We start from the raw sequence: 115,343 nt of genomic DNA, 5'->3' as shown, positions 1-115,343 counted from the left end.
ACAACAAGCCTTATAGGGATAAGGCTTGTTGATGATACTTGCTGGTATTATTATAAAGGCGTTATAGAATATGCTAATGTATACTCATTAAACTGAATTTGCCATGAACCTGCCCCGATTGAAATATTATCGTTACTGTTAAACAGCGCTACATTTGCTGTAGAAGAAGCACCGTAGTTAATACTCCAGTCGTCTGTTGCACAGAATTTAAATATTTCTGCAGCAGTTACAGTAACAGAACCTTTCCAGATGCCATTTCCTTCATAATTCATAGAAATAGCATTACCGAAGTCCCATCCTCCGAAAGCACCGCCACCTCGCATTTTCATTTGATAGGCAGTAATCTGATATTTCAGTTGCTGTACATTCGAGCCATCGAAAACAACTTTGTTTACTCCGGTGTTTACTAATTTAAGGTTTTCGCCGGGCTCTACCAATAAACCGTCAGCATTACCTCTTCCGTAATAACGCGGCTGATAAGGCAGGCCGCTATCCCATCCGCCACCTTCGTGCAGCTTGAACTCTTTTCCTTCCTCTCCTGAAACAAGAATGGTGAACGAATTATTACCGGTATACATACCGAATAACGGACTATTTACATTCCAATCCTGACCAGGAACATCTCCTACGATACCTACCTGTTTTTGTTGGATATAGTAAATATTGTTTTCAATATCGATTGTTACACGATAAATACCGGGAGTTGATATTTCTATATCAGGATTTCCAACATTATAACCGGTTTCAACGCCGCCGTTAGGCGCAGCTATTCCCGTATTACCATATCCGGAACCCCAATCTCCCGCCTTAGCAAAGAATTTGAACTTAGCTGGTTCAGCACCTACCTGAATATAAGAGTAGAATACCTTCGCAAAATTTCGTTTATCAAGAATCATCTTGATTCCTTCATTGATATTCCATCCGTTCAGTGTTCCTACGAGGAACATATTTACTTCTCTGTTTAAAGCCAGCTCATTGTCATACTGAGCTTTTAAAACGAATTCTCCTGTTTTAGCTTCAACACTCCAGTTAAAATGTAATACGGCCCCTGCATCGGTATAACCTGCGTCAGTGAGCGCATTAGCCAGGTCTTCGTGAGAAATGGCAAACAAAGTATCTGTACCGTTTTGGTTAGATTCAAATCTGAATGGATCTCTTCCTTCTTCGGTTGGCGTTAATACTACTGTATATTTTACAGCAGGAGAACCGGCAGAAGGTACTGATTTCGTCCAGTTAAATTTTAATGAATCAGCACTTGAAACGGGGTTCAGTGTAATAGTTTCAGCAGATGAAGCCGGTGATAGTAAAATAAATCCGGTTGTTCCGTCTTTCGCTGTAGTAATATCTATCGGACGTAATTCTGTAAAAACATCCGTCGTTCCGTTCGATGCTTTCACTGCCCATCTGAAATTTTTCAATCCTCCAAGCGTCATTCCTTTTTCAGCAAGAAGATTGGCCAGACTCTGGTGAGTAAAAGTCTTTTTAGGGTCTTTACCTTCATTATCTGCCAATACGGTCAGATAAGGGTTTTCGAGGGTAGTATTATCATCAACGAATACAACTGAGTAAACAGGAGCTGCGTTAACACCAGGTTTGGCAGCTGTCCAGCTGAACTCAATGGTTTCTGCAGGAGTTGCAGGATTCAGTAACAGGTGTGAACTTACAGCAGGGCTAGCTAATTGAAACGCGCCCAATGCTTCTCCGGTTACTGTGGTATCGAAGTCTGTTTTTTTACAAGCCCCCAACATAAAGAGGATAGAAAAGGCCAGTAAATAATATTTTTTCATAACAATTTCTTTATGGCAATGAATGATGTTATTTTAATTTCGTAAGCACAACTTCCTCAAAATCTGTCAACACCTCTACTACTTCGTTGTTTGAGTTTACAATTGTTCCTTTAAATCTATATCTGAACTTCGCCGGTGTATTTCCAGTGAAAGAATAGTTAGGTTTAAAAGATGCTCTCCAGGTAGTAGTATTTTCTTTACGCAGATTAATTTCAACTGACGCAGGCGTTAATTCATTATCATTCTCATCATAAGCAACAATAACTGCTTTGGTAGGTGTCATTCTTTGTTCGTTGAGAATAGTTGCCAGGTCTTGATGAAAATAAACAGACACCACATCATTATATCCTACTTTGGCCGGGAACACTCTCATTTTAGAAGGAATAAATTCAATGGGATCAAATTTAACCGGAGCAATATCACAGCTCTGTACATTACCTGTTTTAGTTTTTACCAGAAACTGCATCTGCGTTAACTGTCCGGGAGATTTCTGATACCAGACAACTCCAGATCCGGTAATTGTAAAAATATTACCAGACACGTGTGTTAGCTTAGCATCTTCAGGAGAATTATCCCAGGCTGTATTAAAATAAGCATCTCCTGCATTTGACCATGACCACAAATATAAGTCGGTTAGCCCTGCAACAGGAGTACCTGTAACGTCAATGGTTAGTGTAAACTGATCTTCAGCGGTAAAAGAAGATGGAGAAAAGCTATAAGTAAGCGCACATTGTGACCAAGCCGTTACCGACAGAATCAGTGCGAAAGATATAGTGATTAATTTTTTCATTGTTGTTGATTTGAGATTAGTGTACAAATTCATAATCGTAACGAATCAATTCTTTATTTGTTTCTTCATCTTTTTTAATCACACTGATGATAAGTGTATTATGATTTACACTATTCGGATAACTTCCGATTGTAAGTGTAGCTGAATCATTGTTATTAATCAGATAAATAACACTTGGAGCATTTATATCATCAACACCCCAGGTACCATTCTCAAAATCAAATAAATCTAATCCACTGGCATTTCCTGTAGCAAAGCTACCGGGAGCCCCGTTAGAAAATGCTAATGAAAAGGTCACATCCTGATAAGGAAGCACATCGGTTATATCTAAAGTTTTATAAGGAAACCCTTTTTCTACTGCGTTGATATCAGACTGTGTTACTTTTCTTAATTTCCATTGACCGGTAATACTTTCAACCGGCTTAACAGCATCTCCTATTTCTTTAAATGCATCAGGTCTGCAACCGGTTATTAAAAATCCGATTGTTAGTATATATAGGAATAGTTTTTTTGCTTTCATAATAATAGTTTTTGAGGTGATTAATTACATCCTCCTTCCTGATTCATTACAAATGGTGTGTAAGCAGCTTTTTCTCCTTGCGGAAATTGCAAAATCATTCCCGGGCAATTCCATGGAGCACCTCTGCCATCAATGCTGGTTCCGGTAAGAGAGCCTATTCTCTTTATCTCATACAATCTATCGCCCTCTCCGATCATTTCATACTGACGTTCTCTTCTTGTTGCATTAATAACAGTTGCTGCCGGTGTGTTAGGTGCCAGGTTCATTCCTGTTCCTCCGTAAGCACGTGTCATGATCTCATTAATATCTTCTATTGCTGTAGCCAATGCAGTTCCACCTACACGCGCACCAGCTTCGGCACGAATCAGCTTCATCTCTACCAGTCCGATAACCGGTAAATCAAAAAAGTTACCATTAAACTTTGTAAGCACATTGTAACCTGCTACTAAACTATTACTCGTCCAGGCAGCACCTCTCACACTGCCTCCTGAATTCATTGCGTTATACAAAACATTGCTGAAATAGAATCTTGACTGCGGGTTAAACCCGATATCCGATCTGTATCTTCCTCTGAACTCACCACCTGGTTCAAAGGCACCTGAAATGTTTTTAAATCCGAAAATAATTTCAGTCGATCCGTCTAAAGAATATTTACTTTCATAATCTGCATCTAACTGGTAAACCGGATTATCAATTACTTCACTGGCATAATTAAACGCATCCTGAGCACGGTGTTGTGTAAAGTAAACTTTTGCCAGTAATGCACGGGCTGCATCTTTATTGGCAAATCCCATTTCAGTAGTTGCATTCAGTAATTGAATCGCTGATAAAAGATCATTTTCAATCTGTGCATACACCTGAGCTACAGTACTTCTTTGGCCTGGATTCAAATTAGATTCGGTCATAAGCACCACTCCATAATGAGAATTGTCAGAAGTATACCCCCATGGTTGAGCCCAAAGGTTTACCAAAGTATAATGTGCTAATGCTCTGATAAACTTAGCCTGACCTTCAATATGATCTCTTGTAGTAGTAGCTACATCTATCGATTGTAGTGCTCTGTTGGCATTATTAATGATTGAATAGATCTGATCGTAAGTACCATTTTTGTAATCGCCGAAAATGGATGTTTTTCTTCCGAAAATTTCACCATCATCTCCTGTAAACAAAACGCCGATTGCCTGATCAGCCATCAGATCAGCAATCCATTGAATTTTACCACCGGCGATATTCATAGCATAGTTATTATAACAGCCATTCAACAAAGCCTGTAATTCAAAATCACTTTTAATGGTTGTATCCGCCAGCTCCAGATTCTCCGGTGCTCTGTCGAGGAACTTTTCACAACTGGTTATACTGAATGTGAACCAGCTTATTATTGATATATATAATATTTTTTTCATCTTGCCTCAGTTTTAAACATTAGAAGTTTACGTTAAGACCAAACACTACCGACTTTTGCTGTGGAGTCGTTAAGTAAGTAATATTAGGGCTCATGTTACGATCGGTAACATTTTCAAAATCACGTGCAATCTCAGGATCCCCGCCAGGGTATTTAGAGAAAGTCAGCAAGTTCATCCCTGTAACAAAAACGCGCAGGTTTTTCAACTTGAGTTTTTCTAAAGATCTTACAGGAAGATTGTATGCAAGAGTGATTTCACGTAAACGCAAGTAAGATGCGTCGTACAGGAATAATGTACTATTATACTGCCACTCAGAACTTAATCCGTCATAAGTTCCGGTATTCATAGTAGGGCGTGGAAATCTGGTTTCATCACCCGGTTCGCGCCAGCGATCTAACAAATCTCTTCTGATATTCCAGTCGGTAATAATACCAGCCTGACGTTTTCCTGAACCGTCGTATAAATTACCACCGATGGTAAATGCCCACAAAGAAGTAAATTCAAATCCTTTATAACGAAGGTTATGATTAACCGCTCCAACATAATCAGGAATTACAGAACCTACCGGCATACGATGATCTAAGCTGAAGGTTTTGGTAAGTTTTCCCTGATTGTCGTACCAGATTGGTAAACCATCTGCAGGATCTACTCCATAATATCTGGCGATATAGTTGGTACCGATAGGATAGCCTTCTGCTACACGGGTATCATTAGATCCGCCACCTGCAGCATCAGGATTTAATCCTCCTAAAGATTTCAATTCGTTATAGTTCTTCGCAATATTACCACCGATCGACAAAGTGAGGTCTTTTTTCTGAATCAGGTTATAGTTAACACTTAATTCAACACCCATATTTACAATCCGGGATCCGTCAATATTTCTCATCTGAGTAGTAAAACCAGAAGAAGGTTGTACGCCTGAGTTCAGTAATAAGTCTGTGGTATTTTTATGATAGAATGCTACTTCACCGGTTAATCTGTTATTGAATAATCCGAATTCAACAGCCGCGTCAAAGTTGGTAGTTTCTTCCCATTTTAAATCAGGGTTACCTGCTGTTGACAGATATAAAGTTCTTAACCCATTATAGTTAGCACCCCACGACACTCCACTGAAATACTGTCCGCTCGCAATGTTAGAGTTACCCGTTAAACCATAGCTGGTTCTGAATTTCAGGTAATCAACCCACAACATATCCTGCATAAAGTTTTCTTCGGAGATCGTCCATCCAAAACTAACAGTAGGGAATACACCATACTTATTATTAGGGCCGAATTTTGAAGAACCGTCTCTACGGATAGATGCCTGGAAGGCGTAACGGTCTTTCAACATATAGTTCACACGTGCAAACACACTCACGAAAGTTTCCGGTGCACCTGAAGCCGTCCATCTTCTATTTCCTGCATTTACTGCAGAATCAAGTGCTTCTTTATATAAGTCTTTATGTTTATAGAAAGGCTCGTCAATAAATCGTTGAACACCAAAACCGTTCAGAAATTTTTTCTCCTGCCACTCGGTACCGATCAGGAAGTTGAAGCGATTGTCATCGTTCAGATCCCACTGATAATTTGCAGTAGCATTTGTTAACCAGTTTTCACCTCTTAAAGCGCTTCTTGCGGCACGGCCGGTACCATCGGTACGTCCTTCTTCAATCGCTGAAGCCCAATAATCATCATATCCGGTCAGATAATCATAAGAACCGTTTACCGTAATGAAAAGATTATCGATTACTTCATATCTCAGGTTCAATCCGGCAATTAACTTATTGTCAGTATTTCTCCAGATCGTTTCTTCCATTCTTTTTACCGGATTAGCACCGCCGATAAACCAGGTTCCATCATCATTTTTAATAGGATAAATCGGTAATGCCGTAGACATTGCTTCTCCTAAACCTCCTGCCCATGCAGCCGGTACTCTTTTATTTAAACCTGTTGCGTATGATAAGTTTAATGTTGCCTTAAAACGATCAGTAATATTGAAATCTGTATTCGAACGAACGCTTAAACGCGTATAACTGTTCTTCTTAATGTAAGATTCATTATGAGAATAGGCTACACCTAAATAAGTTTTAGCAAACTTGTTACCGGCTGTAACACTGAGGCTATGGTCATTTACTAATCCTGTATGTGTTAATTCTTTCCACCAATCCGTGTTGGTTTGTCTTGCTTTATCCCAGGTCATTGTACCCGGCAAAGGAGCCAGGCCGGTATTACCGTCATTCTCCCATGCTTCCTGACGAATCTGAAGCCATTCTTCCGCATTCAGAAAATCAGGACGGTTAGCATATGTTACAAAACCAATTTTATTATTATAGTTGAAACGAGGCTTGCCTGATTTACCTTTTTTAGTAGTTACCAGAATCACACCGTTTGAACCTCTTGAACCGTAAATACCCGTTGCAGCAGCATCTTTTAAGATCTCTACACTTTCAATATCATTCGGGTTAATAGTTGCCAATGGGTTCAGGTTCATACCACCGCCGTTACCACGCAAAAAGTTGTCAGCAATAATAGGGATACCATCAATCACATATAAAGGGTCGCCTCCTGCAGAGATGGAAGCAATACCGCGGATTCTGATTACAGAGCCCGATCCGGCTAAACCACTACCCTGAATTACCTGTACACCAGGTGCTTTACCTTGTAAAGCAGCTTCAAAGCTGGGTGTAACAATCGAGTTCAGCTTGTCAGAACTTACTTTAGCAATCGCACCGGTTACTTCACGTCTTCTTTGTGTACCGTAACCGACAACTACTACTTCATTTAAATCGGAAGCAGCCGGTTGCATTCTGATGACCAATTGAGAAGACGTCGCTACCGCAAAAGTTTGCGTCGCAAAGTTAACCGCCGTTACTTCAATAGTTTTTGCTGTTTCCGGAACTGTAATAGAAAATTTACCCTCTTCATTTGTAGACACTCCCAGGTTGGAGCCTTTTACCATTACTGTAGCTCCTGCAAGCGGAGTTTCATCGCGGGAGTCAACGACCACCCCGGTAATGGTCTTATTTTGCGCAAGAGAGAAGATAGGAATAGCTAGTAACATCCATGTTACCAGACCCACAAACATTCGTTTTGGCATCATAAAACAAGCTTTCGTTTTTTATAATGTGTATTAAATACACACAAATATAATGTGTAATTTATACACTATTTAGCAAATTTTCACTTTTTTTTATGAAGTTTCTTTACCGGGGGCCTATTTTTAAGTAATTCTTTGATTGACTGATCTTTATATTTTTACGGGATTTTGTATTTTTCACCTGTTCTTCCCCTTTTTCCTATTATTTTTGGTTCTGAAGCTTAACATTACTGCATGCTATCTTTAAATGAAATCAATGCGCTTACCCAAAATCTGGTGGCGCAATCCGGCAACAATACTGTTCAAATTGACCAGATTGAAGACCTACGCAACGTTATCAGATTCCACGAACATCGTTATTATATATTAAATGAACCTTTGTTAGGAGATACTGAATATGACCTGCTGTTTAATACATTAAAAAAATTAGAAGCAGCGAATCCTATTCTTATAACTCCTGATTCTCCTACGCAAAGAGTGGGGGTTGATCTGAACAAAAATTTTGCAAACGTACACCATCTCGTTCCCATGTTATCACTTGAGAACAGTTATGATGCAGATGACCTGTTAGATTGGGACCGTAAAAATAAGGAAACGCTGAAACTTAACCGAATTCAATATTGCATTGAGCCAAAATTTGACGGAGCCAGCATATCCCTCATCTATGAAAATGATTATCTGGTTCGGGGAGCTACCAGAGGCGACGGAGTGATGGGTGATGATATCACCAACAATATCAAACAGATAAAATCGATTCCTCTTTCTGCCGCTTTTGCTAAGCACAACATTCAACAGATTGAAATCAGGGGAGAGGTGCTGTTGAATAAAAAGAACTTTTACGATTTCAATAAACAACTTGAAGCGCAAAACTTACCACCGTTAGCCAACCCGAGAAATGCTGCTGCCGGAAGCCTGCGCATGAAAGATCCGAAAGAAGTTAAGAAAAGAAACCTGGAAGCCTTTCTTTATCATGTGAGTTTTTTTAACCCGGTTACTAACGCACCGGTAGAAGATCTGTCGTCACATAGCAATAGTTTAAATCTTCTTTGGAACCTGGGCTTTAAGAGTCCTAAGAATGAGATGAAAGTTTGCCATACTATTGAAGAAGTGATTGATTACTGCTTCGCCTATGAAAGTAAACGCGACGACCTGCCTTATGAGATCGACGGAATGGTGATTAAAGTTGATCCGTTAGAACATCAGGACGCATTAGGTATGACAACGCATCACCCAAGATGGGCAATGGCGTATAAGTTCAAAGCTCGTCAGGCTACCTCTATTTTAAAAAATGTTGAATTTCAGGTTGGCAGAACCGGATCTATTACACCGGTTGCGAAAATTGATCCGGTTGGAATAGGTGGCGTTACCGTTGGTTCTATCAGTTTATTTAATGAAGATGTGATCAGGGAAAAAGACTTAATGATCGGCGATACGGTTTTAGTGGAAAGAGCAGGTGACGTTATACCTTATATAGTTAAGTCACTTCCCGAACTTAGAAATGAAAATTGTCAACCAATCATATTTCCCACGAACTGTCCGGTTTGTAACAGCCCGTTAGTTAAACCGTTAGACGAAGCAGTGTGGAGATGCGTTAATTATCATTGTTCAGCTCAGATAGTTGAAAGAATGATTCACTTTACCAGTAAAGACGCCATGGATATACGAGGACTCGGCGACTCTATCATCCGTAAGTTTTATGAACTAAAGTTCTTAACAGATATTCCGGGCATTTATACATTGCCTTTTGAACAAATCGGACAACTCGAAGGGTTTGGTGCCAAGAGTGTGCAGAACTTAAAAACTGCTATTGAACAATCTAAAACACAGTCTTTAAACAGGTTAATATTTGCACTGGGTATTCGTTATGTAGGAGAAACCACTGCAAAAACATTAGCCAACGCTGTAAGTAATTTATATGATCTTAAAGACTGGACTGTTGAACGTTTACAATCATTAGAAGACGTTGGTCCGAAAGTAGCCAACAGTGTTTTTGAATTCTTTCAAAACCCAATCAATCTTCAACTCATTGATCAACTACAACATGTAGGTGTAGATATTCAACAGAAGTCTACTGTACAGGTAGACGGTAACCTCACCGGTGTTACATTTTTATTCACCGGTACGTTAAGCAAGCTAAAGAGAAGTGATGCAGAGGCGTTAGTAGAACAGCATGGTGGCAAGCTGTTAAGTGGCGTTAGCTCTAAGCTAAACTTTTTAGTAGCAGGTGAAGATGCAGGTTCAAAATTAGAGAAGGCAAAAAAGTTAAGTACAGTTAAAATAATATCAGAGGACGAGTTTCTAAGCATGATTAACCGATAATTTAATCTAACTATTAACATGTTTTTGATTTTTCGCATATGTTTTTTTGTAACTTAGCTAAAAGGAAAGGCGATGATAAAAAAACTCCAAAATGAGGTGTGGAAACCCCTACAGTTTCCCGGCTGGAAGCACCTACGCAAAAAGTACGCCCTATCCTCTCACGGAAGGATAGCAAGCTACACAGAAGACATCCACGAAGATGGAAAATTGTTACAAGGTTCACTAACGACGGGTTACAGAACACTAAACCTACACCGTCCCGGTAATAACGGAACCCTGTATATTCACCGTGAAATTGCCAGATTGTTTTTGAAGAAAACATCTCCCAAAAACAAGTACGTGATCCACTTAAACCACAACAAGTTAGACAATCACGTTAAGAACTTAAAATGGGCAAGCTTAGATGAAATGATCGAACATCAGCAATCATCTCCTGCTAAGATCGCTTACAAAAAAGTTCAGGCAAACAGAACCGTAGGTCTTAAATTAAACGCTACTCAGGTAAAATCAATCAAGAAGATTTTAACTGACAAGAACAGAAAGATTACTATTAAGAAACTAGCAGAAAAGTACGGAGTGTCAGAAATGACAATGTATCGGATCAAGAGCGGAGAGAACTGGGGTAGAGTTAAATAAGTCTACATTTTTTTAAACAATTGTGGTGTGAAAGATAGCAACTCTCGCGCCACTTTTTTTTGTACCTACCTGAAGTATTTGTTTTTACTTATTTATCTGAAAGCTTTCACTCTTCTTTATACTTATCATGAACAAGGGCTGCCCGCGAAACGAACAACCCTTGTATAATGTTAACTAGAACAAATTATTTGCTGCAAGATATTCTGCGATCTGTACGGCATTGGTAGCTGCACCTTTTCTCAGGTTATCACTTACCACCCACATATTGAGCGTATTTGGCTGTGTATCATCTAAACGTAAACGGCCTACAAACACTTCATCTCTTTCATGTGCATCTTTAGGCATTGGATAAGAAGCTGTAGCCGGTTCATCAACCAGTACCACACCCGGAGCAGCTTTTAATAACTGTTTTACCGTTGCCAGTTCAAATGTTTTTTCAAATTCAACATTTACACTTTCGCTATGCCCGCCCATTACCGGAATACGTACGGTTGTTGAGGTAACACGGATGGTATCGTCTCTCATAATCTTTTTTGTTTCGTTGACCATCTTCATTTCCTCTTTTGTATATCCATTTTCAGTGAACACATCGATCTGAGGAATTACATTCAAATCGATAGGATAAGCATATGCCATCGGGTAGGCAGCTTCAACACCTGCCGCCTTTGCGCGCTCACCCATTAACTGGTCTACCGCTTTTTTACCCGTACCGGTTACGCTTTGGTAAGTAGAAACAACAATACGTTTAATTTTATATTGCTGATGTAAAGGGTTTAATGCTACCACCATTTGTATAGTTGAACAGTTAGGATTAGCAATAATTTTATCTTCCTTCGTCAATACATCAGCGTTGATTTCCGGAACAATCAATTTTTTAGAAGGATCCATTCGCCATGCCGATGAATTGTCTACTACTGTGATGCCTGCTTCGGCAAATTTAGGAGCCCATTCAGCAGATGTGCTTCCCCCAGCTGAAAATAAGGCTACTACCGGTTTTGCTGCAATTGCGTCTTCCATGCTCACCACCTTATAACCCTTACCTTTAAAGGTGATTTCTTTACCTACAGATTGAGGTGAAGCCACAGGAATTAATTCAGAAACTGGAAAGTTTCTCTCTGCCAATACTTGTAAAATTTTGGAACCCACCAAACCGGTAGCTCCCACTACAGCAACTTTCATCGATTAATTGATTTACTTTTTTAAGGTTTTAAATGTTATGATGGCACAAAAAAACCTTCCCGATCTTGGGAAGGCTCTCTAATATCTTATATATTATTATATACACATACAGACTAACCTTCCTGACCGGAACGCTTAATCATATGTTTCTTAATAATAGTAGTGTGCTGAATCATGCATCAAATATAATATACAATTGTACTTCAAAAAAATTTTTCATGCAGATATTCCTCTTTTCGAAATATCATTAACATACGTTCGTTAGTTAATGCTTTCTTTGAAGGCTCTTCTAATAAGATACAATTTTTTTCCGGATTTTCCAATTACTGCAATTGTGATGCATATGTTACTGGTTATGAACGTTTAAATACCTATATCATTAATGTATCAGTCCTGTAATCTTCAATTCATTCAGATCTACCTGTTCTTCAGCTTTTCTGATTTCACTATCACTAAATTTTTTATTCCTTCTCATGGAGAATAAGAGTTCGCGTTGTTGTTTACATATTTCTAATAACAACCTGTGGTAGGCTTGTATTTCTTCAGGATGATACTGATCTTCAAGCAACGCCGTCAAACGTTTATGCTCCGTAGCTTTTGACTCGTGCAGGTGCTTGTGATAGATATCTACCAGTTCATTTTCTTCTTTTAATGTTGTGCATTTTTCATCGATATACTGAATAGCCAGTTGATTTAATGATAACTGGATCTTTGTTTGCTGGATATCCGACGGTTCTATCGGATCGATCTCCTCTAACTTAACTAACTTAATCACCAATGGTAAGCTCAGACCTTGCACTACGAGTGTGATAAAGATAACTACAAATGTAATCAGCAAAATAAGATTGCGATGAGGGAAAGGCGTTCCGTCATTCAGAAATAAAGGAACCGATAAAGCAGTAGCCAAAGACACCACTCCACGCATACCAGCCCAACCGATAATCAACGGTCCTTTCCAGCCGGAGCTGGGTTCTTTTCTGATAGTAGCACTGAAGAATCTTGGAATATGTGTAATAGGGTACACCCATAAAAAACGAACGGCTATAACAATCGCACTAATAATCAAACCGTATTTGACCCCTTCTATAATTGAACTTTCACCCAACCCCTGTACGATATCGGGCAATTCCAAACCGATCAGGATAAACACCAATGCATTTAATACAAAAATAAGTGTAGACCACACCCCTTGCATATTAATTCTACTGGTACCTGACCGGAAGGCTTTATGAGAATGATAAGACATGATCAATCCTCCGGTTACCACTGCCATAACACCAGATATTTCAAACACTTCAGCAGTCATAAATAAAGCATAAGGAGACATTACCGTAACGGCAGCATCTATCTGTGGAGTGGTAGGCAGATAGCGATGTATGAGATAAAAAACAAATGCACCAATAATCCCTACCATAATTCCCATTAACGTGACCCAGAAAAAATCACCGATTGCGTCATGCATTTCAAAAGTACCGGTGAGTACTGCGGCCAAAGCAAACCGAAATACGATCAGTGAAGAAGCGTCATTTACCAGACTTTCTCCTTCCAATATTGTTAATAGCCTTTTGGGAACTTTTAGTTTCTTTAATACTGTTGTTGCGGCAATGGCATCAGGTGGAGACACAATGCCACCCAACAAAAAACCAAGTCCTAATGTAAATCCGGGTATTAGATGAGAAGTAGAGAAAGCAACTACAAATGAGGTGAAGAAAACCAGGCCGAATGCCAATAAGCTGATAGGCCGCCGCCACTTCCAGAAATCATTCCACGATGTATACCAAGCGGCTTCATATAACAATGGCGGAAGAAAGATTAAGAAAATCAGGTCAGGATCTAAATGCACTTTAGGCATTGCAGGTACAAAGCTGATTGCAAGACCGGCTATTACCAGGAAAATAGGGTACGCAATACGGATTTGTTGCGCCAGCATTACCAGCACAAAAATTCCGAACAAAAGAACCAGTACGAACAACAGGTCATGATGCATAAATCAACTAGAGATTGGAAGAACTAATAATACAGGCATATATATTCCCATGCCCGTATCTCGAAGAAATATGCCGCAGATAATGAATTTCACTGTAATTCATTTCTAAAAACAATTCCTTTAAAGCATTGAACTGAATCGGATATGGCACCCAGGGATTCGGAACCTGGGTATCGTATTCTACAATCAACCAGTGATGTTGTGGTTTTAGATGTTGCCTGAGTTTTTGCAATAACACTTGCTTATCCTTTACATAATGTAGTGAATTTGCCATCAGCAATCCATCTAATGGCGGTAACAACAGTCTGTCTTTTTGAAAATCAGCCTTGAGAAAATCAAGTGAAACACCCGGCCTGGGCTCGTCAAAAAAACGTTGTAGTTCCTTATCAACACCTTTTACATGACTTTTAACCGGTAACAGATAAGACAATGCAGTGGTAAAAAGGCCGCTTCCACAGCCTAGATCTGCCCACTGCATTGCTTTTGAAAATTTCATTTTATCTGAAAAATCAATCAGATTGATCGCATCCTGAAGTTCCATAGTTAACTTTCTTTTATTTACAGGCAGATGATTACTGCTTTACAAAAGAAATATTTAATTGAATCATAAAGTATGATTTCAGTCAGTACCTTTTATCGTTTAGGCTCCGGTTCATTCGGATGACGATGTTCTTTGATCAGTACATTCACAAAAGGATATCTCAATAATAGAATGATAATATGTAAAATAATAAACGGTAACGCCATTACTGCTCCTTTACCGTCACCTTGTACTGCATTTAAAACGAACAACATCAGCGCCTGTAATATTAGAAGTATATTTCCGGCTACGAAAGTTTTTCTAAGCAATAGCAATAATGCACTCGCAATAAGAACAATACCGGTAAACTTAATCGCTCCGTCAGAAAAGTTAACGTGTCTGTAAACGCTTACCATTTCTTCATTAAGGGTGATCATATCAGTACCAAACCTAACGGCTAAAAAGATGGCCAGGATCACCAATATCATGTTTAATACTCTTAGTAACATAGCTTTTCTTTTAGTAATAATATTACCAAAGTCATGCCCTCTTAAATCACTGATAACCTTATCATTACAGATCAACGTTTAAAACAGCCCGCTCATTCTGCAAATTTTATTCTTTTCTGCCAAACCAGTTGTTATCAGGTTACGTATATATAAATAAACGACACTATGCGAATCTTGCTGATATCATTTGTTTTGCTTTCTTACAAGCCACTGTTTAGTCAATACCGGCTATATGACTTACTTATTACAGAGTTTATGGCCGATCCAACGCCGGTAGTATCGTTACCTAACGCAGAATTTGTTGAGGTTTATAATAACACCAATGATACCATTTCATTGTTAAACTGGCAACTGGCAGATGCGGCAACAGCTGCATTGATCAGAACAAACTATCGCTTGCCACCAAATGAATATGTAATTCTCTGCGGCACAAATAATGTAAGCAGTTTTTCTGTTTACGGACCTACCATAGGAATTACGGGCTTTCCCAATTTAAACAATGATGAAGATAAAATCTTATTGATTGATCCTGCTGGAAAAACCATTCATGAAATACACTATACACTTCAATGATATAAAGATTCTTTTAAAGAACAAGGTGGCTTTACGATTGAAATGATTGACCTCTCTGCTCCTTGTATGGGAGAAGTCAACTATGAATCGTCTGTAGACGATTCGGGCGGAACACCCGGTAAACAGAATAGCGTTAGCCGTTTTATAACAGATACAGGTATGCCTACTATAAAAAACGCTTTTATAACCGATGCTCAGCATGTCACTTTGTATTTCGACAAACCCATGCTTCCGGAAGTTACGGGAACGCTGGCCATTTTATCAACCATTGCCAACTATTCATTTAGTATCAGCCATATCAACTTTATTAACGAAAAACAAATGATCATACAAATTACAGAATATCTCAGCTTACAGGAACAATACAAACTGATACTCAGCAACTGAAAAGATTGTAAAGGAAATCTTATTGAAGACAATAGCGTTTATATTATCCAGTATCCTCAGCCACCACAGAAACAACAGCTATTGTTTACTGAATTCATGTTAGATCCGGATCAGAACGGTATAGAATATATTGAAATCACTAACAATGGTAGTTATCCGGTTAATGCGAAAGATTTGTTTATCGGCCTTTTAAATAATCAAAACAGTTTTTCTTATTTACAACCTATCAGTCATACAGATATAGCTATTTATCCTGATACTTATTGGGTTCTAACCGGCAATGAAATAAAACTGCAATCAAAACATCAGCCGAACCCACGCCAATTACTGGCAATTAAGAATTTGCCGGCACTAAACAATCAGTCGGCACATTGGCAATTATTATACAAAGACGGTTCAGTGATTGACAAGATCATCTATGATTCGAAATGGCATTTTCGTTTACATACTACAACAAAAGGTATAGCATTGGAACGGATCAGCCTGAATGAAGCAACACAATCGCCCCATAACTGAACCAGTGCTACAGCAAATGCAGGTTATGCGACACCTACTCAACAGAATAGTCAGTATCTGAGCATGTTCATAAGCGAAAACACTAACTATTTCAAGTTACGATCTCACATAATAACACCGGATAATGATGGGGTAAATGATTTTATTGTGCTAGACTATGAATTACCGGAAACTAACTACATACTGGACTTATACCTGTACGACAGATGGGGACGAAACCAGCACAAACTACTACATCATTACACATTAAACAGAAAAGGAATAATAATAATCAAAGAAACCGGTATAGTCAGAAGCGGAGTATATATATTGTTAGGTACTTTGCACCATCTGAACAGTAAGTTTAGTTTATGAAAGAAGGGAATACGTTATCAATAGTAACAGTAAATATGATTGATGGGAATTATGCGAATGAATACGGAAAGGTCTTATTAATTCGTTAATGGTTAATATTTTCAGATCTTAATGGGAAACATGAAGAGAATGAAGGTAGTAAGGGAAACTGCTAATCGGCAACACTTCATTCGCTTTTTATCTTCATTCTCTTCATGTTTACATGGTGATCATAAGATAGAATGAATCAAAGCGCAGCTGCAGCATCTTTTGAATTCTTTTAATAATCTTAATCGTCCAAACATCTTCACTTATACTCTAAATAAAAACGCTGTGCAAGTAAAACCTGCACAGCGTTATATATAAACATCATTAGAATTACTTCAATCTGATATCAAAATTTACTAACTGAATAAACATATCAATTCTGTTTCTTAAATCATCCTCGGTAATTTCTTTCAAACGGGTTGCGCCGAATTTTTCTACACAGAAAGAAGCCAGAGCAGAACCAACGATAATCGCTGTTTTCATATTTCCGAAAGAAACATCTTTCGTTTTTGCTAAATGCCCTATAAATCCACCTGCAAAAGTATCTCCGGCACCGGTTGGGTCAAATACTTCTTCGAGGGGTAAAGCAGGAGCAAAGAATACCTTGTCTTCATGAAACAATAATGCACCGTGTTCACCTTTTTTAACAACAAGGTATTTTGGCCCCATTGATAAAATTGTTTTAGCGGCTTTTACTAAAGAATATTGTCCGCTCAGCTGACGGGCTTCACTATCATTTACTAATAAAACATCCACTTTCTTCAGTACTTCCTCTAAAGCCGGCATTTTAATATCCATCCAGAAGTTCATCGTATCCATTACCACCAGCTTAGGGCGTTTTGCCATCTGATTAATTACAGACAACTGAATTTCAGGATCCAGGTTACCTAACATTAAGAATTCTGCATTCTTGTATTCATCAGGCAGAACAGGGTTAAAGTCAGCTAATACATTCAGATCTGTCACCAGCGTATCGCGGGTATTCATATCAAGATGGTAGCGGCCACTCCAGAAAAATGACTTCTTATCCTTCACTACTTCAACACCTGCAAGATCTACCCCTCTTTCTTTTAAATCATTGAGCTCTTCCTGTGGAAAATCGAAGCCTACAATTGAAACCTGTTTTACTTCTTTTACAAAGTTTGAAGCAGAATAGGCTACATAAGTTGCTGATCCTCCAACGATTTTATCAGTCTTACCAAAAGGTGTTTCAATAGCATCAAAAGCCATTGTACCCACTACAATTAATGACATATTCTATGTGATTACTAAGAAATTGATTTTACGCGTGCAAACCTACAAACAAAATCTTAGGGTTTATCTATTATTTCTTTTTGTTAGTCAAAATTTTAGTAAATTATCCCCCTGATCGCAATTATTTTCCTAACAGTTGTTAGTATTTTTATTATATTTGATACGCATATGGCAAAAATTAAAAGCAGTAAACACTCCACTCGCAAAGATGTAATTGTTGAACAAGCGGCAAGTTTGTTCAGAGAAAAGGGATATACCGCTACTTCAATGAGGGATCTTGCAGAAAAAGTGGGGGTGGAAGCTGCCAGTTTATACAACCATATCAGTTCTAAAGCAGAAATCTTACAGGAAATCTGTTTTACGGTTGCTACAGAGTTCATGTCTAATATAGAACAGGTTGAATTGAAGCCGAAAAATTCTCTTGAAAAAGTAGAGGATATTTTGAGGTTCCACATTCGAATGATGATCAATAAGTATGAAACCGTATACGTCAGTGACCGCGAGTGGAAACACCTGAATGAGCCCTATCTTCCTAACTTTCAGAATCAGCGTCGCGCTTATCGCCAGCGATTTGCGGCAGTAATTGAAGAAGGAATCAGAAATGGTGAAATCAAATCAATTGATGCCCCCACCGCAGTATTGATTGTACTACATGCAGTTTCAGGCATTGAATCATGGCACCGGAGTAAAAGAAAAATCCCCGCCGATCAGCTTGAAGAAAATATGGTCTTGATGCTGGTTGGTGGTTTAAAAAAATAAACAATTAGAACCATTGAGTACCAAATTTTATCCGCTGACGATTGCTGCTATTGAACCCGAAACCAGTGACTGTGTTTCTATGGTATTGGAAGTACCTAAAAATTTACAATCGGTTTTTAAGTTTCAACCCGGGCAAAACCTGATATTCAGGATATTTCAGAATGGTATAGAACACAGAAGAAACTATTCTATATGCAGCGGAGTAAATGACAATGAATGGCGGGTAGCCGTAAAAAAAATCCCCAACGGAATTTTTACCAATTATATCCACCACCTGGCAAAAGCCGGTGAAAGTATTGAAGTATTACCACCTACCGGTCACTTTACGATTCCCGCACTGCCTGATCAACCCGTGCATCTACTGGCAATTGCTGCCGGAAGCGGAATCACTCCTATACTCTCCATGATCAAATCAACTTTGCAAAACTATCCGAAAGCAAAGTTCACCCTTATTTATGGAAACAGTTTTCGCCATTCTATTATCTTTCGTGAACAATTAGAAAATCTAAAGAATCAATATATTGACAGATTAACCATCCACTACCTGCTCAGCCGCGAAAAGATGAGCAGTGAACTGCATACCGGCCGCATTTCACCTGAAAAGCTGGAACAGTTCAAGGGGAAATTAATCCACTATGATCATATTCAACATGTTTTTGTTTGTGGGCCTGCTGAACTGATATTCAGCACAAAAGAGTATTTCTTGAATCAGGGTCTCTCGAACAAACAAATTCATTTTGAATTATTTAACGCGCCCACAGCACCGGTTCACACACAACAGCAAAGCAGCGCATCCGGTGATCAGAAAATGAGTCAGGTTGAAGTGAAAGTTGATGGCATACAATTTTCATTTCCTTTGGCACAGGAAGGAATTTCTTTATTAGATGCAGCCTTAGCCGAAGGTGCAAATTTACCATTCGCCTGTAAAGGAGGAGTTTGCTCTACCTGCAAAGCAAAACTAACCAAGGGTACGGTAAGAATGGATCAAAACTACGCACTGGAAGAAGATGAAGTCGAACAAGGATATATCCTCTCCTGTCAATCACACCCTACAAGTGATTGCGTTTCAGTAGATTTTGATCACTAAAATATCGCTATATGAAATCAGTTATCGGATTTATTCTCATAATTGCAGGCATTTATCTAGGATATAGAGGATTCCAAATTGTACAAAACAGTGGTAGCTCACTTGAAATCGGCAATGTCGAAATCGGTGCAAAAGACGCTAAAAAAGAGCAAAACGGATATGTTTGGGTGGGAGCAGGCGTCGCATCCCTTCTGTTGGGAGCCGTCATTCTGGCCAAAAGAAAATAATCAACAAAAAATCCCTCCTCAACGGAGGGATTTTTTTATTTATCTTAATTCATAAAAGCACACAGGCTGCAATTTTTTATTTCCTACCTCCGTTATCCTGTTTTCCTCCCAACTCATACTAACAATTGTTAGCTTTCTTCACAATTTTTAGTATCTTTAACTTGCATAAATGTTAGTTATGATGCAGCATGAACAACTCTTCCAGTCAAAAATCGACCAGGAAGTAAAGATAGAGCCACTCGATTGGATGCCAGACGCTTATCGCAAAAATCTGGTTCGCCAGATCAGCCAGCACGCACACTCCGAAATCGTTGGCATGTTACCGGAAGGTAACTGGATTACCCGTGCCCCCAGCCTGAAAAGAAAAGCTATTCTGTTAGCCAAAGTGCAGGATGAAGCCGGTCACGGACTTTACCTGTATTCTGCAGCTGAAACACTCGGAACTTCCAGAGACCAGATGATCGAAGATTTACACAGCGGTAAAGCAAAGTATTCTTCCATTTTTAATTACCCAACACTCACCTGGGCCGACATGGGTGCAATCGGTTGGCTGGTTGACGGTGCCGCTATCCTCAATCAGGTAATGCTTTGCAGAACGTCTTATGGCCCTTATGCCCGGGCAATGGTCAGAATCTGTAAAGAAGAAAGTTTTCACCAACGCCAGGGGTTTGAAAGTCTGCTGGTTTTGTCGAAAGGAACAGAAACCCAAAAGCAAATGTGCCAGGACGCGATCAACAGATGGTGGTGGCCTTCTCTCATGATGTTCGGGCCAAAAGATGCTGACTCCACTCACTCTGACCAAAGCATGAAGTGGAAAATTAAAAGAAAAAGTAACGACGAACTCAGGCAACAATTTATTGATATGATTGCCGGGCAAGTTAAATTGCTGGGCATGACTTTACCAGACCCTGACCTTAAATGGAATGAAGAACGTAAACATTATGACTTTGGAGAAATTGATTGGGAAGAATTCTGGGCGGTAGTGAAAGGAAACGGCCCTTGCAATAAAGAAAGATTAGCAGCACGAAAAAAAGCATGGGACGATGGCGCATGGGTCAGAGAAGCTGCTAAAGTATATGCAGAAAAACAATCTAAGAAAATTCTAAAATCAGCTTAATGTTTGCTATCAATAAATATTATTACGGAGATATTCCTGACGGTGGTGGAAATACCAGTAATGCGCAGTTTTCTGCAGAAAATGAATGGCCTTTATGGGAAGTATTTATTCGCCATAAGCAAGGGCTTGACCACAAACACGTAGGTAGCCTGCACGCGGCCGATGCAAATATGGCAATTGAAAATGCCAGAGATGTTTATACCCGTCGAATGGAAGGCGTAAGTATCTGGGTGGTAGAGAGTAAAAATATTCACGCCTCTCAACCTGAAGATGCCGGCTCCTTTTACGATCCGGCACAAGATAAAATTTACCGTCACCCGACGTTCTACGATTTACCCGACGAAGTAAAACACATGTAAGATGCCTGCTACAAAAAATACGACTCCATTAATTAAATGGTTATTCTATATGGCCGACTCTAACCTCATTCTTTCACAAAGAAACAGTGAGTGGTGCGGACACGGCCCCGTATTGGAACAAGACATAGCTCTCACTAATATGGCTCTTGATCAGCTAGGACAGGCAAGGGCCTATTATCAATATATTGCACATCTTCTTAATCAGGATGTACAGAGCCCTGAACAATATACCAACGAAGATGAGCTGGCTTTTTTAAGAGATAACAGAGCGTTCCACAATCTGCTTCTCTGTGAACTACCCAATGGGGATTGGGCACAAACCATCGCAAAACTCTTTTTCTTCAGTCATTATCAATACCAGCTGTTAAATATGCTCACTCAGCATGAAGATGATACCATCCGGGCTATTGCCATAAAGTCGCTCAAAGAAGTTACCTACCACGTTCGATGGAGTAGTGAATGGGTCATCAGACTCGGCGATGGTACCGAAGAAAGCAAAACCAGAATGAACAATGCCATTCACTATCTGCTTCCTTACCTGAGCGAATTATTTAACCCGGCTGATTATGAATTAAGTCTGAAAGCGTATGATATTGAAAGCCTGAAAGAAAAATATATTGCAGCAATTGAGGATGTATTAGAAAAAGCCGAACTCCCTATACCTGTATCCTTTCATATCAACCTTATTCAACAAAAAGGTGGTAAACAAGGGCTGCACACCGAACATATTGGCTTTATCTTAGCTGAAATGCAATATATGCAACGTACTTATCCCAATATGGAATGGTAAACCCATCTACTATATCAAAAGATGAACTGAGTATATTACTGGAACAGATTCATGATCCGGAAATACCGGTTTTAACCATACAAGACCTTGGCATGGTAAGAGATGTTAGCTGGGTAAATGATCATTGGAAAATTGTGATCACTCCTACCTATACGGCTTGTCCGGCTGTTGACGCCATTCTTGAAGATATCGGCACGCTGCTGAATCAACAAAATATTCCACATCAACTGGAAGTAACCTTATCGCCTGCATGGACAACCGACTGGATGACTCAGCAAGCCCGCCAAAAACTAAAAGCATACGGCATAGCTCCTCCGGTAGAACAATCAGATCATGTTTGTGGTATTCAGTTGTTTCAAAAAGAAGTAACCGTTCATTGTCCTCAGTGCAATTCAGACCAAACCTCGTTGCTATCATCTTTCGGTTCTACTGCCTGTAAAGCACTTTACAAATGCAATCATTGTCTGGAAACATTTGATTACTTTAAATGTCATTAATTAATGGAATCTACTATTATCAAAGAAATTAACGGATCGGTTGGAATTATCAGATTAAACCGCCCTACCAAACTGAATGCATTCATTCGCGAAAAAGCATTACTGTTTCAGGATGTACTAGAAGAATTTGCAACTGATGCTGTTATCAGATGTATCTATATTACAGGTAACGGAAAGGGATTTTCTGCAGGGCAGGACCTGGAAGAAATTATTGCAGATGACGGCCCTACCCTCGCACAAATTTTAAGCGAACATTACAATCCTATTATTCATAAAATAAGAAATATTCCTAAACCGGTGGTAGCAGCCGTAAATGGAGTGGCAGCCGGAGCCGGAGCTAATATAGCTCTCGCCTGTGATATTGTTATAGCCAGTGAGAATGCCAGTTTCATACAAGCTTTTTCTAAAATCGGCTTAATCCCCGATAGCGGAGGAACATTTTTTTTACCCAGATTAATCGGATTTCAAAAAGCCAGTGCCATCATGATGCTGGGTGATAAAGTTTCAGCCATCGATGCAGAGAAATGGGGAATGATTTACAAAACGCTCCCTGCTGATCAATTCGAGGAAGAGGCTTTAAAAATAGCTCATCAGCTGGCAGCGATGCCCACTAAAGGACTTGCTCATACCAAACAAGCCTTAAATCAAAGCATGTCTAATTCATTAGAAGAGCAACTGGCACTCGAAGATAAACTGCAACAAACTGCTGCTACGTCGAAAGACCATCAGGAAGGAGTTGCCGCATTTCTTGAAAAAAGAGCACCCAATTTTACGGGTCAATAAATAATTATGCATACACCCAAACAAGTAGTTGATCATATGATGGAGCACGACGCTTTCAGTCGTTGGCTTGGCATCGAAATAATTGCTGTTGAAGAAGGTTATTCTAAAATCAGAATGGCTATCAGACCCGAAATGGTAAACGGATTCGGAATTATTCACGGTGGAATTGCATTTTCGTTAGCAGACAGTGCATTTGCTTTTGCTTGCAATAACCGTAACAATCTTTCGGTTGCGCTAGACACTTCCATCACATTTAATAAACCATTGAAAGTGGGTGATATCATCACCGCCGAAGCGAAAGAGTTACACAATGGTAAAAGCACCGGTCTCTACCATGTTACAATCTTTAATCAAACCGGAGAAGCTGCCGCACACTTTAAAGGTACCTGCTTCAGAACCGGAAAACCGCTTGTAAATTCATAATATGATTTACGCATTTGAAGATTTTATACCAGTAATACATCCTACAGCTTTTGTACACCCACAGGCAACCGTTACGGGTAATGTAATTATCGGCAAAGATGTTTACATCGGACCCGGTGCCGCTATTCGTGGCGACTGGGGCCAGATCATCATCGCCGATGGCTGCAATGTGCAGGAAAACTGCACTATTCATATGTTTCCCGGCGTAACCGTTCGTTTGGAAGAAGAAGCACATATCGGACACGGTGCCATCATCCACGGTGCACACATCGGTAAAAGATGCATGGTAGGCATGAACGCAGTAGTAATGGATGATGTAGTATTGGAGGAAGAGTGCATTGTAGGTGCACTGTCATTTCTGAAAGCAGGCGAAAAATTTCCTAAACGCAGCTTAATAGTGGGCAATCCGGCGAAAATTATCAAATCCGTCTCTGATGAAATGATGGAATGGAAAAACAAAGGAACAGCCCTTTATCGCTCATTACCAGCTACCTTACACCAAACACTCAAGCCTTGCGAGCCTTTAACAGAAATACCGGCTAACAGACCCGAACAACTCCCCAGTTACCAGACCTGGCTGAAAATCAATGGAGAAGGAAGAGCGGAGAGAGGAGAGTGAGTTGAAGAAGTTGTAATTTTCACCATTAAGAACATTCATTTTCTTATTAACTAATTGATACCGGCACATTACATAAAAACGCGTAGTCCGTTTTCCATTTTTCAACTTTCAACTTTCAATTTACCACCTCACCTTCCAACTAAAGCAGGAATAAACTACCTTTGCAGCGTGGAAAAATCAAACTTTGTAGATCAGATTAGAATCTTTTGCCGCTCAGGTCACGGAGGAGCAGGGAGTAAACACTTTATGCGTACAAAATTTAACGCTAAAGCAGGCCCTGACGGTGGTGACGGTGGACGTGGCGGACATATTATTTTACGTGGCAGTAAACATCTCTGGACTTTACTTCACCTTCGCTACTTTAAAAACGTATTAGCCGAAAACGGAGAGGGCGGAAGTGGAAACAACTGTACCGGACGTTTCGGTAAAGATGTGATCATTGAAGTTCCATTAGGAACAATAGCACGTGATGAAGAAACCGATGAAGTAGAAGCCGAAATTCTTGAAGACGGACAAGAAGTGATTCTGATGCGCGGTGGCCGTGGCGGTTTAGGAAATGCAAACTTCGCTACACCTACCAATCAGGCTCCGGAACATGCACAACCCGGTGAACCCGGTGTGGAAGGATGGAAAGTGCTGGAATTGAAAGTATTGGCAGATGTTGGGCTTGTAGGCTTTCCGAATGCCGGAAAATCAACTTTATTAAGCGTAATAACAGCAGCCAAACCCAAAATTGCCAACTACGCTTTTACCACCTTAACACCACAGTTAGGCATGGTCGAATACCGGGGAGGTAAATCTTTCTGTATTGCCGATTTACCCGGTATTATTGAAGGAGCGGCTGAAGGTAAAGGCTTAGGACATCGTTTCTTACGCCATATCGAAAGAAATTCAATTCTTTTATTCCTGATTCCGGCCGACTCTGCAGATCATAAAAAAGAATTTCAGATACTCGTAAACGAACTCGAACAATATAATCCCGAACTACTTCACAAACAATTTGTAATTGCAGTAAGTAAGTCAGATATGCTCGATGAAGAGCTAAAAGAAGCAATTGTAAACGAATTACCAGGAGATTATCCAATTGTATTTATCTCCTCAATGACAAATACTGGATTGCAGGAACTGAAAGATAAATTGTGGCAGGTAATGACTGAAAGTCAGGAATAAGAATAGTTATTATATATTTTTGAAGAGATTGTCTTTTTAAACAGGCAGTCTCTTTTTTTTGTACATTCATAAAACCATAACCATTTACGCATCTATTAAATCATTGATCAGCTAAAACAGCCGGCCAACATCAAGTGTTACAAACTCTTACCCAAAATCTAAGAAAAAATCATATCCTACCCTCACCATAATCCGGTAAACGATTTTTTATTTTTACGCTTCTGATAATTGCAAACCTTATCTATGAACAAGATACGTCTTTTCATTGCCCATTTATTCATTGCCATATGGGCGTACTTTCCAAGTATAGTAGTATGTGCTTTACTCTATCAGGTTTTCTGGAGTATAGCACAAAGCAGAGATCTTTTATACATGCAGGTTCATTCAAAAAAAGACCCCTGGCTATTTATACTGGCGAGTCTCTTCCTTTTCTATATGATATGGCACAGCTCCGAAATTATAGGAATCAACAAAGTGCGGAGGTTTGAACGGGAAAAAACACCCTCATTGGTTAGTGCTACCACTCCCAAAATTTTGTTATCACATCCTTTTTACCCCTCAAAACAATACTTCGGATCCGTATCAATTATTATTGCTTACATCGCTTACAGTATTATTATCGCCTCTTTTTTTAGAATAGCTCATTATTCAGAAGGTGTATACTCGTCTGCAAAGTTCATCAAGGAATTCTCCGTATTCTTCATTCTGCAGTATTCATTTTATGTACTGTTAAACCGGATAAATAAAAAAAATGAACGCCATCATCCTGAAAACATACTTATCAGGTATCTATTCATTAGTATTCTTGCCTTTACCTTTGGTTATTATTTCTTCAAAATTCATATTGATCAAACACCTAATCATTCTACCATTCCAATTACCGGCATGCTTACCGTATTCATTGTACAGCTCATTAGAAAAACATTATTGATTAAATATGAAGACAGATCATTCAATACAAATCAATTTTATTACAGGGTATTGAATTTCTTCGGTATACAAAATAAGTTTGCTGCTTCTTTTTTTATTTTCAACGTTATCGGAATTGCAGTTTTTCTGATATATGCAGTATGCGTAGCCGATATTCAGGCCGTTCAAACACTCGGCCCGCTTACCTTCTTACTATTAGCAATCGCCATCATCATTGGTGTGATTAACTTTATTATATTCTGTTCGATAAAAATCGGCTTCAATATTTATGTATTTATATTCATTATAGCCTTATTATTCGGTCAGTCTGAAAACCATTATGTACGAACCATAGCGGCCAATCAAAACGAATTACCTGCTCAAAAACGTTTATCAGAACATATTGAAAGTTTCTTACAACAGTTTGATGAAAATGGAGATTATGAAATACCCATGTACTTTGTACTCGCAAACGGAGGCGCCAGCAGAGCTGGCTGGTGGACCGGCGGGGTGCTGGCCTATCTTCAGGAAACCAGTCAATTTGATTCTGAACAATCTTTCTATCAGCACATGTTCGCTATATCCAGTGCATCAGGAGGTAGTGTTGGGGCAGCAAGTTTTTTGTATAAAGCAAAATCAAAAACAGCAGATGAACCGCTTTTTCATTCAGTGAGAAAAGTATTTGAAGCAGATCTTTTATCTCCGGGGTTAAGTTATTTTCTCTCATTCGACCTGGGAAGGTATCTTTTACCAATTTCTTTTACTTCTATTGATCGTAACATAAAACTTGAACAGGCTTTTGATCAATCAATGCAGTTAAAAGATAAACATTTACCTATTCAATACCTTTTTACCAACGACGCTTATAATTATGCGCCTATTTTTGCTTTCAATGTTACCAGAATGCAAGATGGCTCTCCGGCATTAGTCACTAACCTTGCCTATGGATACAACCGCTTCAACAACAGAGAAGATATTTTACATATAATGAGCCCCGACTCAACACTCACCATTAGTTCGGCAGCTTTCCTAAGTGCGAGGTTCCCTTATATAAGTCCTGCCGGCAGAATTAACGCAAAAAACAAAACAGTACACTATTATGTAGATGGAGGTTATTTTGATAACTCGGGAGCAGGGTTTATACAGGAATTATTAGGAGAAACAAAAGCAATCATTGATCAGAATGAAAAATATAAAAAATACCGGAACCGCATTCAATTTAAAATACTGCATATCAAAAATGCACCGCGGGGAGGAGTTAAACTGGAGAAAACACTACCGATGGTGAACGATTTCTTATCACCATTGATTACAGTAATGGGGGCTTATGACATGCAAACAAATACCAATGACTACCGGTTGATCAATTACATCAGTGATCGGGCATTCAGTTATGATACCATTACACTCGTAGATAAAGTAAGATTCAGATACCCTATGAACTGGGTGATGAGTGACTTTGTAATGAAACGGATGGATAGCCTCATTCAGGTACAATCAAAAGCATTTATGAACAAGCAAAAGATTAATCGTTATTAATCGATTTCTTATTTAACTGATGTTCTACATCCAGCATTCGTTTTACCTGTGTGTCTAATTTCTTATTTTGTTCGCAGAGCAATTGAAGATCTTTATTAAAAGCTTCGAGATAAGTCATTTTTTTCTGTAATTGCTGACGTTGGAAGTTAGCTTCTTTCAGGCGGTCTTCTGTGTCAGTCAACAAACGAACCAACCGTTGATTTTCTTCCATCAATTTGAACTGTTTTGATTTGGCATCATCGTATTCTTTTGCCAGCTCAAGGTGATGGTACTGCAACTCATCGTAATCAAAACTTCTATGTTTAGGAGAAGAAATATAGGTTTCAACTTTTACCAGCTTCTCTTGTAATTCTTTGTAATCGGTATAAGATTGTTCGAGCCTTGTTCTCAAATCAGCATACAGCTCGAGCTCCTGATTTACTTTCTCGATATGACCGTCTCTTTCATTGATCGCAAGGCGTAAATCATGATTTTCCTTCTGTAATCTTTTCGTAAGCTCCAGTGCGTTATTGAATTGAGATTCTCTGTTCTGATAGTCTTCAATTTGCTGTAGAAGTTTATGAATGTTTTGCTGATGTTCTATCAGGTGGTGCTGTGTATTATACAGCTGATCGAGATAGTTTGCAGGAATTTTGGTAGACTGATATTTTTTCAAAAGTTCTTCTAACTGATCGATTTCCTGTTTCAATACTTCAATTTCATTGTTAGAGAACCTGATTTGTTCCATAGCATCTTTAGAAGTTGCACGAAACTCTTCCTGTAGTTTTTTATAATTAGCCTGTTCTTCGTAAAACTTCATCCGCCAGGTATCGGCATCAGTGATCGACTTATCAGTTCTTTTTTGAACCCGTGGGCCGCTTACAAAAAAATGAATAAAATACCCTAATACAATCGAAGCTGATTGCAGTATAATGATCTCCAGCCAACCGAAGTTTGCAAAGAAATCTACAAGAATAGTAAGAAATGTCATGATTGTATTAAGGGACTCACGGTTTACAAATAAAGCAAGTCATTCATGGGATATTACGTAACCGGGGGAAGTGGGTTTTACTTCTTCCGGTCAAGATAGTATGAAATTTTCAGATTTGCAAGAAGCAAATCTGAAAACTCGCAAAATATTGAATACTAACCTTTTACAAGAGTTCCAACACGTTCTCCGCAAACAACTTTCATTAAATTTCCAGGCTTGTTCATATCGAAAACGATAATTGGTAAGTTGTTTTCTTTACAAAGTGTGAAAGCCGTCATGTCCATCACTCTCAGATCGTTCTGAATACACTCATTAAAAGTAATAGTATCATACTTTTTAGCGGTTGGATCCTTTTCAGGATCAGCTGTATAAATACCATCTACACGGGTACCTTTCAAGATAACATCTGCCTGAATTTCGATTGCTCTCAGAGAACCGGCAGTATCTGTGGTGAAGTAAGGGTTTCCGGTTCCTGCACCAAAAATCACCACTCTTCCTTTTTCAACGTGGCGGATTGCTCTTCTTCTGATGTAAGGTTCTGCAATTTGCTCCATTTTAATGGCTGACTGCAAACGAGTGAACACACCTACTTTTTCAAGCATCGCCTGTAAAGCCATACCGTTAATCACAGTCGCTAACATGCCCATATAGTCACCATGAGCTCTTTCAATACCGGTTTCAGCTTCATTCATTCCTCTATAAATGTTGCCACCACCGATTACAACTGCTACCTGAACTCCTAAGTCAGCGATTTCTTTGATATCTCTTGAATATTGCTCAATAACAGCTGGGTCTAATCCGTAACTGTTTGACCCCATTAAAGATTCTCCGGATAATTTTACGAGTACGCGTTTGTATTTTGGTAGCATAGACAACTATATATATTGAGTGCGAAGATAAACTTTTCGGCGTTTTCGCTAAAAGCTTTTTGTAAATATTACATTTTAGACAGCAAAGGCGGCTTTCCAGCCGTACCTGCCCCTGTAATTTTCTCTTTACTCACTTGCCAGACAGCTTAGCGTCAGCTGATTTTATACAATTACCGGCGAACAGTCATTAGCTTTTTTAAATCTATTAAAAAAATCATATGAACAGAAACGGATCAAACTTATCAAAAAGCTTATTCTATATGCTCTCAAGAGCTAAATACATTGCCTTAAAAAGATTTAATACGGTCAGGTTTCTTAAATTCAGTTATTAAAAAAAATAACCAACTAAAACCGGTTTCTCCAAAAGTCATAAAAAAGTCACAGTGATGTATAGTGTACGATCAGTATATTTGCTCATCAAAAGTATATATCCGCCGCTTTTAAACAGCTTTCAAAAAACAAATTAGCATAAGGATGATCGTTCACTCATCCCCAATATGGAGTATAGACTTTGACATATCGCAAAGAATCTGCTAAAAAATAATTTTTTTCAGATGCTTTGATGATTTTTTGCGAAAAATTCATCAAATTAGCAGAGATGCATTTCTCCCAAAGAACTCAATGTTCAGATCCCATTTTCAATCAATATCTATTTGAAATAATCTTTTTATTGAAACCAATACGCTTTACATTTCAAGTTGAATGAAATGAGAAGAAAGAAAACTAGAGCTTATGAGCAAAATTTCGATAATGATCATTGATGACCATACCCTGATTCGCGAAACATGGTCTTTTTTGTTAAACAGAAACGGAAGTTTTGAAGTGATCGCAGAGGTTGGCAATGGTCATGACGCAATCGAAATTGTCAAAGACCTTCGTCCTCACATCATTCTTTTAGATATCAATATGGCTCCGATTAACGGATTTGATGTATTGAAATCAATCAGAAAACTCTCGCCTGGGTCAAAAGTGATCGGGATATCCATGCACAGTCAGCCTTCATATGCAAAAAAAATGCTTCGTCTCGGAGCCAGAGGGTACGTTACCAAAAACTCTCCGCGACAAGAAATGCTCGACGCTATCCGGGAAGTGCACAATGGTAATATCTATATCTGCCAGGAAGTAAAAAATATTCTCTCCGAACAAATCTTAACTGACGAAGATGAGTTTCCAGGACTCAAAACCCTTTCGGAAAGAGAATTGGAAGTAATTCATCTGATCAGAGACGGACTTTCCTCAAAAGAAGTAGCTCACCGGCTTCAAATTGCCATCAAAACCGTAGAAGTACACAGACATAATATCCTGAAGAAACTCAAAGTAAAAAACACCGCATCACTTATTAACTATATCAACGCAAACGGACTGTAGTATCAAACTTCAAATTTGGCAAACTATTTGCTTGCTAAATCTGCCGACTGTTTGATACCTATGGGGAACTTTATAGAATAATATACTGTGCGAGCAGTATATTATTTTTTAAAAAGAGGGGCTTGCCCCTCTTTTTTTAACCACGCTAAAAATTATTTATGAAGCATATTTTAATTGTAAGACATGCTGATAGCGGTTACGACTTTTTTTCAAGCGATTTTGAAAGGAAACTGACCGACATCGGTACCGCACAATGTATGCTTCTAGATACATTTATCCACAAAAACCAGTTAGGCCTTCAACTTATTGTAGCCAGTTCTGCTATAAGAACAATGGAAACAGCAAGTAGTTTTAGCAGCCCCAGCGTCCCAATCCAACCTTACGAAGAACTTTATAACGCTTCTGCCGAACAGCTGGTTAAAGTAATACAGCAAACTAATAACCAGTTTGATACAATTGCTGTTGTAGCACACAATCCCGGAATCACCGATTTAATAAATTTACATTCAAATGTAAAAATTGATGTACTTCCTACCGGAAGTGCCGTATTTTTGAACACAAATGTAAATGGCTGGAATGATTTTGGAACACAAGCAATGTCCTATATCCATTTCCACAAACCATAAGCATCCTTATCCATTACCTATCAGGAAGAACATTACAGGTCCATCCCCTATAGAAACAAACTTTAATGACTTGTAATTTATTTCTTTATGTCTAGCCTTAAATCAACCTTCCTCACCTGTCTGACTTTAGGTCTGGCAGTGACCGGGTTCGCTCAATCTGTTAAACTCACCTGTTATCCGGGTGACCCTGTTGCATTGACCGAAGTGAGATTTCAATCTCCGCGCGCCAATGTTACCATACCCAATACCAATCAGGTAAAAGGTTATCTGGAACACCTTCCCGACGGCTACAATGCCCAGGATGCTAACACAAAATATCCTTTAGTAATCGTATTACACGTACTCAATGAATGGGGTAATGGAACAGAAGCCGACCTGTGTAAATTTTTTGCTAACAAATGGCAGGCCTTTCCTTACATCAGAATTGAAAACGGTAGCTGGCCGGCCACACTGCCCACCGGTACTAATGAAAATAAAAGATTCATTACGTTAACACCTCAGTTTACCGTAGGTACTTATAGTCATGTACCCGTTGATGCTTTTATTGAATATGCAAAAGCCAACTACAACGTCGACGCCAGCAGAATTTATCTGATTGGTACCAGCCAGGGGGCAAACGTAGCATTAGAGTACGTAGGTTCCAGCGAAGCTAATGCGAAAAAAATTGCCGGAATTCTCGCTCTTTCGCCTTGTTCAGCCATCAATGCCACTCAGGCACAAAATATTAAAAACGGAAACGTAGGCGTTTGGCAGTCACAATGCGAAAATGACAACCTTTGTAACAGCCAAACCGCTTCTAATAATTATAACAGGTTAAGAACCGCCGGCGTTGATAACAATAAAAACGTTTTATCGCACCTCACCAACTCCACAGGATGTGTGAGTGGTAATCCACATGATTCGTGGACCCCAACCTTAAGCCCGTCATTCACCTATTCAACATTGTCGAGCCCGGCCTCAGTTTACCAATGGTTCGGCACATTAACAGCAGGCCAGATTCTCCCGGTAACCCTGAAGTCATTCGACGTTAAAGTAGTCAACAATCAAGGCTGGTTATCATGGGAAACCACTCAGGAAGAAAATGGCGAATACTTTTACATTGAACGCGCAGGCGATAACATGAACTTTATTGTTGCCGACTCACTGTTTACTAAAAATATCCCTAACGGAAGCAAATACCAATGGGTAGACGGTAACCCTTCTATTGGAAACAACTATTACAGGTTGGTTCAAAAAGATAAAGACGGGAAACTGCAGTTTTTTGAAATTAAAAAGATCACGATCCAGGCGCAAAAATTAATTACGATTATCAATAATCCTTTCCAGCATCAGGTTAAGTTTTCCATTCAATCTACTGTATCCGACCAATATCAGATTCAGGTGAGAGATATTCAGGGAAAAGTATACCACACAGAAAAGCTACAGGCCCAGGCTGGAAGAAGAGATGTAGAAGTGCAGGCAGGCAATTGGCCGGCAGGCATGTATCTGCTCTCTATTCAAAGCAACGGAACAACAGAAACACACAAATTGATCAAAAGATAGTGAACGATTGTCCGGTAGTTATCTACTACCGGAATGCCGTATCTAAATCTCATTTTAATGAAAACAGTAACGCTTTACCTATTATTAGGGCTGCTTCCCTATGCAGGTCTCCAATCGCAGAATAGCTGTGAAGGAACCATCAGCCCAACGAAACAAGAACTCAGAACCAATGTCACCATTCCGAACACGAATCTTATTAAAGGTTATGTAGAACATGTTCCGGCTGATTATTGGTCTTCTCAAAACCGGTTTTATCCTCTGGTCATTTTTGTACATGGCAGGGGGGATGCAGGTGACGGGTCGGCAAATGCGAATGGCCTATGTAAACTTTTTAATCCTGTAATGAACTATCCTACGGCAATGATTGAAAGAGGTACCTGGCCTTCGGCACTGGTAAATGCCAATGGAAGAGAATTTCCTTTTATCACTCTGTCGCCACAGTTTTCAGATTGGGATTATAGCGAAGTCGCCATCGGCGATTTTATCAACTATGCCACACAACAATATCGGGTAGATACTGATAGAATCTATCTGATCGGTGCGTCACAGGGTGCAGAAGTGATACAGAAATATGTAGGCAGCAGCGACAGGAATGCGCAAAGTATCGCTGCCATTATCCCCATCGCCGCTTGTAAATATATAAGCAATGGAATAGCTCAGAATATTGGAAGGAATAAGCTGGGTGTATGGACGAGTCAATGCTCCAGCGATTTAATGTGCGACGCAAATGCTGCACTAATGAATCATGCGAATATTAATAATGCGAGCACTGACAAAAGAGCGATTTTGTCTAACTTCCCTGAGCCAGGTTTTCCATGTCTGCAGGATCCGCACGATACCTGGTCAATCATGCTCGACCCCAACTACAAAAAGACTATTAACGGACGATCTGTTAATATCTATGAATTCATGATTTCTTACAGCTCAGGAATGGTACTGCCGGTGCAATTAGCAAACTTTGAGGTTAGCCTACGCAATGGTCAACCTTTTTTACAATGGCAAACAAGTCAGGAACAAAACGGTTACCTCTTTTATATAGAAAGAGCCAGAGAAGGGGAAGCTTTCCAGCGTGTAGACTCTCTATATACCAGAAACAATCCCTCCGGATCAAGCTATGAATGGACCGATGCATTTCCGGTAAATGGTAAAATACAATACCGTTTATCGCAGGTAGACAAAGACGGATTTATAGAATACTATCCTATTAAATGGATCACGATTGCTACTCAAAGTGAAATAGTTGTTAAACAAAATCCATTCTATACACAACTCAACGTAGAGATATTCGATGCTACACAGCACTCTTTACCGATTCGTATTGTCGATATCAATGGAAAGATATTATTTCAACAGGCTTATCAGCTAAATAACGGAAGAATATCATTAGCCGTAAACACAGAACAATGGTCACGCGGACTATATATTATTCAATATGGTTCGAAGACGAGGAAAGTAATGAAGCAATAAGCGCCTTTATCTCATTTTTATCAGCTGCTGCCGGTCTTATATCATTATAAGAGAAGGCAGCGGCTTTTTTTATGCAGTTCTGTAAATTGAAATCATTTTGTTCCACTGAAAAAACCCACCCTCTTTGCATCAGGTAGCAGGCCAGGTATTCTTGTTCAGCCTGACCGGGAGTGGGAATTACAATAGATTTCCAACCGCCCGTAATCCACTCCATTAAGCTGGTATAGCCGGCTCTGCCCATTACCCATTCTGTTTGCGATAAAAGATGTTCTATCTCGGCCAAACCGGCAAGATCTATCCAGTTAGTAAACTGCAGTGATGACAATTTTTGAAGTGCCTGCACTGAAAATTCTTTTTTTGTACCCCGAATGAATGTAATGTGTCGGTTATTCACAGGAAGCTGATTAACAATAAGTTCCTCTAGCACCGTACGCTGCGGTTCGGGGCCTGACAAAATAATTAATAATTTTTCCGAACCTTTTTGCGCCTGAGTTTGTAATCTATTCAAAGAACCTATCCATTTTACAGGTACCTGAATATTATCTGAAGCGGCAGATAAACTTCCCGCTAAACTATTTAGCCCCACACCATCTACCACCCACACTTCATTAAAACGCGACAATAACTTGCGGTTAATCCGGTTGGCAACTGCATCCACCCATTTTCCTAAGCCGGTTTGAATATTTAATTGATGCGTCAGTATAACAGAAGGAATTTCCGGGTGATAAAATCCATATTTATTATCTGATATAATCAACTCAATGTCATACTGCTGGCTCAGACGTGCTACAATTTTGTTATCTCTTTTTACTTTCATTAACTGAAAGGGTGCTTGCAGGCTTAATTTGAATAGGGTTGCTGCTTTAGTTTTTCCGTATTTTGGGGCATCATCTGCTGCATTAAAAAAAATTAATCCGTCAAAAGATTTTGCTAAAACCTCTTGCTGCGCAGGTGTACAAACAATAAGTAGCTGTTTTTTTAGTTCTATTAAGGAGAGAATGATTGGAAAACACCGAGTAAGATGACCGAAGCCCCAGTTTAGCATTGAAAGCACGACTAATGGTTTCTTATTACTCATAAAAATTTCAAAAAAAAGATAAATTTACGAAAGTTATATATTGTTTTTTTGTTAACTTAGGAAACAGATATGAAGAATAAATCAATCAATTTTAAAATCCTTATCGCTGTGTTGGTATTAGCTGTTTTTGCCGCCAGCTGTACATCGTCAAAAACTACCAGGGGCAAAGGTTGTGGATGCGCCTTGAACAAAGGCTTTGTAGGCTATTAAAGTTTAATTATCATGAAAAGCTCCAATCGCGATTTGCTTGTCTTAGTAAAAGATGAAAATGTTGACGACAGTGCCATTCAATCAGAGTTAGAATCACTCAATCAGCTCTTGTATTGGTATGAAACAGAAAACAACAGCCTTAAATGTTATGAAGTTATCGATGTAGATAAACACAAGATACTTCAGACGAAGCAGCATATTCAGAAAGCCCTGGCTAAACTGAGCAAGCAGCCATTTCTATTTTTACTAAACAAAAACTAACATATTAAAGAGGGAATTACTCATTGAAGTAATTCCCTCTTATTATTGTAAGTCCGCTCCAACATCCTCATCACTGCGGATACTATTCTTATATTTATTATTACTTCAACTCAATCAGCGCTTTTCTCAACTGCTCTATCATTGCAGGAATCTCTTCGAGCTTACAGGTTCCGATCGACAGTCTGTACCAGTTTGAATCGGCAGAAGCACCAAACGCACTAAATGGTACAATCGCCAGTTTTGCCTTATCTAATAAATATCCGGTAACATCCGACTGTTTTGCCAGTAACTTTCCGTCAGCAGTTGTTTTACCTGCCAGATTGAACTGAAGCGTCAGGTATATAGCTGCCTGAGGAGCAATAGCATCAACGGCAAAACCTTCTGCTTTCAACTGTTGAAACCCTTCATAAATACCTTTCAGACGGGCATATACCTTCGTTTTAAAGGAAGCTAAATACTGATCGATTTCAGTTTGTTGTAAAAGGAATTTTGCAGTAGCTTTTTGTTCGGCCATCGGAGCCCAGGCCCCTACATGGCTTAATATGGCTTTCATTTTTGCCAATACTGCTTTAGGGCCGGTTGACCAACCCACTCTGACACCCGTTGCAGCAAATACTTTACTGATGGCATCAACAAAAATAGTATAGTTGCGCATCTCCGGAACCAGTGTTACCGGATCAACGTGTTTAATACCATCAAAAGTCAGCATCCAATACATCTGATCATACATCACATATAACTTCTTGCGGTCTGCTCCACGCTTAGCATTTTCAGCTACAACCATATCGCAGATTTTTTTCAACTCTTCTGTGTTGAAAACTGTACCGGTCGGATTTAAGGGCGAACATAAAGCCAGTAATGTTGCACTTGATATATAAGGAGCGATCTGCTCTGCCGTTAGCATGAAGTTGGTTTCAGGTGTCGTTTCAATCGTCACGTGAGTGGCTCCTACAAAATGTGTATAATGATTATTATTCCATGAAGGAACAGCGTATACCACCTCATCACCCGGGTCACAGATAGCACGGTATAAAGTATAGATTAACGGTCTTCCGCCGGAAGCCACCAAAATCTCATCTACCCCATATTTAACACCGGCATTCTTCTCCAGAAAAGAAGAAATACTCTCTCTCAGGTCTAAATTACCTTCCGCAGAAGGATAGTTCGTGAAATTTTGTTGATAAGCCTCAATAATGGCGGTCTTTAAACCATCCGGAATCGGAAAAATAGAAGGATCGAAATCGCCGATGGTAAAGTTATAGATATGCTCCCCGCCGCGAATCTTTTCTTTAATATCAGCTCCCAGTTTTACAATCTCAGAGCCGATCAGAGTTTCTGCTAATTGACTAAATTTCATAGACATGAAAGAATAAATCTATTTGATAATGAAACTAAGGTATAAAAATTCTGTAAGAGAGATGGGTATAATTTTTGATTTTAATAAATCCTTATAAATCTTTTATTTAATTTAGTCTGATCTTAGATTAAATTGATCAAAACAAACACACCAATGAGAAAAAACCTATTGAAAAGAACAATGGCCCTGGCTTTGTCAACTTTTCTGTCAGTAACATTCGTTAATGCCCAAACCACGTGGAAAGTAGACCGTTCACACTCTGTTGTAAAATTTGTTGTTACGCATAACGTAGTATCCGAAGTAGAAGGAACTTTCAAAGTTTTTGATGGCACCATAAAAACTGCCAAAGAAGATTTCACAGACGCTCAGATTGATTTTACCATTTCTGTTGAAAGTATCAACACAAACAACGAAGGAAGAGATCGTCACTTAAAAGCTGATGATATGTTTGATGTTGCAAAATTCCCGAACGCTACTTTTAAAAGCACTTCATTCAAACATTTAGGTGGAAACAAATACGAACTGAAAGGCAATCTTACTATTAAAGACGTTACCAAACCAGTGACCTGGGAAGTAACTTACGGCGGAAGCATTCAGGGTGCAAGAGGAAAAAAAGCCGGATTCAAAGCTAAAACCACTATTGACCGTTTCGACTATAATATTAAATGGAATCGTGTAATTGAAGCCGGTGGATTAGTAGTTGGAAAAGAGGTAGAAGTTGAAGTAAAATTAGAACTTGACGAAGTAAAGCAATAATATAACTTAACCTTATTTTTACAGGCTGAAGCATATTGCTTTAGCCTTTTTATTAATCAGTAATATGAAACACTTTTTTTTATTGATCGTTTGCTGCTGGATAAGCACCTGTTTTGCTCAATCACATGACATCACTGTAGAACTTTCAAAATTTGCCAATCAGAAAGTTTACCTGGGTTTTTATTATGGATCGTCCAAAGGATTACAAGACTCGGTGGTTTTAGACGCAAACGGCAAGGGACACTTTAAAGGCAATAACCCGTTGAGTAAAGGAATTTATTTTCTGGTGTCTCCCCAAAAGGAAATAATGTTTGAATTACTGATTCCTGAATCGCAGAATTTCTCTATCCGGTCTAATTCATCAACGTTCCCATACGATCTGAAGTTCACTGGTTCTGATGAAAATCAACTCTTCTACCAATACAGTTTACAATCTAATTTCTATGGCCAGTCACTTAACAGGCTTTATAAAATTCCTGACCCGTCGCCATTGGTAAAAGACAGTATTCAAACCTATCAGCAAAAGTTAAATGATGCACGGAAAATGGTCGTTAACAGTAATCCTAATTCGATGATTGCCCATTTTCTGAAAGCGATGGAAGAGCCCGCCATTCCTCCGGCCAGCCAGCAACCGGGAGGGAAGTTCGATACTGCTTACGTTAGAAAATATTTTAAAGATAACTACTGGGGGCCTATTGACTTCACCGATGCCATGTACCTGCGCACCCCCTTTTTCGAAAGCAAACTGAATACCTACTTTACTCATATTATTGCCCCTGTAGCTGACAGTATTATTAAAGAAGTTGATTACATGCTGGCATTTGCCAGTGTTGATGCTGAAATGTATCGTTACCTGCTAATGCATTTTGTGTCTAAATATATCCAACCCCAATACATGGGGCAGGATGCTGTTTTCATCCATCTTTTTGAAAAGCATATAGCACCGGGAAATGCTGATTTTATTCCGAAAGAAACAAGAGAGTTTATAGACAAAAGAGCCTATAGCATGATGGCCAATCAGATTGGTAACCCGGCACCCGCGCTTGACCTGATTGACATCAATGGAAAAAACATCTCCTTATACAAGATAAATGCCCCTTTAACCGTTATATGTTTTTGGGACCCAACCTGTTCGCATTGCAAAGAGCTAATGCCTAAGATAGATTCGGTTTACCAAAAAGAATGGAAACAAAAGGGTATCGTTTTATTAGCCGTAAATATTGGTCAGGATATACCCCTCTGGAAAGACTATATTAAAACAAATAAAATAGACACCTGGACTCATGCATATCGGGATCATGCAGCAGAAGAAGCCTTGCTGGCTCAGCAGAAACCTGGCTACAAACAATTATACGACATCTTCCAAACACCCTTACTGTATCTGGTAGATGATCAGAAAAGAATTGTAGCCAAACGACTGAATCTCGAACAGCTCAACGAAATGGTTAAATTAAAATTATAAAGTCTGATGAAGACCTGCAAAAAATGGTATAGCCTCTTAATAGCCTGTTGTTTTTACTCAGGACTGGCCTCTCAAACGCTTTTCTCAATTGGTAATCAGGAAGTGTCTTTACAATCATTTGAACAAGCCTACAAAGAAAATATAGATTTAGGCAGATCCACCGAATCAAAAAAAGAATTTCTTGAAACCTTTATTAATTACCAGTTAAAAGTAAAAGAAGCTTACTCGCAGGGGCTCGACCGTTCTTTCGTTATCAACAACGAGCTGAACTCTTACAAAGAACACTTATTACATAAATATCGCTACGACATTGATACATATGAATTCTTGATAGAAGAAGCAAAAACAAGAGCACAAACAGATATCAAAGTATCGTATATCGTGGTACCGGTAGATTATACAAATCCGGTTTTTGCTGAATCAAAAATAAAACAAGCACATGAATCATTAAAGAATGGATTATCTTTTCAGCAAGCAGCAGAAAAATTTTCAGAAGACCCTACTGTTCAACAAAATCAGGGTGAAGTAGGATATATCACTGCTTTTACGCTTCCCTATAAAATAGAAAACCATATTTATCAATTGAAAGACAATGAGTACACCGTTCCTTTCAGACATGGTAATAAATGGTATATTTTCAAAAGAGACGGCAGCAAAAAATCAGAAGGAAAAATACAGGTACAACAAATTGCTTTGTATTATCCCGGCGAAATCAATCAGCATAACAGAGACTCGTTGTTTACATTAGCCCAAAAGATAAAAAAAGAGCTCAATACCTCATTCACGTTCGATGACGCAGTAACAAAGTACCATTCCGACCCGAGAGCAATTATAAACAAGGGTCTGTTAAACGCATTCGGCACAGGTGAATATGACAGTCAGTTTGAACAATATGCTTTTTCATTAAAACAGGAAGGACAAATCTCTCAACCTTTTGAAACAAGTTTCGGCGTTCATATTTTAAAACTGGTAAGCCGGCTCTCTATCAATTCATTTTCGAATGAATACTGGCAACAACGGGTTGAAACCAGCGACAGAATCTCTACGGCCTTTGAAGTACTGAATAAAAAAATTGAACAAAAATTAGCAGTAAAAAGAACAGATTCTGCCGGGCTGATATCTTTGTTGAAGCAAGTTGCCCATTCATATCAGGATAACAATGCTTCAATAGACACTTCGATTGTATTGGCTACGTATGCGGAGCAGTCAATAAAAATCAAAGACTGGCAACAATACTTTGAACAACTACGTAGAAACAGGGCAACTATTTCAGAAGAGGACTATTACTTCTACTTTAATCAGTTGCTGCAACAAAGATTACAAAGCCATTACAGAAACAATATGGATCGCTATGAACCCGTATATGCCAAACAGGTTCAGTCATTCAAAGAGAGTACAATGTTGTTTGAGCTGATGCAGGCAAACGTATGGAACAAAAATGACAGTGCAACTATACAGCAATATTACCGTCAGCACCAATCAGACTTCAAATGGAAGCCTTATGCCAAAGTACTATTTCTGAGTTCACTCACAGATGAAGATATCAGTAGCATTATCAATAAAATTCAAACTATTGAACAGCTAAAAAAATTAAAGAGTAATGATATCTATTTCATTCATACATCTAAAGAAGACTTATCTACCCTGCAATTACCGGAACCGGCTGCAGGAAAACTTTATCCTTCTTTAAACGAAGGTGTGCAAAGCCTGGTAGGAATTGAATCAATTCATAAAGGCGGGGAACAAAAAACTTTTGAAGAAGCTTTAATTGATGTAACAAATGCTTATCAGAAAAGTATTGAAGATGAATGGATGAAAGAGCTCAAACAAAAGTATCCGGTAAAAATCAACAAAAAATTGTATAAAAAATTATAAAGAGCGTTTAAAACAATTGCACTTTTTTAAAAAAAAAGGATGTTACTCACAACCGGTGCAACATCCTTTTTTATTGGTACAATCTTTTTTATTTTAAAACAGGCGTTCAACTACATTTTTAATAATAGCTGGTTTTCCCAAAGTATAATAATGTATTACCGGTACATTGGCAGCCTTTAGCTCTTTAGATTGCTCATAAAGCCAATCAGCCCCTACTAACTCTACTTCAGCATCTGATTTACACTTCATTACTTCTGTGCTCAGTTCAGTAGGTATATCCACGTGAAAAGTTCTTGGAATAACTGATAATTGTTTTTTTGTAGTAAGTGGTTTCAATCCCGGAATAATAGGCACATTAATACCAGCCTTTCTGCAACGGTCAACAAAATCAAAAAATTTCCTGTTATCGAAGAACATTTGCGTTACAATATAGTCAGCTCCGCCATCAACCTTTGCTTTCAGATAAGCCAGATCGGTTTCAAAGTTAGGTGACTCAAAGTGTTTTTCCGGGTATCCTGCCACACCAATACAGAAATTCGTCTTAAAACCGTCTCTGATATCATCTTCCAGGTAAATTCCGCTGTTTAGATTCGTTACCTGTTTTAACAAATCTGTAGCATATCGGTTGCCGTCAGGTTCCGGTTCAAAAAGTGTTTCATTTTTAGCAGCGTCGCCTCTTAATACCAATACGTTATTCACACCGATGAAGTTGAGGTCAATCAAGGCATCCTCAGTTTCACGCTTATTAAAGCCGCCACAAATCAAATGCGGAACAGCATCCACCTTATAATGGTTCATGATAGCCGCACAAATACCCACCGTACCGGGTCTTTTGCGCACCTCTACTTTATCGAAAGTACCATCAGCCTTCTTCTTAAAAACATGTTCGCTTCTATGATAAGTAACATTAATGTAAGCAGGCTTAAACTCCATTAAGGGGTCTAAATGGTCATATATTGAATTGATTGTCTTTCCTTTGAGTGGAGGTAGTATTTCAAATGAAATCAAGGTATTTTTAGCCTGAGCAATATGTTCGGTTACTTTCATAATTTTAAATTGCCTGCAAACTTACGCAGTTTATGTCTGTTAAATTACAAAAATGGAAAGAATATATCGATATGAAGCCATATTTTTGTAGTAAACACATTCAAATTGGCAAGTGAAATTAATACCGAACAATTGGTAAAAACCTATGGCAGCAGAACTGTAGTAAAGGAAGTGTCGTTTAGTGTTAAACAAGGAGAGATTGTAGGTTTGTTAGGACCGAACGGAGCAGGTAAGACCACCTCCTTCTATATGGTTGTGGGTTTGATTAAACCGGATAAAGGCACTGTATACCTCGATAAAGAAGATATCACCAAGCTCCCTATGTATAAAAGAGCTCAGTCTGGCATCGGTTATCTTCCACAGGAAGCTTCTGTTTTCAGAAAGTTAAGCGTTGAAGATAATATCAGAGCTGTGCTGGAAATGACCGACTTGACCAAAGAACAACAAAGATTCAAGCTGGAAGAACTTTTGGATGAATTCAGACTTCATCACGTTCGCAAAAACAACGGCGACTCTCTGAGCGGCGGAGAAAGAAGAAGAACCGAAATTGCACGCGCTTTAGCGGTAAGTCCTAAATTTATTCTGCTCGATGAGCCTTTTGCCGGTGTTGACCCGATTGCCGTAGAAGATATTCAGGCTGTTGTAGCCCGTTTGAAATATAAAAACATCGGTATCCTGATCACCGATCACAACGTAAATGAAACACTCTCTATTTGTGATCGTGCTTATCTGTTGATTGATGGTAAGATATTCAAACACGGAACCGCTGATGAACTCGCCTCTGATGAACAGGTAAGAAGATTGTATCTGGGTAGAAACTTTGAATTAAAACGTAAAGACTACTTACACGAAGAAGCTTTAAGAGGTTTAAAAACTGAAGATCAGTCAAATCCTATATAAGACCACTCAACCTTATCGCACGATTATTATTGATTAAAAAATTTGCCTAGTGAAGTTCTTATCACCAGCCATTTCGTCGCTAGCGAGATTACGCTTATGGCGCATTGATGCCTGGATTCAACATCCGGCCGATGCCCAAAGAGAGGTTTTGCAAGACCTTGTTACTGCTGGTCAATATACAGAGTTTGGAAAAAAATATGGATTCTCCCAGCTTTTCCATATCAAAGATTTTAAACAACGTGTACCCATTCATGATTATGAGGACCTCAAACCTTATATCGAAAGAATCATGAGTGGAGAACAAAACATACTCTGGAATACGCCGATTAACTGGTTCGCTAAAAGCAGCGGTACTACCAGCGATAAAAGCAAGTTTATTCCGGTATCAGATGAAGCGCTGGCAGACGGCCATTACAAAGCGTCTAAAGATGTACTCACACTGTATTACAATTTCAACGCCGAATCAAACCTGCTAATTGGTAAAGGATTAGTATTGGGCGGGTCTCATAATATCAATCCAGTAAATGAAGAAGCACAATACGGTGACCTGAGTGCAGTACTGTTACAAAACTCTCCGTTTTACGGACATTGGTTACGTACCCCCGATCTCAGTATTGCCCTGATGGATGAATGGGAAAGCAAAATTGAAATGCTGGCGCAAAGCACCATCAAAGAAAATGTTACCTCACTGTCTGGTGTTCCTACCTGGACGCTGGTATTGCTTAAACGGATTCTTGAAATTACCGGCAAATCTACCATTGCAGAAGTATGGCCTAACCTGGAACTTTATATGCATGGCGGTGTATCCTTTACACCTTATCGCGATCAGTTTAAAAGAATTATCGGTAAAAAAATTCACTACCTGGAAATGTATAACGCCAGTGAAGGATTTTTTGCGGCACAGAATAATCCTGATGAAGACGGTATGTTGTTATTAGTAGACCATGGCATCTTTTATGAATTTATGCCGATGGAAGAGTTCGGAAAAGAAAACCCCAGAACCATCGGATTAAAAGAAGTTGAACTGGATAAAAACTATGCGCTCATTATTACCACCAATGCGGGTTTATGGCGCTACCTCATTGGAGACACGATCAAGTTTGTATCGTTAAATCCTTTCAAAATTAAAGTAAGCGGCAGGGTTAAACATTATATCAATGCATTTGGTGAAGAAGTTATTGTAGACAATACCGATAAAGCAATAGCGGAAGCCTGCCTTGCCACAGATGCAATTGTAAACGATTATTCGGCTGCTCCGATCTATTTTACTGAAGATGGTAACGGTAGTCACGAGTGGTTGATTGAGTTTGAAAAAGCACCTGTAGATTTTAATCGCTTTATAGAAATATTAGACCAGACACTGCAATCTGTTAATAGCGACTACGAAGCAAAAAGACATAAAAACATAGCACTACGTTTACCCAAAGTGCATGCCTTTAATCCGGGTATGTTTGCTCAATGGTTAAAAGAAAGAGGGAAGTTGGGCGGCCAGCATAAAGTACCAAGATTAAGTAACGATCGAAAATATATCGAGGAAATGTTACCGATAGCAGGCCCATTCAAAATTAACTTCTAGAAAATGCCGAATAAACTTGTATAAATTCAGGCGATTCGATATTTTCGACCCTTAATATAGTTACAATATGAAATTATTAGAAGGTAAAGTTGCCATCGTTACTGGTGCAGCACGCGGAATTGGAGAGTCTATTGCCAAACGTCTTGCTGAACAAGGTGCTAATGTAGCATTTACATTCGTAAGTGATAGTAGTGCAGAAAAAGCTCAGAAATTAGAAGCCACCTTACAATCATATGGTGTTCAGGCTAAAGCTTATCAAAGTAATGCCGGCGATTTTGCCGCTTCGGAAGCTTTTGTTACCGATGTAGTAAAAAATTTCGGAACAGTCGATATCTGCGTAAACAACGCTGGAATATCTAAAGATAATCTCCTGCTTCGCTTAACACCCGAACAGTGGGATGATGTAATGGATATCAATCTGAAATCTGTTTTTAATATGACCAAACAAGTTATTCGCCCTATGATGAAAGCGAAGAAAGGTTCTATTATCAACATGAGTTCAATTATAGGTGTTAGAGGAAATGCCGGTCAGTCTTCTTACGCTGCTTCTAAAGCAGGAATTATCGGATTTACCAAGTCTGTAGCACATGAATTAGGAAGCAGAAACATTCGCTGTAATGCAATTGCTCCGGGTTTCATCGAAACAGACATGACCCACTATTTACAAGATGGTGACGCCGGAAAAGCTTTCATGGAAAAAATTCCTTTAGGAAGATTCGGTAAAGCAGAAGAAGTTGCAGATGCTACTTTGTTCCTTGCATCAGATTTAAGTTCTTATATTACCGGCCAGGTAATTTCTACCTGCGGCGGCCTGAATATTTAATTAAGAATGAAGAGGTAAGAATTAAGAGTTTAGAATACGATTCATGAATTCTAAACTCTTAATTCTCCATTTTCAATTTATTTTACTGACTGTTTCTCTTTAAAAGCCTGTATTGCTTTTTTACTATGTGGAGTTAAAATAAGCCTTCCTGAAATTTTCGCACGATCATAAAGCAACGTACTCCAGTGATCAGTTCCTTCCCACAATACTTTTTTTAATTCTTTCATGGCTTCCACACTGCTGCTCGACAAATGATTGACCATTCCCTCAATAGAAGCATCCATATTTTCAATAGAAGGGTGTAATTCAGCATATAACCCTTTTCTTCTCGCCCAATCAGCATTTCTCCAATGAAAAGCATCTATCGCCAACTGACTGAATGAACTCTTTCCGATTTTTCTTTCAACTGCGGGTCCAACTACAAAAGGCCCGATACCCACGGCCAGTTCGCTTAATTTAATATCTGCCCCTTCTGCAGCAATAGCATAATCGGCTGCAGCTGCAATACCAACACCACCACCTACACATTTACCTTGTACACGTACAATGATAAACTTAGCACAACGGCGCATTGCATTTATTACATTTGCAAAACCGCTAAAGAATTCAATTGCATCTTTTTCATTATCGATTTGTGACAGTTCATCAAATGACGCACCTGCACAAAATGTTTTATCGCCTACCGACTTTAATACAATCACTTTTGTTTCGGGTTCATTACCTACACCACTAATTGTATTTGCGAGTTCAGCTAAAATTTTAGATGGTAAAGAATTTTGCTGGGGATGATAAAACTCTATAATCGTAACGCCATTGTTTGTTTCTGACCGAACAAATCCATCTTTAATTTCTTGTAACATAAGAATAATTTTTATTTCATTTTTACCATGGTTAAAATGGTAGCTACCGCCACTAATTCATTTTGCTGATCCAACACTTCCACATACCATTTAACAATACCTTTAGGAATATCTTCTTCTGATTTTGTTTCTTGTTTTATTTTCTGTTTACAGATTAATCTTACTCCAATTGTTGTACCAGCATAAACCGGTTTTAAAAATCTACACTCTTCTAATCCATAGTTCAATAATACAGGCCCTTTTGCCGGATCAACAAACAATCCTGCTGCTGCACTGAGAATAAAATAACCGTGCGCAACCGGTTTTTCAAATATTGTTCCTTCAAGAGAAGTATGGTCTGTATGGGCATAAAAGTGATCCCAGCTAACATTGGCAAAGTTCACGATGTCAGCATCGGTGACCGTACGTTTATGTGTCACCCATTCTTCACCGATTACCAGCTCATCAAAATATTTCCTGAAAGGATGTTTACCATCACTGATTGTTTCTGCATTGGGTTGATACTGATTAATCAACCTGGTGAGTGAGGTCGGAGATCCCTGAACGGCTACTCTCTGCATATAATGTTTTACCCCGCGAACACCGCCCATTTCTTCTCCGCCACCTGCTCTTCCCGGACCACCGTGAATGAGCAATGGCAATGGCGAACCATGACCTGTACTTTCCTTTGCCGAAGTTCTGTTCAAAATCAAAATCCTGCCATGGTGTGTGGCTGCTCCTAATACAAACTGGCGTGCCAAGCGGTCATCAGCCGTTACTATTGTTGACACCAGCGATCCCTTTCCTAACTTGGTCAGGTGAATAGCTTCGTCAAGATGATGATACGGCATAATCGTACTGACTGGTCCGAACGCTTCCACTTCATGTACTAAAACGCTGCTGAACGGATTTTCATTGTACAATAAAACCGGTGATACAAACGCTCCGGTTTCGGCATCTGCATCCAGCACATCCACCTCATCCAGCGATCCGAAAATTATACTTGACTCGGCTGTTAATTTAGATAATTGCGCTTTAAGCTCCTTTTTCTGGTCCTGACCTGCAAGGCTGCCCATTCTCACTTTTTCATTAGCAGGATTACCGATTACCAGTCCGGTTAATGCCGCTTTTAATGCTTCAACAACAGCATTCACTTTATCATGAGGAATAAAAATTCTACGGATAGCCGTACATTTCTGACCGGCTTTTATAGTTAATTCTCTTCTTACTTCTTTAATAAAAATATCCCATTCTGGGTCGGAAGGAGCTACATCATTTCCTAATACGATGGCATTTAACGAGTCTGCCTCCATGTTGAACGGAATGTTTTCGCCCAGAATCCTCGGATGTGCTTTTAACATGGCGCCAGTTTGTGCTGACCCGGTAAAAGTAACCACGTCCTGATAAGAAAGGTGATTTAATAAATCACCGGCACTACCGGTAATCAACTGCAAAGCTCCTTCGGGAAGTATCTTCGAATCTATAATAATTTTAACAGCCAGTTCTGTTAAATAAGAAGTTACTGTTGCCGGTTTCACAATTGCCGGAACGCCGGCCAGCAGATTAACCGCTATTTTTTCAAGCATCCCCCAAACAGGAAAGTTGAATGCATTAATATGTACTGCCACACCTTCTTTCGGCACCAGGATGTGCTGCGCCATAAAAAAACCTTGTTTTCCTAAAGGAACAGCATCCCCGTCAGTACAAAAATATTCATCCGGAAATTGACGGCGTAGCGACGCATACGAAAAAAGATTACCAATTCCTCCCTCAATATCTATCCAGCTATCGGCTTTGGTAGCACCCGACTGATAACTGCATTTATATAACTCTGGCAAATGATTTCTTAAGTGTAAAGCCAGTGCACGCAGCATTAATCCGCGCTCATGAAAAGTCATTTTCGATAGCGCAGTACCCCCATGTTTTCTGGCATACTCAACAATATTCTTAAAATCCAGTCCTTTCGTAGATGCCTGTCCGATAGGTTCACCTGTAACGGCATTATAAAGTACCTGAGCTGAAGAAAGATCTCCTATCTGCCAACTTCCACAAACATAACTTTGTACTAATTTCATATAAACAATGGTTTGAATCGTTGTCTCTAAAGTAGTAAATCTTAATCACATTTTATGACCCGTAAATAGCTTTAAGCATTATGATTCAATGAAATAATGTTAAAATTGCAGTAAACATAATTTTAATCAACAGAACAATATCTAAATTTGTAATTCTAAAATAAAAGCAATGAAAAAATTAATTTTATTGTCTTCCGTATGTTTCATTTTCTGGGCATGTGGAAATAATGAAGACCCGAAAAGTAAGGCTTATGACCAGTCGAACCTGAGTGCCGACGAACAACTATATAAAGAAGTGATTGAAGGTCATGATGTTGGAATGGCTAAAATCAACACGATCAATAAAACCAAGGCACAGTTAGTGAGAATGCTGGATAGTATTGAAAGCAACAAGGTTAAAATCAGTGCAGAAATGAAGGCCGGTATGAACAAAGCCATCACAGACCTGGATGAGGCTAACAAAGCGATGTTCAAATGGATGGAAGAATTCAAGGTGGATTCTGCTGCGGATGATGTTAAAAAACGTATTGCTTATTTAACCAGCGAAAAAGTATCGGTTACAATTGTAAAAGATAAAATTCTGAATGGATTGGCATATGCAGATTCAGTAACTGCAGAATTTTTAAGCAAGAAACTCGACTAAAATATAACTCACTGATTTAGTACAAGTTATAAATTTTGAATAGTGGTTATTTTTTAGTATCTTAATAGAATACACTTGTTGTACTGAAATAGTACGGGCTGTTCGGATAAAACCTGAACAGCCCGTATTATTTTATGAAATGAGTCCGAATTGACGTAAATGATGAGAACAATGTTTCACTAAAAGCTGCAACTGATCCTGATAATTTAACTCGCCGAATACGGGGTTAGGCAATATCAGGTCTGGCTGGTTGGTATACGCTTCAAAGAAATCGTTTACTTCTATCTGTAATGCCTCCACTGCCTGTTGAATAGTTTGAAATCGTAAAGGCAAAGGCAGTTCCGGTAATAAAGGATTTTTAGTATTCTCTTTAAAAGGGATATCGCTTTGTAAAAATTTATAATTACGTTCAATAATCTCCGGTGGCAAAGTTGATTTAATAACCAGCTTACCATTTGCCATTTTAAATACATCTATCAGGTGCTCAACCATATGTTGGCCGGTCATCTTCCCCCACTTACCATGTTCGTTAGGCGCAACATGCTTTAAATGGAAAATCAATTCTTTCTTTAAAAATTCAATTTTATCCATTGCTAAAAAATTACTTTATACAAGTTAACCAATTTAAACCAATTTGGTTTAAGAAATCAGCAGTGCGCTGTTATTGAACTATTATATTTTACAGAGGGTTTACTTTTTCCGGTAACGGCACCAATTATTGATTAACCGGTTTGGTAAAACACATAAAAGAGATAGCAATAAATTCACGAATAGCCAATGATCTGATTTGAATCAGTGTTAGATGAGTACGGAGAGATGAACGTAAAAACTTTAATAACAAAATTAAAATCTGTGGCTGCAGTTAAAAAAAGCTGCTCGTGAAGAGCAGCCTTTCTTTTATAATTTGATGTGTTGTGTAAGGCTACCGAAAATTTCATCGATACTTCCTACACCTTTCACTTTAACTACTTTATTAGATTTTGCATAATGATCTGCAACCGGAGCTGTTTTAGTTTCATATTCAACAATTCTGGCTCTTATTACAGATTCATTGGTATCATCACTTCTTCCTGAAGTTTTACCTCTGTTCAGCAAACGGGAAACCAGCTCTTCTTCATCTACAATAAGCGCTAAAACTATATTGATTTCGTTTTGTTTTTCTGCTAAAAGATTATCTAATGCTTCTGCTTGTGCAACAGTACGCGGAAAACCGTCGAATAAAAAGCCTTTGGCTTCCGGCTTAGCATTAATCATTGAGCGAATCATACCAATCACCACTTCATCAGGTACCAACTGCCCTTGATCCATATAAGATTTCGCCGCTAAACCTAAGGTTGTTTCATTTGCTATTTCCTCTCTTAATAAATTACCAGTAGAAAGATGGATCAAACCATACTTTTCGATTAATTTTTCCGATTGTGTACCTTTTCCACTGCCTGGAGGACCAAATAATATCAAGTTGAACATCTTCGTTGTTTACGATGGTGAGTGTACAAATATAAAGTAATCAGATTAAAAATCGTTTAATAATACAATAGCTTTTCTAAAAAAGTACACAAAAAAGCCCAATTTGATTGAAAAAAAGTACTATTCGATTGAATTTGCTGTTAAATTTTCAAAGTTTTTTCAACATATCATTTATTTTTTTTGTTAGATATTTATAATTGCGATTATGTTTAAAACATTCGTTTCATATTTGCTGATTTTATCATTCGCAGCCGCAATAAGCAGCTGTGAATCAACTAGTAAGACAAAAAACTTAACTATGAATACTGATCAAAACCAGAATCCATACTTTTCTTTGGATGATACCGGCCGTTTGCAGGTTAGTGAGTCAGATTGGAGAAAGGTTTTATCGCCCGAAGTGTACCACATTGCCCGTGAAAAGGGAACAGAACGCCCGTGGACGAGTCCTTTTGAAGAATCTAAAGAAATCGGAACCTACCATTGCAAAGCCTGCGGTAATGCTTTATTCCAGAGCGATACAAAATTTGAAAGCGGCTGCGGATGGCCCAGCTTTTACAAGCCCATTTCAAAAACTTCTATTATTTATACCCCCGATCATTCTCACGGAATGGAACGGACCGAGGTAAGCTGCGGCCGGTGTAAAGCCCATTTAGGCCACGTATTTGAAGACGGCCCGCCGCCAACCGGTTTGAGATATTGTATTAATGGTGTAATTTTACATTTCGATAAGAAAAAATAAAAATTTTAATCTCAATACATCAGGGCTATCACATAGCCCTGTTTTATTATAATTAGGCCTTAGAATAACATTATCTTTGCAGTATGAGAAATAAAAACGTAGTAGTTCCAGGTTTGTTAGTGGAAGACTATGCAGCAGAAGGGATGGCAATTAATAAATCAACGGGTAAAGTGATTTTTATTGCAGGAGCAGTTCCCGGTGACGTGGTAGATGTTCGGTTATCAAAAAGCAAAAAAGACTGGGCTGAAGGTAAAGCCGTTCATTTTCACTCTTACTCCGATGACCGGGTAGATTCTTTTTGTCAACATTTCGGCGTTTGTGGCGGATGCAAATGGCAGATGTTACCTTACGAAAAACAATTACAATATAAACAACAGGAAACTGAGCAAAATCTAAAACGGATCGGGAAGATCAACCTCCCGCCTTTTCAACCCATTTTAGGCTGTGAAGAAACTTCTCATTATAGAAATAAGCTTGAATTTACATTCAGCAATAAAAGATATTTACTACCTGAAGAAATTCAGCGCGCAGAAAACATCGAGCAGGAAAATGCATTGGGTTTTCACGTACCCAGGTTATTTGATAAAGTTATTGATATTGAAACCTGCCACCTGATGCAGGAGCCTGTTAATAAAATCAAAAACACCATTCGTTCATTTGCCAAAGAAAACAATTATTCTTTCTATGATATCCGTGAACACCACGGATGGTTACGTACTTTAATTATCCGGATCGTCAGTACGGAAGAAATTATGGTGAACGTTTGCTTCGGCCATGAAAACAAAGAGCAGCGGGAAGCACTTTTCACGCACCTGATGAAAGAAGTACCGCAGATCACTACGCTGCTGTACACGATAAACCCGAAGAAAAACGATACCATCTATGACCTGGAGCCGGTTGCCTGGCATGGGCCCGGTTATATTATTGAAAAACTGGAGGGATTGTCTTTTAAAATCGGACCGAAATCGTTTTTCCAGACCAATAGCAAACAGGCAGAAAAGCTTTACCAGGTAACCCGTGAATTTGCCGAACTCACCGGAAACGAAATTGTTTATGACCTATATTGCGGAACCGGTAGTATTGGTTTGTTTGTAAGCGAAAAAGCAAAAAAAATCATTGGTGTTGAAGTAGTAAAAGAGGCCATCGACGATGCAAAACTCAATGCTCAACTCAATAAAATTGAACATGCCAGTTTTTTTGCCGGTGACGTTATTGATATTTGCGACGACCAGTTCTTTAAAAAACACGGTCAGCCGGATGTTATCATCACAGACCCTCCACGTGCCGGAATGCACGATAAACTGGTGCAGAAAATATTAGACATGGAAGCCCCGACTGTTGTGTATGTAAGTTGTAACCCGGCTACCCAGGCACGTGACCTGCAAAAACTGGATGCAAAATATGAAGTGACTAAAGTGCGGCCGGTAGATATGTTTCCGCACACCCACCACATTGAAAATGTGGTACAACTAAAACTTAGAAAATAATTACTGATAACTTATTTATTGATATGAATACTTTTCGTCCCAATAGTTTTCAACTGATTCCGTCGGTAGTAAAAAACCTGATAATTATTAATGTGCTGGTGTTTATTGCTCAACTGACCTTCGATGAAACAAACGGCATGAGTAATTTCTTTGCCCTTCATGACGTAAGATCTTATTTCTTTAAGCCGCATCAGATTGTTACCCACTTATTCATGCATGGAGGCTTTGCTCACTTGTTTTTTAACATGTTCGCACTGTGGATGTTCGGAGCAGCACTGGAAAACTATTTTGGTGCTAAAAAGTTTCTTATTTTTTATATGGTGAGTGGTATCGGAGCAGCATTGTTACACCTCGGAACTCTTTATGTGGAGCTAAGTCCGGCTTATGAGGAATTGTCCCGCCTTTCGACTGATGCCGCCGCCCAATATATTTACAATCCCCGGATGAATATCAATGTGGCCACTGTTGGGGCTTCCGGTGCTGTTTTCGGCTGTCTGGCAGCTTTTGGCTTCCTTTTCCCTAATAGCTTAATTTATATTTACTTCTTTATACCGTTGAAAGCCAAATGGTTTGTAATAATATATGCTGCTGCAGAACTTTACATGGGCATTCAGAACAATCCCGGCGATAATGTAGCGCACTTTGCCCACCTCGGTGGAGCCGTTTTCGGCTTTCTTTTCGCCTATTTCTGGAAGAAACGACGTTTTGACAACAGGTGGAATTAAAATCAACTAAAAACAGCTTTAAGTTGTTGTAAAAAAGTAATATCAGAAGAATAAAAAACATAATGGCCAACCCATCAACATATAATAAATCGCAAAAGCTTACTTTAGGAGATGACCGCAACTCAATGATTAAATTAGTGGGTGCTCTCCTGATGATTTATTTTCTATTTAAGTTTTTAATGGTCGGTTATTTTCTGAGTGGAAAATCAGAATCCCGCTATTTTAACGAAATCGCATCCTATCTGTTCTTATCGAGCAACAACGAAACGGTTTTCAATCAACCATGGAGCTTGCTGACTTACTCGTGGCTACACGATCAGGACTTATTGTTTTTTGGTAATATGCTATGGTTGGCTGCATTCGGATATGTTACTCAGGACGTAGGTAAACGCAGCAGTTTACTACCGAATTATATTATCAGCAGTTTTGTAGCTGGTCTTATCTTCATTGTTGCAAATTTCTTCTTTGCACCTGAAAAAGCTTATTACCTGAATGGCAGCTCTCCCGCAATTCTGGCGATTGCTGCAACAATTTGTGTATGCAGCTTTAATTACAGAATCTTTCCACGTATTAACGGAGGTATTCCTTTATGGATTTTAGGCATCATCTTAGTGATTATTAAAACGGTGCAGGTGGTAGCACTGCCTGTTAGTGTACAAATCACTTATGCAGGTGCTGTATTATGGGGAGTGTTTTACGGAACAAAACTGAAACAGGGTAAAGATCCGGGTGCATTTCTGAATAAACTCTTTTTCAAGCTGAACAACCTTTTTAATCCTGATAAAAAAGAAACAAAAGAACCACCCAGCAGGGAATACTTTTATATGGTGGACGATAAACCTCCATTCCAAAAACATCAGAACCTGACACAAAAAAGAATTGACGAAATTCTTGATAAAATAAATCAACAGGGTTATCGTCACCTTACAGACGAAGAAAAAAAGCTCCTGAAAAGAGCTGCAGACGATGAAGATATTTAACAGGAATTATGCTAATTAGAAAAATTACGAAAAAGGTTCTTATCATCAGCAACATATCTGTTGCTGTACTTTTTCTATTAGCGCTTACGAACTCATTTATTCCGCCATACAACTGGTGGCCGATTGCTATGTTGGGAATAGCATTTCCGATATTCCTCATCCTGCAATTGTTGTTTCTTATTTTATGGGTCAGTTATCGTTCGAAGTGGTTCATTCTGCCCTTGTTTTCTCTTATGCTCGGTTACCAGCACATTGCCGCTTTAATCGCTTTCAACTTACCTCCAAACAAAGAAGTTGTTCGTACAGACAGTAATACTGTTTCTGTTCTTAGCTGGAATGTACGCTGGTTCGATAAACAAAAAAGAAACGATCGTGATGAAGTAAAAGATTATCGTGAAAGTATGTTGGCACTCATTAAAGAAATTGATGCCGACGTTTTATGCTTTCAGGAGTTTCTCGAACAACCGAAAGACATTGAACATTCGAATGTGGAAGCGCTGAAAAAAATCGGCTACAAATATTATCACCGGGTAATAGATTATGGCTCTACTGAAAGAAACACAGAGGTCGGAGTAGCCATTTTCTCCAAATATCCGTTTTTCAATACTACACGTTTAAGATATCCCGGCACCGTAAAAGAAAGAGCCGCTGAAAGCCTGATCAGTGTTGACCTGGTAAAGAAAAAAGATACCATCCGCATATTTAATACCCATTTGCAATCTATTCTGCTAAACAATGAAGATTATGAAAATCTGCAGAAAATGATGTCGGCAAATGAATCGGTCATCAATAACTCTATGCCGATATTCCGGAAGCTCAGAACCGGTTACAAGTTTAGAAGCCAGCAGGCAGAAATTGTTAGTGAAACCTTGAATGCATCTGATTATCCTGCCATCGTTTGCGGCGACTTTAACGACGTGCCTAATTCTTATACTTATTTTAAGATCAAAGGTGAACATAAAGACGCTTTTGTGGAAAAAGGTACTTTTATCGGAAGAACCTACCGCGAACTGGGCATTACTTTGCGAATCGATTACTTAATTTGTGACCCGGCGTTCGAGGTACTGGCTTATGAAAGATTCAGAGTGCCATACTCTGATCACTATCCTATCAAAGCGGTTTTTAAAATACCGTAAACGGGGATTTCTTTATCTTTATCGCAATTAAAGCAACTATACAAACCTATTATATGAGCGAACTGAAAGTAGTTAATTCTTATTCACGACAAAAAGAGGTCTTCACCGCTTTAACACCCGGGCATGTAGGGATGTATGTTTGTGGCCCGACCGTTAGCGGCGAATCACATTTAGGACACGCCCGCCCATTCATTACTTTCGATGTTGTTTACCGTTACCTTTTACACCTGGGATACAAAGTTCGCTACGTAAGAAATATCACGGATGCCGGACACTTTGAAGAAGAAGGCCGTGAAGCAGTAGATAAAATTGCCGACAAAGCAGTGCTGGAAAAACTCGAACCAATGGAGCTGGTACAAAAATATACCAACCTCTTTCATTGGGCAATGAAAGAATTCAATAATCTTGAACCCAGCATTGAACCTACAGCAACAGGGCATATCGTAGAACAAATTGAAATGATTAAAAAAATCATTGAAGCAGGTTATGCCTACGAAAAGAACGGATCAGTTTACTTCAACGTAAAAAAATATGCTGAAAATTATCCATATGGAAAATTAAGCGGCAGAGTCATTGACGATTTACTCGAAACCACCAGAGATCTTTCCGGTCAGGACGAAAAACTCAATAAACAAGATTTTGCACTATGGAAAGCTGCACCTCCGCAACATATCATGCGCTGGAACAGTCCCTGGGGCGAAGGTTTCCCCGGATGGCATATCGAGTGCTCTGCGATGAGTACCAAATATCTTGGAAAAGAATTTGATATTCACGGAGGAGGCATGGACCTGCAATTCCCTCACCATGAAAGTGAAATTGCCCAAAGCACAATCTGTAATCATCATACCCCAGCACGTTATTGGTTACACAACAACATGATTACCATTAACGGCAAAAAGATGGGCAAGAGTTATAATAATGTTATTAAACTGACTGAGCTGTTTAGTGGAAATCATGAAATTCTGGAACAGGCATATTCTCCTATGACAGTTAGATTCTTCATTCTACAGACGCACTACAGGAGTACACTTGATTTCAGCAATGAAGCCTTACAGGCGGCAGAAAAAGGGTTTAAACGTATCTGGGAAAGCTACGACAATCTTAAAAAGCTGGAGGGCACCGCAGTAACCGCTGCAAACCCTGAGCTGGATGAGAAAGTAAACAAATTGCTGGCAGATATGGATAACAGTATGAACGACGATTTCAATACTGCACGTGTATTAGCGGATATGTTTGAACTGGTTCCGACTATTAACTCTATCAAGGATAAACATATTAATGCAAATGCATTATCAACAGCTACGATCGAAAAACTAAAAACATACTTTCACACTTATCTCGAAGAAGTACTTGGCCTGAGAAATGAAAAAGAACAAAACGATGATAAGTTAAAAGGCGTATTAGACTTATTGGTAGAAATCAGAAAAGAAGCCAGAAGCAAAAAAGACTACGCTACCAGCGACAAAATCAGAAATCAACTGGCAGGTATAGGCATTCAGATGAAAGACGAAAAAGACGGAACTGTTAGTTTTAGTTATTAGTCTTTATTATATAGCTGAACCCCTGTAACGAATTATTCGTTGCAGGGGTTTTTGTTATAAAGAAGAGCCAGTATAAACAGCTCTTAACATTTCTCTTTTGCGTGGTGGCCCCGGTAATGCCTGCACTTTAAAACCGGCAGCTTTCAAAGCCCGCTTTACAATGCCTTTGGTACAATAAGTAACGAGTATACCATTAGGATTCATTGTTGTGGCTATTTTACGAAAAACCTCCTCTGTCCATAACTCAGGTTGAGCAGTTGGTGCAAAAGCATCGTAGAAAACAATGTCATACAATTGCTGAAAAGAAGCAGTAAAAATATCTCCCGTGTGTTTATACAAAGTAAAATAAGGATCGATCACCTCCCATTGATTCCAGCTAACGCCATGTATCTGCTGAAAAAGTATACCCGGTTTCAGATGATCGGCATAGGCACTGATTATAGATGCCGGAAGAGGATACTTTTCCAACGTTTCATACACTACTTTTCTCAACTGTCCGGTGGCCCACATAGCAGACAAATACGCGTTAAAACCTGTACCGAAACCCATTTCCAGTATCCTGATAACAGCGTCAGGGTGTTGATCTGCAAAATATTGTAAGCCGGCGTTAATATAAACATGCATCGATTCACTCGCCGCACCATGCAGCGAATGATAGGTAATTCCCTGATCTTTTTTTACCACCGTAAAACTACCGTCTGCCGTAGCTCTGATTTCATGTTCCATCTGCCAAATACTTGAGAAGAATGAAGGTAAAAAATATTTTTAAAATCTGAGATTGTACCTAACTTGTATAAGACGCTATCATCAAAACATATGGAATACGCAAAAATATTAAAGAAAGACCCTGTCATGCGTGCATTGATAAAATCGCACGGATACATTCCATTAAGTAGTAAACCCAACGCAATTGTACAGTTATATTGTGCGGTAGTGGGACAACAACTCTCTACGAAAGCTGCGGCTGCTATCAAAAAGAGGTTTTTAGATTATTATACAAAAGACCCCAGTCCTGAACAGATACTAAACACGCCGGTGGCCGATCTGAGAACCCTGGGCTTATCCAATGCAAAAGCAACTTACATTCACAATATTGCCACATTTACTTTAGACAATAAGCTGACGCATCAAAAACTAAAAAAACTACCGGATAACGAAATCATAACATTGCTGACACAAATAAAAGGTATCGGTCAATGGACTGTTGAAATGTTATTAATGTTCACATTAGAACGGGAAAATGTATTTCCTATCGACGATCTGGGCATTCAAAAAGCGATGATACAACACTACGAAATTACAGAAACCAATAAGCGCATACTGAAGAAAATAATGACAGAAATCAGTGAATCATGGCACCCTTATAAAACTTATGCAAGCCTGCATCTTTGGGAAAGTTTAAAATAATTTTTAGCAAAGATTCATCAACCATTTACAAACAATTAAAAACGGATAACTTTCACCAATCTGGGCGTTGTACGCAATTTAGTTCCAATAACAATATTGAAACGTTAATGAGTTTTTTCAGGCTCCTTCAAAACAAATCACCAATAAAGATCTCGGATATTAAATAGTATATGAGCCTCTACACACTTTACAAAAATATGAATCTAAAGTAAGTTCAATATTATATGAAGCACTTTTAGAAGGTGCTTCTGTTTTTTATTAGATTTACCAAAAGATTCACAGCTTTGGCTCAGTTTCGGTCTGAATTGAACTTTCGTCCAATCCAATCACGCACTATCGCCAAACCGCGGCCCGTTGTTCATCATATTATAAAAACCTGAAATGGATAAAAAAATAAAATTGATTTATCTAATATTCATATTGACACTGAACTTTTCTTGTGTTGAAAACAAATCAACCGAAAAGGAAACTTACAAGCCTGAATTGGTAATAACTTCAAAAAACGACACCTTAAAATTCACTTCTGGAATTCGTGCTATCTTCCAAGACAGCAAAGGAAATTATTGGTTTGGAAGTCTTCAGGAGGGAGTTGCGGTTTATAATGGTAAATCGTTCAAATACTTCACTATTAATGAAGGGCTAACTGACAACCAAATCCATTCCATTCAAGAAGACAAAGAAGGAATTATTTGGTTTGACACACAAACCGGAGTTAGCAGTTACGATGGCACAAGAGTTAGTAATCGCACAAAAGCAAGTAAAGAAAATTATCAAAATATTTTTCCAATTCAGGGCAATGACTCAAAAAAAAGTGAATGGATAAAATCTGAAAATGACTTATGGTTTGAAGCCGGTAATCAATCAGGAGTGTATAGATACGATGGGCAACAATTACATTATTTAGACTTACCTCCTCAAAAAGTGCTTAACCCACACGATAATTTGTTTGCTGTAACTGATATTTCAAAAGGCAAAAATAATATGATATGGTTTGCCACCTATGCAGGTGTTTTTGGGTATAATGGAAGCAATTTTACAATCATAAACGATGAAACATTAGGTTATGATAGAAAAACAGAACCTTTACATATACGAAGTATTTTTGAAGATTCTAAAGGCAGGCTTTGGATTGGTAATAACGGAATTGGAGTATTACTTAAAGAAGGTAATTCACTCATAAATTTTTCAAATAAGCATCACCTGATTCACCCCAATAGCAAACGAAAAGGAGAATACAAATCACCTCAAGGCACCCTGGAACACGTTTTTGTAATCGCTGAAGACAACACAGGAAACATTTGGTTTGGAGATAGAGATGCCGGAATCTGGAAATATGATGGTAAACAATTTGAAAATTATACCCAAAAAGATGGATTGGAAAATGATTTCGTTCTTTCAATTTACGAAGATAGAAATAGTGAATTATGGTTTGGTATGGCAGACGGAAACATATATAAATTTAACGGAAAGACTTTTGAAAAGCAATTTTAAGAAGTACGAACGCACAACAGCACCTATACAAAAGTGACGATTCAGTAGTTAAATCAAGCTTTATGCTTCTATCAATGTTCGTGATTGGTTAACGGTGAAATACTCCGAAATCGCCTCCTTCGGGTAGCTGTGAAACGTTAGCGGTAATTGTAAGAGACAACAAAAACAATGACAAATCAACCCGACTTTGACATAAAATATAAGTGAAAAATTTCAAAAAAATTTATTGATAGGAATATTTTGACTTTTAATCAGGCTTAATTATTCATAAGACGATCTGCTACAAACAAAATGCTGACAACTGCAGAACTTATGGCACAAAGCACGCTTTACTCGAAAAACTTGCAGATGAAAAAGTTAAACTCATAGTTTGACTTTTTAAAATAAAAAAGGGAAGATTGCTCTTCCCCTTTCGTTATCAGCCTTATCCAAAATATAAACTTATAATAATAGCTTAATGACGGTTTAAAATCGGTTTCAACACTACTATTAAGTTAAAAATTATTTCTAATATGTTCAAGCGTATAGCTGAATTTAACTTGTTATTTACACTTTTCATAGACCAGGATCAATCACTACCAATATTTAGTATAAGGATAAGCGCTATTCGGATACGAATAACCCATCCAGATATTCAGATAATTGACAATTGCTCTTTTAAACTGATGGCTTGATCTTTCACGGGTATTACCATTATTTCGTACATTGATACCCGGTGTTTCGATCTGAATTGAAACAACATTATCATTAAAGCCGGTTGGGTTACCTAACTGAACCGTTCCATAATTTCTGGTACAATAACCTCCGTTAAAATATGGTCTTCTTCCTGGATTAGCAGTGGTTCCGCCAAACAAAGCAGTACTTCTGTTAAGAACCGGAATGGTCGTACCTGGTACAGCCGGAACACCTTCTTTTACTAACAGGCCTCCGAAACTTGAATCGCCACGAATCACTCTTGAGAAAGGAATAGACGAATACTTATTACCGATATAATATACGCTTGAAGAATCTTTAAGTCCATCCACATAGCTGTCACTTTGTTCTAAAGCCCAGTTGCTTAAGGCATAACCCACATCAGTCTGATGAATGAAATTACTGCTAAGGTTACTACCATTTACCACCGATCGGTAGGTTTGTGTTACACTGCCGGTATATCCGTGCGCGTGTCCGTGTACATCTAAAAACAGCGCACCGTTTCCGCCCGCCTGCTCAGCTGCAACGGTTGCACGTGCCAATGATAAAAGTTCATGGTAACTATTGTAGGTAGCAATAGCATCAGCGTTAGAATAAGTACTGGCAACAGATGCAGGATAGGTATTTGGGTCAACTCTTCGTCTGCCAATTGTATTCACCATCATCCATGGTTTTTTATCGGTATCCTGTTCAAAATACGTAGCAATCAGATTCGCAAACGGATGAGAATAAATATCCCTTCCTGTAGTAGTAGCCTCAGGCATTACGGGGCTACCTTCGCCCACACCGTCGTGCGGTACACCCAAAATAAGCGGACTACCGGCACTGCCGACTACCAGATACACATAATCTTTAAATCCCCAAATCGTATCGCCTTCGTTATACCAAACCGAGTTAAACTCAACAACACCTGATGAAGTAATTGCCAGCGTGTCATCTCCGGTTAATGTGAGGAGATTTTCGGATTGCTTCTTATCACAGGAAACAATCACGGATGCAATGGATGCAAATAATAAAACGTTCTTTAGGATCATAGATAATAGGTTAAAGGTGACCAATACATATTTTATATAATGATCTCTTTTAAACCCGCGACACACAGATAAATTCAGTAAAACATTTTTTTAATTATTAGATATTTCTAACTTATTTTTACTGCATGATAGAACAATTGACAGAATATTTATCAACGATAGACCCGGTTCTCGCAGCTTTATATGCAGGATTATTCACGTGGGGAGTTACCGCCCTTGGTGCCGCCTTAGTATTCTTTTTCAAAGGGTTAAACAAACAACTGATGAATGGAATGCTGGGTTTTACAGGAGGAGTAATGATCGCCGCCAGCTTTTGGAGTTTGCTTTCACCTGCTATTGAAATGTCAAAAGGTGAAGGATTTACAAAAGTATTGCCGGCTGCAACAGGATTTGTACTGGGTGCTCTTTTTATATTCGGGCTTGATAAACTGATGCCCCACTTACATATAAATTTTATCAAATCTGAAGGGCCGAAATCATCTTTAAAAAGAACTACACTTTTAACAATAGCCATCGCATTACATAATATTCCTGAAGGATTAGCAGTAGGTGTATTATTCGGGGGCGTTGCACATGGTGTACCCGAAGCAACTATTTCAGGAGCGGTATTACTCGCTATCGGTATCGGGCTCCAAAATTTTCCTGAAGGAATTGCAGTATCGATGCCATTGAGAAGAATGGGGCTTTCTAAATGGAAATCATTCACTTACGGACAACTAAGTGCTATTGTGGAACCGGTCTTCGCCGTACTCGGTGCCCTGGCTGTAGGATTTTTTATGCCTATATTACCCTACGCACTCGCATTTGCTGCAGGAGCAATGATTTTTGTAGTAATTGAAGAAGTAATTCCGGAAACACAGCAGGAACAACACTCTGACGTTCCTATCCTGGGATTTATCTTAGGCTTTGTAATTATGATGTCGCTGGATGTTGCACTCGGATAAACACCGATTCACCAGGTTGGTTTTCAATCCTTTTCAGTAACTTTAGAAAGAACTTCAACACAACTACTGATTATGAAATGGAAATTAACCTCTATTCTTACCATACTATTTGCAACAATAGTATTTAACATCAATGCACAAACGCTATCTGATTACATTAAAACACCTTTCGTAAGTAGTGTAACAGGTGCCAAACAAGTTGACAGAATTGCATTTCTCGTAAACGAACAGGGAAAAATAAATGTATATACTGCCGATGGACCGGGTTATCAACCGGTTAAGCAAACTCAATACAATATTGACGATGCGCAGGAAATTACCAGTCTGAGTATTTCTGCCGACGGACAAAAAATATTGTTTGTTCGCGGGGGCGATCATGGTGGCAATTCCGCAACCGTTCCGATCAATTCTGCCTCTCTTGTAGAAGCTACTAAAGTAAGCGTACATTCTATCGATTTAACCACAGGAAAAGTGTATGATTACGGATCCGGCGACAATCCGGTTTTCTTCAATAATGATATATTTTACTTCATACGGAACGGACAGGTTTTTGAAGCAGGCTACGGAAATGAAAAATCTCCTAAACAGTTATTTAATGTAAGAGGCCGCGTGAATGCGATTCAATGGTCACCTGATCAAAAACAATTATTGTTTGTTTCTGCCAGAGGAACCCATAGCTTTATCGGTATCTTTACAAAAGGAATTGACCGTATTCATTGGATAACTCCTGCCTATAACAGCGACAGCTCACCCAAATGGTCTAAAGATGGCAAAAGAGTTATTTTTGTAAGAAGGCCCTCCGGCGGTGGACCGATTGATTCTTTAACAGTGAATCGCTTTGATGCATGGAGTATCATGAGTGCGGAAGTGAACGACGAGAAGGCAACTGAGCTATATGCAGCACCTAAAAAACTATCAGCCGGCTTTCCTAGAATTTCCGGTGGCGTAAATCTTGACTGGTCACACAATGACTATGTTACATTTACCTCCTATGAAGATGGCTGGCCACACCTTTACCGGCTGGATATCGCCAGCAAAAAAGTAACTCAAATTACAAAAGGCAACTACGAAATACAAAGTTTACGCATCATCAACGATGGTAAACAAGCACTGTTTTCGGCAAACCACGGTACTGCAAAAGAAGATAAAGACAAATTGCAGGTATTCATTGCAGATTTACAAAGTGGAAAACTCGAGCAACTCAGCAAAGGAACTGTTTTAAACTTCACTCCCTCTTCTTTCGCAAACGGAGAAAAAATGGTATGGTTGAGCAGTGATGTACAAAGACCCGGACAACCGTTGGTACTCGAAACAAAAAGCGGAAAGCAAACGCTGGTCGGCAACGACTTTTTCAAAGGATGGAACTTCAGCCATTTCGTAACACCGGAGCATGTTGAATTAAAAGCACCTGATGGAAAAACATACTATGCACAAGCGTTTAAGCCCAAAAACATGAAAAGTAAAGTTCCCGCTTTATTATACATTCACGGTGGCCCCAGAAGACAAATGTATGTAGGCTGGCATAACAGCAGTTACTATTTTTACGATTATATACTGAATCAATATCTCGCTCAACAAGGATTTTACGTGCTATCAGTAAACTACCGTTCAGGAACAGGTTACGGCTACGAATTTCAACACCCTGAAAACTTCGGAATACTGGGAGCTTCTGAATATATCGACATTCAGGCTGCTGGTGAATGGTTACGTAAACAAAGTTTTGTAGATGCCGGCAAACTAGGATTATTCGGTGGCTCTTATGGAGGTTATTTAACGGCCATGGGATTAGCCAAACATTCTGACATCTTCAAATTCGGTGCAGACATACATGGAGTACATGACCGTCAAAAAAAATACAACCTTGAAAATTACAATCCTGACTTTGAAAAAGCGGCGGCCTTAGCCTGGGAATCATCGCCGGCGAAATTCGTAGAAACATGGAAGTCGCCCGTAATATTGATTCATGGCGATGACGACCAGAATGTAAATTTCAGACAATCATTATTAATGTACCAGTTACTGACTGCCAAAGGTGTAGAAGTTGACTACTTAGTGTTACCAGATGAAACACACCATTGGCAATATTTTGAAAATATGCTGAAAGTAAAAAACAAAACAGCTGAATGGTTATTAAAACAAGCAAAGTTGAAATACCCTATTGAAAAAAGAAACGCTTTTCGTTTATAATAAAAAGGAGCCCAACGGGTTCCTTTTTTATTATAAATAAATTATTTCGTAGAATATATCCGTATAAATTACCTCATCATTGTTTCAACAAACATTACAAAAAAAATTGTCTGTTCTGCAGTTAATTTGTATCTTACTTAACGATACTTACTCACCCAAACATCATCCGGCAATTACGATAATCCTTGTAACGGCAACAATTGTTGTTCGACAAGAATTTTATCAGAGTAGATTTATTATATCAATACAATTATTAACACATTCATTACATCCGGTTATAAATATACTCTTCTAAAAGAGTATAATTTATATAGTCAATGAACGATTCATATGAAAAGTTTAACTGCCAATGCCGTCATACAGATTTCAAAACCTGCAAATGAAGTTTTTGAAGCCATTGTTGATCCGGCAAAAATGAGTAATTATTTTATTAAAAACGCTACCGCCCGGCTTGTTGCAAACACCACCGTACAATGGAGTTTCCCCGAATTTCCTGATAGCTTTCCGGTACAGGTGAAAACGGTTAAAGCAAACGAATACATTTCCTTTAACTGGAGTGGAGGTGGCGATGATCAATTAGTTGAAATCACGCTTAATAATACTACAAACAACTCTACTATAGTAAAAGTGATTGAACATTCGATGCCGGTCACAGAAGAAGGTATTCAGCAAATGAAACAGCAAACCGAAGGGTGGGCAAATTTTCTGGCATGTCTGAAAGCCTATCTTGAATACGGCATCAATCTCCGTAAAGGTGCTTTTGACTTCATGAAGCCAGCAGAATAAATAATTTCTGTCATTCTTCTTTCTTATAAACATTTCTCAAAAATCTGCATATATGCCCAAAAATAAAACTGCCTATACCGAAGTAGCTGTTACAGATTTCATCAATAACCTTGAAGACCAACAGCAACAAGCAGATAGTTTATCACTCATCCGATTAATGAAAAAAGTTTCGAAAGAAGAACCCCGCATGTTTGGTGCAACAATCATCGGTTTCGGGCAATATCAATACAAGTATGCCTCAGGGCATGCGGGAGAAGCGCCGCTCCTGGGTTTTTCGCCCAGAAAAGCTGCTATTTCATTATATGTGTTTACCGGTGCTGAAGAACACCAGCACCTACTTGAAAATCTGGGAAAGTACAAAATCGGGAAAGCGTGTATTTATGTAAAAAAACTTGCTGACATCAATGAAGACGTCCTCGTCAAACTGATGCAGGCTACCATAAACTATGTAAGTGAAAAATACACAAGAATCAAATTATAGGCAATGCCGGTTGCAATTGACTAACTAAATCATACATATAAAAAACAGTACCATGACACGAATCCATGCTTATCTGAACTTCAACGGCAACTGCGAAGACGCTTTCAGATTTTACGAAACAGTTTTTAAAAAACCGAATATTGGTATTCATCGTTTCGGCGACATTCCTGAAAACCCTGAATTCAAAATGGCTGATGCAGATAAAAATAAAGTAATGCACACTGCCATAATGATCAACGACAATACAATGTTAATGGGCTCAGATTGTATCGAAGGTTTTGGACATAAGGCCGTAGAAGGTACCAATACCTATATTATGCTGGATACAAGTTCAGCTGCCGAAGCCACTGAATTATATCATGCATTATCCAAAGATGCGAAGATTATCGAAATGCCACTGGGTGAACAATTTTTTGCAGAAGTATATGCATCATTTACTGATAAGTTCGGAATTCCCTGGATGATCCATTTCGAAGGAAATAAAGGACAACATAATGCATAATTTATTATTTTAGTAACTGAAATTGTACATAACACGGCCTCTGGCAGTCCCTGACTGTCGGGGGCTTTTTCATTTTTCTATTTTCCTCTGTGCATTTATCGTATATAAGATAAAATATAATTAATATATTATTTATTCTAATATAACAAAAACAAAATAATCTTATTCTTAAAAAACTGACAAAATAATAATAATCAAATAAGTATAATCCAATCTATTCAATTGTTCGTTATTCAGAAAATACTTTTCTTTTAAAAACAAGGAACTTTCAACATATTATAATTAATTCTATGTATTAATATGAATCAATTCTATTTACTTTTTAATATATTTGAACAACAAACAATATTATTATTTTAAATAATAATACGAATTGTCTTTTAACCAAAACCTGCTTCGGCTACAGATGCGAAGCGAACCAAAACTATCTGTTTCTTTCTAACACTTTGCCTGCCACCGCCATACTGCACTATGACTGAAAAAAGTACATATAAGGGGCAGACTGTGCCTACCAGAAGAGAATTTTTGACCAGATTAGGAATGCTTACAGGATTAACCCTCCCCGGCATGTTATCCTGGGATCTTTTACACGCCGCACCGGTAAATGCCTTACCGGATATGGCCGACAAACTCCCAAACCCTGATTCGAAAAATGTAATCATTCTCGGTGCCGGACTTTCCGGATTGGTAGCCGCCTACGAACTGAATAAACTCGGGTATAAATGTACTGTTATTGAAGCACGTGAACGGGTGGGAGGCAGAGTGTTTACCGTTCGTAAAGGAAGTTTCTCAGAAGAAATTACCAATGGCAAATTGACGGCTGAATTTGACGAAGGACAATACTTCAATGCAGGGCCTTCAAGAATACCACATTTTCACGAAGTCACACTACATTATTGTCGTGAATTCGGCGTAAAACTGGAAGTTTACAATAACATTAATGAAGCAGCTTACTACTTCAGTGAAGGAAACGGAAAACTCTCTAACCGGAAAATAAAAAAAGGTACCCTGCACAACGACATGCGCGGCTATACAGCAGAATTGTTAGCGAAATCGCTTGACAGCAGCGCTTTAGATTTACCGGTTACCAAAGAAGATACTGAAAAATTATTGGAGTATGTACGTGCAGAAGGAGCTCTAGACATTGATAATATTTATAAAGGTTCATCACGCAGAGGGTATATTGAGTATCCTGCGGCGGGCCTCTATCCGGGAACTGTAGCAAACCCACATCCACTAAACGATATTATACAGTCTGGCCTGATCGGTCCTGACTTTTACGGAGTTGCCGAGTACGTCTACGAATTACAACAAACCATGCTGCAAATGACAGGTGGTAACGACGCACTTGTTCTTGAGTTTGAAAAACGGTTAAGATCCAATATTCTACTGAATGCCGAAGTCACAAAAATTATCAATGGCGATGAAGGTGTTACCATTTTATATCGCAACAAAAAGGGCAATCAGCAAATAAAAGGTGATTTCTGCATTAATACCATCCCTCTTAAAGTTTTAAGTGATATCGATCACAATTATGCTTCTAATCACACCAGAGCGATTGACAAAACAGCCTATATCCTGTGTGGTAAAATCGGTATGCAATTCAACCGGAGATTCTGGGAAGAAGACGAAGAAATATTTGGGGGCATCACGCATACCAATAACGAAATATATCAGATATTTTATCCTTCTAACGATTACCTGTCGAAAAAAGGAATGCTGATTGGTTATTACAATTTAAATGAACGTGCCCGGATTGTGGGAGAGTTATCTTATGCCGAAAGAGAAAAACTGGCATATGAGAAAGGGTTGCTGATACATCCGCAATATGCTTCAACGTATGAAAGAAAAAGCTTTTCTGTCAGCTGGCATAAAACCAAATATTCTCTAGGGGGCTGGGGTATCTATTCTGAGAAAGAACGTCATAGCTTTTATACAGCTTTACTTGAACCGGATAAACGGACTTATTTCGCCGGTGATCACCTCACTTATCTGAACGGATGGATGGCTGGTGCATTACAATCGGGAAGAACGGCCGTGAAAGCTATTCATAGCAGAGTTACCGGTAAAACATTCCTTTAGCCTGAATACCAGCATTTACTATACTAAACAACAAAAACATTCTTTATGCCAGCATCTTTCAACCGCCGTCAACTGCTCCGGAATGGTGCCCTCCTTTCAGGCATGGCATTATTACCAGGTGTGCTCACTTCGTTAAAAGCCGCACCGCGCAGGCAAATTGAGCCGGCTTCTTTTGTCAATTTTCTCACAGATGAGGAACTGGCCAGAGAAACTACGCCACCCGAAATTAAAGCAAGGCTCAGCGCTAACGAAAACCCTTTCGGTCCTTCTCCGAAAGCCAAACAGGCTATAATAGAAGCCATCGGAAACACGTATCGATATGCATTCTTTGAAGGTAGAAAAATGATAGAGTTGATTGCAAAAGCCGAAGCACTTCAACCTAACCAGATTCTTTTAAGTGCCGGCTCAAGCGCATTGCTACAGGCCGGAGCAATGGTTTATAATTCCGGAACTATTCTATCCGCACAACCTACTTATGAAGACCTGTTAAGCAAAGCTGAAAGTATGGGTACGAAAGTAATTCGCTTACCACTGACATCCGCTTATAAATATGATCTGGATGCTATCGAAAAAGCAATAGACGCTACCACTTCACTGATATATATCTGCAACCCCAATAACCCAACCGCTACTTTACTCGATCCGGTCAAACTGAAATCTTTCTGTGAGAAAGTATCAAAAAAAGTACCTGTCTTTATTGATGAAGCATACATAGATCTGGTTGAAGATCCTGCTGTAAGCAGTATGATGCCGCTCGTGAAAGAAGGACACAATGTAATTATTGTAAGAACTTTTTCAAAGTTATACGGGATGGCCGGCATGCGTTTCGGCTATATGGTAGCGCAACCCGAAACCATCAAAAAATTCAGTGCTCTTACACCCGGCTCAAACAGTATTGCTTCTACCACCTGGGCTGCAGCTATTTCATCTTACGAAGACAAAGACTTTTTAAGAGATGCGTACACAAAAATTAAAGAGTCTAAAGAATACTTATACAATGTACTGAAAGAAGAAGGTTATACCTACATTCCTTCCAGCGCAAATTTTGTAATTTTTCCGGTTAAAGAAGACAGCAGAAGTTTTGCCACCAAAATGTCGAACAACGGTGTGAGTGTCAGAAGCTGGCAATTCAACAATCAACAATGGTGCAGAGTATCTATAGGTACACTAGAAGAGATGAAGGCTTTCGCGTTATCGCTGGCAAAAATATCCTGATAAAGTTTTGAATCAACTACCAAAAGAGAATACTATGAGAAAATTATGCTGGAGCATTGTAAGCATCCTTTCGCTGTCAATTAACACAGCTACTGCTCAAAGCAAAGAAACACGAGGCATTACAATGGAAGAATACAAGAATGCCAAAACTTATAATATTGAGAAGCCCGATGAAGACAATTATGCCAAGTTTGGCAACAACCAATACATCGTTGAACGTTATGAAGATAAAAAACCGTATTTCGTAACCGGCGATGATGGCAAAAGAAAACGTATTGATCTCTACTCCCTGACTAAAAAAGGAGAAGACGTCTCATTAGGTTTGATCATTTATTATACTACAGAAACCGGTAAACGCTATATAGCCTGTTTACCCAATAACTTTGCGGCCGGTGCTGTTTGGGAGCAATATTTCACAGATATTCACGCAATCGATAAAGTTGAGGCCAACTTTGTACTGAAGCTATCTTATATCCTTTCACGTGAATTAAGCTATGCTAATTACAAGGTTTTATTAAAAGGAGAAGACGATAGCAGAGCAGAAGCGGGTACTTATGGAAATGATATTTGTTTTCCGGGAACAGATCTCGTAGCAATGGCTGACGGCTCACAGAAATTATTAAAGAACATCAAAACTGGTGATCAGATTTTAACCCTCCATACTCAGACTGCACAACCACAGGTAGTAACCGTAACGAAGTTGATTGAACACAAGGCAGAGAATTATGCGATTACTACCCTAACGTTGTTTAACACAGTTGTAAAAGAGGAAGGAACTTACCTGAATACACTCGCAGTTTCTGCTACACCCAATCACCCCATGACTACCAGTAAAGGTTTAAAAAACATCGGAGCAATTGAAAAAGGAGAAAGTATCCTTTGCAAAAATCCAACTACCGGTAACTTCGAGCGATTCGAAGTATGGAGTAAGTCTGAAAAACCTGAAGGTGTTCAGATCGTCTACAACATGGAAACCACCGGAGGCGATACATTTATCATGAACGGAGTTATGGTGCGCCAAAAATAGTTTTAATAATCCTATTGTTTATAATGCAGGCAATAAGAACCGATATGTACCGTTTCTTATTGCCTTTTTGTTACATGCACGTAATCAAGCATTTATATAATTTAAAAAACAAATCTCTATATTTTCTAAAGAAAAAAAAGCTAAAATATCAAAACGTACGTTTTTAATGCATACCTTTACTATATGAAGCCTAAGAACAATCTATTGCCTACTAAAACTGAAATGGATGTCCTCCAGATACTCTGGCAACATGGTCCCTCCACAGTTCGTTTTGTACATGATAAACTCAATGAACAAAAGGAAGCCGTGATATACACTTCCACATTGAAGCTGATGCAGGTAATGAAAGAGAAAGGTATGCTTGATCGCGATGAAACGGCCATGAAGCACGTTTACTCAGCTATTCTTAAAGAAGAGAAAGTAAAAAAAGGGATGCTGCAACAATTTGTTGACACCATTTACAATGGCTCCAGCAGTCAGGTTTTTATGGCATTATTAGGAAATGACAACACCAGCGATGATGAGCTGGAGAAAATAAAAACCCTTATTGATCAGCACACTGCTTCAAAAAACAAGAAATGATTACGGGAGGCTTATTCACATACGATTTTGTACCCGCTTTTGGTTGGATGCTGGTGCACTCTTTCTGGCAAGGAGGTTTAATCGCATTGCTTACCGGCTTTTGTTTGTACCTGACTCGTGGTAAAAGTGCAGCTTTACATTACAGGTTGCTGCTTATTTCTTTATTTACTTTTACAATCATCAACCTGAGTACTTTTCTATTATACTATACCGGTAGTAAAAGTATTTTACCGGAAAATCCCGATCAGGTGTTTTCTTTATTACCGTTTTCTGGGGATATGAATATTGAAAACCCGGCATTACTAAATTCATTCACTACTTATATTAATCAGACAGCTTCCTGGATAGTGTTTACCTGGTTTGTTTTCTTCTGTTATCGATTAACTATTTATGTCCTTGGATGGAGGCAAGCTCAACAAATGCGCCGCCAACAATTGTACAGCATACCCGAAGAGTGGCAACTGCGCTTTGAGCAGCTAGTGCAACAAATGAATATAAAAAAGAAGGTTCAGTTATTCGAATCAGCAATGATGAAAGTACCTGTAACAATAGGTTTCCTGAAGCCGGTTATATTATTACCACTAGGCATTCTCAGCAATTTACCACCGGTACAGATAGAAGCAGTACTTCGACATGAATTGGCACATATATGCAGGCATGATTATGTAATTAACATTATACAGCTGTTTTTAGATGCGTTGTACTTCTTCAATCCATCTTTTGTATGGTTATCTGATCAGTTGCGTGAAAAAAGAGAATATTGCTGCGATGATATTGCAATCCAAGACATGAACAACAGGGAAGAATTTGCAATTGCACTTGTAGCGTTTAAAAAGTATACTCTTCAAAAATCTGTTCCGGTAGTTGCTTTTACAAAACACCCCTTACAACTACGTTACCGTATACTACGTATTCTGGGTCAGCCGGCGAATACCGCTTCAATTAGTTTTTCTTCACTTTTGTGTGCTTTATCAACTGTTCTTGCAATTGCTTTTTTTTCTTATAATGATACAAATCGTTCGAAAGAAAATACTATCGCCGAAACAGTTAAAACAATACCGGAAGCTAACTCAATAGATGTATACATACCAAAAGATACCACTGTTCTTGCAGTACGGAATATACCTCCTGCAAAACCAACGATCAAAGAGCAGTTAACATCAACTATAGAAATGGATAGTGCAATGCTTTCACGGTTAACAGGAGAATTTAATACTACTTACCAAAACACTCATTATATCATAGGCGTTGCAAAAAGCCGAATGACCCGTCTTATTGTTAATGGAGAAGACATATTACCTGAACACTGGTCTGAATACGATCAGGCATTTGCTGCAATTGTTGCCGAATTCAAAGAACACCAGCAAAAAACTGAAACGTCTTCCAATAAACAACAGGACGTTTCTAATGCAGAACCTGTAAGAGGTTAAATCATACACTAATATTTTCTAAATGTCATTCCTTCAAAAAAGGGTGATCTGCATTGTATTGCCTAAACTTTAAATAAAATATAGCCATGAAAAAAATCTGTTTGATTTACCTACTAAAAACATTTTTGTTTTCTACATCACTATTCTCACAACAACTGAGTATCGTTGAACAGGATTATGAAAAAGCGAAACAACTTTCACATCAGCAAAACAAAATGTTACTCATTGATTTTTACACTACCTGGTGTGCCCCCTGTAAAATTCTGGATGAACAATTGTTCAGGAATAGTGCCAATAGTGCAAAGATTGCTAAAGATTATATAGTACTTCGCTACAATGCAGAGAAAGACAGTATTTACAACCTCACTAAAAAACACCATATCAGAATGTATCCTTCAGCAGTTGTGCTCAATGCAAACCAGCAGGTAGTACATCAACAATATGGTACGGGTGGAGCCGATAGCCTGATGGCAGTAAATTATCTGAGTTTCTTGCAAAAAGCAAAACAACTGAATCAGGATAATTTTTTTCTAAAGGGAATTTCTGCTGACCTGAAATTAGCCTATCCTGATTTTTATGTCAATTATATCAATCGTACCAGCGCAAAAATGAACCGGGAGGAGCTTAACAGATATTGGGACACTATCAGCAGCCTGCTGCCAGAAATTCCTTTTAAGATATTCTGCTATTTCAGTGGCGGTAATGAAAAATGGAATGAGTATTTTTTCGAAAACAAGCAAACCTTTACTGATCTTTATGGAGAATTAGATGTGCTTTTTGCTGCAACAATGATTATTAGTGACAGGTTGTATAGTGCCATAGAGAAAGTTGACCGGGTGAAATTTAACAATGCGGTAGAAATGGTTAAAATCCATATGGGAGGAGAAGAAAAGACAAAGAAGTATATCAACCTGATGGAATTAAGAATGTTGCAGGCAGAGAACAGATGGAAGGACGCTTATCGTTTTATGGAAGCACTCAAGAAAAAAAACGAGGTATCACCCGAAGATATTATCTGGTTCAGCAGCAATGTATCAGACAAATGTGAAGATAAAACCGTACTGAATAAAACCGCTAAATGGGTAAAGAAAATCACCCAAAAACAACCATCCTACTATTATCTTGAGAACTATGCGCTATTACTTTTCAAACTTGGAAAAAAAGAACAGTCGCTGGAAACAATGAAAAAGGCGATAGAAAAAGGAAAAGAAGAAAATGAAAGTACTAAATCGAGCGAGCAATGGATCAGTAAAAACTTTCCTGAAAAAACAAATAATTAATCTATTATATACAACAAGGGCATTCATTGATGAATGCCCTTGTTGTATCCTTAGCAGAAACTTAAATATTTTTATTTTTTCTTTTCTTTTTATAAACCCTGAAGGCGATTATAAGAGCTGCTATGATCAGAATAAATGGCCATAGATTCACAATTCCTACAAAAAACCAGATCAGGTTATCAAACCCGTTTCTAAACCCATTTTTGAACTTTTGGCCAAAAGCAGTTTGCTCAGGGATACTTTCATAAAAAGTAATAGTTAAGGCAGATAAAGACACTCTGTCTTCCAGATATTTCATTCTCCCCTCGATTGATTCAATCTCCGATCTTAATTCGCCTATCTGTTTCTCTATTTCTAAGATCTCTGATACAGTTTTAGCTTGTTTCAGTAAAGCAATGTAACGCTGCTCAAATTCTTTCTTTGTTTTTAACCTTATCTGAATATCAAGAAATTCTTCTGTTACATCTTTAACGTTTACTTCTTTACTATCGAACCTTTTAACACCACGAGTCGTTTCATTTAACAAGTTATCAAAATCAGCAGCAGGTACACGGATAATAATTGTATGGCTTGTTCTGCCGGTGTATTTAGACTCGCGGTCAGATGAAATGTAAGCTTTGTATTTTGTAACCGCCTCTAAAATTACTTTTCTTGTTGACTGTAAATCTGAGGTTTCAAACTCTATCCGCCCTTCTTTGATGAGCTTTCTTTCAATGATCCCTTCTGCTCCTTCTTCTTTTTTCAGATTATTATAAACTGTCTGATCAGCCACCTCATAACTGGCCGTATCGGCATTTTGCCTACATCCAATAATAACGAGCACAAGTATTAAAGCTAAATATCGGGTAAAGTATCTCATGGCAACCTTTTCTATTAAGATTATTCTTTTTGATTTTTCCATAAATCCTGACCAATAAAATATACTGAGATTACATTTTAATTACTGTACCGTTACTGCTTCATCAATACTATAGGAACATTCGCCATCGTTTAACGTTATAGTAGCCTTTACATTAAAGGTTCCAGAACCGGAATAGATATGATTAGTACTTAATGAATTCACTGTTTGTATATCAGTACCATCTCCAAAATCCCATTTCACACTGTTATCAACCGATTGACTACCGCTATAGCTCACTACAAAGTTAATTTGTTTAGAATCGTTAGGAGATGCAGTATGGCTAACTCCTACCAAACGAGATTCACCGGTACAATTTGCACCAGACTCTTTTTCCTTCTCACACCCGAATATCACTAATACTATGATCGTTAAAATGATGCTGGTAATTTTTTTCATGATTACTTAGATTATTGATTGAATGCAAATTCGTTTTTGCTGCAATGAAGGCAACGATTTCAAAACATCGACTCATACTTTAATAAGTAAAAGATGGTTTGCATAAAAACGTCTTATAACCAAGTAATTAATACAAAGCTAATGCCGGGAAATATGGGGTTTAGCTTGTAAATCTTTTATTATTAATACACTTTTACATAACATAGTGTATGGATAATTTACTAAATGAGTAAAAAACACAATAGTTTATCCGGTGGCCTGTCACTGTTTAAAACAACACTAAGAATGATATCATCTCAATTATTTCGTTTAATTCATGGCGTAGTCAAATTCCGGCATTTTCCCGACTTTCATGAATCATTAATAGTCAATTAATTACATTCAAGTCTGAGAATGTGTATATTAAGGATTTATTAAAATTTTCGAATATTTCGAATAAATTTACCCCTACATAGATCAAATTCCAAAAAATGAACACCCTTGATCAAATCAAAAGGCCTTCAAAAAATGAGCAAAAAACAGCATTACAATCATATCAGGCTCTTCATTCAGCAATTGAACAACTTATTACAGACACTACTGAAATAGAGATTGAAGAGACCAGAGAAAAAATTGTAATTCCTGTTCGCGCGCTTAAACTATTGAGAGATATTCTTAAAGCCATGGGACAAGGCTCTCCTATCTCCATTGTTCCTGTTGCAACAGAGGTAACAACGCAAAAAGCAGCGGAAATAATAGGATGTTCTCGGCCACACCTGGTTAAACTGTTAGACGAAGGGAAGATTGCTTTTACTAAAATAGGAAAGCATAGGAGAATTAAACTCGAAGATGTTATTAAGTATAAAAGTAAAATGAAAGAAGAACAGAAAAAGCATATTATTGACATCATGAATACCGACGAAGAAATTGATTTATATGATTCATAGCGTAAGATTCAAAGCAGTATTAGATACGAATGTTATATATCCTATAGTGATCAGAGATTTATTATTTTGGTTTGCCCATTACGATTTATAAACGCCTAAATGGAGCCTACAGGTTTTCATTGAAGGGAAAGAGTAATGAGAAATAAAGGTGTCGCTGAAGAACAAATTCAAAAAAGAGTAGCAAAAGCCAACCTTGCTTTTCCCGATGCGCTGGTTACTTACTATGAAGATATTATACCCAACTTACAACTACCGGATGCTGACGATTACTACGTTCTAAGTCTGCTCAGAAAGTGTGGATTATCAGATACCGCCAACGATCTACATGCCCTATTATAATTACTGCATTTTTTTTAGTATCCTTACGTCCTAATCATTCCGAAAATTCTCATTTAACCATTTCAGGTTATTATAACTACTCACGAACTTCAACCGCAAATCCAGTAATTTTAGTTCCGATTCCAATAACTTATTTTCTCTTGAATTAATCAGGAACAATGAACTTTCTCCATTACTGAAAAGTTGTTCTTCAGCATTCAGTAATCGACGATAGTTCTGAATATTCTGTTGGGCGATATCGATCTGTCTTTTATAGTTCAGTACTTCATTACGGGATGATGTTATTTTAGCATTCAACTCCTGCAACTTAAAATCAGCATCCAGCTGGTTTTGCTGAATTTTTGCTTTGATAATCTGATAATCAGCCCGGGCCTGTCGCAGAAATAATGGAATTTCCAGCTTTACCCCATATTGATAGTTATCTCTGAATAAAGGAAAATATTTTGAGCTATAACTTTCTTTATTGAAGAAGTTATAAGTAAGGTCCAGTTTCGGTAAAAAACTCTGCCATTTAAGACGTCTTTCACTTTCCAGGATATTTTGTTTCTGAAAATAAAATTGCATAGCTGCATGTTCGGTCATCGCCTGATTTTCCATTTGCATCAACATGGTGGAATATTCATCATAAGCAGTATTTCCAATTATCTTTTCTACAGGAAACAGCATGAAGGGAATATCGTATGGTTGCTGATTTTCCGTCCATAGAAAAAGGGACAACTCCTGGGTAGATTTTATAAATGCAAGAAAAACATCCTCCAATTGCAGTTCAAAGCTCTGTAATTGCGAAAGCGCTTCGGTTGTATCGATAGCAGCTCTTTCTCCATATTCATAGGTTTTACGAATCAGTTCTAAACGTTGCCGGTTGATTTCAACCGCTTGCTTTTGTAATGTATAAGCGTCGTGAGTTTTTACCCAGGTCCAATAAGCATTGTCTGCATCCAACAGCAGCTGGTTAGTTAGTAGCTGTTGTTCTGCTGCGGTCATTTGCAACGCAAATTTAGCCTGATCAAGCATTGCTCTTCTCTTGTCGTACAATAGGTTTTTTGCAATAGGAAGTGTTATACCAAACTGATATAAACCTCCTCTGGTATCACTGTTATTCAATTTCTGTCCGTCAAGGTGAGTGTAATTACCATTCAACTCAACACCATACCAGGTAGGAATATCAAGTCCTACATTTGTTTCCTGATAATAATCGAGTCCGTCAATTGTTTTAGCGCCATTTTTACCATTCAGCTGGGGGTCAAAATTACCGCGTGCTTTTTGTATTTCAGCTTCGGCCATTCGATTTTGTAAGCGGTATCTGAATGCCAGCGGATGATAATTTTTAACCACTGCTAAAAATTCGCGGTGTGTCAGACGCAAAGTATCCTGGCCAAAAACAATATGCCCGGCACTCAAAATTAACAGTAGTAGTAAGCTATATTTATTTAATTTTTTCATTTCCGGCGACGGATTTATCAGGCGTTACTGTATAATAATCGGGAGGGAATCCATTAATATTTCTCCATAATTCGTACCACACCGGCACATCATTTAAAATAGCGATGGCCTGTACACCAGCGCCCATTTTTATTTGCGGGGGCCAGGGTTTCTGGTCTTTATCTTCAATCACCAATGCCTTAAAAAGCCCGTTTGTATTGATATTACTTTCTACGGCGATTACTTTTCCTGCAAAAGTTCCATAGCTGGTGTTGGGCCATCCTGAAAAAACGATTGCCGGAAACCCGTCAAATACACACATTACTTTTTGTCCGGCTTTCACTAATGGCAGGTCAACAGGTTTGATATAAATTTCAACTGCATAATTTACATTCGCCGGCACAATTGTTCCGATACTTTCTCCGTCTTTTAATATTTCTCCGATACCGGCTTTATTCAGTTGAACGATCTGACCATCCTGCGACGCCAGCACATAATATAACCCTTGCCGTATTTTATAGTTACTCATCTGATTTTCGAGTTTGGCTATATCTCCGATGCTACTCTCAATCTGGCCCATACTTTGAAAACGTTCTCCCTGTATCTTACTGAGTTTTTCAGTGTAGTCCTGAATCGTAGCATTCTGTTCAAGTGTTACAGTTACCACTTCCTGTTGTGTTTGTGCGAGTTTGTTTTCTACAGCCGTTTTTTTAGCTACCGCGTTCTGATAAGAAACACTTCTCTGTTGAAATTGAGTGAGTGAAACCAGTCCTTCTTCATACATTTTTTTCTGCCGCTGATATTGATTATCTGAAAGTTTCAGCTCATTGTCGGCGGCTTCGAGTTCAGCCTGTTCAGCGATGAGTTTATTATTCAACTGAGAAAGTTTTACTTTCAGCTGTTGCAATTTCAGGTCTCGTGAACTATTTAGTGCCGTAAGTTGTGCATCTGCCGCACCAACCTTAGCTTCATAATAATTTCTCATTCCTTTTTTTGCTTCCACCTGTTGTTGAGTGCGGTCAACGAGTAATGGATCCATATAATCTTCTTTTACTTCGGCAAGCTGAAGAAGCGTATCACCTTTACTAACGGCATCACCATTCTTTACGTGCCATTTGATGATGCGGCCAGGTATAGGTGAATTAAGCTGTTGCGGACGTTGATCCTGATACAAAGTAGTAACGGCACCTTTCGCTTTTACATTTTGCGTCCAGGGTAGAAATAGAATGATCAGGCCAAGTCCCAGAAAAAAGAAAAACCAGCGTTTTACTCTCGAATTCCGGTGAACATGATATATGTATTCAAATGATTTCGGTTTCATTTTGTTGTGTTTGATGTTGACTGAGTAGTGTTCAAAGCTCAGCAATTATTAATCGCGGATAATATGACCGTTTTTCAAATGAAAAACATTGTCGGCTATACCCTGTAATGACGGATTTTCCGAAACAATAATAATAGTGGTATTGGTTTTTATTTTCTTTAAATAGTTAATCATATTCTTAGCGAATACAGCATCCATTCCATCGATCGGGTCTTCCAGCAACAACAATCTTTTCTTACCCAACAAAGCCCTCAGCAATAGAATTCTTTTTCGTGAACTGAAAGAAAGCTCGGTATCGGTATTACTCAATTGTGTGAGAAAACCTCCTGTGAATCGACCCGGAAAATCATCCATTCCCAACTCCTCAGCTAATCTGAGAATGTCGTGCGTGTCCAGATTTTCTCTGCCCAACAATAAATTATCCAGCAAGGACCCTTTGATCACGGCCATATCCTCTAAATACAAACCGGTGGTGTTTCTGAAAGATGCTTTGTCAAGATTCTTTAATGGTACCTGATCGAAGAGTATACTGCCGCTGGAAGGTTCATAAAACCCCGCCATCATATTCAGTAGTAACGATTTTCCGGCGCCTAATTTTCCATTGATAATAGTAATCGTATTCGCCTGAATATCGAAATTCATGTTTGAAAGAATAGGTTTTTGATCGTTGAATTGAAAAGTAACATCGCTGAACAAAATTTTAACACCTTCGTCAGAAGGGCCCATCTCTATTTCAGCAGAATGTTCTTCAGCCAGTTCGGTTACTTTACTTAGTTTCGTCAGTGAAGTGATCACATCATAATAACTTTCGAGGCTTTTGATCAATTTTTCTACAGCGGTGAGCATCATCAACACAACAATTTCCGTTGCAATGAAAGCGCCGATATTCAATTCCTGATTAATGAGCAGGTAAGTACCGATAGCAAGCATCAGTAAAGTGATCAATACCTTAAACCCAACAATTGCCCAGTATTGGAACAGCAATACTTTAAAGTGGGAGGTTCTATATTTTAAGTAATTAACTACTCTATTGTCTGTTCCGAAAAGATGCGTGTTTGCTTTCGAATTAATTTTAAATGTTTTAACAGACCCGGCAATATCTTCTAACCAGGAAACCACTTCATATTTTCTGTCGCTTTCTTCAAGACTTGATTCAACACCCGAATTCATCGTAAACCTGAAAATCAGAATAACAATAGCAAGTACCATTGCACCAAATACAAGAAACCAGGGGTGATAAAAAGAAAGTAGTACAATACCGAAAACAATTTGTATTAAAGCGGTGGGTATTTCCAGTAAAATTTTTGAAATCCCTTTTTGAAGATTCGGTGCGTCAAAAAAGCGGTTAACTAATTCGGGCAGGTAATACTTCTTGGTATCGGTAAGGTTTATTTTGGGTAGCTTTTCAGCAAAAGCGAGTGCATACTCAACGAATATCTTCTGTTGAATTTTTTCAATAATCTGCATTACTCTGATACGGAAAAAACCAGCCAGAAAAGTGCCCAACACAACAAAAGCGATGAGCAGATACAATGAAGTAACCATGGTAGCTCCCATTACAAAACTAACGATCGCCTGTATACCCAATGGAATACTCAATTGTACCAAACCACTCAGTATCGCATACATGTAAATACTGCCAACATCTTTCTTCTCTTTGGTGATATATTGAAAAAGTTTTCTGCTGCTGAATTGCGAGTTTATATTCTTTGCCACTGTACAATTTATTTAAGTGCTGAGAATGCAAGTTGATGGAGATAGTTAAAAACATATTGCCGGTGTTCAACCCGCGCAGAATTATCCGTAAGCGCTGGCAGGTGTTCACTAAAAAACTGTTGTGCATGGGCCGTTTCCAATAGCGTACTGGCCAGTGATTTCGGATACTTGAAATTTGGGTTCAGCTCTAAAATGATCTCATGTATAAAATTACACAGACTCTTCAAGGGGCTAAATACTTTTTCCTGATTGATTTCATCAACCTCCTTCACCAGATAAGCCTTGCTGCTTTCTCCGATAACAATGCTGTGTAACTTTTCAAGACTATAATCCTGTACCCGGGACACAACACCTTCGTCGTGCATAATAATACGCAACATTAATTGCAGCTTTTCAGCCGGATCGTTGATCTGCTGTAGCCGAATTTTAGCCACAAACTCCAGGTAACACCAGTACCAATTTAGAATGTAGGTGAGTAGTTTGTATTTTGAAGAAAAATACCGGTAAATGGTAGCTTCGGTAGAATCTATCTTTTGAGCTAGTTTTTTAAACGTAAATTGTTCAAAACCAATTTCATAAATTAATTCAATAGCGTTACTGACGATCGATTTTCCTATTTCGCTCGACTCAGGGTCGCGCAGATAAAGATGTTCATTCAGCTTAAATTTCAACAAAACGTCCATACAGATTCTATTGCAGGAGGTGAATACTATTGCAAAAATAGCAAAACCTATAAAAATAAATGTTAAGCAATTATTAATAATAGTATTACTATCATATATAATTGTAATAAAATCTGTACTATTTTTCCTACATTTTCATCTTCTTGAACTTATATGACACTAAAATTTTGTGGTTCCGCCGGGAAGAGAAATTAAATTTTAACTCCATTGATAGTCAATCTTTTGTCGTATACCAAATTGGAATCCTACACCATTTAGCACAGGATTATTTTTCATCGTTCTGGTCGTTACTAGCAGGGTTGAAGAATTAAAGAAGACAATTCCTTCTCGTAAATATTTTACAAAGATGTGTAGCCTCTGTCCTTTATTGCAAATTACTTATTGTGGTTTCACTTCCATAATGCTACAAAATGTGAAATATGGAAATAAAATCAACACAAAATAGATAACAAAAACGGTGAGACTCTCGCATCTGGTTTTCCTGTTTCCTCACTATTGTTTTATCGACAAATCAATAATTAACTTTTTTGTTTTGCACATAAAATAAAAAAATCCTTTGTCTTATTTTCATTTCTATTATGCTACAATCTTGCTTATTATCATTGTTAAGAAGAATTATGTGTATACCAAATTTCTTATTAACTTTGTAACCGTCGTAACTGTTACGGAAATAACAAAAATAACAAAGCATGAAGTTTTATAACAGGACAAGTCAATTAGCTGAACTTCAACGAATACAAAATTTGTCGTTTAACGACCACTCCCGTTTGACAGTGGTAACTGGCAGAAGGCGTATTGGAAAAACGAGCCTAATTATGAAGTCGGTCGAAGATTTACCGACTGTGTATTTATTTGTCGGCCGCAAAGCCGAAGCTGCGCTTTGTACAGAGTTTATTCCGGTTATTTCTCAATCGCTTGACACATTTGTTCCGGCAGAAATACGCACATTCCGGTCACTATTCCAATACTTAATGGAGTTGGCTTCTAACAGGGCATTTAATCTTGTTATTGACGAATTTCAGGAGTTTTATAACATCAATGAATCCGTTTACAGTGATATGCAGAATATTTGGGATACCTATAGGAAGAAATCTAAAATGAATCTGATTGTATCCGGCTCTATTTATTCGTTGATGCAGAAGATATTTCAGAACAAAAAAGAACCTCTATTCGGTAGGGCTGACAATATCATTAAACTTTCAGCATTTGACTTGACGACATTAAAGGAGATTATTCGTGATTACAATCCTAATTACACCAATGACGATCTGCTTGCTCTTTATTCTTTCACAGGCGGAGTTCCAAAATATGTAGAATTGTTCTGCGATAACATCACATTAAATATAGACGAAATGATTGGGTTTATGGTTCGGGAAAATTCGCCTTTTACCGACGAAGGAAAAAACCTCTTGATAGAAGAATTTGGTAAGAACTATGCTACCTATTTCTCTATCCTAAGTGCTATTTCGGGCGGTATCAATACACAGCCTGAAATTGAAGCTGCATTGGGAGATAAAAGCTTAGGTGGACAAATCAAACGGTTGATCGAAGACTATAATATCATCGTTCGCCAACGTCCGATATTGGCAAAAGAAGGAAGTCAAACCGTGCGGTACGAGATACAGGATAACTTCATTCGGTTTTGGTTTAACTATTTTGACCGTCATCGCTCACTGATTGAGATAAAGAATTTTATCGGCCTGCAAACAATCATCCAATCTGATTACCCGACTTATTCAGGTATCATGCTAGAGAGATATTTCAAGCAACAATTTGCTGAAAGTTTTCAATATCGTGCTATCGGTTCGTGGTGGGAACCTAAAGGCAATCAGAACGAAATTGATATTGTTGCGTTGAAATTAGAGAAAAACCAAGCGGTAGCAGCAGAAGTGAAACGACAGAAGAAAAATTTCAAACCTGAACTACTGGCATCGAAGGTGGAACATCTTAAACACAAGTTGTTGCCGAAATATCAGATTGAAGTGGTTTGTTTATCGTTGGAAAATATGTAGAACTTTATAACTATAAAGTCATGGATATAAAAGAAATTTTTGAAGATAAAATAAAAATAGAGGCAAAAGTAATGTCTATTGACAGTCTGTTTTATAACCAGGAACGAGTAAAAAATACAGACTTTAAGCCATCCTATCAAAGAAATTATGTTTGGGATGATGAAAAGCCTCATACTTTATTGAAAGTATTCTTTTAGGTACAGAAATTCCACCATTAGTATATTTTAGAGATTCCGATAAAATCGAAATTATTGATGGTCGGCAACGATACCAAACTATTTTGAGATATAAAGATAATTTGCTAAAACTCAAAGCGGACTTCAGAAATTAGTAAATACAGGCATCGCTAATGGTTGCATTTACTTGTCTTCCAATAACCATTCCCTGTAGATTCTGGAAGGCTGAAAGCTCTTATAATAACCCTGATTGATATATACGCCTGCATTAAAGTTTTTCATTATTCCTTATTTACCGGTAGCTTATTTAAATTTAATCCATTATTTTTAAATAAGGACATTGTTAATTAAAAAACAGCGTTCTTTTTTAATTAACCTACACCAACTCAAACCATACTTCTGAGCTTAAAAGAGATATAAAATGTGGTTCCGCCGGGAATCGAACCCGGATCTAAAGTTTAGGAAACTTCTATTCTATCCGTTGAACTACAGAACCTTATTAAATTTTACTCAAATTTATTCATTTCGGGAATATAATGGTCATTATTGTATCTTTGCCGCTCTAAAAATTGGTTTATGAAGTTTTATAATTGGGTTATTAAATATCGTCTTCCGCTGAGTATTGTTTTAATCATAATTGGTGTGGTGACGAATATTTATGCTAGTTTCTGGCCTGCGTTCCCGGCTTATCTGATTGGAGCTGTCTTGATTTTCGGTCACTTTTTTATCGGACCGATGCGTTTAATTCAGGAACATATGGAAAACGGTGACGTAGATGGTGCCGTAAGAGTGCTGGATTCTATTAAATATCCTAATTTATTATACAAACCGATCCGCTCTGCTTACTATACCCTAAAAGGGCAGTTGGCCATGATGAATCAGGATTTTGATACAGCAGAGTCAAACATGAAAAAAGGCCTGGCACTGGGTTCACCCATGCAGGACGCTAAAGGAGCAAGCTTGTTACAAATGGGTATGATTGCTCTTCAGAAAGGCAACTTAAAACAAGGGGAAGCTTATATCCGCCAGGCGCTTCGTGAAGGTTTACCGGATGCAGATAACGCCGCAGCTGCTTATCTTCAAATGTGCAGTATCATGATGAATAAAAGAGAATTCAGAGCTGCAAAAGACTTCTTCAGAAAAGCTAAAGCACAAAAATCTAACAACCCTGAAATCGTTAAACAGGTAAAAGAGGTTGAAAAATATATTTCCAGAATTCCCGGTTAACAAAAGCCACTATCAAAATAGACTGCCCCCAAAAGTCAGACAACTTTTGGGGGCTTTTTTATAGTAATTTCTCAATCATTTCTTTAAGTTCTTTATTACTCGGGCGCGGGGCTTTGTTATTAATAATATTACCCTGCTTATCAATCAGCATATATCTGGGTATCTCTGTTATCTTGTTCAACACAGCAAATGACGAATTAAAATTGCCTAGAATATTATAGTTCAGTTTTCCCTTTAAGTTTTTCTCAGAAAAGTTTGAAAACAAGTGCATTTCCCGATCGAGGCTCAGATAAAGCACTTGAAAAGGCTGTGATTCGAAAACTTTTGAAAGTTCTGCAGTAAAAGGCATTTCCCCAATACAAGGTACACACCAGCTGGCCCATAAATCAATTAATACTACTTTGCCCCTTAACTGAGTGAGCAAACGCTTGAATGAAATCGTATCATTTGCTTCATTCATAAGAGTGACTTCTTCTGACTTTGATAAATCATGGGTTAGTTTAAAATAAGCCATTTTTTCAGAGAAGGTTTTATCGCCTGCTATTGATTCATACTGCTCAAAATTCGTGGCAAACCATTCTTTGTCTCTGTAATAAGCCATATGCATCACAGTATACAGCGCTATTTCTTTATGTTCATGTTGAAAACGCGTATTGTAATCTTTTAACAACTCTTCTTTCTTTACAAATAACGGGAGATAACTCAGCACATAAGTTCTAAAGGTTAGAATATATGATTGCAGATTTCCGTCGAATTTTTTCAGCCAATAGGTATCGTAGGCTTCTGATTTCTTTTCTTTTGTATTGTACCGGATGTTTTTCCCGAGTATTTCATACAAATAGAACTGTTTTGTAAGGTGCTTATAATTATCGGAAACAGCTGATTGTTGCTGCGCAGTAAAAACCGAATCTATCTGATATTGTGTCCGCTTTATTGAAGAAGCTGCATTGCTGACATTAAGTTCGTTTTGAAATAATTTAAAAAAAGTGAGTGAGAGCTCCAGCTCATTTTCTCTTATTTTGCTTTTACTCTTGAAATAATAAAAACTTTCTTTAACAGAATCGATTTCAATATCGTCACCGGGAAAGAAAAAATAGGGTACATTTTTATCATTCTCCAGAGAAAATATATTCAAATAGTCATGTTCTACAGAAATTTCCGTTGTAGTACCTGGCGCTATTTGAAAAAACTGATAATTACCGAACTCATCATACTTTACAAATGAAACATTTACTTTGGTATTATTACTCAACTTTACAAGTGACGACGCAGCCATTGCCTGTGCACTACCGAATAGCAGTAAAATAAAAAATAGAGCTTTCATTCCCGGAAGTATTATTTAGTTTTGTATGTACTAAATATACTCATAATATTCATAAGGTTTTGCCAAATTCTTTTTGTATAAACATTCAAACCGGATATCTGAATGATTATCCCGTTTGAATGTTTTGTATGTAAGAGCCTATCAGAATGTATAAATATTTAAACCGTTCTCAGGATGTACGTCTTTTTTAACTTCACCCCTGATCTCCTGAACATACAACTCGCAGGCACCGCTTACAATAGCTTCTTCCAGATGACCGGCTAAAGCCGTATAATCACCCCGGCCCAGCGTAATATGTAAATGTAAAAGCGGCTCACCATTTAGCAAAGCTATATTGCCTGTCAGATTAGTCATTTCCAATTGTTCGGTAAACACCTTCTCCTTATATTCTCCGTTTTCCGGTTCATAAAATTTCAGCGTTACCTGATTCACCGCACCGATACCAATTATAGAACCGGCTTTTATTCCTGTTTGTGCAACAAAGTCATTTAATGTAGCAACAATTGCTTCTTTATCATCAATACTCACTACAAATAAGTAACCTTCTTTTAAAGCACTCCAGTTTTTACCTTTCATTTTTTCCATATGCTGATCGCTTATACTATTTTTTCATCATCAGATATACTTAACATCTCTATTATTGCTTCATTAAAAGCATTCAGGTCTTTCGGTGACCGGCTGGTAATCAGATTTCCATCTATCACTACTTCTTTATCCTGCCAGTCAGCGCCGGCATTTTTCACATCCTTTACGATAGAATGATAAGAGGTCATTTTTTTCCCTTTCACATAATCCAGTTCTACTAAAACCCACGGTGCATGACAGATAGCGGCTATCAGTTTATCATTATCAATAAAATGTTGCACAAAAGCCAGGGCATCTTTGTTTACGCGAAGCAAATCAGGATTAATTTGTCCGCCCGGTAATACAATGGCATCATAATCTGCGGCATTGGCATCACCTAGCTTTTTGTCTACATCATATTCAGGCCCCCAGTCTTCACCAGCCCACGACTTTACTTTACTTTTTTGAGGAGAAATCAAATGTGGTATTCCGCCCGCCTTTTTAATAGCATCAAAAGGTTTTTTAAACTCTGACTCTTCAAAGCCATTGTCGACTAATAATGCCACTTTTTTGTTGTTAATAGAGCTCATAGTACTGATTTTTAGTGATTAATATTGCTATGTCGTCAACAATACGCACAAACAGTGTCTGGTACAGTGGCAGGGAAAAGAGATTTTGTCAGTGGCTAAAAATATCATGCCCTGAAGTAGAAATATGTTTCAACTTCAGCAATAGGTCAATAATAGATATAGGTTAAAATGAGTAAGATTAAAACAAAAACGAAGTACAATCCATTGGTAAACCGAATATATTATAACATTCGGAGAAAAGTATTCTTTTGAGGTATTATTAATTATTGTGCGTCGTTGAGCAATTCGCGTTTCATTACTGCTGCGCAGAATTCGAGTACTTTGATGAGACGTTCTGTTGAAGCCCGTAAACTTCTTTTATCTTCCGCAACATAATTTCGAAGGATAGCCACTTCGGCCATTGCCTCTTCTACTTTTAGATAACTGATCGTGCCTTTGATTTTGTGGGCAACTTTCTCGACTTGTTCCCATTCATCTGCTTCACTATGCGTCTTTAACAGTTCAACGTATTCAGGTATACTGTTCACAAACATCACAATCATTTCTTTAATAAACTGTTCGTCACTCGAAAATGAATGTAAAAGCTCTAGTGAATAAATAGGATGTTCGGCTGAATGAGTAAGTTCCATAGTGCGGTGTATTTCAGATGAATCTTTCTTTTGCTGTAGGTTTTTATCAATTACATTCAGCAAATTTAATTCATTTACCGGTTTTGGCACCACATCATCTATTCCGGCAGCCCGATATTTTATAACGTCTTCCTGTAAACTATTTGCAGTCACTGCTATAATAAGAATATCTGCCTTTGAATTTTTCCAGGAACGGATTTGCCTGGTAGCTTCAACGCCATCCATCACGGGCATTTGTATATCCATCAAAATGAGGTCATACTCATTTTTTTGTAGCTTTTCTAACGCTATTGCACCATTATCGGCTATATCTACCCTAAAGCCCCAGCCCTCTACTATATGTTTTACCAAACGTTGATTCAGTTCCAGATCTTCTGCAAGCAGTATAGATCTGGCACCTAGTTTTTGCAGTGCGTCTTTAGGTTGTAACATATATTTTATTTAACCTTTAGTTCCCCGGCCTGAATCATCCGGTACAATGTACTTTTTCCCACATCGAGTTTTTTCGCTACCAGCAGTACATCATTATTATACTTATCTAAAAAGTATTGAATGATCTGATGTTCATACTCTTTTAAAGTTCTCTCCTGATTTAGTAAATCATCAATCGTGCTGGTATTATACAACGTAATATGTTCTGCATCGATTGTATTTAAATCGTCGCTCATAACACAAGCTAATTCCATCACCGACTTCAATTCACGCACATTTCCGGGAAACGGGTGCTTTAACAGTTTTTGCCGGGCATCCTGACTCAGTGTTTTTTTGGGTAGTTTATTTTCTTTTACGAACAGATCTGTAAAATGTAATGCCAGCAATATCACATCATTACCCCGATCACGCAGAGGAGGTAACTGTATCGGTAAACCCATTAAACGATAATAAAGATCTTCACGGAATGTTTTTTTCTTTGCTTCTTCTAATAAGTTCTTATGTGTTGCTACAATGATTCTGATATTTAAAGGTACTATTTCATTCCCACCGATACGCGAAACCTCTCTTTCCTGCACTATACGTAATAATTTCGCCTGCAGGCTCAGTTCCAACTCTCCGATTTCGTCTAAAAATAATGTACCGCCGTTGGCTTCTTCAAATTTGCCGATCCTTCTGCTATGAGCACCGGTAAATGCTCCTTTTTCATAACCGAACAATTCACTTTCAATCAGTTCTTTCGGAATTGCAGCTACGTTTACTGCAACAAAAGGCGCCTTTTTTCGCTCCGAATTATAATGAATCGCTTTGGCGACCATCTCTTTACCGGTACCTGTTTCACCCGTAATTGATACCGTAATATTTGTTTTACACGCTTTTTCAATCAGCGAATAAATCGTAGCAATACTGGCATCCTTGCCTATCAGAAATTTTGAATAATCATATCGCTGCGCCACCTGTTCCTGTAATTCTTCAACGCGCGCCTCTAATCTTTTCGCATTGGCAATCTTTGTCAGCAAATCCCATAAAAGCGTATGCGTCTCTGTTGGGTCTTCGCCTTTTACCAGATAATCATAGGCTCCGTTATTTAATAACTCCACCGCCACCTTCACCTTCTCTTGTGAAGAAATAACAATTACCTTGATGTTTTCATTAATAGAACGGATCTTTTTTAACACCTGCGCCCCATCCATCCCCGGCATCTGATAGTCTAATGTAATCACATCCGGTTGTTCATGAATATTGGCAAATAAACTTTTTGCATCCAAAAACGGTTTAACTGTATTGTCAGGGTTTAAGTTCAGAAAATGAGCCAAAGCTTTCACGAAAAAAGCATCATCGTCTAAAATGAAAATTTTTAGTGGTTGTGGCAGAAGTTTGAGAGACATAAGCTATTTTATTTCCTATTGTGGGAAATTTTCCAAATTTTACACTAAAATAAACTTTTTATCCAGCCCATCACAGATTTTTTAAGCTTTCTGTGGTGTTATCTTTGAAACATATGATACAACGTCAGAAACTTCAGGAACACTTTTTAGCGGAATATGCCAGGCTAAACGACGCACAGAAAGAAGCTGTGGACACCATAGAAGGTCCAGTGATGGTGATTGCAGGCCCGGGAACCGGTAAAACGCAGATCTTAGCCAGCAGAATCGGTAAAATCTTATTGGATACCGATGCGCAGGCAGAAAATATCCTCTGTTTAACCTATACCGACGCCGGAGTGGTGGCTATGCGTAAAAGGTTATTACAATTCATTGGAACTGACGCTTATAAAGTTAATATCAACACTTTTCACGCTTTTTGTAACGAAGTGATACAGGAAAACCTGTCGCTTTTCGACAAAAACAGCCTCGACCCCATCTCCGAGCTGGAACGCATTGAATTATATACCCATTTAATCGATCAATTTCCCAAAGGACACCCCCTCAAAAGATACCGTGGGGATGTTTACTTTGAAATGAATAACCTTCAAAGACTTTTTTCCACTATGAAACGGGAGGGTTGGAAACCCGGGTTCTTAAATGAACAGATCGATGCTTATTTAAATGACCTTCCTACCCGCGACGAGTATATCGCCAAACGTAAAGTCGGGGATTTCAAAAAAGGTGATGTTCGCTGGGACAAAATCGAAGAAGAAAAAGAAAAAATGGACAAGCTGCGGGCAGCGGTCAACGAGTTTTATAATTACCAGGACCTCATGCGAAAACGGAACCGTTACGATTTCGATGACATGATCAACTGGGTAATTGAAAAATTTGAATCTGATAAAAACCTGCTCGCCCATTACCAGGAAAAATACCTGTACATACTGGTAGACGAATATCAGGATACCTCCGGTACCCAAAACCGGATCGTAGAATTGTTGATCAACTTCTGGGAAGAACCGAACATCTTTGTGGTGGGTGATGATGATCAGTCGATCTATCGTTTTCAGGGAGCCAATATGGATAATATGCTGGTCTTCAGAAATCGTTATGCCGACCTCATCAAAGTAATTGTTTTATCGAATAACTACCGCTCCACACAACCGATTCTTGACGTCTCAAAATCTCTGATAGAAAGAAATGATGATCGGTTAATTAACCGCATCCCCGATCTTTCAAAACAACTGATTGCCGCACACCCGAAATACGAAAAAATCACGGTGGTGAAACCCGCAATTCGTGAATATACATCAGTGCGAATGGAAATGGTGGGTATTACTTTAGAAGTGAGTGAACTGATTCAAAAAGGAGTAGAACCGGGTAAAATCGCTGTTATCTATAAAGAGAATAAATACGGAGAAGAACTAGCTCAATATTATAAGATACGAAATATTCCGGTTTTTTCCAAACGACACGTTAACGTACTGCATACCAATCTGATAGAGAAGTTTGTACTACTGTTGAATTACCTTGATTCTGAACATGACATTCCATATTCAGGCGATGAGATGTTGTTTGAAATACTGCATTTTGACTGGTTTAAAATCCCTCCCATTCAAATTGCCCAAATCACTGCTGAAGTGGCCGACAAGCAGTTTAAGGAAGACGCCGTTTCACTGAGAAAACTTTTATACGACAAAGCCAACCTCCCGCCACGCGACCTGTTCAGTCCGGCACCTTCTGCCAATCTGGTCAATGCTTCCAAAGCAATTGAACAATTGATAAAAGACGTACCGAACCAAACCTTACAGGGGTTGATTGAATGCTGCATCCGGGAGTCTGGTTTACTAGGCGCTATTATGCAAAGCGAAGAAAAAGTATGGCTGTTGCAAATACTGACCGCTTTCTTTGATTTCATCAAAGAAGAAACCCGTCGCACACCTACACTGCAATTGCACGGATTGGTAAATATGCTGAAACTGATGATTAAAGAAGAAATTCCTATCAACCTGATTCAGGTAAGCGGTACTGATAAAGGAGTCAATTTACTGACGGCACATGGATCGAAAGGACTGGAATTCGAATACGTATTTTTTGCCGGCTGTAATGCATCGAGCTGGGAGAAAAAAAGAAAACCGGGGGGTGGATACAAAATTCCGGATACCGTTATCGGACAAACGAATAATAATAATGACCTGGAAGAATTAAGACGTTTATTTTATGTAGCGCTGACACGTGCGGAGCAACACCTCACCATTTCGTACAGCAGATTTAAAAATGACAACCGCGACTTAGAGCCGAGTATGTTTATTGCGGAAATTATTGAAAAATATCCGCTGGGTATTGAAAGTATTCAACTCACAAACGAACAACTCACCGAGTTTGAGCTGGTCAATTTTCAGAAACCGCAACGTCCTGAAATTGATCATATGGAACAAGACCTGATCAACCGGATGCTGGAAAAATTTGTAATGAATGTGACGGCATTGAATAACTATTTAAAATGTCCGCTTGATTTCTACTTTAAAAACCTGATCCGTATTCCATCACCCAAAAATGAAGCAACCGAGTTCGGTTCGGCCGTTCACCATGCGTTGGAACAACTATTCATGAAAATGAAACAAGACCCGAATGAACAATTCCACGGAAAAGATCAGTTCATTGCCGACTTTAAATGGTACATGAAGCGTCACCGTGAGAGTTTCACCAAAGAGCAGTATGAAAGAAGGCTGGAATATGGCGAGCAGATTCTGAACGATTACTACGAGACACACGTTAAATACTTCAATAAAGTAGTGGTAGTGGAAAGAAGCATCCGAAATGTGACCGTTAAAAATGTTCCCTTAAAAGGGAAATTAGACAAGCTGGAGTTTAACGGAAGCGATGTAAATGTAGTGGATTACAAAACCGGAGACCCTGATAACGCCAAAAACAAACTGGTACGTCCGAATCCGAAAGAACCCAAAGGGGGAGATTACTGGCGTCAGGCAGTTTTTTATAAAATTCTGGTAGACAATAATGAGTCTAAAAACTGGAAAGTAGTCAGCACCGAATTCGACTTTGTAGAGCCTAATAAAAAGAAAGAGTATAAGCGCGAAAAAGTAGTGATTACTCCTGAAGACATTGAGTTTGTAACCGGACAGATTGTGGAAGTATGGAATAAAATTCAACAAAAAGATTTTTACGTAGGATGTGGAAGCGAAGATTGCCATTGGTGTAATTTTGTTAAAACCAATCAGTTGGCAGTAGCACTTCACGACCTGGAAGAACCCGATGAACAGGATTTTTAATATTTTATTACCATAAAAAGCGATTAAGTTTGCAAATATTTTAGATACAAATGCGCAATTTTTTCATTTCGATTATCAGCATATATTTTATCCTGCTAATTTGTATAGGACAGGTAGGATGTGGACAAATGGCAGCTCCGATGGGCGGCCCCAGAGACAGTTTACCTCCTGTATTGGTTAAATCGAATCCTATAAATGAGCAATTAAACTTTAAAGAAACGAAAATCGTTTTAGAGTTTGATGAGTACGTTCAGCTGGATAATGCTTTTCAGAACATGATCGTTTCTCCTTTACCTAAACGCCAACCTGTAGTAGAAAGTAAACTCAGAGTGGTGACTGTTCGTTTAAGAGATAGCCTTGACGCTAATACAACTTACACGATCGACTTTGGAAAATCGATTAAAGATGTGAATGAAGGTAACATTGCGCAAAATCTTAAATACGTATTTTCTACCGGTAATTATCTTGATTCACTGACACTTTATGGGAAGGTGTTGAATGCAGAAACAGGCAAACCTGATAGTACCTATATAGTAGTACTTCATTTAAATAGCGAAGACTCGGCGGTTATCAAAGAATTTCCGAGATATTATACCCCCTTGAATAAAGACGGCGTTTTTAAATTTGAACGCCTTCCCGCAGCGGAATATTCTATTTACGCGATGAAAGACGAAGGTGGGCAAAGAAAATACCTTAGTAATTCTCAGGCATTTGCCTTCTATGACGAAAGAGTAAACACCACTACACAAACCGATTCGATTTACCTGTTTGCCTACATAGAGCCGGATGCAGAAACAGACGAAGAGCAAGATGATATATTCTCTAACATCAGCAACCAGAACAAAAGCAAAGAAAAAGAAGCTGCTTTAAAAAACTTTCTGGTGATTAATACAAATGTTGCCGGGGGTAAACAAGACCTTTTAGAACCTTTAGTGCTGGAAAGTAAACAAGCACCTTTCAAAACGGTAGATACCAGTAAGATTGTTTTGTATGGTGCAGATAGCACTCCTGTAAAAGGAGTACGTTTTGAGCTGGATACCAATATGACTAAGGTAACCTTACGTAATAACTGGATACCCGATCATTCTTATTACCTGATTTTAGATTCTACATTCGCTACAGATACATTAAACATGTCGTTAAAACAAAACGATACGCTTTCATTTTATTCTAAAAAAGAGAGTGAGTATGGTTTGGTAAGACTTCGATTTAAGAATCTTGCATTAGATAAAAATCCTATTCTGCAATTTATCAGCAACAATAAAGTTGTATATGAAAAAACATTAACCGGTCCTGAGTTTTTTGCTAAACTATTTCAACCGAGTGAATATGAATTACGACTGGTGTATGATGAAAACAAAAATGGAAAATGGGATCCGGGTAATTTTTTTGGAGAGAAACGCCAGCCTGAAAAAGTGTATGCAATTCCTGTAAAAGCAGCTGTACGTGCTAATTGGGAATGTGAGTTGGATATTGAGCTTTAATATATAAATTTGCAGCTATGGAATTCTCCTCGATTTTACTGGAAAAAGCGGTTCAAGAGTTTTCAAAACTTCCCGGAATAGGCAAAAAAACAGCTTTGCGGATGGTTTTGCATTTACTCAAACAAGACGAACAGGCGGTTAACCAATTCGGGGAGGCTATCATGCAAATGAAACAGCATATCAGGTTCTGTGAAAAATGCTTTAATGTATCAGATCAGGCTATTTGCTCTATATGCTTAAATACTTCCAGAAAACAGACACAGATTTGTGTGGTAGAAACCATCAAGGATGTAATAGCTATTGAAAACACACAGCAGTTCAGCGGTGTATATCATGTTTTAGGAGGAGTTATTTCACCGTTAGATGGTATCGGCCCTGACCAACTAAATATCGAAAGCCTTATTAAAAGAGCATCGGATGGAAATGTAGAAGAGCTGATATTTGCCTTAAACCCTACTATTCAAGGAGATACAACTATTTACTTTATACAGAAGAAGCTTCAGCATATACCTATTCAGTTTACGACCATTGCCAGAGGCATTGCTTTTGGCGGAGAGCTCGAATATGCCGATGAAATGACCCTTGCCCGCTCACTCACCAACAGGCTTCCGGTAGAAAACTATGTTTCCCGCAAATAATGTGTTTTGACAAATACATATATTAAGAGTACCTTTGCGATGTAAAGGTAGATTTGTTTATTGTTCGGCCTTTACCTTAGCTGGAATGAACTGAACTAATAAACGTAAGCAACCACTCTTTTGCATCGTTCTATTTATCCCTCATTCTGCAGCTAAGTTTTCATTAAACAGATTAAATATTGAAGTTCATGGACATTAAAGATGCCTTGAATGAACGTATTCTTGTAATTGATGGTGCAATGGGTACCATGATTCAACGATATAAGTTATCAGAAGCGGATTATCGGGGCGAACGTTTTAAAAGCTGGCATTCAGACGTAAAAGGGAATAATGATCTTTTATGCCTTACACAACCACAGATTATTGAAGAAATACATCTCCAGTACTTAGAAGCTGGAGCTGATATTATCGAAACCAATACTTTTTCCAGTACATCTATCGCTCAGGCTGATTATGACATGCAGGCATTCGCTTATGAACTGAATGTTGCCGCAGGCCAATGTGCCAGAAATGCCGTCATCAAATACAATCAGAGTCATCCGGATAAAAAGTGGATTGCCGGCGCTATAGGCCCTCTGAATAAAACATTGAGCCTCTCTCCGGATGTTAATAATCCCGGGTTCCGGGCACTCACCTTCGATGAAGCTAAAAATGCTTACTACGAACAGGTGAAAGGCCTCGTAAAGGGCGGTGTTGACCTTTTACTCATTGAAACCATCTTTGATACCTTAAATGCCAAAGCGGCAATTTATGCCATCCAGGAGTTCAATGAAGATCATCCGGAACAAATACCATTACCCATCATGATCAGCGGTACCATTACCGATGCATCAGGAAGAACTCTAAGCGGACAAACACTGGAAGCCTTCTATATATCCGTTCAACACTCAAATCCGTTAAGCATCGGATTAAACTGTGCGCTCGGTGCAAGAGAAATGCGGCCGCATATTGAAGAGCTATCACAAATATCCAGCTGTTTCGTATCTGCCTACCCCAATGCCGGCCTGCCAAATGCCATGGGAGAGTATGACGAACATCCGGAAGAAACAGGACATTACCTTGAAGATTGGGCTAAAGCAGGTTTTGTAAATATTGTTGGCGGTTGTTGCGGAACAACCCCTGATCACATCCGTAAAATTGCGGAAAATGTAAAAACAATCAGCCCAAGAAAATTACCCACTATTGTTTAGGTTATTACTATGAGTACTATTATTCATTCGTATAGTCAGTTCAGTGGACTGGAACCACTTACTATCAGGCCAGAAACTAACTTCGTCAATATCGGAGAACGTACAAACGTTACCGGATCAAAGAAGTTTGCCCGTCTTATCAAAGAAAATAAGTACGAAGAAGCCCTGAGTGTAGCACGTCAGCAAGTTGAAAACGGTGCGCAGATCATCGATGTAAACATGGATGATGCATTGTTAGACGGTGTTCAGGCCATGACTACATTTCTTAACTTACTGCAAAGTGAACCGGATATCGCAAAAATTCCGGTGATGATCGATAGTTCAAAGTTTGAGATCATCGAAGCGGGTTTAAAATGCGTACAGGGTAAATGTATCGTTAACTCCATCTCGATGAAAGAAGGCGTGGAGAAATTCATACAGCAGGCACGCATTTGCAGAAAGTTCGGCGCTGCTGTAGTAGTGATGGCATTTGACGAAAGCGGACAAGCTGATACCCTGCAACGTAGAGTCGATATTTGCGAACGAGCTTATAATATCTTAACGAAAGAAGTAGGCTTTGCACCACAGGATATCATCTTTGATCCTAACATCTTCGCTATTGCAACCGGAATTGAAGAACATAATAACTATGCCGTTGACTTCATAGAAGCTACCCGGATTATCAAACAGAAAATGCCACTGGCTAAAATATCAGGCGGCGTCAGTAATATATCTTTTTCTTTCAGAGGTAATGAATACGTGCGCGAAGCAATGCACAGTGTATTTCTATTCTATGCCATTAAAGCCGGCATGGATATGGGAATCGTAAATGCCGGGCAACTTGTAGTGTACGATCAGATTGAAGAACCTCTGAAAACACTTTGTGAAGACGTTATTCTTAATAGAAATGCAGAAGCTACCGATGCGTTAATTGTTTACGCAGAAAAAGTAAAAGCAAAAGGCAAAACCATTGAAAAAGACGAATCATGGAGATTGATTCCGGTAGAAGAAAGACTCAAACATGCCCTTGTAAACGGCATTACGGATTATATTGATATTGATACGGAAGAAGCACGCCTCAAATATCCTAAACCACTGGACGTTATCGAAGGACCACTCATGGATGGAATGAATGTGGTAGGAGATTTATTTGGTAGTGGTAAAATGTTTTTACCACAAGTAGTTAAAAGCGCCCGGGTAATGAAAAAATCCGTAGCCATTTTAACACCTTATATTGAAGAAGAAAAGAAAAAAAATCCGTTGGCACAACAAGGCGGAGCTGCGAAAATTCTGATGGCTACCGTAAAAGGCGACGTGCATGATATCGGAAAAAATATCGTAGGAGTTGTACTGGGATGTAACGGTTATGATGTGATTGACCTCGGTGTAATGGTTCCTGCAGATAAAATACTGGATACTGCAGAAAAGGAAAAAGTGGACATAATCGGACTGAGTGGATTAATTACTCCTTCACTGGATGAAATGGTGCACGTTGCACACGAAATGAAACGACGTAACCTGAATATTCCATTAATGATTGGTGGAGCTACTACTTCCAGAATGCACACAGCTATTAAAATTGCACCTCAATATGATTACGGTGTGGTGCATGTATTAGACGCATCCAGAAGTGTAACCGTAGCCGGGCAATTATTAAACTTTGATACCAAACCGAACTTCTTATCAAACATTTCAACTGAATATATTCAACTAAGAAGTGATTTTGAAAAGAAAAAAGGTGTAAAAGCATATATTTCTTACAGCGATGCAAAAAATAATCCGGTAAAAATAGATTGGTCTGATTACAAAGTAACCGAACCAACATTCACCGGTGTGAAATATATTGATCAGGTCACTGCTAAAGATTTAATTCCATACATTGACTGGAATCCCTTCTTTATTGCATGGGAGTTACACGGAAAGTTTCCTGCTATCCTGAAAGATGAAATAGTAGGAGAAGAAGCAACTAAATTACACATAGATGCGCTATCGATGCTGGAACGCATCGTTGAAGAGAATTGGGTAACGCCTAAAGGCACGATCGGTTTCTGGAAAGCAAAAAGAACTGACACGGATACTGTTACTATACAAACAGATAATGGTGAAAGAAACCTCGAGTTTTTACGCCAGCAAAGTAAAAAAGCCGCCGGACAACCGAACTTTAGTCTGGCAGACTTTATTAAACCGTCTGCTCAATACGAAGATTATATAGGCGCCTTTTCTGTTACTATTGAAGGAATTGAACCTTACATACAACAATTTCAGGCAGAACAGGATGACTATAAAAAAATCATGTTACAAGTATTAAGCGATCGCCTGGTAGAAGCATTTGCAGAGTACTTACATGAAAAAACAAGGAAGAACTATTGGGGTTATGTAGCTGATGAGCAACTCGACAACGAAGCGTTGATTAAAGAAGCTTATCAGGGTATCCGCCCTGCACCAGGTTATCCGGCCTGCCCTGATCATACCGAAAAAATAAAACTTTTTGAATTGTTGGGAAATGAAAAAACAGGCATTCAACTAACTGAATCACTGGCAATGTATCCCGCATCTTCTGTTTGCGGTTGGTATTTTGCACATCCGCAGAGTCAGTACTTCGGTTTAGGAAAAATTCAGAAAGACCAGATCGAAGCCTACGCAATAAAAAAAGAAATGAGTATCGAAGAGGTTGAAAAATGGTTAAGACCGGTACTCGATTATTAAATTTTTACCATTAAGAGATTAAGGGAATTAAGAAAACGCTTAATCACCTTAATCTCTTAATGGTTGACTTATTAACACAGATACCGCAGTACTATCCATCGCAATCACCTCTTCTTCATCAGCTTCACTATCATCTCTTACCGTTAATGGTTTATTATCAGGGCCACGTTTTAACTTCACCACAGGATTATCACTCGTTCCTGATATATTAAACGGAATACCGAAAATACCTAATGGCGGCAATCCGATACGACCTTTCATTTGTAACCTTCCGTCCATTGCCATCTGTCCCTGAAACTTAGGTCTGAATCCTGCAATTCTCATTTTCACCGGTTCTATCGTAATGATCGATTGATCAATTTTAGAAACAATATTCACACCTTTTAATGCAGGATCCTTTAGTTCATCATTTTCTGCACTCTTACTAACCGCATTCATCAATTTAAAGCCTAAAAGCTTAACATCTTTTACAGAAATTGTTCCGCCTCCCTTCAAAGAGGATAAAACCGGGAACATTTCTTCATTTAGTAACCCTGACAGTTTATAATCTAATCCAATTAATCCGTAAGCATTCTTCGCAGCTGGTGCCAATTCTCTGAAAATCGGAATAGATTTATATCCGTTTTGTATATCGAAGCTGTCTGCCTTAACTGCATAATCAAATTGAGCCGACAATGGGGTCAGACCCTGATAATTTCCATTCATACGAATAGTTGCCCCTGCAATTTTAAACATGGTCTCTTTTAAAGAAAGAATAGAGTTATCTAATGTAATGGCTCCCTTAAAATCGGTTAATAAAATCTGATTGTAGTTGATTTTATCTACTAATGCTTCAAATTTCAGCTTCATGTCTGAAGGTAACATTACTACTCCATTGACTGCTTTTGCAGTATCAACAGCTACCGGCTGATCACTATACACCATCCACTCATCCACATTCAGATAAGGGGCTTTTAAAGTGAATGATCCTTCCAGTTTTTGATCAGACAATAACATCCAGTTCAACATATTCAGAAAATAACCATTCAGTTCAAGGTCTGCACTGGCATATTTTGCTTTGAAATTATTGAAGCGCATCTTTTCTCTGTCGAATGTAAACACTCCGTGATAAAGATGTAAAGGTTTAGGAAGCACCTCTGCGGTGAGATAGATATCATTCACTTCAAGTTTACCATTGCTTTCCACCTGATTGTATTTTCCGTTGATGATATCACTGGCCTTTCCTTTCATAAAGAAATCAGTATCCAGCGTTCCATTAACATTGTAACCATCAACATGAAAAACTTTGTACAGAGTTCCTATATCCAGCTTTCCTTTTGATATTAAGTTGTAGTGAATATCATCAAAGTTCTCAAAATTAGCTTTGATAAAAAATGGCAGTCCCGCTAACTCAAAAGAAATAGGCTTGATTTCAACTTTAAGGTCTGATAAACTTCCTTTATTATCACTTGCCTCCACTTCTATCTGAATATTCCGGATTGGTGTCGGATAGTATTTTGTCTGAATTAACCCGTCTTTTAATAAGAATAAAGCTTTACTAACCGGAAAGATATTTTTATCGAGATCAATATTCCCTTTACTTACCAGGTCAATCGTCAGATCTCCCTGAATAAAAGTGCTGTCGAGAGGAATAAACTCCTGAAACTCCTTCAATGAAAAGGTTGATTGAATAGCTGCATTCACAGGCTCTTCCCCTTCTTTATTTATGTGAAAAAATCCATGAATAATTGAATTCAGCGCTTTTGCATTTAACTGATCGATACTTATTCTGGTATCTTTCCAATTGGAAGAACTATTGCTGGCATTCAATTTAAATTGAATATCATCAATTGACTGGCTAACACCCGCAAATTTTACCGAACCGTTTTTAAAGTCTGATTTAAATACAAAAGCAGGAATAGAATATAGTTTGTTCTTTTTTCTGATTGAGGCAGCATCTGCACCGTAATGGTAATAACCGTTAATCTTTAAATCAGCAATATAGTTACCTGATAACCGGAAGTCAGTAATACCCAACGCTTTCACCCATTGTTCAAATTGCAAATTCAACTGAGCATCGCCATTGATGAACATACGTTCGAGTCCGTTCGTTTCAAGCTTCGCTCTTAAATGGTCGGTACCTAACTTAGCAATTAGTGTATCTATTTTCACCTGCATACTATCGGTATTCAACTGAGGCATTTTAAAATCGAAACGTAGCTCTATATCACTAACAGGCATCGGAGCTCCTGTATATTTTATATAACCTCTATAGATATCCGTTTTCAGCGTAAGGTCAGGATACAGGTTCTGCGAAGGAATATACTTGCCTTTGAGTGTAAAAGCAAGTTGGGCATCTCCTTTAACCTTAGTTTTATCCAACCATTCTCCCATTGTTTGCGGAATAGCCGATAAAAGATCTTCAAAAGCAGACTTCTTTGTTTTTACGTCAAAGTTAAAATCGTAGCCATCTGCTAAAAACGAAACAGAAGCGTCAAAACGTACCGGTAACTTGTTCAACAGAAAGCCATTGTCTTTAAACTCAAGTTGTAAAGATTTTGTATTGATTCTTGTATTGAGTTTAGCAGCCAGTGATTGATTCTTTATATAATAAGTACCGTCGTAATTTAATATGGCGGCGTCTATTTTTAATCTTGACTTCAGATCAAACTCTTCTGAACTAAGGTCTCCGTTACCTTTATAATTTAACCCTTGCGCAGTTATTAATATCGGAATTGTACGGTCAACGTAGGTTAAGTTAATATTGTTTAAAACAATATTCTCCAGTTTCAAATCTGTATTAACAGTATCAGCTGCTGCTACTGTTTCTTTGGAGGTCTTAAAAATGTTGTAATTAGGTAAGCCTTCTTCATTAACAAGAACTGATACAAGGCCATCTTCGAGGAAGATTTTGTTGATGTTAATATCTCCTTTTGCCAACTGCCACAAGTTAATACCAAAAGCCAGTTCGCGGGCAGCAATAAGTGTATCTTTCTCAAAAGGAGCAGCTCCTTTTAAGATCACATTATCAAGACTTAAAGTAAGAGAAGGAAAATGTTTAAAGAAAGAAAGTTTTGAATTTTCGAAATCCAGTTTTCCTGTGATGGACTGATTTGCCCATAATTTAACCTGCCTTTCAACAGCAGAAGGAAAAAGATAAGGGAGAATAAATAGCAAAACTAACAACGAAACGATGATGGCAAATAGAGATATGCCAATTTTTTTCACTCGCTGAAACATAATATAGATTTAGGTGGTCTGGTTAAGACCACCTAAAAGTACTATCTTTTCTCGAACAGCCACCATCTCTCTTTACGTGGCTTGATTTTATAGTTAGAATCGATGTATTTATGGATATGATCCATGGCCTCATCTACATCATCGGTATAAAGAATCAGGTCAAGGTCTTCAGCTGAAATAGTTCCTTCATCTTTCATACTCAATATATAATCCCACAGTTTTTCATGATATTGACGTCCGTACAGAACAATCGGAAACTGTGTTACCGACTTTGTTTGAACCAATGTTAAAATTTCGAAAAACTCATCCAGTGTTCCGAAACCTCCCGGTAAAATAATAAAAGCATAGGAGTATTTCGTAAGCACCGTTTTTCTTACAAAAAAGTGTTCAAAGTTAAAATACTCATGTAAGTATGGATTACCATGTTGTTCGAAAGGTAAAATGATATTAGCACCGATTGACATACCGTCATTTTCGTATGCACCTTTATTGGCAGCTTCCATAATTCCCGGGCCGCCACCTGTCATTGTTGTAAGACCCGATTCAGCGATTCGTTTACCGAATTCAACAGCTGCCTGATAATAAGGATGGTCTTCTTTAAATCTTGCTGAACCGAAAACGGTAATACATGGTCCAACGAAGTGAAACTTTCTAAAAGCTTTGATGAACTGAGTAAATACACTCCATGCAAATTTCAATTCGTACCCACGACTTTTTGGCCCCTCCAGATAAATTGGCTCTTTGCGAGGAATTATAGGTGAAATTTTCTTCTTTATTTGTGTAGCTTCCATATCTAAATTGTAAATTGCTCCTCAATATAACTATAAATATTTTAATTGATGCGTATTGTAAGTTATAATGTAAACGGTGTTCGTGCCGCTATGAAAAAAGGATTGATCGATTGGCTTAAAACCGATCCTGCCGATATCATTTGTTTACAGGAAACAAAGGCACATAGAGATAACGTAGATTATCAGCAATTTATTGATTTAGGATATACTGATTATTGGTATAGTGCAAAGAAAAAAGGATATAGCGGGGTAGCAGTCTTTTCAAAATTACCCATCGACGAAGTATTTTATGGTACGGGCCACTCTATCAGTGACGAAGAGGGTAGAGTAATAACCGTTCGCATTAAAGATACATTAATTATTAATGCTTATTTCCCGTCAGGAACATCAGGAGATGAACGTCAAAGTTATAAATATGTTTGGCTGGAAGAAATGTACGCTTATCTTGAAGAATTAAAAACCAGGTTTCCTAAAATTATTTTGTGTGGTGATTATAACATCGCACATAGAGAAATAGATATACACGACCCTAAAGGAAACAAAAAATCATCGGGTTTCCTTCCGGAAGAAAGAGCATGGATGGATAAATTTCTGGAAAATGGCTGGGTTGATACTTTCAGACATTTACACGACACACCTCATAGTTACACCTGGTGGAGTCAACGTTTCCCTTCGGTTCGATTAAATAATAAAGGATGGAGAATTGATTATATCAGTGTAACAGAAGCATTAAAATCCAGTATAAAAGGCGCTGCTATTTATCCTGATGTTAAACAAAGCGATCACTGTCCGATTTATCTGGAATTAAAATAGAATAAGATGCATATCTATAATGTGAGTACGAAAATAGATTTTGTTATTGAGGAAAGCTGGAAAAAATGGATGCTGGAAGAGCATATTCCTCAAGTGATGGGCACCAATTGTTTCGTAAAATATCAGTTTGTTCGTGTAATGGATGACGAAGATAAAGACGGTGCTGTATATGCTATTTCCTATTACTTTAATAACCTGGATCAATTCGAAAACTATCTGGCAAATTTTGCTGATACCCTTAGAAAAGAAACACTTGGCAAATGGGGAAACCAAATGATCGCTTTCAGAAGTTTATTAGAAGTGATTGAATAATAAATTGCCTGATTCTTCGTATAGTAGGTAGTACAACAGGAAATTTTTACCAATCATTTTCGTCATTATTTTGTAATGCATGTTGGGCTTAGCTTTCAGCATATTAAATTTTTGTATAAATTTTTTGTAGGTACTAAAAACGATTTAAATTTGCCGCTGAGTAAAATCTAAAATAATATTAACATGAACAAAGCTGAATTAATTGCGAAACTTGCTGAAGACGCGGGAATTACCAAAACTCAGGCAAACGCTGCATTAGATTCATTCATTGATGCAGTTACAAACGCCTTGAAAAGTGATGAAAAAGTTACATTAGTTGGATTTGGTACATTCTCAGTATCAAGTAGACAGGCTCGCAATGGTCGTAATCCACAGACAGGTGAAGTGATTAAGATTAAAGCGAAGAGTGTGGCTCGATTTAAAGCTGGTAAAGACTTACAAGCTCAATTATAATATTGATTGAATCACAATTTAAAGTCCGGCAATGAAATAATTTCCGGACTTTTTTTTACATTTGTACTTCCTGTTAAGGAATATTTGTTAAACATTATAATTTTTCAACCATGGGTAGAGGTGATAAAAAGACCAAAAAAGGTAAAATCTTTAAAGGTTCTTATGGAAAGTCCAGATTAGCCAGAGCTAAGAAAGTGGCTAAAAAAGACGCTTAATGAATTAGAGTTGAAAGAGGATCTTTCAACTTTTCTTTTTTATGGAGCCAGGCGTACAATTTTCCATTGATTTTCTTCAGTAAGTTGATACTGAATGCGATCATGTAACCTGCTGGCCCGTCCTTGCCAGAACTCCACAGTAATGGGCTGTACTACAAATCCTCCCCAATGCTCCGGCCGTATAATCGGTTCTTCAGCAAATTTATCTTTCATTTTCGCTTCCATCTGTTCCAACCAGTTTCTATCAGGAATTACCGCACTTTGCGGGGATGTCCAGGCACCGATTTTACTTCCTTCCGGGCGGCTGTTGAAATAATCATCACTTTCTTTTGAATTCATTTTTTCTACAATACCCACTATCCTTACCTGCCGTTCCAGCTCCTTCCAAAAGAAAACTAAGCAGGCTTTGCTGTTTTCTTCAATTTCTTTTCCTTTCTGGCTATGATAATTGGTAAAAAACTGAAAACCTTTTTCATCTAATCCTTTCAACAAAACAATTCTTGCATTCGGAAAACCATCTTCTCTGACAGTTGCCAATGTCATTGCATTTACCTCAGTAATTTCAGCAGCAATTGCCTGTTGAAACCATACTTCAAACTGTGCAATCGGATTAGCCACCACATTGTCTTCTCCTAATGCCATTTGAACATAATCATTCCGGATTGCCGCAATTTCTTTCGATAACATGATCAGATTTTTTTCAAAGATATAAATAAAAAGAAGTACGATTCAAAAGTAAAACAAATACCCACATCACCGAAAGTACTATTCGTAAAAGAGGTATCTGTAATGTATTGAAAAACAAAAGCTGTTCAGAGTTAACTCTGAACAGCTTGCATATATTTATTTATCAAAGAGAAAATTAATATCCTCTTACATTTTTGCCTTCTATAAAATTAACAAAGGCCATATTCACTACGCGATTACCACCCACTGTCGGATAATTACCAGTGAAATACCAATCACCGGTATTGGTCGGACAAGCTTCGTGCAATGATTCAATTGTTTGATAAATCACTTCTACCGGAATTTTAATATCAGCCGGAGTGATTAACTCAGCAATTTTATTTGAAATTTGTTCAGCTGTAAATGGTTCATAAATAGCTTTTACATAGTTTGCGTCTTTAATTTTTCCATTTGCCAGCATTTTTTTGATATGCTCGTATGTATCGGTAAGGATATGTTCGAGATTATGATCTTTCAACAATTCGAGTGCTGCTCTGAAAGCAATAAAGTCGCCCATCTTACTCATATCAATACCATAACAATCGGGATATCTGATCTGAGGCGCAGAAGAAACTACGATAATTTTTTTAGGGGACAATCTCGATAACATTCTTACGATACTTTCTTTCAAAGTAGTACCACGAACAATAGAATCATCAATTACCACTAAGGTATCTACATCCTTTTCTACAGTACCATAAGTAACATCATACACGTGTTGAACCATTTCGTTACGGCTGGTATCTTCCGTAATAAAAGTTCTCATCTTAACGTCTTTGATAGCTACTTTTTCAACTCTTATTTTACGTTCAATCATCTCCGTTAACTTGTCGGGGTCGATATTATTTCCCCACGAAAGAATACGTTCGATCTTGATTTTTTTCAGATAGTCGTCCAGGCCTTTCCATAAACCATAGAAAGCTACTTCAGCTGTATTCGGAATGAATGAAAATATTGCGTTTTTGGTGTCATAATCAACAGCCTTCAATACTTGTTCTGTTAAGTTATAACCCAGGCGTGAACGCTCTTTATATATTTTTTCGTCGCTACCTCTTGAGAAGTAAATTCTTTCAAAACTACAAGCTCTGCGTTCTTTGGCAGGTACAATTTCTTCGATTGAATATTGTCCGCTTGCGTGAACGATCAAGCCATTACCCGGCATTAATTCTTTCACTTCATTTTCACCTACATTGAATACTGTACGAATAGCTGCTCTTTCAGAAGCGGCTACAATTACTTCATCCGATACATAATAATAGGCAGGGCGGATTCCGTTTGCATCTCTTACAACGAATGAATCACCATTTCCAACTAAACCACCGATCGTGAAACCTCCATCAAAATCAGGAACGGCATTCTTCAACACTTTTGCAATATCTAATAACTCAGGATGTTCTTCATCTGCCTTTACCAGATTATGGTGAATGACTTCCATCATTGCGGCCAGATCAGATTGTTTCTGAAACTCGCCCGGAGGAATATTGATAGACTGAAATAATTCGTCGGTATTTACCAGGTTGAAATTACCGGCTAGAGCGAGATTCTGAGAAGGGATCGTATTTCTTTTAATGAATGGGTGACAAAACTCAACATTATTCTTTCCCTGAGTGCCATAACGAAGATGCCCTAACAATAATTCACCCATGAAAGAAATATTACCTTTTAAAAGGCCCGGGTGCTTCAAAAGATCGGGTTGATATTTTTCGAGCTCTAAAACTTCCTGGTTGATTTTGCTGAAGATATCCGCAATGGGTTGGTTAGAATTACTTCTAATGCGGCTCATGTAAGGATAACCCGGCTCAACATTCAGCTTGATAGCTGCGACTCCGGCTCCATCCTGCCCACGATTGTGCTGCTTTTCCATGAGCACATAGAGCTTGTTTAAACCCCAAAGTGCTGTACCGTACTTATGCAGATAATGTGAAAATGGCTTTCTTAATCGAATATATGCTAATCCGCATTCGTGTTTTATAGAGTCACTCATGAAATCTGTCCTATTTGAAGGAAATGCAAAGTTAATTTTATTTTACGAATTAATTGACAATCGAAGAGAGATGCCTCATTTTTAACGTTATGCATGAAAAAAGCCCGTTCCAGCACGGACACGGGCTTCGTTATTCATAAAATACGGATAAAACAATAAGGAGATTGGATTTTAAAATGAGGTCAAACATTGACTAAACCATTGTAAATCAATCAAAAAATTTATTAAAAGCAAAAAATGACTAAGTATTTATATCTATTGAAGATAAGGAATAAACATTAAATTAAAAAAGCACCTCCGGAATTTGGGGTGCTTTTTTAAATTTTTTAGGCGATTAGCCTTAACCACGAACAATTTCAGTTCTTTTTGATAAATAACAAAGTTTAACTTCAGGTTTCAACATCAATTAAGTATTTCACTCAAAGTATTCTAAGTAATTTCTTATAAATTGGTAGCTGCACTATTAATAAAGTTTACAAGTGAAGCTGAGTTTTTGAGTTTCAACTTCTTCAGAATGTTGTGACGGTGAACTTCTACTGTCTTTAGAGAAATATCCAATTGAGCGGCAATTTCTTTAGAAGACTGTCCGTCTTTAATGAGGTTGATAATTTGAATCTCACGTTCTGTTAAAGCATTGATATTCGGCAAATCTTTATTCTCTTCCAATACTAATTCAGAAATGTTGTTCTTAATCTCCTCACAAATATACTTTCCGCCGGCATGCACGGTGAGTATCGCTTCTATCATTTCCTTTTTAGAGGAGTTTTTGGTAACATACCCTTTAGCTCCTATCTGCAACATTTTTTTTGCATACGCAGGTTGCGAATGAATCGAAATACCTATGATTCTTGAGCTGGGAGAAACTTTTCTGATTTTCTCTGCGGCTTCAAAACCTGTCATTGAAGGCATATTAATGTCCATGAGCACAATATTTGGCTTCGTTACTTTAGCTTGCTCAATGGCTTCGTAAGCATCTGCACATTCTGCTATCACTGAGAATCTTGGATCATTATTAAGCACAAAACTCCAAGTTTCACGAATAAGTTTGTGATCATCAGCAATCAACACGCTGATCTTTTCCATAAGTTTGGTTTGTTTTAATGTTAACGGCTTTGTGTTGTCTTAGCAAAACCATTCCATAATAAATAACTTTCGGGGGTCAAGATTATTCATTAAATGTTATTAATACAATAAGAGTTAACACCTAATGTTTCTTAACGAATGAACCCAAAAAATATTTTGAGCTGGTAAAACTATTTACAACCCATTACAAATTATTTTCTTATGGTAATCGGATTTAGAGAGATTGCTATAATGTGCCTGGTATTTTATTCGCCTTTTGTGAACTGAAGTCAATGTGATGCAGGAAACTAAGATACAATATTATAAGAAAATCCCTATAGATTTTATAAATTTTACTTTTATAAAAGTCTATAGGGATTTAACTGATTATTTTTGAATGTTTTTAGCATTTTCAAACCAAATACTTAACATTTCACATTTTTGGAACGAAGGATCGATGTTAAGATAAAAAGTAGGAATCTTGCTATTGAACCATTTTAAGATATATTCCTGTTTCTTTTGTTCTAACGCCCTGATTGCCACTTTATCATAATCGTCTTTCAGGTTTTCAAGGTGCGGCACCGATCTGGTTTTCAGGAATAAGATCCGAACAGCTTGTTTTCCTGAGTAGGGGTCAGTGTATTCATGCGGCTGAGAGTACTGACCTGGTTGTAATTTCTCTTTATCCAGTACCTGAATAATGGTTCGGTCTAATTCATCATAATTCAGATAAGTGGGTTTTCCAGGTTCAGAAATCATTCCTCCGGTGAATTTAGACAGATCATCGTCTGAATATCTTTGAACGGCATCTCCGAAAGAAATAGTTCCGGCCATGATTAAAGATCTTACGGAATCTAATCGTTGTTTGGCTTCATTAATTTCAGATGGTGTAATACGTGGAATTCGAAGGATGTGGCGTACCGTAGCGTCATCCCCGGCACGAGCCTCCATTAGTATGATGTGATACCCGAATTTTGATTTAAATACCGGTGAGATCTGGCCTTCTCTCAAACGAAATGCGTGCGACACAAATGCCGGGTCAAAGTTTTTCTCTGTACGGTTTATATTATATCTACCACCAGACTCTTTACTACCCGGGTCATCCGTATGTAATCGTGCCAGTGTTTCAAAACGTTGTTTACCGGATTCTACATCTTTTTTAAACTCATTCAATTCTTCAATCGCCATCAGCTCCAGGTCGCGGTGCGCTTTCGGGTACAATACAATCTGACCTATTTCCAGCTGTGCTTCATAAAAGTTCAAGCTATCTTTAGGAATTTTGTCATAATAAGCTTTTACTTCCTGTGGAGTGATTTTCACAGAAGACTCAATTTTAGAACGCATTTTTTTAGCCAGTTCCTGCTCTTTGATATCCTGGCGCATATCTTCTTTAATCTGGTAAATTGTTTTACCGGCGATTTCTTCCAGAATTTCTTTAGAGCCGTATTGCTGAATAAATTGTCTGATTCTAAAATCCAATATCGCATCCAGTTCACCGTCTTCAATCAAAAGAGAGTCTTTCTCTGCCTGAAGCGCCAGGGCTTTCAGTGTCAAAATCTGTGCGAAGTAAGCGCAATCATCGCCTTCAGATACGGGCTGGTTATGGCGCCGGGCATCTAAAAGGGCGTTCATCACATCAGAGTGCAGTACGATTTTATCACCTACCACTCCAACAATCTTATCTGCCACTACTTTACTGTGAGCCATCTGAGCGGATACTGAACTTACAGTCAAAAACGCTGCAAATATTAAAAGTGTAATTTGTTTCATAATGAGAAAAACTCGAGTTCATCCAAATTTATCAAAAGGGATGGAGGATGTCAATATAAATGTTTGTTAAACAATTCTGCTCTAAAATACTAAAATCCGACTGAATTAAATCAGATCGGATTTTAGTTATATTATTTATCGACTGTTTTGTTAATCAAATCGACCAAATATTATAATGTACGTTTAACTTCTTCTTCTTCATAAGCTTCGATGATGTCGCCTACGCGGATATCATTGAAGTTTCTCACGGTTAAACCACACTCCATATTAGAAGCTACTTCTTTCACGTCATCTTTGAAACGTTTCAACGATGCCAGTTCTGCGCTTTGACCTTCACCTTTAGGATATTCTACGATACCATCGCGAATAACTCTGATTTTAGAGTTACGGTAGATTTTTCCATCCAACACATAACATCCGGCAACAGTTGCTTTATCGAACTTGAACACGTTTCTAACTTCCACGTTTGCAATGATTTTTTCCTGAATCTTAGGCTCAAGCATACCTTCCATTGCGCTCTTGATTTCTTCGATCGCGTTGTAGATGATTGAGTAAAGTTTGATTTCAACACCTTCGTTTTCAGCCAGTTTAGCAGCCTGAGAAGAAGGACGAACGTTGAAACCGATCAGGATTGCATCTGATGCTGCAGCTAATAATACATCACTTTCAGTGATCTGACCCACGCCTTTCAATACAACGCTTACTGCGATTTCTTCGGTTGAAAGTTTTTGTAGTGAGTCGGTCAACGCTTCTACCGAACCGTCCACGTCACCTTTAATAATAATATTCAGCTCTTTAAAGTTTCCTAATGCTAAGCGGCGGCCAATTTCATCGAGCGTAATATGTTTCTTGGTTCTGATACCTTGCTCACGAAGAATCTGTGCTCTTTTGTTAGCAATATCTTTCGCTTCGCTTTCGTCAGTGTATACTTTAAACTTCTCACCTGCCTGAGGAGCACCGTTTAAACCTAATAATAAAGCCGGTGCAGACGGGCCTGCTTCTTCAGAGCGTTTGTTTCTTTCATTAAACATCGCTTTAACGCGACCGTAATATTGTCCGGAAACAACTATATCTCCTTGTTTTAAAGTACCGTTCTGTACGAGTACAGTAGCAACGTACCCTCTACCTTTATCAAGTGTAGCCTCTATAATAGATCCGCTGGCTTCGCGGTCAGGATTAGCTTTCAGGTCAAGTAACTCTGCTTCAAGAAGGATTTTCTCCAGTAACAGGTCTACGTTTAAACCTTGTTTAGCACTTAATTCCTGGCTTTGATATTTTCCGCCCCACTCTTCTACCAGGATGTTCATTTGCGACAACTGTTCGTAGATTTTTTGAGGATTAGCGCCCTCTCTATCTATTTTGTTGATGGCAAAAATCATAGGAACACCGGCAGCCTGTGCGTGGCTGATAGCTTCTTTTGTTTGTGGCATCACTGCGTCGTCAGCAGCGATTACGATTACGGCAAGGTCAGTAATTTTAGCACCTCTCGCACGCATCGCGGTGAACGCTTCGTGACCAGGCGTATCCAGGAAGGTTATTTTTCTGCCTTCTGATACGGTTACTTCATAAGCACCGATGTGCTGTGTGATACCACCTGCTTCACCCGCTACTACATTAGCATTACGGATATAGTCAAGCAATGAAGTTTTACCGTGGTCAACGTGACCCATGATAGTAACGATCGGAGAACGGGGTTTCAGATCAGCTTCCTGATCTTCCACGTCTTCTTCTTCCATTTCGAGTTGTTTATCCATATCGATAAACTCCACATCGAAATTGAATTCGCTGGCAACGAGCTCAATTACTTCCGCATCAAGACGTTGGTTAATTGATACCATCAGACCTAAGCTCATACATTTACTGATTACATCAGCAAAGCTTACATCCATTAAGGTAGCTAATTCACTCACGCTAATGAATTCTGTTACCTGCAATTTGTTGTCTTGCATGTCATCAGCATTCATCTGATCGGCAGCACCCTGGCGTTTTTCGCGACGGTATTTAGCTTTTAAGCTCTTACCTCTGCCGCCGGTACCGGCCAGTTTCGCCTGCGTTTCGCGAATTTTATTCTGGATTTCTTTTTCGTCGATTTCTTTTTGATCACGAGGAGGTTGATTACGATTGTTTCCTCGTTGCGGATGGCGATCGTTTCTTCGAGGACCACCAGGACCCTGATGACGGTTACCGCCACCTCCCTGATGTCCACCACCCTGATGATGTGGTCTGTTACCACCCTGATGGCGTGGTCCATGTCCACCTTGTCCCTGGTGTTGTCCACCACCACCTTGTTGCTGAGCATCTTTTTTCTCAATAGGAATACGCTTACGTTTGCGTTTTTCCTCATTGGATTGAGACTGCTGCTGTTGCCCGCCACCTTGTTGTGGCTGGCCAGGACGGCTTCTGTTTTCAGCACCTGCTACAGGTAATTGAATTTTGCCTAAGATTTTCGGGCCTTCCAGTTTCTCAGCTTTAATATTTTCGATTACCGGTCCGGCTTCATCTTCACCAGAAGGGGTATTCTCTGCCACGGGCTCAACATAAGTTGGCTTGGCAGGGGCAACCGGCTCTTCTTTGCGAGCAGGCGGAACAGGTCTGGACTCCGGTTTCGGAGTAGTGTTGGGTTCTTTTTTCTTAAGAACCTTCTTCGGTCTTGTCGAAGAGTCTATAGCGCTCAAGTCTATCTTGTCTAATATTTTCGGCCCACCAATTTCGGGGGTATCAATTTTTAACACTTCAGGAGCAACTTCCGGCTCTGGAGATTTAGGAGCTTCCTCTTTAGGAGCTTCTTCCACCGTTGGTTTTTCAACAACCACTGGTTTTTCTTCTACCACAGGCTTTTCTTCTACAACCGGTTTTTCTTCTACAACCGGCGGCGGAGGTGGAGGTGGTGGTGGTGGCGGAGGTGGTGGAGGAGGAGGCGGTGGCGGCGGAGGTGGAGGAGCCACATCCACAGGTTCTTCAACCACTGGTTCTACAGCAGGTTTTTTAACAGCCTCTTTGTCTTTTTTAACAACCTCTTCTTCTTTGTCTTTCTTTTTCTTAGCATCCAGATTTCCTTTCGGAAGGTCGATCTGGTCACTCTTTAACTTAGCCACCTTGTCGCTCTGGAATTCATCCTGCAATGCACGATACATGCCATCCGACAACTTAGATGTCGGTTTCAAGTCGTCCTTGCTGAATCCCTTACCCACTAAAAAGTCTACCAGTGTTTCTTTACCGATATTAAACTCTTTAGCCGCAGCCATTAATCTGGGTGTGTTGTTTTCTGCCATTCGTTACTAAAACAATTTTTAAGTAATCGAGAATCATTCCCGATAGGAAAAACCTTTCCAGCGTATCATTTCTGAAGGGTACTTTTCCATTATTCGTTTTCTATTTCTTCTTTAAGAATCTTCACTACGTCGTTGATCGTTTCTCTTTCCAGGTCAGTACGACGCTCCAATTCTTCCGGTGTTAATGCTAATACACTTCTTGCCGTATCACATCCGATTCTTTTCAATTCATCAATAATCCAACCTTCAATTTCATCTCTGAATTCTTGTAAATCTACGTCGAATTCCTGTGGTTCTCCTTCTGTATCGCGATAAACATCAATTGTATAACCGGTTAA

At 38.5% G+C, this 115,343-nt stretch carries 104 protein-coding genes and 1 tRNA gene (1 of these 105 only partly in view); 63 read left to right on the top strand and 42 right to left on the bottom strand.

Translation table 11 applies throughout. From position 1 onward, the window contains the following. Nucleotides 1-50 precede the first annotated feature (50 nt). Genes D9O48_RS00770 through D9O48_RS00750 form a run of 5 tightly spaced genes read right to left on the bottom strand, consistent with a single transcriptional unit; the run spans nucleotide 51 to nucleotide 7,579 of the window. Entirely contained in the window at nucleotides 51-1,787 is a 1,737-nt protein-coding gene (locus tag D9O48_RS00770) for a SusE domain-containing protein (RefSeq protein ID WP_126969603.1), read from the bottom strand. A gap of 28 nt (nucleotides 1,788-1,815) precedes the next feature. Next, the gene (locus D9O48_RS00765; protein ID WP_126969601.1) at nucleotides 1,816-2,577 is read right to left on the bottom strand and encodes a hypothetical protein; all 762 of its coding nucleotides are present in this window, start codon (nucleotides 2,575-2,577) and stop codon (nucleotides 1,816-1,818) included. A gap of 16 nt (nucleotides 2,578-2,593) precedes the next feature. Next, the gene (locus D9O48_RS00760; protein ID WP_126969599.1) at nucleotides 2,594-3,097 is read right to left on the bottom strand and encodes a DUF5004 domain-containing protein; all 504 of its coding nucleotides are present in this window, start codon (nucleotides 3,095-3,097) and stop codon (nucleotides 2,594-2,596) included. 20 nt (nucleotides 3,098-3,117) lie between these two features. Next, nucleotides 3,118-4,500: a RagB/SusD family nutrient uptake outer membrane protein gene (locus tag D9O48_RS00755; protein WP_126969596.1), complete on the bottom strand. Its 1,383-nt coding sequence runs from the start codon at nucleotides 4,498-4,500 to the stop codon at nucleotides 3,118-3,120. Between the two features lie 19 nt (nucleotides 4,501-4,519). After that, the gene (locus D9O48_RS00750) at nucleotides 4,520-7,579 is read right to left on the bottom strand and encodes a SusC/RagA family TonB-linked outer membrane protein (RefSeq protein WP_126969594.1); all 3,060 of its coding nucleotides are present in this window, start codon (nucleotides 7,577-7,579) and stop codon (nucleotides 4,520-4,522) included. A gap of 231 nt (nucleotides 7,580-7,810) precedes the next feature. On the opposite strand from D9O48_RS00750, the gene ligA reads away from it, so the two are divergent. Both ligA and D9O48_RS00740 read left to right on the top strand, forming a co-directional pair. Further along, nucleotides 7,811-9,895, top strand: a complete 2,085-nt coding sequence (gene ligA / locus D9O48_RS00745; protein ID WP_126969592.1) for an NAD-dependent DNA ligase LigA — start codon at nucleotides 7,811-7,813, stop codon at nucleotides 9,893-9,895. Between the two features lie 72 nt (nucleotides 9,896-9,967). Further along, entirely contained in the window at nucleotides 9,968-10,531 is a 564-nt protein-coding gene (locus tag D9O48_RS00740) for a helix-turn-helix domain-containing protein (RefSeq protein ID WP_126969590.1), read from the top strand. Nucleotides 10,532-10,705: 174 nt separating this feature from the next. On the opposite strand, the gene D9O48_RS00735 is transcribed toward D9O48_RS00740, so the two are convergent. The 4 genes from D9O48_RS00735 to D9O48_RS00720 all read right to left on the bottom strand — a co-directional run bounded on the left by D9O48_RS00735 (nucleotide 10,706) and on the right by D9O48_RS00720 (nucleotide 14,726). Next, complete coding sequence (locus D9O48_RS00735) at nucleotides 10,706-11,710, bottom strand: aspartate-semialdehyde dehydrogenase (RefSeq protein WP_126969588.1); 1,005 nt, start codon at nucleotides 11,708-11,710, stop codon at nucleotides 10,706-10,708. A 379-nt stretch (nucleotides 11,711-12,089) separates the two neighbouring features. Further along, nucleotides 12,090-13,697 carry a Na+/H+ antiporter gene (locus D9O48_RS00730; RefSeq protein ID WP_126969586.1) on the bottom strand — a complete coding sequence of 536 codons (1,608 nt, stop codon included), beginning with the start codon at nucleotides 13,695-13,697 and terminating at the stop codon, nucleotides 12,090-12,092. Between the two features lie 7 nt (nucleotides 13,698-13,704). Next, nucleotides 13,705-14,238: a class I SAM-dependent methyltransferase gene (locus tag D9O48_RS00725; RefSeq protein WP_199750470.1), complete on the bottom strand. Its 534-nt coding sequence runs from the start codon at nucleotides 14,236-14,238 to the stop codon at nucleotides 13,705-13,707. Nucleotides 14,239-14,330: 92 nt separating this feature from the next. Continuing rightward, nucleotides 14,331-14,726 carry a hypothetical protein gene (locus D9O48_RS00720; RefSeq protein WP_126969584.1) on the bottom strand — a complete coding sequence of 132 codons (396 nt, stop codon included), beginning with the start codon at nucleotides 14,724-14,726 and terminating at the stop codon, nucleotides 14,331-14,333. A gap of 165 nt (nucleotides 14,727-14,891) precedes the next feature. Here D9O48_RS00720 and D9O48_RS00715 point away from each other — a divergent pair, with 165 nt between their 5' ends. The 4 genes from D9O48_RS00715 to D9O48_RS00700 all read left to right on the top strand — a co-directional run bounded on the left by D9O48_RS00715 (nucleotide 14,892) and on the right by D9O48_RS00700 (nucleotide 16,556). Beyond that, complete coding sequence (locus D9O48_RS00715) at nucleotides 14,892-15,299, top strand: lamin tail domain-containing protein (RefSeq protein ID WP_126969582.1); 408 nt, start codon at nucleotides 14,892-14,894, stop codon at nucleotides 15,297-15,299. Nucleotides 15,300-15,341: 42 nt separating this feature from the next. Beyond that, nucleotides 15,342-15,686: a hypothetical protein gene (locus D9O48_RS00710; protein WP_126969580.1), complete on the top strand. Its 345-nt coding sequence runs from the start codon at nucleotides 15,342-15,344 to the stop codon at nucleotides 15,684-15,686. An 81-nt stretch (nucleotides 15,687-15,767) separates the two neighbouring features. Next, a complete protein-coding gene (locus D9O48_RS00705; protein ID WP_126969579.1) occupies nucleotides 15,768-16,202 on the top strand; it encodes a hypothetical protein in 435 nt (144 codons plus the stop codon). 147 nt (nucleotides 16,203-16,349) lie between these two features. Then, complete coding sequence (locus D9O48_RS00700) at nucleotides 16,350-16,556, top strand: hypothetical protein (protein WP_126969577.1); 207 nt, start codon at nucleotides 16,350-16,352, stop codon at nucleotides 16,554-16,556. Between the two features lie 357 nt (nucleotides 16,557-16,913). On the opposite strand, the gene D9O48_RS00695 is transcribed toward D9O48_RS00700, so the two are convergent. Beyond that, a complete protein-coding gene (locus tag D9O48_RS00695) occupies nucleotides 16,914-17,837 on the bottom strand; it encodes a PfkB family carbohydrate kinase (RefSeq protein ID WP_126969575.1) in 924 nt (307 codons plus the stop codon). Between the two features lie 168 nt (nucleotides 17,838-18,005). On the opposite strand from D9O48_RS00695, the gene D9O48_RS00690 reads away from it, so the two are divergent. The 12 genes from D9O48_RS00690 (at nucleotide 18,006) to D9O48_RS00635 (ending at nucleotide 28,116) form a co-directional block, all read left to right on the top strand. Continuing rightward, on the top strand, nucleotides 18,006-18,596 hold the full coding sequence (locus D9O48_RS00690; protein ID WP_126969573.1) for a TetR/AcrR family transcriptional regulator: 591 nt from the start codon (nucleotides 18,006-18,008) through the stop codon (nucleotides 18,594-18,596). Between the two features lie 13 nt (nucleotides 18,597-18,609). Next, complete coding sequence (locus D9O48_RS00685) at nucleotides 18,610-19,683, top strand: 2Fe-2S iron-sulfur cluster-binding protein (protein ID WP_126969571.1); 1,074 nt, start codon at nucleotides 18,610-18,612, stop codon at nucleotides 19,681-19,683. An 11-nt stretch (nucleotides 19,684-19,694) separates the two neighbouring features. Next, nucleotides 19,695-19,910: a hypothetical protein gene (locus D9O48_RS00680; RefSeq protein WP_126969569.1), complete on the top strand. Its 216-nt coding sequence runs from the start codon at nucleotides 19,695-19,697 to the stop codon at nucleotides 19,908-19,910. A gap of 178 nt (nucleotides 19,911-20,088) precedes the next feature. Next, on the top strand, nucleotides 20,089-21,027 hold the full coding sequence (paaA, locus tag D9O48_RS00675) for a 1,2-phenylacetyl-CoA epoxidase subunit PaaA (RefSeq protein ID WP_233589122.1): 939 nt from the start codon (nucleotides 20,089-20,091) through the stop codon (nucleotides 21,025-21,027). After that, on the top strand, nucleotides 21,027-21,386 hold the full coding sequence (paaB, locus tag D9O48_RS00670) for a 1,2-phenylacetyl-CoA epoxidase subunit PaaB (RefSeq protein ID WP_126969565.1): 360 nt from the start codon (nucleotides 21,027-21,029) through the stop codon (nucleotides 21,384-21,386). Before paaA ends, paaB begins: the two co-directional genes overlap by 1 nt. 1 nt (nucleotide 21,387) lies before the next feature. Continuing rightward, nucleotides 21,388-22,176 (top strand): 1,2-phenylacetyl-CoA epoxidase subunit PaaC, encoded by a 789-nt coding sequence (gene paaC, locus D9O48_RS00665; RefSeq protein ID WP_126969563.1) that lies wholly within the window; start codon nucleotides 21,388-21,390, stop codon nucleotides 22,174-22,176. Next, entirely contained in the window at nucleotides 22,170-22,673 is a 504-nt protein-coding gene (gene paaD, locus D9O48_RS00660) for a 1,2-phenylacetyl-CoA epoxidase subunit PaaD (RefSeq protein ID WP_126969561.1), read from the top strand. Before paaC ends, paaD begins: the two co-directional genes overlap by 7 nt. Before the next feature lie 3 nt (nucleotides 22,674-22,676). Continuing rightward, on the top strand, nucleotides 22,677-23,456 hold the full coding sequence (locus D9O48_RS00655) for an enoyl-CoA hydratase-related protein (protein ID WP_126969559.1): 780 nt from the start codon (nucleotides 22,677-22,679) through the stop codon (nucleotides 23,454-23,456). Nucleotides 23,457-23,462: 6 nt separating this feature from the next. Then, nucleotides 23,463-23,879: a hydroxyphenylacetyl-CoA thioesterase PaaI gene (paaI, locus tag D9O48_RS00650; RefSeq protein ID WP_126969557.1), complete on the top strand. Its 417-nt coding sequence runs from the start codon at nucleotides 23,463-23,465 to the stop codon at nucleotides 23,877-23,879. Between the two features lies 1 nt (nucleotide 23,880). After that, on the top strand, nucleotides 23,881-24,498 hold the full coding sequence (locus D9O48_RS00645) for an acyltransferase (RefSeq protein ID WP_126969555.1): 618 nt from the start codon (nucleotides 23,881-23,883) through the stop codon (nucleotides 24,496-24,498). Between the two features lie 168 nt (nucleotides 24,499-24,666). After that, on the top strand, nucleotides 24,667-25,668 hold the full coding sequence (obgE, locus tag D9O48_RS00640; RefSeq protein WP_126969553.1) for a GTPase ObgE: 1,002 nt from the start codon (nucleotides 24,667-24,669) through the stop codon (nucleotides 25,666-25,668). A gap of 243 nt (nucleotides 25,669-25,911) precedes the next feature. After that, nucleotides 25,912-28,116: a patatin-like phospholipase family protein gene (locus tag D9O48_RS00635; RefSeq protein ID WP_126969551.1), complete on the top strand. Its 2,205-nt coding sequence runs from the start codon at nucleotides 25,912-25,914 to the stop codon at nucleotides 28,114-28,116. Here the strand turns inward: D9O48_RS00635 and D9O48_RS00630 are convergent. Next, on the bottom strand, nucleotides 28,103-29,086 hold the full coding sequence (locus tag D9O48_RS00630; protein ID WP_126969549.1) for a coiled-coil domain-containing protein: 984 nt from the start codon (nucleotides 29,084-29,086) through the stop codon (nucleotides 28,103-28,105). The two genes, D9O48_RS00635 and D9O48_RS00630, sit on opposite strands and share 14 nt — an antisense overlap. A gap of 155 nt (nucleotides 29,087-29,241) precedes the next feature. Continuing rightward, entirely contained in the window at nucleotides 29,242-29,955 is a 714-nt protein-coding gene (gene pyrH / locus D9O48_RS00625) for a UMP kinase (RefSeq protein WP_126969547.1), read from the bottom strand. Between the two features lie 732 nt (nucleotides 29,956-30,687). On the opposite strand from pyrH, the gene D9O48_RS00620 reads away from it, so the two are divergent. The 4 genes from D9O48_RS00620 (at nucleotide 30,688) to D9O48_RS00605 (ending at nucleotide 34,958) form a co-directional block, all read left to right on the top strand. After that, nucleotides 30,688-31,323: a response regulator gene (locus D9O48_RS00620; RefSeq protein ID WP_126969545.1), complete on the top strand. Its 636-nt coding sequence runs from the start codon at nucleotides 30,688-30,690 to the stop codon at nucleotides 31,321-31,323. A 158-nt stretch (nucleotides 31,324-31,481) separates the two neighbouring features. Further along, the gene (locus tag D9O48_RS00615) at nucleotides 31,482-31,949 is read left to right on the top strand and encodes a SixA phosphatase family protein (RefSeq protein WP_126969543.1); all 468 of its coding nucleotides are present in this window, start codon (nucleotides 31,482-31,484) and stop codon (nucleotides 31,947-31,949) included. An 87-nt stretch (nucleotides 31,950-32,036) separates the two neighbouring features. Continuing rightward, complete coding sequence (locus tag D9O48_RS00610; RefSeq protein ID WP_126969541.1) at nucleotides 32,037-33,491, top strand: T9SS type A sorting domain-containing protein; 1,455 nt, start codon at nucleotides 32,037-32,039, stop codon at nucleotides 33,489-33,491. A 57-nt stretch (nucleotides 33,492-33,548) separates the two neighbouring features. Then, entirely contained in the window at nucleotides 33,549-34,958 is a 1,410-nt protein-coding gene (locus tag D9O48_RS00605; protein ID WP_158624780.1) for a T9SS type A sorting domain-containing protein, read from the top strand. On the opposite strand, the gene D9O48_RS00600 is transcribed toward D9O48_RS00605, so the two are convergent. After that, a complete protein-coding gene (locus D9O48_RS00600; RefSeq protein ID WP_126969537.1) occupies nucleotides 34,915-36,036 on the bottom strand; it encodes a glycosyltransferase in 1,122 nt (373 codons plus the stop codon). The genes D9O48_RS00605 and D9O48_RS00600 overlap by 44 nt on opposite strands. 222 nt (nucleotides 36,037-36,258) lie before the next feature. Between D9O48_RS00600 and D9O48_RS00595 the strand changes: the two genes are divergently transcribed. Continuing rightward, on the top strand, nucleotides 36,259-36,507 hold the full coding sequence (locus D9O48_RS00595; RefSeq protein ID WP_126969535.1) for a hypothetical protein: 249 nt from the start codon (nucleotides 36,259-36,261) through the stop codon (nucleotides 36,505-36,507). 100 nt (nucleotides 36,508-36,607) lie between these two features. Here D9O48_RS00595 and D9O48_RS00590 read toward each other — a convergent pair whose 3' ends face one another. After that, nucleotides 36,608-37,870, bottom strand: a complete 1,263-nt coding sequence (locus tag D9O48_RS00590; RefSeq protein ID WP_233589121.1) for a pyridoxal phosphate-dependent aminotransferase — start codon at nucleotides 37,868-37,870, stop codon at nucleotides 36,608-36,610. A 147-nt stretch (nucleotides 37,871-38,017) separates the two neighbouring features. Here D9O48_RS00590 and D9O48_RS00585 point away from each other — a divergent pair, with 147 nt between their 5' ends. The 3 genes from D9O48_RS00585 (at nucleotide 38,018) to D9O48_RS00575 (ending at nucleotide 41,957) form a co-directional block, all read left to right on the top strand. After that, the gene (locus D9O48_RS00585; protein WP_199750469.1) at nucleotides 38,018-38,620 is read left to right on the top strand and encodes a YceI family protein; all 603 of its coding nucleotides are present in this window, start codon (nucleotides 38,018-38,020) and stop codon (nucleotides 38,618-38,620) included. Nucleotides 38,621-38,684: 64 nt separating this feature from the next. Continuing rightward, on the top strand, nucleotides 38,685-40,082 hold the full coding sequence (locus tag D9O48_RS00580; protein WP_126969531.1) for a thioredoxin-like domain-containing protein: 1,398 nt from the start codon (nucleotides 38,685-38,687) through the stop codon (nucleotides 40,080-40,082). A 6-nt stretch (nucleotides 40,083-40,088) separates the two neighbouring features. Beyond that, on the top strand, nucleotides 40,089-41,957 hold the full coding sequence (locus D9O48_RS00575; RefSeq protein WP_126969529.1) for a peptidylprolyl isomerase: 1,869 nt from the start codon (nucleotides 40,089-40,091) through the stop codon (nucleotides 41,955-41,957). A gap of 93 nt (nucleotides 41,958-42,050) precedes the next feature. Here D9O48_RS00575 and metF read toward each other — a convergent pair whose 3' ends face one another. Continuing rightward, nucleotides 42,051-43,004, bottom strand: a complete 954-nt coding sequence (gene metF, locus D9O48_RS00570) for a methylenetetrahydrofolate reductase [NAD(P)H] (protein WP_126969527.1) — start codon at nucleotides 43,002-43,004, stop codon at nucleotides 42,051-42,053. A 105-nt stretch (nucleotides 43,005-43,109) separates the two neighbouring features. Here metF and lptB point away from each other — a divergent pair, with 105 nt between their 5' ends. From lptB to fabG, 3 genes are all read left to right on the top strand, one after another. Continuing rightward, on the top strand, nucleotides 43,110-43,904 hold the full coding sequence (gene lptB / locus D9O48_RS00565; RefSeq protein WP_126969525.1) for an LPS export ABC transporter ATP-binding protein: 795 nt from the start codon (nucleotides 43,110-43,112) through the stop codon (nucleotides 43,902-43,904). Nucleotides 43,905-43,953: 49 nt separating this feature from the next. Beyond that, on the top strand, nucleotides 43,954-45,480 hold the full coding sequence (locus tag D9O48_RS00560; RefSeq protein WP_126969523.1) for a GH3 auxin-responsive promoter family protein: 1,527 nt from the start codon (nucleotides 43,954-43,956) through the stop codon (nucleotides 45,478-45,480). Nucleotides 45,481-45,547: 67 nt separating this feature from the next. Next, nucleotides 45,548-46,303, top strand: coding sequence for a 3-oxoacyl-[acyl-carrier-protein] reductase (gene fabG / locus D9O48_RS00555; RefSeq protein ID WP_126969521.1), 756 nt, complete (start codon nucleotides 45,548-45,550; stop codon nucleotides 46,301-46,303). A 77-nt stretch (nucleotides 46,304-46,380) separates the two neighbouring features. Here the strand turns inward: fabG and D9O48_RS00550 are convergent, their stop codons facing one another. Both D9O48_RS00550 and paaZ read right to left on the bottom strand, forming a co-directional pair. Then, nucleotides 46,381-47,163, bottom strand: coding sequence for an enoyl-CoA hydratase/isomerase family protein (locus D9O48_RS00550; RefSeq protein WP_126969519.1), 783 nt, complete (start codon nucleotides 47,161-47,163; stop codon nucleotides 46,381-46,383). An 11-nt stretch (nucleotides 47,164-47,174) separates the two neighbouring features. After that, the gene (paaZ, locus tag D9O48_RS00545) at nucleotides 47,175-49,217 is read right to left on the bottom strand and encodes a phenylacetic acid degradation bifunctional protein PaaZ (protein WP_126969517.1); all 2,043 of its coding nucleotides are present in this window, start codon (nucleotides 49,215-49,217) and stop codon (nucleotides 47,175-47,177) included. 169 nt (nucleotides 49,218-49,386) lie between these two features. On the opposite strand from paaZ, the gene D9O48_RS00540 reads away from it, so the two are divergent. Beyond that, nucleotides 49,387-49,860, top strand: a complete 474-nt coding sequence (locus tag D9O48_RS00540) for a hypothetical protein (protein WP_126969515.1) — start codon at nucleotides 49,387-49,389, stop codon at nucleotides 49,858-49,860. A gap of 132 nt (nucleotides 49,861-49,992) precedes the next feature. Here the strand turns inward: D9O48_RS00540 and D9O48_RS00535 are convergent, their stop codons facing one another. After that, entirely contained in the window at nucleotides 49,993-50,451 is a 459-nt protein-coding gene (locus D9O48_RS00535; RefSeq protein ID WP_126969513.1) for a DinB family protein, read from the bottom strand. Nucleotides 50,452-50,757: 306 nt separating this feature from the next. Further along, nucleotides 50,758-51,327: an adenylate kinase gene (locus D9O48_RS00530; protein ID WP_126969511.1), complete on the bottom strand. Its 570-nt coding sequence runs from the start codon at nucleotides 51,325-51,327 to the stop codon at nucleotides 50,758-50,760. Nucleotides 51,328-51,625: 298 nt separating this feature from the next. Between D9O48_RS00530 and msrB the strand changes: the two genes are divergently transcribed. The 6 genes from msrB (at nucleotide 51,626) to cysS (ending at nucleotide 57,935) form a co-directional block, all read left to right on the top strand. Then, complete coding sequence (msrB, locus tag D9O48_RS00525; protein WP_233589120.1) at nucleotides 51,626-52,066, top strand: peptide-methionine (R)-S-oxide reductase MsrB; 441 nt, start codon at nucleotides 51,626-51,628, stop codon at nucleotides 52,064-52,066. 83 nt (nucleotides 52,067-52,149) lie between these two features. Then, on the top strand, nucleotides 52,150-53,553 hold the full coding sequence (gene rlmD / locus D9O48_RS00520; protein WP_126969507.1) for a 23S rRNA (uracil(1939)-C(5))-methyltransferase RlmD: 1,404 nt from the start codon (nucleotides 52,150-52,152) through the stop codon (nucleotides 53,551-53,553). Between the two features lie 23 nt (nucleotides 53,554-53,576). After that, nucleotides 53,577-54,278, top strand: coding sequence for a rhomboid family intramembrane serine protease (locus D9O48_RS00515; RefSeq protein ID WP_126969505.1), 702 nt, complete (start codon nucleotides 53,577-53,579; stop codon nucleotides 54,276-54,278). 62 nt (nucleotides 54,279-54,340) lie between these two features. After that, the gene (locus tag D9O48_RS00510) at nucleotides 54,341-55,258 is read left to right on the top strand and encodes a rhomboid family intramembrane serine protease (RefSeq protein WP_126969503.1); all 918 of its coding nucleotides are present in this window, start codon (nucleotides 54,341-54,343) and stop codon (nucleotides 55,256-55,258) included. A gap of 8 nt (nucleotides 55,259-55,266) precedes the next feature. Then, complete coding sequence (locus D9O48_RS00505) at nucleotides 55,267-56,394, top strand: endonuclease/exonuclease/phosphatase family protein (RefSeq protein WP_126969501.1); 1,128 nt, start codon at nucleotides 55,267-55,269, stop codon at nucleotides 56,392-56,394. A gap of 53 nt (nucleotides 56,395-56,447) precedes the next feature. Beyond that, nucleotides 56,448-57,935 carry a cysteine--tRNA ligase gene (cysS, locus tag D9O48_RS00500; RefSeq protein WP_126969499.1) on the top strand — a complete coding sequence of 496 codons (1,488 nt, stop codon included), beginning with the start codon at nucleotides 56,448-56,450 and terminating at the stop codon, nucleotides 57,933-57,935. Nucleotides 57,936-57,989: 54 nt separating this feature from the next. Here the strand turns inward: cysS and mnmD are convergent, their stop codons facing one another. Then, nucleotides 57,990-58,661: a tRNA (5-methylaminomethyl-2-thiouridine)(34)-methyltransferase MnmD gene (gene mnmD, locus D9O48_RS00495; RefSeq protein WP_126969498.1), complete on the bottom strand. Its 672-nt coding sequence runs from the start codon at nucleotides 58,659-58,661 to the stop codon at nucleotides 57,990-57,992. 90 nt (nucleotides 58,662-58,751) lie between these two features. On the opposite strand from mnmD, the gene D9O48_RS00490 reads away from it, so the two are divergent. Together D9O48_RS00490 and D9O48_RS00485 are read left to right on the top strand one after the other, a co-directional pair. Then, nucleotides 58,752-59,342 carry a DNA-3-methyladenine glycosylase family protein gene (locus tag D9O48_RS00490; protein ID WP_126969496.1) on the top strand — a complete coding sequence of 197 codons (591 nt, stop codon included), beginning with the start codon at nucleotides 58,752-58,754 and terminating at the stop codon, nucleotides 59,340-59,342. A gap of 381 nt (nucleotides 59,343-59,723) precedes the next feature. Further along, nucleotides 59,724-60,833 (top strand): ligand-binding sensor domain-containing protein, encoded by a 1,110-nt coding sequence (locus tag D9O48_RS00485; RefSeq protein WP_126969494.1) that lies wholly within the window; start codon nucleotides 59,724-59,726, stop codon nucleotides 60,831-60,833. Between the two features lie 575 nt (nucleotides 60,834-61,408). Here D9O48_RS00485 and D9O48_RS00480 read toward each other — a convergent pair. Further along, nucleotides 61,409-62,560 (bottom strand): hypothetical protein, encoded by a 1,152-nt coding sequence (locus tag D9O48_RS00480; RefSeq protein ID WP_126969492.1) that lies wholly within the window; start codon nucleotides 62,558-62,560, stop codon nucleotides 61,409-61,411. A gap of 125 nt (nucleotides 62,561-62,685) precedes the next feature. On the opposite strand from D9O48_RS00480, the gene D9O48_RS00475 reads away from it, so the two are divergent. From D9O48_RS00475 to D9O48_RS00445, 6 genes are all read left to right on the top strand, one after another. After that, on the top strand, nucleotides 62,686-63,504 hold the full coding sequence (locus D9O48_RS00475) for a ZIP family metal transporter (RefSeq protein ID WP_126969490.1): 819 nt from the start codon (nucleotides 62,686-62,688) through the stop codon (nucleotides 63,502-63,504). A 72-nt stretch (nucleotides 63,505-63,576) separates the two neighbouring features. Next, nucleotides 63,577-65,691, top strand: coding sequence for a S9 family peptidase (locus tag D9O48_RS00470; RefSeq protein WP_126969488.1), 2,115 nt, complete (start codon nucleotides 63,577-63,579; stop codon nucleotides 65,689-65,691). A 330-nt stretch (nucleotides 65,692-66,021) separates the two neighbouring features. Further along, on the top strand, nucleotides 66,022-66,477 hold the full coding sequence (locus tag D9O48_RS00460; RefSeq protein ID WP_126969486.1) for an SRPBCC domain-containing protein: 456 nt from the start codon (nucleotides 66,022-66,024) through the stop codon (nucleotides 66,475-66,477). Nucleotides 66,478-66,529: 52 nt separating this feature from the next. Continuing rightward, nucleotides 66,530-66,958: a DUF1801 domain-containing protein gene (locus D9O48_RS00455; RefSeq protein WP_126969484.1), complete on the top strand. Its 429-nt coding sequence runs from the start codon at nucleotides 66,530-66,532 to the stop codon at nucleotides 66,956-66,958. A gap of 52 nt (nucleotides 66,959-67,010) precedes the next feature. Further along, nucleotides 67,011-67,460: a VOC family protein gene (locus D9O48_RS00450; protein WP_126969482.1), complete on the top strand. Its 450-nt coding sequence runs from the start codon at nucleotides 67,011-67,013 to the stop codon at nucleotides 67,458-67,460. 504 nt (nucleotides 67,461-67,964) lie between these two features. Beyond that, a complete protein-coding gene (locus D9O48_RS00445) occupies nucleotides 67,965-69,542 on the top strand; it encodes a flavin monoamine oxidase family protein (protein ID WP_317127860.1) in 1,578 nt (525 codons plus the stop codon). Between the two features lie 18 nt (nucleotides 69,543-69,560). Here D9O48_RS00445 and D9O48_RS19105 read toward each other — a convergent pair whose 3' ends face one another. Further along, the gene (locus D9O48_RS19105; RefSeq protein WP_394343553.1) at nucleotides 69,561-69,614 is read right to left on the bottom strand and encodes a hypothetical protein; all 54 of its coding nucleotides are present in this window, start codon (nucleotides 69,612-69,614) and stop codon (nucleotides 69,561-69,563) included. 30 nt (nucleotides 69,615-69,644) lie between these two features. Here D9O48_RS19105 and D9O48_RS00435 point away from each other — a divergent pair, with 30 nt between their 5' ends. From D9O48_RS00435 to D9O48_RS00415, 5 genes are all read left to right on the top strand, one after another. Then, nucleotides 69,645-70,757 carry a pyridoxal phosphate-dependent aminotransferase gene (locus D9O48_RS00435; protein WP_394343552.1) on the top strand — a complete coding sequence of 371 codons (1,113 nt, stop codon included), beginning with the start codon at nucleotides 69,645-69,647 and terminating at the stop codon, nucleotides 70,755-70,757. A 34-nt stretch (nucleotides 70,758-70,791) separates the two neighbouring features. Further along, nucleotides 70,792-71,784: a Hint domain-containing protein gene (locus D9O48_RS00430; protein WP_126969478.1), complete on the top strand. Its 993-nt coding sequence runs from the start codon at nucleotides 70,792-70,794 to the stop codon at nucleotides 71,782-71,784. Nucleotides 71,785-71,967: 183 nt separating this feature from the next. After that, a complete protein-coding gene (locus D9O48_RS00425) occupies nucleotides 71,968-72,366 on the top strand; it encodes a BlaI/MecI/CopY family transcriptional regulator (protein WP_126969476.1) in 399 nt (132 codons plus the stop codon). Then, on the top strand, nucleotides 72,363-73,796 hold the full coding sequence (locus D9O48_RS00420; RefSeq protein WP_126969474.1) for a M56 family metallopeptidase: 1,434 nt from the start codon (nucleotides 72,363-72,365) through the stop codon (nucleotides 73,794-73,796). The genes D9O48_RS00425 and D9O48_RS00420 overlap by 4 nt, the downstream gene beginning before the upstream one ends. Nucleotides 73,797-73,882: 86 nt before the next feature. Then, nucleotides 73,883-75,076, top strand: a complete 1,194-nt coding sequence (locus D9O48_RS00415; RefSeq protein ID WP_126969472.1) for a thioredoxin family protein — start codon at nucleotides 73,883-73,885, stop codon at nucleotides 75,074-75,076. Between the two features lie 61 nt (nucleotides 75,077-75,137). On the opposite strand, the gene D9O48_RS00410 is transcribed toward D9O48_RS00415, so the two are convergent. Both D9O48_RS00410 and D9O48_RS00405 read right to left on the bottom strand, forming a co-directional pair. Then, nucleotides 75,138-75,935, bottom strand: coding sequence for a DUF4349 domain-containing protein (locus tag D9O48_RS00410; protein ID WP_158624779.1), 798 nt, complete (start codon nucleotides 75,933-75,935; stop codon nucleotides 75,138-75,140). A gap of 81 nt (nucleotides 75,936-76,016) precedes the next feature. Next, on the bottom strand, nucleotides 76,017-76,373 hold the full coding sequence (locus D9O48_RS00405) for a PKD domain-containing protein (RefSeq protein WP_126969468.1): 357 nt from the start codon (nucleotides 76,371-76,373) through the stop codon (nucleotides 76,017-76,019). A 470-nt stretch (nucleotides 76,374-76,843) separates the two neighbouring features. On the opposite strand from D9O48_RS00405, the gene D9O48_RS00400 reads away from it, so the two are divergent. Continuing rightward, the gene (locus tag D9O48_RS00400) at nucleotides 76,844-77,299 is read left to right on the top strand and encodes a helix-turn-helix domain-containing protein (RefSeq protein WP_126969466.1); all 456 of its coding nucleotides are present in this window, start codon (nucleotides 76,844-76,846) and stop codon (nucleotides 77,297-77,299) included. A gap of 135 nt (nucleotides 77,300-77,434) precedes the next feature. Next, on the top strand, nucleotides 77,435-77,638 hold the full coding sequence (locus D9O48_RS18895) for a hypothetical protein (RefSeq protein ID WP_199750468.1): 204 nt from the start codon (nucleotides 77,435-77,437) through the stop codon (nucleotides 77,636-77,638). A 30-nt stretch (nucleotides 77,639-77,668) separates the two neighbouring features. Here the strand turns inward: D9O48_RS18895 and D9O48_RS00390 are convergent, their stop codons facing one another. Genes D9O48_RS00390 through D9O48_RS00375 form a run of 4 tightly spaced genes read right to left on the bottom strand, consistent with a single transcriptional unit; the run spans nucleotide 77,669 to nucleotide 82,780 of the window. Beyond that, complete coding sequence (locus D9O48_RS00390; RefSeq protein ID WP_126969464.1) at nucleotides 77,669-79,081, bottom strand: TolC family protein; 1,413 nt, start codon at nucleotides 79,079-79,081, stop codon at nucleotides 77,669-77,671. Beyond that, entirely contained in the window at nucleotides 79,065-80,381 is a 1,317-nt protein-coding gene (locus D9O48_RS00385) for an HlyD family secretion protein (protein ID WP_126969462.1), read from the bottom strand. Before D9O48_RS00385 ends, D9O48_RS00390 begins: the two co-directional genes overlap by 17 nt. 48 nt (nucleotides 80,382-80,429) lie before the next feature. Further along, entirely contained in the window at nucleotides 80,430-82,097 is a 1,668-nt protein-coding gene (locus D9O48_RS00380; RefSeq protein ID WP_126969460.1) for a peptidase domain-containing ABC transporter, read from the bottom strand. An 8-nt stretch (nucleotides 82,098-82,105) separates the two neighbouring features. Next, nucleotides 82,106-82,780, bottom strand: coding sequence for a TetR/AcrR family transcriptional regulator (locus D9O48_RS00375; protein ID WP_126969459.1), 675 nt, complete (start codon nucleotides 82,778-82,780; stop codon nucleotides 82,106-82,108). Nucleotides 82,781-83,469: 689 nt separating this feature from the next. Between D9O48_RS00375 and D9O48_RS00370 the strand changes: the two genes are divergently transcribed. Further along, a complete protein-coding gene (locus D9O48_RS00370; RefSeq protein ID WP_126969457.1) occupies nucleotides 83,470-84,792 on the top strand; it encodes an ATP-binding protein in 1,323 nt (440 codons plus the stop codon). A gap of 20 nt (nucleotides 84,793-84,812) precedes the next feature. Beyond that, nucleotides 84,813-84,989, top strand: a complete 177-nt coding sequence (locus D9O48_RS18890) for a hypothetical protein (RefSeq protein ID WP_199750467.1) — start codon at nucleotides 84,813-84,815, stop codon at nucleotides 84,987-84,989. Nucleotides 84,990-85,392: 403 nt separating this feature from the next. Here D9O48_RS18890 and D9O48_RS00360 read toward each other — a convergent pair. Continuing rightward, nucleotides 85,393-85,464, bottom strand: a tRNA-Arg gene (locus tag D9O48_RS00360). Nucleotides 85,465-85,544: 80 nt separating this feature from the next. On the opposite strand from D9O48_RS00360, the gene D9O48_RS00355 reads away from it, so the two are divergent. Continuing rightward, nucleotides 85,545-86,195, top strand: coding sequence for a tetratricopeptide repeat protein (locus tag D9O48_RS00355; RefSeq protein WP_126969455.1), 651 nt, complete (start codon nucleotides 85,545-85,547; stop codon nucleotides 86,193-86,195). Between the two features lie 58 nt (nucleotides 86,196-86,253). On the opposite strand, the gene D9O48_RS00350 is transcribed toward D9O48_RS00355, so the two are convergent. From D9O48_RS00350 to D9O48_RS00330, 5 genes are all read right to left on the bottom strand, one after another. Beyond that, nucleotides 86,254-87,519, bottom strand: a complete 1,266-nt coding sequence (locus D9O48_RS00350; RefSeq protein ID WP_126969453.1) for a TlpA family protein disulfide reductase — start codon at nucleotides 87,517-87,519, stop codon at nucleotides 86,254-86,256. Between the two features lie 141 nt (nucleotides 87,520-87,660). Next, nucleotides 87,661-88,104, bottom strand: coding sequence for a PPC domain-containing DNA-binding protein (locus D9O48_RS00345; protein ID WP_126969451.1), 444 nt, complete (start codon nucleotides 88,102-88,104; stop codon nucleotides 87,661-87,663). A gap of 11 nt (nucleotides 88,105-88,115) precedes the next feature. Beyond that, the gene (locus tag D9O48_RS00340; RefSeq protein ID WP_126969449.1) at nucleotides 88,116-88,673 is read right to left on the bottom strand and encodes a type 1 glutamine amidotransferase domain-containing protein; all 558 of its coding nucleotides are present in this window, start codon (nucleotides 88,671-88,673) and stop codon (nucleotides 88,116-88,118) included. A 263-nt stretch (nucleotides 88,674-88,936) separates the two neighbouring features. Continuing rightward, the gene (locus D9O48_RS00335) at nucleotides 88,937-89,734 is read right to left on the bottom strand and encodes a response regulator (protein WP_126969447.1); all 798 of its coding nucleotides are present in this window, start codon (nucleotides 89,732-89,734) and stop codon (nucleotides 88,937-88,939) included. A 5-nt stretch (nucleotides 89,735-89,739) separates the two neighbouring features. Beyond that, entirely contained in the window at nucleotides 89,740-91,122 is a 1,383-nt protein-coding gene (locus D9O48_RS00330) for a sigma-54-dependent transcriptional regulator (protein ID WP_126969445.1), read from the bottom strand. Between the two features lie 113 nt (nucleotides 91,123-91,235). Between D9O48_RS00330 and D9O48_RS00325 the strand changes: the two genes are divergently transcribed. The 5 genes from D9O48_RS00325 (at nucleotide 91,236) to metH (ending at nucleotide 100,388) form a co-directional block, all read left to right on the top strand. Then, nucleotides 91,236-94,391: an ATP-dependent helicase gene (locus tag D9O48_RS00325; RefSeq protein WP_126969443.1), complete on the top strand. Its 3,156-nt coding sequence runs from the start codon at nucleotides 91,236-91,238 to the stop codon at nucleotides 94,389-94,391. 50 nt (nucleotides 94,392-94,441) lie between these two features. Continuing rightward, entirely contained in the window at nucleotides 94,442-95,875 is a 1,434-nt protein-coding gene (locus D9O48_RS00320; RefSeq protein WP_126969441.1) for an Ig-like domain-containing protein, read from the top strand. Nucleotides 95,876-95,892: 17 nt separating this feature from the next. Further along, nucleotides 95,893-96,513, top strand: coding sequence for a recombination mediator RecR (recR, locus tag D9O48_RS00315; RefSeq protein WP_126969439.1), 621 nt, complete (start codon nucleotides 95,893-95,895; stop codon nucleotides 96,511-96,513). A gap of 188 nt (nucleotides 96,514-96,701) precedes the next feature. Beyond that, complete coding sequence (locus D9O48_RS18885; protein ID WP_199750466.1) at nucleotides 96,702-97,703, top strand: homocysteine S-methyltransferase family protein; 1,002 nt, start codon at nucleotides 96,702-96,704, stop codon at nucleotides 97,701-97,703. A gap of 9 nt (nucleotides 97,704-97,712) precedes the next feature. Beyond that, nucleotides 97,713-100,388 (top strand): methionine synthase, encoded by a 2,676-nt coding sequence (metH, locus tag D9O48_RS00310; protein ID WP_199750465.1) that lies wholly within the window; start codon nucleotides 97,713-97,715, stop codon nucleotides 100,386-100,388. Nucleotides 100,389-100,436: 48 nt separating this feature from the next. Here metH and D9O48_RS00305 read toward each other — a convergent pair whose 3' ends face one another. Further along, nucleotides 100,437-103,607 (bottom strand): AsmA-like C-terminal region-containing protein, encoded by a 3,171-nt coding sequence (locus D9O48_RS00305; RefSeq protein WP_126969437.1) that lies wholly within the window; start codon nucleotides 103,605-103,607, stop codon nucleotides 100,437-100,439. Between the two features lie 41 nt (nucleotides 103,608-103,648). Beyond that, nucleotides 103,649-104,398, bottom strand: a complete 750-nt coding sequence (locus D9O48_RS00300; RefSeq protein WP_126969435.1) for an LOG family protein — start codon at nucleotides 104,396-104,398, stop codon at nucleotides 103,649-103,651. Between the two features lie 48 nt (nucleotides 104,399-104,446). Between D9O48_RS00300 and D9O48_RS00295 the strand changes: the two genes are divergently transcribed. The 4 genes from D9O48_RS00295 (at nucleotide 104,447) to D9O48_RS00280 (ending at nucleotide 106,191) form a co-directional block, all read left to right on the top strand. Next, complete coding sequence (locus D9O48_RS00295) at nucleotides 104,447-105,211, top strand: exodeoxyribonuclease III (protein ID WP_126969433.1); 765 nt, start codon at nucleotides 104,447-104,449, stop codon at nucleotides 105,209-105,211. Nucleotides 105,212-105,217: 6 nt separating this feature from the next. After that, nucleotides 105,218-105,523 (top strand): DUF4286 family protein, encoded by a 306-nt coding sequence (locus tag D9O48_RS00290; RefSeq protein ID WP_126969431.1) that lies wholly within the window; start codon nucleotides 105,218-105,220, stop codon nucleotides 105,521-105,523. Between the two features lie 183 nt (nucleotides 105,524-105,706). Beyond that, on the top strand, nucleotides 105,707-105,976 hold the full coding sequence (locus tag D9O48_RS00285; protein WP_126969429.1) for an HU family DNA-binding protein: 270 nt from the start codon (nucleotides 105,707-105,709) through the stop codon (nucleotides 105,974-105,976). A 110-nt stretch (nucleotides 105,977-106,086) separates the two neighbouring features. Next, nucleotides 106,087-106,191, top strand: coding sequence for a 30S ribosomal protein THX (locus tag D9O48_RS00280; protein WP_126969427.1), 105 nt, complete (start codon nucleotides 106,087-106,089; stop codon nucleotides 106,189-106,191). A gap of 39 nt (nucleotides 106,192-106,230) precedes the next feature. Here the strand turns inward: D9O48_RS00280 and pdxH are convergent, their stop codons facing one another. From pdxH to nusA, 6 genes are all read right to left on the bottom strand, one after another. Continuing rightward, on the bottom strand, nucleotides 106,231-106,878 hold the full coding sequence (gene pdxH / locus D9O48_RS00275; RefSeq protein WP_126969425.1) for a pyridoxamine 5'-phosphate oxidase: 648 nt from the start codon (nucleotides 106,876-106,878) through the stop codon (nucleotides 106,231-106,233). A gap of 175 nt (nucleotides 106,879-107,053) precedes the next feature. After that, on the bottom strand, nucleotides 107,054-108,901 hold the full coding sequence (locus tag D9O48_RS00270; RefSeq protein WP_126969423.1) for an amidophosphoribosyltransferase: 1,848 nt from the start codon (nucleotides 108,899-108,901) through the stop codon (nucleotides 107,054-107,056). Nucleotides 108,902-109,342: 441 nt separating this feature from the next. Further along, entirely contained in the window at nucleotides 109,343-109,984 is a 642-nt protein-coding gene (locus D9O48_RS00265) for a response regulator (RefSeq protein ID WP_126969421.1), read from the bottom strand. A 366-nt stretch (nucleotides 109,985-110,350) separates the two neighbouring features. Next, entirely contained in the window at nucleotides 110,351-111,733 is a 1,383-nt protein-coding gene (locus tag D9O48_RS00260) for a peptidylprolyl isomerase (protein ID WP_126969420.1), read from the bottom strand. A 170-nt stretch (nucleotides 111,734-111,903) separates the two neighbouring features. Continuing rightward, complete coding sequence (gene infB / locus D9O48_RS00255) at nucleotides 111,904-115,005, bottom strand: translation initiation factor IF-2 (RefSeq protein WP_126969418.1); 3,102 nt, start codon at nucleotides 115,003-115,005, stop codon at nucleotides 111,904-111,906. A gap of 89 nt (nucleotides 115,006-115,094) precedes the next feature. Next, nucleotides 115,095-115,343, bottom strand: partial view of a transcription termination factor NusA gene (gene nusA / locus D9O48_RS00250; protein WP_126969416.1) — the final stretch only. It continues 999 nt past the right edge of the window; only the last 249 of its 1,248 coding nucleotides appear in the window; its start codon lies off the right edge, out of view — the gene reads right to left on this strand; the stop codon is at nucleotides 115,095-115,097.

This window comes from Gynurincola endophyticus (assembly GCF_003991195.1).
In the GTDB taxonomy this organism is placed as follows: Bacteria; Bacteroidota; Bacteroidia; order Chitinophagales; family Chitinophagaceae; genus Gynurincola; species Gynurincola endophyticus.
Note: the sequence above shows the minus strand (reverse complement) of the source record. Positions and strands in the feature narration are given on the sequence as shown.

Coding starts and splice junctions, on each gene's coding strand:
- D9O48_RS00770 (WP_126969603.1), bottom strand. CDS start 1,787: ATGAAAAAATATTATTTACTGGCCTTTTCTATCCTCTTTATGTTGGGG.
- D9O48_RS00765 (WP_126969601.1), bottom strand. CDS start 2,577: ATGAAAAAATTAATCACTATATCTTTCGCACTGATTCTGTCGGTAACG.
- D9O48_RS00760 (WP_126969599.1), bottom strand. CDS start 3,097: ATGAAAGCAAAAAAACTATTCCTATATATACTAACAATCGGATTTTTA.
- D9O48_RS00755 (WP_126969596.1), bottom strand. CDS start 4,500: ATGAAAAAAATATTATATATATCAATAATAAGCTGGTTCACATTCAGT.
- D9O48_RS00750 (WP_126969594.1), bottom strand. CDS start 7,579: ATGATGCCAAAACGAATGTTTGTGGGTCTGGTAACATGGATGTTACTA.
- ligA (WP_126969592.1), top strand. CDS start 7,811: ATGCTATCTTTAAATGAAATCAATGCGCTTACCCAAAATCTGGTGGCG.
- D9O48_RS00740 (WP_126969590.1), top strand. CDS start 9,968: ATGATAAAAAAACTCCAAAATGAGGTGTGGAAACCCCTACAGTTTCCC.
- D9O48_RS00735 (WP_126969588.1), bottom strand. CDS start 11,710: ATGAAAGTTGCTGTAGTGGGAGCTACCGGTTTGGTGGGTTCCAAAATT.
- D9O48_RS00730 (WP_126969586.1), bottom strand. CDS start 13,697: ATGCATCATGACCTGTTGTTCGTACTGGTTCTTTTGTTCGGAATTTTT.
- D9O48_RS00725 (WP_199750470.1), bottom strand. CDS start 14,238: ATGGAACTTCAGGATGCGATCAATCTGATTGATTTTTCAGATAAAATG.
- D9O48_RS00720 (WP_126969584.1), bottom strand. CDS start 14,726: ATGTTACTAAGAGTATTAAACATGATATTGGTGATCCTGGCCATCTTT.
- D9O48_RS00715 (WP_126969582.1), top strand. CDS start 14,892: ATGCGAATCTTGCTGATATCATTTGTTTTGCTTTCTTACAAGCCACTG.
- D9O48_RS00710 (WP_126969580.1), top strand. CDS start 15,342: ATGATTGACCTCTCTGCTCCTTGTATGGGAGAAGTCAACTATGAATCG.
- D9O48_RS00695 (WP_126969575.1), bottom strand. CDS start 17,837: ATGTCATTAATTGTAGTGGGTACAATGGCTTTTGATGCTATTGAAACA.
- D9O48_RS00690 (WP_126969573.1), top strand. CDS start 18,006: ATGGCAAAAATTAAAAGCAGTAAACACTCCACTCGCAAAGATGTAATT.
- D9O48_RS00680 (WP_126969569.1), top strand. CDS start 19,695: ATGAAATCAGTTATCGGATTTATTCTCATAATTGCAGGCATTTATCTA.
- paaA (WP_233589122.1), top strand. CDS start 20,089: ATGATGCAGCATGAACAACTCTTCCAGTCAAAAATCGACCAGGAAGTA.
- paaB (WP_126969565.1), top strand. CDS start 21,027: ATGTTTGCTATCAATAAATATTATTACGGAGATATTCCTGACGGTGGT.
- paaC (WP_126969563.1), top strand. CDS start 21,388: ATGCCTGCTACAAAAAATACGACTCCATTAATTAAATGGTTATTCTAT.
- paaD (WP_126969561.1), top strand. CDS start 22,170: ATGGTAAACCCATCTACTATATCAAAAGATGAACTGAGTATATTACTG.
- D9O48_RS00655 (WP_126969559.1), top strand. CDS start 22,677: ATGGAATCTACTATTATCAAAGAAATTAACGGATCGGTTGGAATTATC.
- paaI (WP_126969557.1), top strand. CDS start 23,463: ATGCATACACCCAAACAAGTAGTTGATCATATGATGGAGCACGACGCT.
- D9O48_RS00645 (WP_126969555.1), top strand. CDS start 23,881: ATGATTTACGCATTTGAAGATTTTATACCAGTAATACATCCTACAGCT.
- D9O48_RS00635 (WP_126969551.1), top strand. CDS start 25,912: ATGAACAAGATACGTCTTTTCATTGCCCATTTATTCATTGCCATATGG.
- D9O48_RS00630 (WP_126969549.1), bottom strand. CDS start 29,086: ATGACATTTCTTACTATTCTTGTAGATTTCTTTGCAAACTTCGGTTGG.
- pyrH (WP_126969547.1), bottom strand. CDS start 29,955: ATGCTACCAAAATACAAACGCGTACTCGTAAAATTATCCGGAGAATCT.
- D9O48_RS00620 (WP_126969545.1), top strand. CDS start 30,688: ATGAGCAAAATTTCGATAATGATCATTGATGACCATACCCTGATTCGC.
- D9O48_RS00615 (WP_126969543.1), top strand. CDS start 31,482: ATGAAGCATATTTTAATTGTAAGACATGCTGATAGCGGTTACGACTTT.
- D9O48_RS00610 (WP_126969541.1), top strand. CDS start 32,037: ATGTCTAGCCTTAAATCAACCTTCCTCACCTGTCTGACTTTAGGTCTG.
- D9O48_RS00605 (WP_158624780.1), top strand. CDS start 33,549: ATGAAAACAGTAACGCTTTACCTATTATTAGGGCTGCTTCCCTATGCA.
- D9O48_RS00600 (WP_126969537.1), bottom strand. CDS start 36,036: ATGAGTAATAAGAAACCATTAGTCGTGCTTTCAATGCTAAACTGGGGC.
- D9O48_RS00595 (WP_126969535.1), top strand. CDS start 36,259: ATGAAAAGCTCCAATCGCGATTTGCTTGTCTTAGTAAAAGATGAAAAT.
- D9O48_RS00590 (WP_233589121.1), bottom strand. CDS start 37,870: ATGTCTATGAAATTTAGTCAATTAGCAGAAACTCTGATCGGCTCTGAG.
- D9O48_RS00585 (WP_199750469.1), top strand. CDS start 38,018: ATGAGAAAAAACCTATTGAAAAGAACAATGGCCCTGGCTTTGTCAACT.
- D9O48_RS00580 (WP_126969531.1), top strand. CDS start 38,685: ATGAAACACTTTTTTTTATTGATCGTTTGCTGCTGGATAAGCACCTGT.
- D9O48_RS00575 (WP_126969529.1), top strand. CDS start 40,089: ATGAAGACCTGCAAAAAATGGTATAGCCTCTTAATAGCCTGTTGTTTT.
- metF (WP_126969527.1), bottom strand. CDS start 43,004: ATGAAAGTAACCGAACATATTGCTCAGGCTAAAAATACCTTGATTTCA.
- fabG (WP_126969521.1), top strand. CDS start 45,548: ATGAAATTATTAGAAGGTAAAGTTGCCATCGTTACTGGTGCAGCACGC.
- D9O48_RS00550 (WP_126969519.1), bottom strand. CDS start 47,163: ATGTTACAAGAAATTAAAGATGGATTTGTTCGGTCAGAAACAAACAAT.
- paaZ (WP_126969517.1), bottom strand. CDS start 49,217: ATGAAATTAGTACAAAGTTATGTTTGTGGAAGTTGGCAGATAGGAGAT.
- D9O48_RS00540 (WP_126969515.1), top strand. CDS start 49,387: ATGAAAAAATTAATTTTATTGTCTTCCGTATGTTTCATTTTCTGGGCA.
- D9O48_RS00535 (WP_126969513.1), bottom strand. CDS start 50,451: ATGGATAAAATTGAATTTTTAAAGAAAGAATTGATTTTCCATTTAAAG.
- D9O48_RS00530 (WP_126969511.1), bottom strand. CDS start 51,327: ATGTTCAACTTGATATTATTTGGTCCTCCAGGCAGTGGAAAAGGTACA.
- msrB (WP_233589120.1), top strand. CDS start 51,626: ATGAATACTGATCAAAACCAGAATCCATACTTTTCTTTGGATGATACC.
- rlmD (WP_126969507.1), top strand. CDS start 52,150: ATGAGAAATAAAAACGTAGTAGTTCCAGGTTTGTTAGTGGAAGACTAT.
- D9O48_RS00515 (WP_126969505.1), top strand. CDS start 53,577: ATGAATACTTTTCGTCCCAATAGTTTTCAACTGATTCCGTCGGTAGTA.
- D9O48_RS00510 (WP_126969503.1), top strand. CDS start 54,341: ATGGCCAACCCATCAACATATAATAAATCGCAAAAGCTTACTTTAGGA.
- D9O48_RS00505 (WP_126969501.1), top strand. CDS start 55,267: ATGCTAATTAGAAAAATTACGAAAAAGGTTCTTATCATCAGCAACATA.
- cysS (WP_126969499.1), top strand. CDS start 56,448: ATGAGCGAACTGAAAGTAGTTAATTCTTATTCACGACAAAAAGAGGTC.
- mnmD (WP_126969498.1), bottom strand. CDS start 58,661: ATGGAACATGAAATCAGAGCTACGGCAGACGGTAGTTTTACGGTGGTA.
- D9O48_RS00490 (WP_126969496.1), top strand. CDS start 58,752: ATGGAATACGCAAAAATATTAAAGAAAGACCCTGTCATGCGTGCATTG.
- D9O48_RS00485 (WP_126969494.1), top strand. CDS start 59,724: ATGGATAAAAAAATAAAATTGATTTATCTAATATTCATATTGACACTG.
- D9O48_RS00480 (WP_126969492.1), bottom strand. CDS start 62,560: ATGATCCTAAAGAACGTTTTATTATTTGCATCCATTGCATCCGTGATT.
- D9O48_RS00475 (WP_126969490.1), top strand. CDS start 62,686: ATGATAGAACAATTGACAGAATATTTATCAACGATAGACCCGGTTCTC.
- D9O48_RS00470 (WP_126969488.1), top strand. CDS start 63,577: ATGAAATGGAAATTAACCTCTATTCTTACCATACTATTTGCAACAATA.
- D9O48_RS00460 (WP_126969486.1), top strand. CDS start 66,022: ATGAAAAGTTTAACTGCCAATGCCGTCATACAGATTTCAAAACCTGCA.
- D9O48_RS00455 (WP_126969484.1), top strand. CDS start 66,530: ATGCCCAAAAATAAAACTGCCTATACCGAAGTAGCTGTTACAGATTTC.
- D9O48_RS00450 (WP_126969482.1), top strand. CDS start 67,011: ATGACACGAATCCATGCTTATCTGAACTTCAACGGCAACTGCGAAGAC.
- D9O48_RS00435 (WP_394343552.1), top strand. CDS start 69,645: ATGGCATTATTACCAGGTGTGCTCACTTCGTTAAAAGCCGCACCGCGC.
- D9O48_RS00430 (WP_126969478.1), top strand. CDS start 70,792: ATGAGAAAATTATGCTGGAGCATTGTAAGCATCCTTTCGCTGTCAATT.
- D9O48_RS00425 (WP_126969476.1), top strand. CDS start 71,968: ATGAAGCCTAAGAACAATCTATTGCCTACTAAAACTGAAATGGATGTC.
- D9O48_RS00420 (WP_126969474.1), top strand. CDS start 72,363: ATGATTACGGGAGGCTTATTCACATACGATTTTGTACCCGCTTTTGGT.
- D9O48_RS00415 (WP_126969472.1), top strand. CDS start 73,883: ATGAAAAAAATCTGTTTGATTTACCTACTAAAAACATTTTTGTTTTCT.
- D9O48_RS00410 (WP_158624779.1), bottom strand. CDS start 75,935: ATGAGATACTTTACCCGATATTTAGCTTTAATACTTGTGCTCGTTATT.
- D9O48_RS00405 (WP_126969468.1), bottom strand. CDS start 76,373: ATGAAAAAAATTACCAGCATCATTTTAACGATCATAGTATTAGTGATA.
- D9O48_RS00400 (WP_126969466.1), top strand. CDS start 76,844: ATGAACACCCTTGATCAAATCAAAAGGCCTTCAAAAAATGAGCAAAAA.
- D9O48_RS18895 (WP_199750468.1), top strand. CDS start 77,435: ATGAGAAATAAAGGTGTCGCTGAAGAACAAATTCAAAAAAGAGTAGCA.
- D9O48_RS00390 (WP_126969464.1), bottom strand. CDS start 79,081: ATGAAAAAATTAAATAAATATAGCTTACTACTACTGTTAATTTTGAGT.
- D9O48_RS00385 (WP_126969462.1), bottom strand. CDS start 80,381: ATGAAACCGAAATCATTTGAATACATATATCATGTTCACCGGAATTCG.
- D9O48_RS00375 (WP_126969459.1), bottom strand. CDS start 82,780: ATGGACGTTTTGTTGAAATTTAAGCTGAATGAACATCTTTATCTGCGC.
- D9O48_RS00370 (WP_126969457.1), top strand. CDS start 83,470: ATGAAGTTTTATAACAGGACAAGTCAATTAGCTGAACTTCAACGAATA.
- D9O48_RS18890 (WP_199750467.1), top strand. CDS start 84,813: ATGGATATAAAAGAAATTTTTGAAGATAAAATAAAAATAGAGGCAAAA.
- D9O48_RS00355 (WP_126969455.1), top strand. CDS start 85,545: ATGAAGTTTTATAATTGGGTTATTAAATATCGTCTTCCGCTGAGTATT.
- D9O48_RS00350 (WP_126969453.1), bottom strand. CDS start 87,519: ATGAAAGCTCTATTTTTTATTTTACTGCTATTCGGTAGTGCACAGGCA.
- D9O48_RS00345 (WP_126969451.1), bottom strand. CDS start 88,104: ATGGAAAAAATGAAAGGTAAAAACTGGAGTGCTTTAAAAGAAGGTTAC.
- D9O48_RS00340 (WP_126969449.1), bottom strand. CDS start 88,673: ATGAGCTCTATTAACAACAAAAAAGTGGCATTATTAGTCGACAATGGC.
- D9O48_RS00335 (WP_126969447.1), bottom strand. CDS start 89,734: ATGTTACAACCTAAAGACGCACTGCAAAAACTAGGTGCCAGATCTATA.
- D9O48_RS00330 (WP_126969445.1), bottom strand. CDS start 91,122: ATGTCTCTCAAACTTCTGCCACAACCACTAAAAATTTTCATTTTAGAC.
- D9O48_RS00325 (WP_126969443.1), top strand. CDS start 91,236: ATGATACAACGTCAGAAACTTCAGGAACACTTTTTAGCGGAATATGCC.
- D9O48_RS00320 (WP_126969441.1), top strand. CDS start 94,442: ATGCGCAATTTTTTCATTTCGATTATCAGCATATATTTTATCCTGCTA.
- recR (WP_126969439.1), top strand. CDS start 95,893: ATGGAATTCTCCTCGATTTTACTGGAAAAAGCGGTTCAAGAGTTTTCA.
- D9O48_RS18885 (WP_199750466.1), top strand. CDS start 96,702: ATGGACATTAAAGATGCCTTGAATGAACGTATTCTTGTAATTGATGGT.
- metH (WP_199750465.1), top strand. CDS start 97,713: ATGAGTACTATTATTCATTCGTATAGTCAGTTCAGTGGACTGGAACCA.
- D9O48_RS00305 (WP_126969437.1), bottom strand. CDS start 103,607: ATGTTTCAGCGAGTGAAAAAAATTGGCATATCTCTATTTGCCATCATC.
- D9O48_RS00300 (WP_126969435.1), bottom strand. CDS start 104,398: ATGGAAGCTACACAAATAAAGAAGAAAATTTCACCTATAATTCCTCGC.
- D9O48_RS00295 (WP_126969433.1), top strand. CDS start 104,447: ATGCGTATTGTAAGTTATAATGTAAACGGTGTTCGTGCCGCTATGAAA.
- D9O48_RS00290 (WP_126969431.1), top strand. CDS start 105,218: ATGCATATCTATAATGTGAGTACGAAAATAGATTTTGTTATTGAGGAA.
- D9O48_RS00285 (WP_126969429.1), top strand. CDS start 105,707: ATGAACAAAGCTGAATTAATTGCGAAACTTGCTGAAGACGCGGGAATT.
- D9O48_RS00280 (WP_126969427.1), top strand. CDS start 106,087: ATGGGTAGAGGTGATAAAAAGACCAAAAAAGGTAAAATCTTTAAAGGT.
- pdxH (WP_126969425.1), bottom strand. CDS start 106,878: ATGTTATCGAAAGAAATTGCGGCAATCCGGAATGATTATGTTCAAATG.
- D9O48_RS00270 (WP_126969423.1), bottom strand. CDS start 108,901: ATGAGTGACTCTATAAAACACGAATGCGGATTAGCATATATTCGATTA.
- D9O48_RS00265 (WP_126969421.1), bottom strand. CDS start 109,984: ATGGAAAAGATCAGCGTGTTGATTGCTGATGATCACAAACTTATTCGT.
- D9O48_RS00260 (WP_126969420.1), bottom strand. CDS start 111,733: ATGAAACAAATTACACTTTTAATATTTGCAGCGTTTTTGACTGTAAGT.
- infB (WP_126969418.1), bottom strand. CDS start 115,005: ATGGCAGAAAACAACACACCCAGATTAATGGCTGCGGCTAAAGAGTTT.